This window comes from Vibrio sp. FE10, assembly GCF_030297155.1.
Classification (GTDB): domain Bacteria; phylum Pseudomonadota; class Gammaproteobacteria; order Enterobacterales; family Vibrionaceae; genus Vibrio; species Vibrio apostichopi.
The window spans coordinates 288,357-403,699 of record NZ_AP028068.1; the positions used below are offsets into that span (position 1 = coordinate 288,357).

Sequence of the window (115,343 nt, forward strand, 5' to 3'; positions counted from 1 at the left end):
AAACTCACCGCAATCTTTTTGGAAAAGTGGCAATGCTTCTGCCAGTTTTTTATCATCCCAATGCCACCACTCAAGGCTTTCTAATCGCTCAGCATAGCTAGGATCATCAAAACGAGGACGCAGCACCTTGGCAGGGTTGCCAACCACAATCGAGTATGGTGGTACGTCTTTCGTCACCACGCTACCAGCCCCAACAATCGAACCATTGCCAATCGTAATACCCGGCAGCACAATCACGCCGTGACCAATCCACACATCGTGTCCAACCTGTACTTTGTCTTCTTCGCGCCACGAGAACACCTCATCATCCAGTGACGTAGGATCTTCACCTAACTGATACTTCCCAGGGCGATAAGTGAAGTGATGCAATGTAGGACGCCACCACGGGTGATTGCTCGGATTCAGACGAACCGCCGCTGCGATTGATGTGAACTTACCAATCTCGGTAAACATCAGATTACAGTCGTTTTGGATATAACTGTAATCTCCAACCAATACGTTATTTAACACACAACGGTCAGCAATTTCAGTCCAACGCCCAAGCTCAACGTTGTGCAGCTTGCTGCTTTCAGCGACGCTCGGTTCGCTGTTTAAGGTTGGGGAAAGAGGTTGGCTCATAGGGTTATCTCCTCGCCATCGTTGAGAATGCGTAATCGCTGTGGGAAAGCTTGGGGATGTTGTGCTGCCCAGCCGAGCATGTGGTGGCTGACATGGATCAAACCAAGGTTCTTAGGACGACAAGTTTCATCAATATCTAATATATGGTGAAAGTCGTTATGGTTTAAGTTCGATCGAGCTTGAGGATCTTCAATTGGTGGGGAGTTACAATCCGTGATTAACCAATCAACGGGAAATTCTTTCAGCCAACGCTCGGTTTGCTTTGGCAGCCCTACTGTATCGGTTAAATAAGCCAACCGCTTTCCATCAAATTCAAAGCAATAACCAAGGCAAAGTTTAGAGTGATTGAGGGGTAATGGCGTGACGGTTATTCCCTGCCAATTAAACGACTTAAACGCTTGTGCTCGCATGGAAAAATCCAAAATACCGGGATGTTTATAGAGATCATCACAACCCAGCGGGTCATCGGGAGAAATCACCGAGATCTGATCGCCTGCACCCCATCGGAGATCAAACAAACTCTGAACATGATCCATGTGGTAATGAGTCAATAAGATCTGGTCAATCGATCCTGCAGGAAACCGGCGCATCAGGTCAGGCGCATTGGCATCTAACAGTAGAAACTTGCCATTATGTTCAAGGAACGCTGATGACTTTTCTCGTCTTAAGCTGGGGTTTTCAAGGGCAGAAACACACACCGAACAATCACACCCGTAAACTGGCACCATCGCGCTGTTGGCAGTGCCTAACATGGTCAACTTCATGCAACACCGCCTGCTGGTTCTGCGAGTATTTCAGCTGGTTCTTTTAAACGAGCAAACTGCGCAATGCTCTGTTCAAGCGTGCCACTGTTATCAATACACAGCGTGTTATTTAGAGTGGACTCTGAGTCCACACAATAGTCCGCCGCACGTTGCAATCTAAGGGCAATCTCAGCTTCACTTTCACGTCCGCGCGCTCTTAAGCGTGCTTCTAACACCTCTGGCTTAACGCTAACCACAACGGGGACTAATCGTTCACCAAACAAGTCTCTTGCTGCATCCAAATACGCACGCGAGCCATTAACCACAACACTCAAGCCCGCATCCATCCATTGATGAACTTCTTGGCCAATACCGTAGCTCATGCCATGTGCCTGCCAACTCATCGCAAACATATTGCGCGAGTAGCGAATAAAGAATTCATCGTCACTGAGCTCGACATGGTTTTCGCCACCAGCATCAGCCGCACGTGTAATGTAGCGATGGGCAACCACCAAGTCTTTAACGAACTGCTCACGCAGCGCCGAGATAATCGAATCTTTCCCTGAGCCAGAAGGACCGATTACATAATAAAGCTGACCCGGTTTGTCAGCTTTTGGGGCGGCGTTGACCACCCCATTCACATCAAATGAGTAACCTTTAGACATAGATTAGAATACCTTTTTGCCTTCGCACCACACACGAGATACTAGCTGATGGTCATCCAAACGATGCGCTAATACCAGATCGGCACGCTTACCTTCTGCAATCACACCACGGTCGTGTAAACCAAGTGCTTGCGCTGGGTTAAGCGTCGCCAATTGCACCGCTTGCGCCACATCGAGGTTGTTGCGCTCATCATTCACTAGCGTAAATACCGCGTCTAACAAGCTCACTGGGTAGTAATCCGAAGACAAGATATCCAACACGCCCAAAGACGCCAACTCATGCGCTGCAACGTTCCCCGAGTGTGAACCACCGCGAATCACGTTCGGCGCCCCCATCATCACCTTTAAGCCTAATTCGTGAGAGCGCTGCGCTGCCTCGACCGTGGTAGGGAACTCAGCAATCACCATGCCCAACTCTTTGGATTCCGTTACATGAGCACTGGTTGCGTCATCATGACTTGCGGTTGGAATATTCAAGTCACGGCACTGACGGGTGATCTCATCGCGATTCTGTTTCGACCAACGTTCTGACTGAGCAACTTGGTCTTTTTCGTAGACAGCCATTTCGACATCCGTCATGTTGTACTTGCCTTGATAGTAGGTACGGTACTTATCTAAGTTCACAAACTGACGCTGACCCGGTGCATGATCCATTACAGAGACTAACTGCACTTCTGGCATGTTCACGTAACGCTCAAACAAACCAACGGTAGTTGAGTGCGGTACTTCACAGCGCAAGTGGATGCGGTGTTCGGCTCGAGTTAGACCACGCTTCTGGCTCTCGGCTACAGTATTAATAAACTGGTCGAGATTCTCTTGGCGATTGCCATCTCGGTAATCACCCAAAGCAACCGCATCAAGCACTGTAGTAATGCCAGAGCCAATCAGCTGTGTATCGTGTGCGCTCATTGCAGAAAGCGGTGGCCAGTTTACCTTGGGTCTTGGCGTGAAATACTTCTCTAGGTTATCGGTATGCAGCTCAATCAAGCCCGGCATCAAGAAGCCATTTTCACCATCAAAGGCACCCGGAATTTGGCTAGTCGAGTCAGACATATTGGCAATCACGCCATCTCGCAGTTCAACCGAACCGCGCACCACTTCATTTTCAAGCACCAGATTTACGTTGGTAATAATCATTTGCGTCAGCTCCCTTTACGCACACGCTGTAGTGAGTTGTTTTGGTGAAATGTCTTTTTGAAGCTTCACGTCATACAGACGATCAGCGACCAAATCTCGCGTTGCTTCATCATGGAAGATACCGATAATTGCAGCACCGCCCGCTTTGGCTTCTTCAATCAAGCTCACGACCACAGCACTGTTGGTCGCATCGAGCGAAGCGGTAGGTTCATCAAGCAGTAGGATTGGGTAATCAACAATGAAACCACGCGCGATGTTCACACGTTGCTGTTCACCACCAGAAAAAGTTGCTGGTGCTAAGTGCCATAAATGCTCTGGCACGTTTAATCGAGTCAGCAGTAACTTTGCTCTCTGTTCTGCTTCTTGCGCGCAGCCACCCATTTCCAACATAGGTTGCATCACCACTTCCAGCGCACTAATACGTGGAATCACACGCAAAAACTGGCTGACCCAACCTATGGTGTGTTTACGCACGTTGATGATTTCTCGTGGCGTAGCCTTCGCAAGGTCGAGCATGCTCCCTTGATGCACAATATTAATTGAGCCAGAATCCACCAAGTAGTTGGCATATAGCGCACGCAGTAACGTTGATTTACCTGAGCCCGAATGGCCGTGCAGAACCACACATTCGCCACTGTCTACCGAGAAGTTCGCGCCTGTTAACACTGGCAGTTCAACGCCATTTTGGTTGTGCAGCACAAAAGTTTTGCTGACGTTGTTTACGGTTAGTTTGGTATTCATGTCATCGTCCTTAATTCTGCAGTACAGAAGAAACCAGCAGTTGTGTGTATGGGTGTTGAGGATCATCGAGCACTTGATCTGTAAGGCCGCTTTCGACTACTTCACTGCGGCGCATCACCATTAAACGATGTGCAAGCAAGCGAGCCACAGCAAGATCGTGAGTTACGATCACCACAGCTAATTCAAGCTCTGTAACCAAGCGACGAAGAAGATCGAGCAACTTAGCTTGCACCGACACATCCAAACCGCCTGTTGGCTCATCCATGAAGATCAACTTAGGGTGAGTAACGAGATTGCGTGCGATCTGTAATCTTTGCTGCATACCTCCAGAAAAGGTCGTCGGCATGTCGTCCATTCGATCCGTTGGGATCTCGACATCACCCAGCCATTTCGCTGATTTCTCACGAATCTCCCCATAGTTACGTTCGCCCACAGCCATCAAGCGTTCACCAATGTTGCCACCCGCCGATACTCGGCCACGCAAACCATCCATTGGATGTTGATGCACCACGCCCCACTCTGTACGCAGCAAATGGCGACGTTGGCTTTCCGCCATTTGGTACAAGTCTTCCAGTTGTGAGATTTGCTTATCCGCATCACCACGCAAGTAAATCACTTCACCACTGTCTGGTGTTTGACGGCCAGAAAGTGACTTCAATAAGGTGCTTTTGCCAGAGCCAGATTCCCCGACAATACCCAGCACTTCTCCAGGGAAAAGGTCAAACGAGACGTTCTGAAACCCTTTACCTGGCGCATACAACTTAGTGAGATTAGAGACAGACAACAGAGGCTGCTCTGATTGGTTCCATTCGTGTTTCATATTTGTCACCGCGTTCATACGTTGTTCTCCTCTTTGCGGCCTATTTCGTTATGAACGAACTGATTGCCATCAAGTTGTTGACTGCGATCTTGTTGCTCACGACAGTAATCAGTATCTGAGCAAACAAACATATGTGAGCCTTGGTCATCCATAACGACCTCATCAAGGAAGGTATCCGTAGAGCCACAAATTGCACATGGCTCGTCCCACTTCTGAATCTCAAACGGGTGATCTTCAAAATCTAGGCTCTGAACCTTGGTGTAAGGAGGAACGGCATAGATACGCTTTTCGCGCCCCGCGCCAAACAGTTGTAGTGCGGCCATGTTGTCCATTTTCGGGTTGTCGAACTTAGGGATTGGCGATGGGTCCATGATGTAACGATCATTGACTCGCACTGGGTAAGCGTAAGCCGTCGAGATATGGCCAAAACGTGCGATGTCTTCATACAACTTTACATGCATGATTCCGTACTCTTGCAGTGCATGCATCTTGCGAGTTTCAGTTTCACGAGGCTCAATGAAGCGAAGTGGCTCAGGGATCGGTACTTGATACACCAAGATCTGATCTTCTTGAAGATCGACTTCTGGGATGCGGTGGCGAGTCTGAATGATGCTTGCTTCCGTGGTTTTTTCTGTCGTATTCGCGCTGGCGATTGATTTGAAGAACTCACGAATCGACACTGCGTTGGTTGTGTCGTCGGCACCTTGGTCAATCACTTTTAGCGTGTCTGGCTGGCCAATAATCGCAGCGGTGATCTGCACACCACCGGTTCCCCACCCGTAAGGCATTGGCATTTCACGGCCACCGAACGGCACTTGATAACCCGGAATAGACACCGCTTTAAGCAATGCACGACGAATCATTCTTTTAGTTTGCTCGTCAAGGTAACCATAATTATAACCTGTCGCAACTACTGGGCTGTGGGATGCTTTCTCTTCGTTACTTAACGTCGTTGAAGAGTTAAGTATCGGCGCATTAAGTGTTGCTGTGTTCATGACTGACCTCCTTGTACGCCATTACCTTGTTCTTCATTACCTAGTTGAGCCATCAATTCATCGTGCTCTTTATGCATTTTTCTAAGCAGCTCTAGTTCCGCTTGGAAATCGACGTAGTGAGGAAGTTTTAGGTGAGACACAAAGCCTGCTGCTTCAACATTGTCAGAATGAGAAAGCACAAACTCTTCATCTTGAGCTGGACCATCGACAGGCTCATCGTATTCTGCGGCTTGCAAAGAACGATCGACCAACGCCATCGACATTGCTTTACGCTCAGTCGCACCGAACGTTAAGCCGTAACCACGAGTCAGTTTGGCTTTGTTCTGTTTATTACCAACAAAGCCATTGATCATCTGACACTCTGTCAGCTCAATCTCACCGATGTCGATGCTAAAACCCAGTTCTTCCGGTTCAATCGATAGTATTGAAAATCCGGTACGAATCTCGCCCGCGAATGGGTGATTACGACCATAACCACGTTGAGTCGAGTAACTCAGCGCCAATAAGAAACCTTCATCGCCGCGCACCAAGTTTTGTAAGCGTGCACTACGGTCACACGGGTAGTTCACCGGATTCATAGTGATGTCTTCTGGTACTTGTTGGTCATCTTCTTCGGTCAACATCATGTCGAGGTTTTCAAGAATGCCTAATACCTGTGGGCAAGGTTCGGAGTCAGCCACATCTTGAGTTAGGATCTGCGGTGTTTCACCTTCAGCAAGCAGGCTGAAATCCAACAAGCGATGCGTGTAATCGTAGGTTGAGCCTAAAATTTGACCGCCAGGCAGATCTTTATAAGTTGCCGAAATACGACGCTCAATTCGCATTGAGTTAGTATCAACAGGTTGTGCAGTGATAAGGCGAGGTAACGTGGTGCGATAAGCGCGTAACAAGAAGATCGCTTCGACTAAGTCGCCCGCCGCTTGTTTGATGGCCAATGCCGCGAGTTGTTTGTCATAAATGCCGCCTTCCGTCATCACTCGGTCTACCGAACCCGACAGCTGCTCTTGAATCTGATCAACACTCAATTCTGGTAAATCAGGATTACCGCGACGCTTCTTCGCTTGCAGTTGATGCGCCAGACTAATGGCCTTTTCTCCACCCTTTACAGCAACGTACATGTTGTCGCCTCCACTTTGGTTGTACGAGGCAGACACAGCACTTGCTGGTTCGCCACAAAGATAAAGTCGACTCCTAATGGGAACTTCACCAATGATTGACGCTCTTTAAGGTAAGAAACAAAGCCCGCCGGTAATCCACTAAAGAACGCAGCTTGTTCACTTTGAATACCAGGGCCACTCAATGACAGCTCAGTACCCGACGTTAAGCTATCAACTTCAATCACAACCGTTGTTGAGGTATCTGGATACTCTTCGTTGCCAAGGTTAAATGTCAGTTCTGACCAATCGATATCCAGTAAGTCTAGCGCTGAAATCGCAGCGAAACTTGCTTGTTGAGTCTGTTCTACAATCGGAGCACCAATGTGAAACTTGATGTTTTCAGTCACCGCGTGATCGGCCTTTAATGTCGAAGATAGCCAGATCGGTGTTGCATTGTCGGCCATGGAAAGCAGCGTTTGAGCGGCTGCACTCATCATTGAACCAAAGCCTTCACAACGGTTTAGCGTTACGACGTTGCCGGGTTCAGACATCGCCTTCAGCAGTAATCGAAAGCACTGCTGGCTGTCATGAACTGCATCTTGAAATGCAGGAGAAATCATACTCATTGAATTCGTTCTAACCTGTTTAATTCGTTAATCTTATTCTTGAATGACATGTGGTTCTGTAGCTTGCCTGCGAAGCTGTTCTTCTCTATAAAGCAAGCTTCACCGCGAACCTAATCTTCACCACGAACCTAGTCTTCTCCGCGAACCTAATCTTCACCACGAACCATGGTAAAAAAGTCCACTTTGCTTGAAGCCACTTCTTGGCGGCGTTGACTGTCTCGTTCATGTTTCATCGCAGCCAAAGGCTCAATAAGTTTCGTGTTGATCACCTCGGCTTGTTGTCCGTTTTGCATCAAGGCATCAACAACAGCAGCTAGCTCTGCATGAGGCTTGCTTCGCCCCTGTAGGTAGCTGTAACCAAGTTCTCCACTTGTTAGCTTGATTACTGCGCGAGTAATCGTGACATCCCCCATGTTGAACTGACGGCCTGTTGAACCCATACGCGCACGCACTTGTGCTAAACCAATCTCTGGTTGGCGAACCATGGCATATTCCGCGTTCAGCCCTAATGCTTCCCAGCGCGTTTTCAATTCTGAGAACTGGCTCTGCGCGAGTACTGACATCCACTTTTGTCGCTCTTTCAAAGCTGTCATTTAGTGCTCCATTACTATTTCGGTTGCGTCGGCACGAGTATTGGAACTTGAGAATTCCGCTATTACTTGAGTGCCTTTAATTACGTTGGTGGTTTTAATTTTGAGTAGCGGTGTACTGGTACTGATTTGCAATAAACGACACTCTTCATTGGTTGGAATTTTCGCGCCCACCCGAGTCTCTTTTCGCTCTAAATCAGTATCCAAACCACGCTGAATAAATTGGTGCAAAGAACCATTGGTGAAGTTCTTGAGAATCGGCCACCACTCTAGATTCGGCAGGTAGTGGTCGATGATAGTTCTCGGTGTATCTCCTGTTTTTCGCAGGGTACGGATGTGGATGACCTTGCTTCCCTCTTCCATTTTCAAGTAGCCCGCAATCTTGGGTGATACGTTGATAAGACGAGATTGAAGTACCTCACACCTTGGCATCGCACCTTGCTCAATCAGGTTCTTGGTAAAATGCGCTCCTGAGTGAAGTCGATAGTCACTTGGCTGACGAATCACCATGTTGCCTTTACCTTGATGACGTTGAATCAAGCCCGTAGATACCAGTTCATCGACCGCGCGACGAAGCGTGTGACGATTCACGGCAAAGCGCTCAGCCAACTTGGATTCCGGTGGTAAGTAGTCACCCGGAACAAAGCGATCTTTCACTTCCTTTTCAAGCTCTGAGGCAATATCTAAGTAAACGGGCATAAAATTTTCCTCTCCAAAGTTCAATTACTTATCTAGATAAGTTCAAATAAATAGACATCTAAGATGCCTAAATAAACTTCTTACGGATGATTTGAGAAACGAAGTCGATAACGCTCACCGTCACGATTACAATCGACATGATTGCAGCGGTTTGTTGTAGTTGGAAGCCTGAGATGGATTGCCAAAGCAGCACACCAATACCGCCCGCACCAACCATACCCACAACCGTTGCCGAGCGAATATTCGACTCTAAGCGGTACAGTGAATATGAAATCCAAAGCGGCATCACCTGTGGAATTACGCCGTAAAGAATCACTTCGATTGGGTTTGCGCCTGTCGCTTTCACGCCTTCCATCGGCCCGGGTTCAATCGCTTCAATGGCTTCAGCAAATAGCTTGGCAAGCACGCCTGTCGTGTGAATGAACAGCGCCATCACACCAGCAAACGGTCCTAATCCGACAACCACCACAAACAGCATCGCAAACACCATTTCGTTGATAGCACGCAGACAGTCCATCAATCGACGGATTGGAAATGTCACCCAGCTCGGCATCAGGTTTTCAGCACTCAGAATGCCAAATGGAATCGCTAACAGAATCGATAACACGGTTCCCCAAATGCCCACTTGAATCGTCACTAGCATTTCGCTGAGGTACACGTTGCTTTCACTGAAATCTGCGGGGAAAAAATCTTTGCCGAGCTGAACCATGTTCTCTGGGTGTTCAAAGAACATCATTGGTGACATCTCTGCGCCTTGCCACGCCCAGCTAAGGACCAGTAGTGCTATCACAGCGATCACGCCGTTTTTAATCGACAGCTTCGATGAAGGCTCGTAACTTTGAGTTGTTGCAGTCATTGTTCTCTACTCTTTTTTGCGCCGCCCAAAGCGGCGCAGGGAATGGGATTAGCCTTTCAGCGCATCAATTTCTGTTTGCAGCTGGTCGATTTCTGCTTGGTATTGCGCCATGCGTTTGGTTCTGTCTTTCTCGCTTAGGTTGCTGTTGTTTTCAGCATCAACCAGCTTTTTGAATGCTTCCATTTGGCGAATAGGCAGTAGTTGGTTGTTATCAGTAGCAGCAAAGCCAGACCAAGCCAGTTGATGCAGGTTTTCAAGCTGTTCAGGCTCTTCGCCGTAGCTGACGAAGAAATCACGCGCCTTTTGCTTCAAGTCTTCATCTAAATCTTTACGGTAGGTAACCACGTCTGATGGGATAAGCTCTGACTTCCAAACTACTTTCAGCTTGCTAAACAACTCAGGGTTTTGCTCTTCGATGCGGATAAGGCTCATGGTGTGATTGGTTGCGACGTCCACTTGGTTGTTCGCGACAGCCATCACGTTGGCACCATGGCTTGCGGTTACGTTGCGGTGAAAGTCATTAGCGGAAATACCATTGCTGGCGAACGCTTCGAAATTCGGCACAAGGAAACCCGACGTAGAGTTAGGATCGCCATTACCTAATTTGAGTGTTTCGCGCTGCTCGATCACGTCTTCAAGCGTGTTGATATTGTCATTTTTGGCATTCACAATGAGTAAGCTGTAATAACCCTGTAAGCCCTCTTCATCTATGTATCGAGCGAAGACTTCTGCGTCAGCACGATCAACGGCTTCCATCGCCGCCTTATTTCCGTAGTAAGCAAAATCGACCTTGCCAAAACGCTGAGCTTGAATGATGCCTGCGTAATCAGGTGCGAAATAAGCATTCACTGACATGCCTAACGCTTTACCTAGGTCATCCAGAAGAGGCTCCCAACGGCTACGCAAGTTTTGTTGTGCATCAGTCGCGATAATGCCGAAGTTGATCGAATCTTTAGCAAAAGCGTGACCAGCAGTGAGTGTCGTCATCAACACGGTTGCTAGCGTCACTGCCTTCTTAATCCCTGATTTCATTGAATGAAACATCTTGATTTCCCTGATATTTAAAAAGACGCAGCGAGCACGTCGTTAGGTTGAATATGTGGCGTGTTTATCGATTTTTTAGAACGGTATAGGTCTTCAAGCTGAGGCTTAGTCAGTTCCGCGCTCTTTCCTTCGTAGAACACTTGGCCGTCTTTCAGCGCGATGATGTTTTCGCAATACTTAAGGGCGTGGTCGACTTGGTGAAGCGTGACGATGACAGGAATACCTTCCTTCTCATTGATGTCCGTAAGCAACTCCATCACGATGCGTGCTGATTCAGGATCAAGCGAAGCGATAGGCTCATCGGCAAAAATGATTTTCGCTTTCTGCATCAGTGCGCGTGCAATAGCGACACGTTGTTGCTGACCGCCAGAGAGGTTGCCAACACGCTGACCTGCGAAATCTTCCATGCCAACTCGACGCAGTGCTTCAAGCGCTTCTTGCTGTTGCTCAACCGTAAAAATGCCTGTCAGAGTGCGCCACTTCGGAGTAGAGCTCAGTGCGCCAATCAGTACATTGGTCATCACGGATAAGCGGTTAACGAGGTTGAATTGTTGAAAGATGTAACCCGCTTGCGAACGGATGTTGCGGACATTGCTGTCTGCCTTACCATTCGCTTGCACCGTTTGACCAAGCACGTTGATTTGAGATTCCGCACTTTTATCTCCAATGATCAGGCCACTTAAATGGCGAAGCAGCGTAGATTTACCAGAACCCGATGGGCCTAGTAGCGCCGTCATCTTGCGGCTAGTAATCGTCAAATTGATGCCATTCAGTGCCTTGTTCGAACCGAATGTTTTGTTGACCTTCTTAACTTCAATGATGTTATTCATCGTCAATGTCCCTGTTTGATTTAAGGCCACTTTGACGTCTGATTATTAAAGTTACGTGTCGGTTTATTTGCAGAAATGAAATATTTCAAGCGGTCAGCTTACTTGTCTAGACAAGCTTAACCTGCTGTTTTAAATACCAAATTCAGGAGAGATTTGATGGGGAAAATCAACTTATATACGGACGTAATTCACAGTAATTTGACAATAAAAAGCTCAAGTAAAATGGCAACTCCTCAGTATTCTCTGCTCAATAGATACACACCTCCAATAGCTGCTAAATTCACATACAAAAAAGCACCCCGTAAAGGAGTGCTCAAAGTGGTTAAGTGTTTAATTTCAAAGCGATGTGAATACTGCCTCAGCACAATCTATGTCTACGATAAACACGATTGAGAGCGAGCTAGATGAAGTCTTGATACAGTGACTATCGAGATAAAGCCAACAACAGCACTGCCAAAGATACTCCACAGCACCCACTGATAGCCGCCGAACTGCCAAATAACCGCGCCAAAATAAGGTGACAGAGCGAACGCCAATAGATAAGGCACCGCCATTGCGCCCGCCAAAGAACCAAAGTTAACTTCCCCCATCACCTCACGAGTCGTCAGTGGTTTCACAATGCTCATCACACCATAAGCGGAACCTTGTAAGAGTACAAAACCGAACACTAGATACAGAACATTCTCAGACAGAATCAAACACAAGGTCGCACAACAGATGCTCAGAAAGCACGCGACAGTGATTCGCATGATCGACCAGTGTTTATCAACCAACAACCACATCACGCGCCCAGCCACCTGCATAGGCCCTATCAAAGAGATCACCAATATCGCTAAGTCATCAGGGACATTACGCTCATCCAACAATGGCAACAGATGGTTTAACACCACACCATGATTTAATGCGAGCATCGAGAAGCCAAAAGCAAGTAGCCAGAACATTGGATTAGACAGGTAAGAGGCAGAGCTTAAATAAGTAGTTGAAGATCCAGATACTTTGCTAGGCAGTTTTGAGTCAGCCTCACTGTTAGAAGACACATGAAGCCGAGCAAGCGATTTAGTATTGATAAACAGTAACGGAGCGGCGACGAACAAAACAACTACGGCAAAAACCTGCAATGTAACCACCGGGCCGTAATGCTGAGCCAAATAGTGAACTGTTGGAAAGCTGATAGTACTCGCAAAGCCTGCCACTAAGGTGATCATAGTGATCGCGCGTTTGGCTTTAGTCCTCAAGTTTCGAATCAAAAAGGCGAAGCAAGGTTCATAAAGGCAACCCGCCATTGCGATTCCCATCAATCCCCAGAGCACATAAAACCAAGCGAGTTGGTCAACTAAGCTGATCATAAACAGCAGCACGCCACCAATAACCGCCGAAACCGTCATCATCAATGCGCCATAACCTTTGTCAATCAAGCGTCCAGCAGGCAAAGCCGCAATAGCAGACACGCCCACTGCCAAGGTTAGCCCCAACATGAATTCAGAACGACTCCAATCGTGCACTTGCTCCCAATGCAGAAGCATCGCCGGAAAAACGTAATAGAGACAACACCAGAGCAATGTCTGGCCGAGGGCTAAACCCCAAACCGCTTTGTTCATAAATCCACACTTCTAGAAAATTCGAATAATTTAAATACAGCTATAGTAAAAGCAATCTTGCTTCGCCAACTTAGCTAAACAACGTGACAATTTTAAGGCGTTAAGATGAAGAGTCAGCGAAGCTCGTTTCCCAAGGATATGGAACTTGTTCCAGATCATTAAAGTATTCAAAAACGCAACCTTTGGTTTTAAATATGTAAACTTTGATAGGGTTTAAGAAATTAAACCTATTTTGGCTATCTTTGGTGATCTTGTTCAAATTTCACTCGTGATTTAGATCTAAAATTTCATTTTCGTTGATGTTTTGAACGCTTTTTGTCGGTTTACAGAAGTTTACTGCATCTTGCCTAAATACCACCAAAGGAGTAGTTTTCAGTCATTGAGTTCAAAAATGTAAACCGAAACCATGAATGTAAAACAAGTTCGATTCACCGATGAAGACAGAGAATGTTTACGCAACTACTTCCGATTAGCAGAGACGATTGCTGATTTAATCGGTCCCTATTGTGAAGTGGTCATCCATTCCTTTGAGAGCTTAGAAAACTCTGTCGTGAAGATCGTTAATGGTCATCATACAGGTCGTGAAATCGGCTCACCTATCACCGATTTAGGTTTACGTATGTGGAGTACATTCGAGAAAACTGGCGAAGTTTCTCCAAAGAGTTATTTCACCAATGCAGCAGACGGCTCCCTACTGAAATCGACCACCTGCGTGCTGGCAGGCCCACAACAAAAGCCCATCGGCATGTTGTGCATCAACATGAACTTATCTTTCCCATTCCCAGAAATCGTCAAGACACTCATGCCGCAGTGCAATGTACCGCAAACCATTGTCAGCGAGACATTCAGCAACAATGCAAACGACGTGATTCAACAAGCATTGAGTTCAGCCATTAAAGAGGTTGATCAAGACGAGTCGATTTCTTCCAAAGGTCGCAATAAAGCCATCATCCGTTGCTTATTTGATAACGGAGTGTTTGAGCTAAAAGAGACGACGACACAAGTATCAGAGCAACTTGGGATCAGCCGACAGGCGGTTTACAAGTTTATCCGTGAATTTAAATCAGAATAAAACCAATAATTTAGGAGTTACATCGTGAAACAGATCATTGCCACTGAACAAGCACCTGCAGCTATCGGCCCTTACTCACAAGGTACGTCTTACGGCGACATGGTTTATACATCAGGTCAATTACCTCTCGTTCCAGAAACCATGCAGTTTGTTGAGGGCAGTATTAAAGAGCAGGCTCGTCAGTCTCTAGAAAACTTAAAAGCTGTATTAGAAGCGAGCAATGCGGGACTGGACACAGTGCTTAAGACAACCTGCTTCCTATCAGACATGGAGAACTTCGTAGCCTTTAACGAAGTGTATACAGAGGTGTTTGGTACAGAGAACGCACCTGCTCGCTCTTGTGTTGAAGCAGCACGACTACCAAAAGACGCACTGGTTGAAGTTGAAGCCATCGCATACAAAAAATAACCGACTTAGGTATTAATGGGTATCATAGGAGATTCTCATGAGCGTTTCATTTATTGGATTAAGCATACTGTTCTTTGGGTTCTACGCACTGCTGTCGAACTTCAAAAAGCAAAAGAAAAGTTTTAACTTCCGCGTACTGAGTGCGCTTGCTGCTGGCTTACTGTTCGGTGGCGCTATTCAACTTGTTTTCGGTGTCGGTAACGTTGCAACCTCTGGGTTTGCTGAACTGATTTCAGTGTTCGGTAAAGGCTACATCAAACTTCTACAAATGATTGTTATCCCGCTCGTATTCGTGGCGATGATCTCTTCGATCATGAACGTTGAAGGCGGCGGCGCGTTATCTCGTATCGCACCAAAAATAATCGGTATTCTACTTTTCACTTGTGCAATCTCAGCAGCCGTTGGTATCGCAAGTATTTACCTATTTGGTATCGATGCGAACGCACTAGTAAGCACAATTGGCACAAACAGTGCGATTGAAGCTCGCGGTGATTCACTGGTAGCGACACAAGATGCAATGGCGAGCAGTGGTCTGTCTGGTATGGCTCTGTCTATCATTCCAACCAACATCTTCGACATGCTAACGGGCTCTCAACGTACTTCTACACTATCAACGGTACTGTTCGGTATGTTCCTTGGTTACTGTATCCTTCAAGTGAAGAATCGTAAGCCTGAGAAAGTGCAAAACTTCGTTGATTTCATCAACTCTGCAAAAGAAGTGGTGCTTTCAATGGTACGTGAAATCCTGAAGCTAACGCCTTACGGTGTATTCGCTCTGATGACCACGTTCATGATGACGAATGACCTTTTCGCACTAGCTGAAATGGGTCGCTTCCTTCTAGCAAGCTACGTAGCAATTGGCGTGATGTTCGGCATCCACTTCGTGATGGTGTCTATGTTCGGCCTGTCTCCTGCTAAGTTCATGAAGAAAATCTGGCCAGTATTGGTATTCGGCTTCGGTTCTCGCTCAAGCATGGCCGCTATCCCACTAAACGTTGAAACACAAACTCAACGTCTAGGTGTAGACGAAGAAACAGCAAACATGTCAGCGACATTCGGTACCAGTATCGGTCAAAACGGCTGTGCAGGTATCTACCCAGCAATGCTCGCTATTATGGCAGCACAAGTAATGGGTATGCCTGTTGATTTAAGCTTCATCCTACAGTTAATTGCTGTTATAGCGATTGCTTCATTCGGTATCGCAGGTGTTGGTGGCGGTGCAACATTCGCAGCAGTAGCTGTACTAACCATCATGGGCCTAGATATCACAGTGGTTGCGATTCTAGTGTCTATTGAAGCACTGATTGATATGGCACGTACCGCACTAAACATCTCAGGCTCAATGTTGTCTGGTGTACTAACGGCTAAGAAAAACGGTTCGCTAAACACAGAACAATACGACGCTGACGTTACAGCGACTGTATCAAAAGAAGCAGTAGTATAATCCTCAAACTTAATTAAGAGCACTCCACGTGAGTGCTCTTCTGTTTTTCCTGAGTTCAGGTTATTTAGGTAGTAAATATGAAAGTTGTTGTTATAGGCGGTAGCGCCGCTGGTATGAGTTTCGCAGCAAAATACAAACGTAATCAACCATCAGACGAAGTCATCGTTTTAGATAAACGCAGTTACATCTCTTTTGGAGCCTGTGGTTTACCCTACTTTGCAGGCGGCATGTTTGATGACACAGAACGAATGATCTCTCGCACGCCAGAACAAGCCATCAAATCTGGCTTGGATGTACGTGTAGAAACAGAAATGGTGTCGTTCGACCGCACTGAAAAACAAATTATAGTGCGTCACCAAAATGAAGAAAGCGTCATCGCTTACGATATGTTGGTCATTGCGACAGGTGCGCGACCAATCGTTCCATCATTCGGCGAATTCAATCCAGAACACGTATACACGCTAACAAGCATGGAAGACGGCTTAGCAGTCAAAGAAGCGCTTAAAAATGATAGCAAACAACGCGTGTGTGTCATCGGGGCAGGCTTTATCGGGCTAGAAGTATTCGACGCAGCACACGGCTTAGACAAACACGTAACGATTATTGAACGTGAACAGCACATCATGAGCCGTCAGTTCAGCCCAGAGATCATTGATGTAGTTGAAGGGGCGATTCGTGAATCAGGCGCAGAGCTAAAAACAGGTTGCAGTGTGTCAGCGATTCGCAATGCAGAGCAAGGTGGTTACATCGTTGAAACTGATAACGGAGACGTAGAATCCGATGTCGTGATCCTGTCACTCGGTTTCAAACCAAATACCGAAGCATTCGAACTGCCAAAAGCTGCAAACGGTGCGTTATTAGTAAATGAATATGGAGCTACTGAAGACGCTTATATCCACGCGGTCGGTGACTGTGCCGTTGTCCATCATATAGCATTAGGTAAACCTGTTTATGTTCCTTTAGCAACCACAGCCAACAAACAAGCGCGTATGATGGCCGACAAGCTAGCAGGTAAAGATACCTATATGTCAAGCTTCTTAGGTTCGTCTTGCTTGAAAGTACTCGATTACGAACTGGCGTGTACCGGCATAAATGAACTTCTAGCGAAAGAACACAGCTTAGATGTGAAAGTATCGACCATTTCAGATAAAAACCAAACCGATTACTATCCAGGCCAAGAAGACATCAAGGTAAAACTGGTTTATCACCCAGAAACTAAGGTTCTTCTAGGTGGTGAGATCGTAGGTAAGAAAGGAGCGGTTGGCCGTATTAACGCGCTCGCTGTCGCTATCACCGCGAAAATGACCACTAAACAGTTAGGTTACATGGACTTCTGCTACGCGCCACCATTCTCCCGCACATGGGATGCTCTAAACGTGGCAGGTAATGTAGCTAAATAAACCAAAACCGCACAAGTTCCAAAAATATTTAGCTAAACACCAAAGCAGAGCATAAACGCTCTGCTTTTTTAATGCCTTAACTCTACAAGCCCAATAGCGGAATCTAATGCATTTGGGCTTTCTTTTACCAAATTCAAGACGAAAAAAAGCCCGCTGATTTCTCAGCGGGCTTTTCAATGATGGTGGAGGGATAGGGATTTGAACCCTAGAACCGCTATTAACGGTTGCCGGTTTTCAAGACCGGTGCTTTCGACCACTCAGCCATCCCTCCAACAAATTGTTACTAAAATCAGTCTTACTTGTGTGCTGCTTTAGTTTTGCTTTCAGTTTTTTAAAACTGAAAACGTAAATAAAGCCTGGCGATGTCCTACTCTCACATGGGGAAACCCCACACTACCATCGGCGCTATTGTGTTTCACTTCTGAGTTCGGCATGGAATCAGGTGGGTCCACAATGCTATGGTCGCCAAGCAAATTTTGCGTTTACTTTCAGTTTTTTAAAAACTGAAGGCAAAATAATCTGGAAAGCTAAATCTAAAAGTTATTTCTCTTCAAACTCATTCAAGGTCTGGTATCTCTGAGTCCACAAAACCCCTTGGGTGTTGTATGGTTAAGCCTCACGGGCAATTAGTACAGGTTAGCTCAATGCCTCGCAGCACTTACACACCCTGCCTATCAACGTCGTAGTCTACGACAACCCTTTAGGACACTTATAGTGTCAGGGAAAACTCATCTCAAGGCTCGCTTCCCGCTTAGATGCTTTCAGCGGTTATCGATTCCGAACTTAGCTACCGGGCAATGCCATTGGCATGACAACCCGAACACCAGAGGTTCGTCCACTCCGGTCCTCTCGTACTAGGAGCAGCCCCTTTCAATTTTCCAACGCCCACGGCAGATAGGGACCGAACTGTCTCACGACGTTCTAAACCCAGCTCGCGTACCACTTTAAATGGCGAACAGCCATACCCTTGGGACCGACTTCAGCCCCAGGATGTGATGAGCCGACATCGAGGTGCCAAACACCGCCGTCGATATGAACTCTTGGGCGGTATCAGCCTGTTATCCCCGGAGTACCTTTTATCCGTTGAGCGATGGCCCTTCCATTCAGAACCACCGGATCACTATGACCTGCTTTCGCACCTGCTCGAATTGTCATTCTCGCAGTCAAGCGGGCTTATGCCATTGCACTAACCACACGATGTCCAACCGTGTTTAGCCCACCTTCGTGCTCCTCCGTTACTCTTTGGGAGGAGACCGCCCCAGTCAAACTACCCACCAGGCACTGTCCGTAATCCCGATTCAGGGACCAACGTTAGAACATCAAAACTACAAGGGTGGTATTTCAAGGACGACTCCACCACATCTAGCGACGCGGTTTCATAGTCTCCCACCTATCCTACACATGTAGGTTCAATGTTCAGTGCCAAGCTGTAGTAAAGGTTCACGGGGTCTTTCCGTCTAGCCGCGGGTACACTGCATCTTCACAGCGATTTCAATTTCACTGAGTCTCGGGTGGAGACAGCGTGGCCATCATTACGCCATTCGTGCAGGTCGGAACTTACCCGACAAGGAATTTCGCTACCTTAGGACCGTTATAGTTACGGCCGCCGTTTACCGGGGCTTCGATCAAGAGCTTCGACCGAAGTCTAACCCCATCAATTAACCTTCCGGCACCGGGCAGGCGTCACACCGTATACGTCATCTTACGATTTTGCACAGTGCTGTGTTTTTAATAAACAGTTGCAGCCACCTGGTATCTGCGACTCTCGTCTGCTCCATCCGCAAGGGACTTCACTGATAAGAGCGTACCTTCTCCCGAAGTTACGGTACCATTTTGCCTAGTTCCTTCACCCGAGTTCTCTCAAGCGCCTTGGTATTCTCTACCCGACCACCTGTGTCGGTTTGGGGTACGATTCCTTACAATCTGAAGCTTAGAGGCTTTTCCTGGAAGCATGGCATCAATGACTTCACTACCGTAGTAGCTCGACATCGTATCTCAGCGTTAAAGAAAGTCCGGATTTACCTAAACTTTCCGCCTACGTACTTGAACCTGGACAACCGTCGCCAGGCCCACCTAGCCTTCTCCGTCCCCCCATCGCAATTGTAAGAAGTACGGGAATATTAACCCGTTTCCCATCGACTACGCCTTTCGGCCTCGCCTTAGGAGTCGACTTACCCTGCCCCGATTAACGTTGGACAGGAACCCTTGGTCTTCCGGCGAGGGAGTTTTTCACTCCCTTTATCGTTACTCATGTCAGCATTCGCACTTCTGATACCTCCAGCAGCCCTTACAGACCACCTTCAACGGCTTACAGAACGCTCCCCTACCCCACATACCCTAAGGTACGTAGCCGCAGCTTCGGTGTATAGCTTAGCCCCGTTACATCTTCCGCGCAGGCCGACTCGACCAGTGAGCTATTACGCTTTCTTTAAATGATGGCTGCTTCTAAGCCAACATCCTGGCTGTCTGAGCCTTCCCACATCGTTTCCCACTTAGCTATACTTTGGGACCTTAGCTGGCGGTCTGGGTTGTTTCCCTCTCCACGACGGACGTTAGCACCCGCCGTGTGTCTCCCGGATAGTACTTACTGGTATTCGGAGTTTGCAAAGGGTTGGTAAGTCGGGATGACCCCCTAGCCTTAACAGTGCTCTACCCCCAGTAGTATTCGTCCGAGGCGCTACCTAAATAGCTTTCGGGGAGAACCAGCTATCTCCAGGTTTGATTGGCCTTTCACCCCTAGCCACAAGTCATCCGCTAATTTTTCAACATTAGTCGGTTCGGTCCTCCAGTTGATGTTACTCAACCTTCAACCTGCCCATGGCTAGATCACCTGGTTTCGGGTCTAATCCTAGCAACTGTACGCCCAGTTAAGACTCGGTTTCCCTACGGCTCCCCTAAACGGTTAACCTTGCTACTAAAATTAAGTCGCTGACCCATTATACAAAAGGTACGCAGTCACACCACGAAGGTGCTCCTACTGCTTGTACGTACACGGTTTCAGGTTCTATTTCACTCCCCTCACAGGGGTTCTTTTCGCCTTTCCCTCACGGTACTGGTTCACTATCGGTCAGTCAGTAGTATTTAGCCTTGGAGGATGGTCCCCCCATATTCAGACAGGATATCACGTGTCCCGCCCTACTCGATTTCACTGATTATGATGTGTCGGTTACGGGGCTATCACCCTTTGTTGCGCCACTTTCCAGAGGCTTCACCTGCATCATTAAAAGCTTAAGGGCTAATCCAATTTCGCTCGCCGCTACTTTCGGAATCTCGGTTGATTTCTCTTCCTCGGGGTACTTAGATGTTTCAGTTCCCCCGGTTTGCCTCCTGTTGCTATGTATTCACAACAGGATACGTGCTTATGCACGTGGGTTTCCCCATTCAGAAATCCCAGACTCAAAAGGTTATTACTACCTAATCTGGGCTTATCGCAAGTTATTACGTCTTTCATCGCCTCTGACTGCCAAGGCATCCACCGTGTACGCTTAGTCACTTAACCATACAACCCGAAAGGGTCTCTGTTTTACTTTCGCTTTTGAAAAGCGAAAACAAACTAGTATGGCAACTAACCAAGGTTTTTGGTTGTCATCAAGAAGGGTTAATTCTTGATGACTGTTTGCCGGACTCAATTTACTCTTTGTTTCCACTTTTTAATAAAAAGTAGAATCAAAAAATGAACAATCATTTCTGATCATTCGAATACAAGACACTTGAATGTGTTTGTTGTGTTTATACCGTTCTTAATAAATAAGAGCAGATAAACATTGAGAACTTTTAAATTTGATTTGAATTACTCATAAGTAATCAAATCAGTCAGCTTTCCAAATTGTTAAAGAGCAAGAGTTTTTCAAGTTTTAAACTTTCAAAACCATTTTTAAAAACTCTCATCAGACTTATGTCATCAGAGAATGTTTAAAGATGGTGGGCGATACCGGGCTCGAACCAGTGACCCCCTGCTTGTAAGGCAGGTGCTCTCCCAACTGAGCTAATCGCCCATGATAGTTTCTTTTGTCTTCACTTTTAAAAAGTGAAAATAAAAGCCATCCTTCATGGAGAAAGAATGGTGGAGCTATGCGGGATCGAACCGCAGACCTCCTGCGTGCAAGGCAGGCGCTCTCCCAGCTGAGCTATAGCCCCATATTTTATTTCCTTGGGAGGAAATGGTGGGCGATACCGGGCTCGAACCAGTGACCCCCTGCTTGTAAGGCAGGTGCTCTCCCAACTGAGCTAATCGCCCCAAATTTTTATTTCCTTGGGAGGAAATGGTGGGTCGTGCAGGATTCGAACCTGCGACCAATTGATTAAAAGTCAACTGCTCTACCAACTGAGCTAACGACCCAATGGTATCCCGTAGGGGAGTCGAACCCCTGTTACCGCCGTGAAAGGGCGGTGTCCTAGGCCTCTAGACGAACGGGACACTGCTAATTCATCTCCACTTAAAAAGTAGAAACAAACTTCGAAGAACCTTGGGAGTTCTTCTTCTCTTTGCTTTTCTAAACCTAATCAATCTGTGTGGACACTCATCGTGGTATCTTCGTATAAGGAGGTGATCCAGCCCCAGGTTCCCCTAGGGCTACCTTGTTACGACTTCACCCCAGTCATGAACCACAAAGTGGTGAGCGTCCTCCTCGAAAGGTTAAACTACCCACTTCTTTTGCAGCCCACTCCCATGGTGTGACGGGCGGTGTGTACAAGGCCCGGGAACGTATTCACCGTGACATTCTGATTCACGATTACTAGCGATTCCGACTTCATGGAGTCGAGTTGCAGACTCCAATCCGGACTACGACGCACTTTTTGGGATTCGCTCACTATCGCTAGCTTGCTGCCCTCTGTATGCGCCATTGTAGCACGTGTGTAGCCCTACTCGTAAGGGCCATGATGACTTGACGTCGTCCCCACCTTCCTCCGGTTTATCACCGGCAGTCTCCCTGGAGTTCCCGACATTACTCGCTGGCAAACAAGGATAAGGGTTGCGCTCGTTGCGGGACTTAACCCAACATTTCACAACACGAGCTGACGACAGCCATGCAGCACCTGTCTCAGAGCTCCCGAAGGCACACCTGCGTCTCCGCTGGCTTCTCTGGATGTCAAGAGTAGGTAAGGTTCTTCGCGTTGCATCGAATTAAACCACATGCTCCACCGCTTGTGCGGGCCCCCGTCAATTCATTTGAGTTTTAATCTTGCGACCGTACTCCCCAGGCGGTCTACTTAACGCGTTAGCTCCGAAAGCCACGGCTCAAGGCCACAACCTCCAAGTAGACATCGTTTACGGCGTGGACTACCAGGGTATCTAATCCTGTTTGCTCCCCACGCTTTCGCATCTGAGTGTCAGTGTCTGTCCAGGGGGCCGCCTTCGCCACTGGTATTCCTTCAGATCTCTACGCATTTCACCGCTACACCTGAAATTCTACCCCCCTCTACAGCACTCTAGTTCACCAGTTTCAAATGCAGTTCCGAGGTTGAGCCCCGGGCTTTCACATCTGACTTAATGAACCACCTGCATGCGCTTTACGCCCAGTAATTCCGATTAACGCTCGCACCCTCCGTATTACCGCGGCTGCTGGCACGGAGTTAGCCGGTGCTTCTTCTGTTGCTAACGTCAAGATATGCAGCTATTAACTACACACCCTTCCTCACAACTGAAAGTACTTTACAACCCGAAGGCCTTCTTCATACACGCGGCATGGCTGCATCAGGCTTTCGCCCATTGTGCAATATTCCCCACTGCTGCCTCCCGTAGGAGTCTGGACCGTGTCTCAGTTCCAGTGTGGCTGATCATCCTCTCAGACCAGCTAGGGATCGTCGCCTTGGTGAGCCATTACCTCACCAACTAGCTAATCCCACCTAGGCATATCTTGACGCGAGAGGCCCGAAGGTCCCCCTCTTTGGCCCGTAGGCATTATGCGGTATTAGCCATCGTTTCCAATGGTTATCCCCCACATCAAGGCAATTTCCTAGGCATTACTCACCCGTCCGCCGCTCGACGCCCATTAAATCCTCCGAAGAGTCAATAATGTCGTTTCCGCTCGACTTGCATGTGTTAGGCCTGCCGCCAGCGTTCAATCTGAGCCATGATCAAACTCTTCAATTTAAGATTTTGTCGGCTCAATGAATACTGACTTCAAAACTACAAAAAGTAATTCTAAAGCTATTATCTTTCCAACAGAAAGATAATGAATTGACTGTGCCAAATACCTTCTTTCTACAAGAGAAAGTAGTTATTCGTATTGGTCACTCAGTTCATTGAAACCAAAGTTGATTCCGAGGAATCTGTTTTACTTCTCTTAATAAAAAGGGAAGATAAAACATTTTGATATTCATCAACGAGTACCCACACAGATTGATAGGTTTAAATTGTTAAAGAGCTTTGCTTATCGAAACTTTCTTTTTACAAAGAAACCCTTGAAAGCGGACGTGAATTCTAGCGATTTAATCTTAAGTGTCAAACACTTTTTAAAATTAATTTCTTTCGAACTTTCCGTCTTACTGATTACCGCTAAAGCCTTGTGGCGTCTGCCGTGTCAGTGAGGCGGCATTATAGAGATCATCGAAAACATGGCAACCCCTATTTTAATAAAAATTCAAAAAAGTTGCTTAAGCGGCTACTTTTACATCAAAACCCTCTTTCACAGGTTAAAGCTCATACAATCAAGAGCATATAACTTAGAATTTTGCGACTAGATCTTTCGAGAACGCCTCTATATCCAGTTCGATACTCCACTTTTCACCTAACTCTACTATGTTATCTAGTGATTGCTGAACCGTTTTTATCGTCAATGTATTGTTATCTAGGTCGTATACCTGTTTTTGCGTAGTGTAATAGAAGTAAAGGATAGTTAACGCTTCTCGATCGCCTTGCTCAGCTTTTGGTTGAATACGCTTAAGCTTACGATAGATTTGATTGTGAACTTGTTTAAGGTTCCACACATAAAGCGCCTCTTTAAAGTAATCATGCCCTTTCACACGACTCGCAATAAACGCATTCAAGGCGACTGATAAAATCACCCCGAGTACATTCAAATGGAAATTGCCTGTCGCTTCCCCACTAGCGGATCCAGCTGAACCAAAAAGTTCAATCAGAATGCTACCGAATACGATGGCAAACAAGGCGAGTGACCCAACCAATGAAACCAACAGTAGGTTCATATTCTTTTTATATTCTTCTTTATTAATCTTCTGTAACTTCATCGACTACTTCCTTATGTAAGTCACCTAATAACTTGCGCATACTATCTATGTAAACCTTGGTTCGCTTCAACCTTTACCATCTTGTAATGTGGTCACTCTCTATTTAATACGTAAAGCTCTTCTGATCAGTACTATACATAACTCCATTTGACTTCATTAATAGAAAAGAGTTACATACCGCCATAATTTTGGTTATTCATCAATTCATGCTGATAAAGCCTGTTTCGCTTTATCACATACTGACAAGGTACATTCCATGCGTTCATTTGTATTACGCGCTCGCGCAGCCCCTACAGAGAGTAAACTTATCTTAGAAGGTGTTGGACAAGACGCCCATACCGAGATTCTGGCTCATACTCTGATGAACACGATCTTCGTTGCTCAATCTCACCGTGAGAATGTCACCGTGCACCTTGTGCTAGAGAGTACTAAAGACTTTTCACGTACCATTACATTCGATTCAAATGAGATCACCAACATTGGTGGCTTCCATGAGTCTGCATTGTTATCAGCGGTAGTGCGTGCGGTTGATGCTTCTCAGGGTATGACGAAAGAGCAAACTCGTCAGGTTGAACCGGGTATCACTGTTCGTACGATGAGCTTTGAAAAGTTGGTTAAAGAACTGGCTGAAGACCACCAACTGTACATGATGGATAAGAAAGGCGACTTTATCCGTGATGCAGAGATTGCGGAAAACCCATGTTTCCTTCTGACTGACCATATCCCTATGCCGAAGAAAAGCTACAACAGCTTGAAGCGCTTAGGGACAGAGAAAATCAGTTTAGGTCCAAACATGCTGTTTGCTTCTCAGTGTGTTGTGTTGATCAACAATGAGCTTGATTTAAGAGACTTCTGATTCAACCTTATAACTATTGAAATAAAAATGGAGCGATCACGCTCCATTTACTCCTTTGTTCAGTTAACATCCGCACTAAAAACGAGCTTCAACTGTCATCCCTTCAACCCAATACTCTTCTGGCGGTGCTGTAATAAAGTCCAATACAACTTTCAAATACGCCGGCTGACCTTCAAACGGGCTTACTAACTGGCTTGGTAATTTGCTCACAACTTCTACCGAATCGGACACTTCAGCTTCAAAAGAGCTACCGTTAGGAAACTTTACCAACGCATTTGCTCCCTTTACCGCGTCTTCTAAATATTTAGGGTCTAAGTAAGCCACGATATGAGGAACGGTATTTTTTGCTATCGTCACTAGCTCATCGCCTTCAAAAACACGCTGCCCTTCGACAACATGTATGTCTACGACGCGACCTGCATAGGGAGACTTTACAGATAACTCCTGCTCTCTTACACGCTTAAGGGCTAAATCTTTCATCAATGAACGTTTAGCCTGACTAACTGGTCCAGCTAACTCCCGCTCCTCTTCAGCCAATTTAGCGCTTTGATAATCAAGCTTTTGTTGATTCAACTGGTTATTCAGCGAGTTACCCATTCCAACAATACTGGCATAATCCACATCCGATACTTGTCCTTTTTTACGATATTCTTCATAACGTTTTTGAATTTGCTGTACTTTACTGAGGTTCCGACGCGTTTCTGCAATACCGTTTAAGTGCAATGCTTCCATATCGCTTGGTAAATTGACTTTTAACCTTAACAGCTCCGCATGTATAAACTCAATTTGAGCTTCAATTTCCAAATTCGTCAATTGAATTGCAGTCTGTGCTCGCTCCACTTGAGTGCCGTCGTCTATGGGTATCGGCCCAACAATGCCTGCAACCTTAGCAGTCAGAGTAACTGGATAAGACGTAACAATAGCCGGAGCAATCACGAGAAAATTTGTCTTCAAGAAAAAATAAGCCACGAATAAAAGTGGGCTTATTACCAAGCTCAAGATCAAATACCAACGAAAGCGATAGCCCCCTCTTTTTGCTTGTCCGTAAGCAACCTTTACACCGTCATCCGATTGAGGTTTGTTTTTTTTATCCAGATGAAATTTTACTTTCATTGCTAAAACCTTTTGCCTTTTTTCAATACCCACCAAGGAGCCATACTCGACTCTTCGTGACTTCTTCTAAATAATTCATTAACCATGGAAAACGCAGTAATCAAGCGCATAAAAAACTGATAAAAAGGATAGAGGGGTAGCCATTTAGCCATTCTTAGATCCTCTTTCTCCCTTTCAGAAACTAAACCAATGTAAACAGTAAAAAATATAATTACGGTAAACAAATACACGCAATAAATTAGAATCATCAATGCAGCAACAAAATCAATTGAGTGAACCCAAAATATATAAAACATGAACACTGAAACTAGAATCGGCAGCAATACATTTTGCAATACACCATAAACGAGAGTGAAGATGAAATTCCCCCAACCCAGTAAACGGGGGGTTAGTCCTTCATTGTGTTTCCTCAAAAACAGAAACAATAAATCTCCGTCCCATCTAAGCCTTTGCTGTACTAATCCTTTTAAGGTATGAGGCACGTCAGTATGACCGACAGCTCTTGGTGCAAAAGCCAATCTATTATTTGGGTAGCGTTTCTTATATTGTTTAAGCCTCATCGTTAAATCGAGATCTTCAGCCGTATGCGTATCCCAACCTCCAACTTGTTTTAATACATTTTTTCTAAATGCACCAAAGGCTCCAGAAATATTATTTAGCACTCCCCAGTTTGAGAGCCCTGTTTTTCCTGCTTGCATAGACAACATATATTCTAGAGACTGCATACGAGTAAGTAAGTTGTCCTGCCAATTTCTTACACGCAACGCACCACCTGAAGCAATCACATTCTTGTCAGTAAATTGCTTCATCATTTGCAGTGCCATATCGTTATCAAAAGAAGTATCGCCATCAACATTTATAACAAAATCGCCGGTGGCATTATCTAAACCAGCATTCAACGTTGATACTCTTCCTCCCCTTTGCCACTTAGGTATAACTCGAACATTTCGATTTTTTACAGATTGATGTCTCTGCTCACCTCGAATCGCAGCTTGATAAGTATCTTCATTCTGAGCTGCACCATCAACTACCGCTAACACTTCAATCTTTCCGGGATACAGTTGCTCAACTAGTGTGTCTATCGTAATTTCAATCGCATCTCCTTCGCCATAACAAGTAATGACGAAAGATATGCTCGGGTATTCTGTTGTCTCAATATCACTCTCAGAATAAGACCAACGAAATATCCCTGTTAACACGAGTAAAAAAAGTGGCAGTTCAACAATAACCATCATGGGGAACAGCATGAGCCATAGCTCTGTATTTTCGAGTAACATCCCCCAAAAATATTGTTGAAGATTGAGGCTATTCGACAGCATAAATTTCGCCGACTTTACTCTCTAACCATGCCCCAACATCCTCTTTAACTATGGGGTCAGGAAGGCTCCAAGCAAACACATTCAATGTAAAATCGTCGTCTTCAATAAGTAGACAAAGGGCTTCTATTTTTTCACGCAGAACATTGATATGTTCCATCTTAGCTTTAGGCATAAATACGAAAAGAACATCACTTTTGTACTGACAACAAATATCTGAGTCTCGAAACAAACCGTTAAGGCGCTCAGTAATTTGCTCGATCAAAGCAAACATTTTCGCATCTCCATTCTTGGATACATATTGAGCTAAATCAGGGAGATGCAGCCCTAGGAGAAGGTGATCTTCTTGATGACGGATAGCGATACGATTGACCCAATCAAGGAGGTTTGAAAAATACCCGCTGTCTACTTTGCCGCGTAGTGTCAGCTCTGGAGCAGATAATTTGACGCCGTGACGGAATATATACTCGCCCTGCACACCTAATTTTAATGAATAGATTTTCCTGACAACCAACTGAGAAACATCATTCTTGGCATCACAACTAAAACAAACAGCCAAAGTCTCAGCTTCAGAAAAGGAATGAGAACAAACGTTACATGAATGAGTCTCTAGCGGGCGGTCATAATCCACACCGATATGACGAAGTTGAGTTAAACATTTAGGGCATTCCAGTTTATGGTTACGTTTAAATTGTCCTTGTTCGGCTACATGACCACAGGTGAAACAATGTAATGAGACACGCTCGGTAATATCAATGTCTTTACATGAAGGGCACACTTCGATGTAATTCAAATGAGCACTAGCGCAGTCAGAACATACACGGACTCGATTGATCAACTCATCATATTCAAACGTATCACGCTTGGTTTCTGACAAAACAAAACGATATGTAGAACTTAACTCTGGATAATATAAGTCGACTAAAGGGTAAGAATATATCGATTTCAGAGTCAGGGATCGATGAGGGACTAGTCGTCGATCTTGCTCCAACCCTAACCATCCAATTAAAGGGTCTAAAGCATCCGTCGATTCGGAAACACTGTTCAACGTTCTACTATGTTGGGTCAGTTCGTCCTCAATAGTCTCTTGATTTAAAACTCCATCAGATAAACAAACTGATAATGCGCTAGTTTCAAATACATAAATCTTCCAAGACCAAAACTTTCTGCAACGGTGAAGTTGACTTAATAAATCATCTTGTACACTGGCTTCTGTGTTTAGAAAAACTACACCACCTAACAACTCTGGTAGTTGCTCAATATCACTTACTTGTGCAATATCAAATCGATCTTCCGTATCAACTATTGGGGTCCCAAGACAGTAAATTTTTAATTTATCTCTCATTCATTAACTCCATACTTTTGACACTTCCACCGTCAAATAAACGTAACATTCTGAATATTAATGAATGCTATTGGATTGGTCGGCCTTATACAAATACTAGATATCGATGTAAAAACAGTCCAATCATTAACCAATAATATAAGATACTGACACCATTACATTAACAACACTGAAACATATATATTAATGATAGTTTTAAAATTATAGATAAACAGCGCTCCAAAAATTGGATTGCGAGACTTTTTTCAGACTCATTACATCAACTTTCGGAGCAATGCCTCTCTCTAACTCATTCAATCTTATAAATTTCTCATATCACTTCTATACTGATTCCAATCTTAATTAATCGTGTTAAAGGCAAAGGATGAGCGTATTAACCGTATTCTTCTGTGGCACAGGCTCAAACTCAGAAGACAACAATCACAAAAACTATGTTTCTGGCGAATTGATTTCGACGCTAGCGAAGAATGCAACGGGCAGAGACATGATTGACTACATTCAGGTGGATGGGGTTGGCAGTGGTAATCAGAACGAGTGGTTGAAGCAAGGTAAGGATGACACCTATTCTGGAGTTAAGGGAACATTGCTAGGCAAAGGCATCGACAGCAATATGCGCCATGTACTGAATATCTTGCGCGGAAGCCAACAAGATAAGAATGACTACATGAAACGAGCCAAAGGACTGCTTAGTGAATCTCGCCCAGAAAAGTCAGCTTGGCCTTTTGCAACCAACCAGAAATATCAAGATTGGTTGAAAGATTCACAAGCTCTAGCTGCAGACTTAAAACAAGGGATTGCCGCTCGCCAACAAAACATTGCGATTGAACGCCAAACGAAACCCATTAGCCAAGTTAACATCGTAGGTTGGAGCCGCGGAGGTGTCAGTTGCTTTGAACTGGCGAACCGAATGCTCAAAGATCCCAAGCTAAGTCATATTCCAGTCAACATCTTTGCGTGTGATCCCGTTCCCGGTGGGATGAACGCATTCAAGGATTACAAATTACTGGGCAAAAACGTCAAACAGATTGTATGTGTTTTTGCCGAAGACGAACGCTCATTGGCTTTCAAAGCGAGAATGCCGCGCTTGTCTCCTTCCACTAAATATTACACAACCTACATGCCAGGCCGACACGGTACTTTGGTAGGCAATGCCAATACCTCCGGCGGGAGTAAAGGTGCGGGGTTACTTACTGGCCCTGGACTTGTTACCCGAGACTTCATGGAAAAGGTATTAACGGGCTGGGGAACGCAACTCAAGGCAAACTCGACGTTGAACTTTTCTAGGCAGCGCATTATCGAGTTATACGAGCAAATGCGCAATAATGAAGAATACTTCAATAAAATGCACGGCATGACTTACACGGCAAAGAACCGACTGTTATGGACAAGCAAAGATAGAATCGGTCAGCAGAGAGAGCGTCGCTATGGGATTCCAATGTATCGCTTTCAGTTCCCCGGAATCACTAACAATTATGGCGATGCTATTAATCGTCATCACTGTGATGTGTTAGCCACCAATGCTTTCGCTGCATACGGTACTTCGGCTGCGCTGCCAAACGCAGTCTGATAATCATGCTTTGTTAAACACATTTCAGGGCGGAACAACCTAAACAAAAAAAGAGCTCAATTATGTGAGCTCTTTTTTATTATCGATGTCTTGTTATCGATGGTGTTCTTGTAATCAGAACTGATTAACCAAAGATAAAGCTGTATAGGAAGCCTGCGCCCATCGCCATGCTTAGAATAACGAATAGGAATGCTGCAATCATTTGGTTTTTGAAGATTGATTTAAGCAGGATAACTTCTGTCAAACTTGCACCCGCACTACCAATGATCAATGCCATTACCGAACCTAACGCCATACCTTTCTGAACTAGAGCAGCACTTAGTGGAATTACCGCTTCAGCACGAATGTACAGTGGAATACCAATCACAGCCGCTACAGGAATCGCATACCACATACCTTCACCAGCGTATTCAGCAATTAGGTCTGTAGGAATGAAGCCGTAGATGAATGAACCAATCGCGATACCCATCATTAGGTAAGGGAAAACTTGTTTGAAGTCTTTCCAAGTTGAGAACCAAATTCTCATCCAACGGCTAGGCTCTTTCTTCTCTACGATTTCAGCCGTCGCACTTCCATCCGTTGAGCAGCATGAAACAGTAACTTGTGGCTCTTCTTTTTTCGAATCGCAGCAAGATGTCTCTTTCGCCATTACAGGTGCAGGTTCACCACATGCACTTGTACCACATGAAGACTCTGCCTTCGCTGGCGCTGCTTTCTTAGGAGCAGAATCACCACAGCTAGTGCCACAGCTTGAAGCAGAACCTGTCGATTCATACGCTTCAGGTTTTACGTAACGCTCAAAGCCAAGCTTCTCAAGTGCGTATCCTGCCACTACCGATACCGTCATTGCGACTAAGAAGTAGAACACCGCCACTTGCCAGCCGAACGTAATCACGAACAAACCAATGATCACTGGGTTCAATAGTGGGCTACCGAATAGGAACACCATCATTGGACCGAAACCCGCTCTTGCACGGAGTAATCCTTTAAGGAAAGGAATGGTCGAACATGAACAGAAAGGCGTAATCGCACCCAATAGCGCTGCAACCACATAACCCTTACCGTTACGCGAGCTCAGAATAGATTGAATCTTCTCTGGTGTAAGAAACTCTTGTAGAATCCCAACAATGTAGCTGATCGCCAAGAAAAGGATGATTAGCTCTACTGCTAAGAAAGCGAACATATCAAGTGCGTCTTTCAGCATTGTTAACATTTCATTGCTCATAATTAACTCCAAACTGGATTTAAGGTCGTACTCTATGAGGAAAGTAATCAACCCTTAATTTCGAATATTCTCGAATTATAGAAATATTTCGTAACAGATCAAGCTTTATTTCGATAAAAATCGAATTGAATTTCAAAAGAACGGATTTTCAATGACTTATAGAATCACGCTTTTTACATTTGTATTTGGGTTACATTTCGACTAATATCGAAATTAAATCTTGAGGAGTTAATATGAACTTAGAAGTCGTTGCGAAAGCACTTAAAGAGTTGGGCCACCCTATTCGCCTAACTATTTATAAGAGTGTCGTTAAAGCTGGCTACCAAGGCATTGCAGTTGGCGGCCTACAAGAAGAGCTAGGTATTCCTGGTTCTACCTTGTCTCACCACATTTCAAGCCTAGCGTCGGCAGGTCTAATCAGCCAAAGACGTGAGGGAAGAACCCTATTTTGCGTAGCAGAGTATGAATGCCTAGAAGGCGTGATTGATTTCTTACAAGACGAGTGTTGCGTGAATGAACAGTGCAACTAAAGCACCTTTGAATAAGGCACCTTTGAATAGGGCATCTTTGAATTTGGAACAAGTTTGGGCTGAGTATCAGCAAGCGTTAAAGTCATTCTTGCATTCCAAGGTCAACAACACCGCTGATGTCGACGACTTACTGCAAGAGATCTTGATTAAGACTTATCAAAACTTAGATAAGGTGCAAGATGCGAGCAGCGTAAAATCGTGGCTATTCCAATTAGCCAATCACACCATTATCGACTTCTATCGTAAACATGCTCGACAACAGCGTGACAGCCAAATTGATGCTGAAGATCTATGGTTCACCGATTTAGACCACAACTCTGAGTTCAAACAGAAGCTTTCATTGTGTATCGAACCCTTTATTCAGGCGCTACCAGAACAAAGTTCATCATTGCTGCTTGCTGTCGACATCAAAGGTCAAAGTCAGAAAGAGATCGCAGAGGCGCAAAACGTCAGCTACTCAACGGTTAAGTCTCGCGTTCAGAAAAGTCGCGGGGATCTTAAGAACCTGTTTGAAGAGTGCTGTAACCTGTCACTTGACCAACAAGGCAATGTGATTGACTGCGAACTCAAGCCAGACAACGATTGCAGTAGCTGCTAATAGCTAATTCGAATCCGTTATTTAAATAGAACAAAGCCAGCAATTGATGCTGGCTTTGTTATTTTCATAATCTGTAAATCACTTTGCTTAAGCTAGCCCAGTCCTTGAGCAAACCTAGTGTTTGAGCGAACCTAGTACTTGTGCGGACTTAGCTACGCTGCTTCCGCTTTGACGACCGGTTGATAGCGCCCTGGCTTATGGTTCATCGCTAGAATCAAGTTAGTGACTATCGCACCAAGCACAGACAGTAAGACCAGTGACACATCAACAATAAACAGTGAAAGCACAACAATCGTGCAGTCTAATGCCATCTGAACCTTGCCCGCGCGAATTCCAAAACGTTCTTGTAAGAACAGTGCCAGAATGTTGAAGCCACCTAAGCTCATCTTATGACGGAAGATCACCAGCATGCCGGTACCAATAAGGCCACCGCCAATTAACGCTGCATACAATGCATGAATTTCAGCAATCTGAATCACATGATACAAGTGATCCACGGCGAACGAAACAATCGAAACTGCGATAAACGTATTGATGGTAAAGCGCCATCCCATACGAGCGACCGACAAAATATAGAAAGGTAAGTTAAGTGCGAAGAACACTTGGCCAAAGCTTAAGTCTGTCACTTTGGTAATGAAGATTGCTAGACCAGCCGTGCCTCCGGTGAGCAAACCGACTTGATTGAAAAAGATAACGCCGAGTGAAACTAATGCGCTACCTAAGATCAGTGCCAATAAGTTTTCGCGAAGGTTATGATCTTTATCCATGTGAATGACTCTCCCTGAATCTTTTAACATCGCGTTTCAGTAGTTTGAAACGATTTACGCCCAAATTTACGATGTTTGACAAATAAGTCGAGTGAACAGCCAATGTTACTTAGTGATTAGTTTGTATATTAGTTTTTACAGTTTTGTGAAATCTTCGCTTAAACAGACAGTTATAATCTTGTATTTGGACTTTCATTCTTAATTACCTACTTCTATCTATTAACCAACAAACCTCGAGTTTTCCAAATTATTGGTCACGTTTCGCCCTAAATCTAGCAACGCATAAAACCATGCATAGATCTATGCATAAAACGCATAGACTAAATCACAAATGGTCATTTGATACATACCTCACTCGTCATTATGATGCGCGACTTCTTACAACATTGAGCGCATGTAAACACCTTATGTTTTCACAATCTCTTTTTGCCCAACTGGCCAGAATGACGCTATTTCTCGTCATTAGTTTGGTTATTGTGCATCACAGTCAGCCATTGATTGATCTTCTGGCTCAGCATGCCGTAAGCAGTGGGTGCCACCAGCAGTCAGGGCACGAACATCACCATGAGATGACTGACCAGCACATGTCAGCGCAAGACCACTCACATCACCACCATTAATTTAAGAGTATTAGAATGAGCATTTTCCGTTTTCCTTTACTGGTATGGCTTGGGATCGGCACACTTATTATCAGTCTAGGGATCAGACAATCATTCGGCATTTTCATGATGCCAATTTCAGATCATTTCGGCACGGGTCGAGAGTTTTTCAGCTTCGCTATTGCTCTACAAAACCTGTTGTTCGGTATGTTCCAACCTTTTGTTGGTATGGCTGCTGACAAATGGGGAGCAAGACGCATCATTATTGCTGGCGCATGTGCTTACGGTTTGGGTTTACTTCTTACCTCAATTTCTACCGAATCAAGCATGCTTTACGTTTCATTGGGCGCACTGGTTGGCCTTGGACTAAGTGCAACAAGCTATGTGATTGTGTTAGGCGCAGTAGCAAAAGTAGTACCTGCGGAGCATGCGGCTAAGGCATTTGGTTTAACCACAGCCGCAGGTTCGTTTGGTATGTTCGCGGTGATTCCGGGCGCGCAATACATGTTGAATGAATTCGATTGGCAAAGTGCGATGCAAGTATTTGGCGTGCTTTGTTGTTTGATGATCTCTTTTGCCCTGTTTATGCGAGCGCCGAAATCGACAACCAATAAACAAGTAGAAGACAACCAAACACTAAAAGAAGCGCTGTCTGAAGCATTTGCGAACAAAAGTTATTGGTTAATTCATGCAGGCTTCTTCGTGTGTGGTTTCCACGTGATGTTCATTGCGACGCACTTACCAAGTTACTTAGCCGACAAGAACCTACCCGCGAGCAGCGCAGCAATGGCACTGGCTTATGTGGGTATCTTCAACATCTTCGGGTCTTATTTCTGGGGTGTGATGGGCGACAAGTTCAGCAAGCGTCATGTAATGTCGGCACTGTACTTAGTTCGTACTGTGGTTATTGGTGCGTTTGTGACTCTGCCAGTAACGGAATCAACCGCAGCTATCTTTGGTGCAGCGATTGGTTTCTGTTGGTTGGGTACAGTTCCGTTAACGTCTGGTTTAGTTCGTCAGATCTTTGGTGCTCGTTACCTGTCGACTTTGTACGGCTTGGTTTTCTTTACTCACCAAGTAGGTAGCTTCTTAGGCGCTTGGGTTGGCGGTCGTATTTACGATTACTACGGATCTTACGAGCCAATCTGGTGGTCAACGGTGGTACTGGCATTTGCAGCAGCACTTATCCATTTGCCTATCAATGACAAACCGATTGAGCGACTGAAATTGGCAATGGCTTAACGTTTTATGCTGACTCCCCCACTAGCGTAAGCAATAAGTCGTTCCAATAAAGCGAGTGAGTATTGAAAGGAAGTATCCTGATATGTTCACTCGCTTTTTGTTGGTCGCTATAATCGAAATAATAACTAGCGAAACTTGCATAAACCTCACTGAATAATAAGACTATTTCCATCGTTTTACTTTATAGTATTCGTTCGCTCCTTTAAAACTAATCCGCAGGCTTATGGAATACCTAGATCAGACCGCCCTTATCGCGATGGCACTCATTTTTGTCGGCTCATTTGTGCAAACAGCTATCGGCTTTGGTTTGGCTATTGTAGCTGCCCCGCTGTTGTTTTTAGTCTCACCAGAGTATGTACCCGCGCCTATCTGTCTCGTTGGCCTGTTCATTTCTATATTCAATGCGTTTAAGCACCGAGCAAACATTTCTATCGGCGGATTAAAAATTGCTTTGCTTGGACGTATTCCAGGTTCGATTGCGGGTGGTGCTTTATTAGTGATGGTTTCAACGAGCGTGCTATCACTTTGGTTAGGCTTGTTGGTGGTATTTGCTGTGATTGTCAGCTTGCTGCCGTTTAGGTTAGAGCCAACACCGACCAAGATGGGCATTGCTGGGTTCTTCTCAGGATTTTTTGGCACCAGTTCGGGTATTGGTGGGCCACCGATGGCACTGCTGCTGCAACACCAAGATGCCAATCAACTTCGTGGTAACCTTTCTGCGTTTTTCGTGTTTAGTTCTATCATTTCATTACTGGTACAGATCCCAATTGGCTTCTTCACGATGCACCATTTGATCATCACAATCCCGTTACTTCCTGCGGCTTGGTTGGGTTACAAAGTGGCGTTGATGACCACACAAAGCATTCCTAAAGAGAAGATACGTATCGGTTCTTTATTGCTATGTTCTATCAGTGGCTTTACTGCTATCTGGCAGGGCTTAGCTGGCTAGTTCATAACGAAAATGCTAATAAAGAAATAAGCGCAGATCTAACACCAACCTATTGAAAGGACGCTCTATGACATACGACGAGTTCAATGCATTTTGTGAGTCACAACCTGCCACCAGCTATGTGATGCAGTGGAATAACTCTCACGTTTGGAAAGTGGGTGGGAAAGTGTTTGCGATTGGTGGTTGGGGGCCGAAAGACGAGCCTGCATTTATCTTCAAAGCGTCCGATCAGAATTTCGACTTTCTGAAAGAGGAGCCCGGTTATAAACCTGCTCCCTACTTTGCTTCACGTGGTATGAAATGGATTCAGCTGTTTGAGAGCACACCAGAAAGAGATGAGGAGCTGAGATACTACCTCACTGAGTCACACCGAATTGTGTCTTTAGGGCTAACCAAAAAGAAACGAGCAGAACTCGGTCTCAATCAATAAGGAGACTGTCTGCTTGTCATCGGTTATCCAATACTATATTAGCGCTTTAAAAATGAGACAGATCCTAGAAATTTAATCGGCTCTTAAAAGCTTAAGTCGCTCTTAAGAACTTAGGCAGTAAAGGTTCTATTTTTTGTGTTGGAACCACAGGCACCAATAGATAGATAAGACCGGCAAAAGCGATCGACGCCGCCAAATCTTCAGGTCGATGCATGCCAAGCCAAACACGACTATAAGCAACACCACCAGCCCAAACCAGCAAGCCGCCCACTAAGTAAAAACGTTTCGCTTCTAGGAACAATCCACCAAAGAATGCCAGACACACGCCAACGAAAATCATATGTCCAGATGGGAAAGAATAGTCCGTCTCACCCAACCAATGACGCGTTCGCCACTCGCTCACCTTATCTTGCACAGATGCAATCGCTGCGTTCTTTTCAACCAGAGGCAGTTCATAAAACACTTCTGGCATTTCAACCACTTCTTGTGTCACCAAATACTCAGAATAAGGACGCGGGCTTTCTGTTGAATGCTTTAAGAAGGTTTTCGCTGCAAAGCTAAGCACCAACAATAGGCCAAGCTGCAGACAAAGGCTGACTAGCTTAGCTTTGGAAAATTTCATCGTGAGTAATGCCAAAGACAAAACAGCTAACGTGACCAAGAACCCTTGATTACCCGCCGAGTAAGTCACGAACGTCATGAAGGCCCCATAGAAAGGCAAAACTGCACTTCCAAGGTCAAAGTCTGATCCAAAGATCAAAAAGGGTACGAGAGAATACAAACTTAGAACGAGCAGTAATAAGCCTTTGGATTTGTTAGAGAACAGAGAAGTCATGGCTAAGGTCTTTTGGATAAAGTGGTCGGATGCTATCGCAGCTTAGCATCGCCAACATCAATTTTATGTCAAAACGGTCAGCAAGCCGTCATGGTGTAACAATATTCGATTAATAGACCTATTGAGTATTGATTCGGTGAACTGCCACACCAGCATCAATAATGTTCACCATCCACTTATGTTCATAGAGATAGCAAATACCATTGAAACCAGACGAGGCAAAGGCATCATCCCACTAAAGACTGACTGACGCGTTCTGATGATAAAGTGAACACTTACCGGATTATAAGGCCAGAATCTTAAAAACTTTGCTGTCAGTCCTTTAAATCCACTATTGAAAGGATTACCATCTGGTCTGCTTTCAAAAGCAAAACAGATTATTAATTTTTATTCTCAGGGCGGGGCGAAATTCCCCACCGGCGGTATGTCCTTAGCAAAATCTAAAGATAAGCCCGCGAGCGCTCGATTCGTCGAGGTCAGCAGATCTGGTGAGATGCCAGAGCCGACGGTCATAGTCCGGATGAGAGAGAATGAAAACACACTCGTTTAAGTTGGAAAGGCGTACCCGCGTGAGTTGGGTTCATGTCTCCAACTTAGGCGGGTGCATTTCGTTTTGGATAAAACCATAATGAGCTAATACCAATCACAGTAAATAAATGATCAGAGATAGCGCAGGAAAAACGCTTGAGAACAAGGCAAAATTTTTCGATAAGTAGTTATTCTACAGTCAAAAATTTTAACGCCGTTATCAAGGGTTTTAACCAGCTAGAATGACTAGTTGTTTACTACGATTGGTACAAGCCTCTTGTAATGAGTCGGCTTTGTTGTGCTCGGTTGAGATCCCTCATACAGCCCTGATTCTGGTGATATTTTAGGAGTTTAACCATGAATCAGTCTTCACTACTTGCCGAATTTGGCGAACCAATCACTCGCGTTGAAAACGCACTGCAAGCTCTACGCGAAGGTCGTGGCGTACTTTTACTTGACGATGAAGATCGCGAGAACGAAGGCGACATCATCTACTCTGTAGAACACCTAACAAATGCTCAAATGGCGCTTATGATCCGCGAATGCAGCGGCATTGTGTGCCTATGTCTTACTGACGAGCAAGCAAACCAACTTGAACTTCCACCTATGGTTGTCGATAACAACAGCGCAAACCAAACTGCGTTTACTGTGACTATCGAAGCGAAAGTTGGCGTAACGACAGGTGTTTCTGCCGCTGACCGTGTAACAACGATCAAGACAGCTGCAAACCCAACAGCCAAGGCTACTGACCTTGCTCGCCCTGGCCACGTATTCCCACTGCGTGCTCGCAAAGGTGGTGTACTTGCTCGCCGCGGTCACACAGAAGGCACTGTGGATCTGATGCAAATGGCAGGCCTTCAATCGGCTGGTGTATTGTGTGAAGTAACCAACCCAGACGGCACAATGGCAAAAGCGCCAGAGATCGTGGCTTTCGGTAAACTACACAACATGCCAGTACTGACCATTGAAGATATGGTTATGTACCGCACTGAGTTCGACCTTAAGCTTGCATAACGCTTAATCGCCAGTGTCCAGCGCTGGCGATAATTGGATCGCTAATAAATATTGAAAGGCCTTACTTTTTAATGCTGCTTCTAGTTAATAGCATTAAAGAATTAGGCCTTTTTTATTTCCGTATTTTGAGACGTGCTAGAGATGGATCGCCGAAGTGTCCCTACCTATCGAAACCTCCCCAGCCTAATCACAAGAAAAGCGTAACCTCTCAAAAAATCCTGCAAAATATGAGAAATATTCACTCGAATGGTGAAGTCATGCACCATCATTGATCATCTATAAATAAAGAAAAAACATAAACCACTGAAATATAACACTTATTTATTTTGGCACGGTGTCTGCACTACCACTAAGTAGGTATACACATATTAGGAGTTAAATATGTTTGTAATTATTTCAGTTGGTTTATCCATAGCAGTACTTGCTGCCCTATTTCATTTCTCAAGGAAGAGACAAACGGCGCTATCACACAGGTTTGAAACCTTGGTTCTGCTCAGAGAGTTATTATTGTTATCACGCAAACATCGTGCAGCAACGCATTATGCTCTGGCGTATAAATTGTCTAGCGACTCGATTCGCAAAGTGAATGAGATTTACGACAACATACTTGAAGTGTCTGAACTGCTTCAATCCCATGTGTCGTTCGATAGTCGTCCTATGTATCGCATCTACCACCTCAAACTCATCGCCATGCACAGCGACTGGCAAAACCGTAGCTTGGTGCGTAACCAATCAATTCATGGCAAAACGATTCGTCACAGCATGTTTTTGATGGATGAGGTGATGATCATTTGGTTAATTCAGTCTGAACGAGAAGACATGAGCCGTGAGTACCACATGAACTGGCAACAGATCTTGGATTGCATGGAAATCCTGACCAAGTTACGTATGTGTATACCTGATATGGAGAAGCCTGAGGAGTATGCGAGATTCAAATTCTACGCATCTCAGACACACAGAAAACTCAACCAATTATCGATTATCTGCCCTATTAGTAGTGGATCACCGGTATGCACACGAGCGATGCATGCACTCACAGAGATCGCATCAAGCAACGAAGCGACCCAACCAGCAGATAGCATGTACGAATTAACCAGTGATATCTCTAGCGTCGTGTCGCAAGTCTACGACCAAGTATTATCCGACATTACTGGAAGCTTGTATCAGCCTTTACCAGACACCAACGAAAAGGTGATAAATACCCGATTATCCGTGCATCATTACATGTAAAGACTTCGTGAGAGGAGAGCGTGCTGGAACTCTGAATTATTGAGTTCAAATCCGATATCACCGTTGATATCGGATTTTTGTATTTATATGCTTATGCCTTGTTTACTTGTTTACTTGTGTACTTAGGATATATAGCCTCAAACATCCCCAGACTTAATATCACTAGACCAAGCTTCTGCTGCAAAATCAATGAACTGACGAACAATAGGAAGCTGATAACTGCGAGATAGATACACCGCCCAAAGTACGCTGCTTGGTGAAACAAAATCATCCAAAACTCGTTTCAATTTACCATCCGCAATCAATGGATTCGCTAAGTCACAGGGTAAACGAACTATCCCTTTTCCATGCTGCGCGGCACGAGTTAATACTCCAACATCGTTGGCCTTTATGGTGCCAGACACTTCAACCGAATAATGCTGGTTATCCTTAACGAAATCCCACTTAGAGACACTCAAATGGCGAAAACAATTGTGTTGTCTAAGCGCTTCAACCGTTTCAGGTTCACCGTGTTTGTTTAAGTAGCCTTGTGAGGCGCACACCACCGAATCGATTTCCATTAGCTTTCGGGCAATCAAGCTATCGTGAGGTTGGTCAGTATAACGAAGGGCGATATCGATTCTTTCATCCACCAGCTGCGCAAAACGATCCGACGCAAACAACTCAACCGTGATATTAGGGTGACGCTCAGTGAATTGCTCGACCACATCCAACAGCATGTTCTGAGTTAAACCAATGGGTGCAGCAATTCGAATCACCCCTGAAAGATCGTCGGTTTGATTGAGTGAAGTGACTTCTAGCTCTGCGGTTTCGTGGAGAATTTTTTCGCAGCGCTGCAGAGCAATTTCCCCTGCTGCAGTCAAGCTCACCTTTCGAGTAGTCCTGTGCAATAGCCTCTGCTTTAACCACCCTTCGATCTCTTGAACATGGCGTGAAACCTGTAATCGGCTCATGTCCAAATGCTCAGCTGCCTGAGTGAAACTGGCACAATTCGCAACTTCGACAAAACTGCGCATCGCCGTCAACCTATCCATCACACTCTCCTTGAACTGTTTAGCAGCTAATCGAATCTTATTAGATCACTATATAGATACAATCTACATCATTTTACGATATTTATCGCAACCTAGTGAGCTATTAGACTGCAATGGCTGTCGAGAAAACGACTCAATAAATTAGATAATTGGAGAGACATTATGAAAATTGCAGTATTAGGCGCATCAGGTTGGATTGGTAGTCACATCGCTCAAGAAGCTCAATCTCGTGGTCACGATGTAGTTGCTGTCGTAAGAGATGCAAGCCGCGTAGAAAATAATGATATTGAGGTTCGTTCGTTTGATTTACAAGATGAAGCAGCAAGCCTAGCAAGCGCACTAGCCGGCGTTGATGCAGTAATTACTTCGATTGGCGGACGTGCTCTGGGTAATCACGACATCGTAAAAAACACTGCGACTAAATTGCTGGCAACATTACCAAGTATCGGTATCGAGCGCTTGTTGTGGGTTGGCGGTGCAGGCTCATTAGAAGTCGCACCAAACGTTCCACTAGTGACTGTTCCTGACTTCCCTGCGGATTACAAAAACGAAGCGCTAGCACAAGGCGAAGCACTTGAAGTGTTCAAGCAATCTAATAGCGAAGTTAACTGGACATTCATTAGCCCAGCAGCAGAAATCTTTCCGGGTGAAAAACTGTCAACCTACCGTACTGGTGGAGACCAACTGCTCACCGACGAAGATGGCAACAGCAAAATATCCGTTAGTGACTACGCTATTGCGATGATTGATGAACTTGAAGCTGGTAAGTTCCCACGTCAGCGCATTGGTGTCGCTTACTAGTCGTTTTATTTACTAGTAGCTATTTACTAATATCTGGCTCACTAGCATTACAACTTGCCCTATTGCCGCTTAATTCTACTGGTTAAGCGGCTTTTTCGTTTCCTACAAAAAGTGCCATTATTAAGTTGGCATCTTTTGCTAGCAGCATGTCGTGATGCGCGAGTGCGTGGCGCGATGGGATACCCTACTATTTACCTCGTCAGCAACAATATTCACAACAACAATAATCAAAACAACGAGGAAACCCTATGAACACTTCAAACATCGCTTTAATTACTGGTGCATCAGGTGGTATCGGTCTTGAACTTGCAAAAATTCATGCAAAGAAAGGTGGTGACCTTGTTCTTGTTGCTCGCACACTGCCAAAGCTCGAAGCGTTAAAAGCTGAGATTGAAAGCCAATATAAAGTCTCGGTTCATGTGATTTCTGAAGATCTGAGTGATCCTCAAAGCCCGCAACGAATCTTCGATTTCACAGAAAGTCATGGGCTTGAGATCAGCACCCTGATCAACAACGCAGGTTTCGGTGGCCATGGTTTGTTTCATCAGCGAGCGTTAGACGCCGACTTATCGATGATTCAAGTCAACATCAATGCACTGGTATCACTGACTCACTTATACCTGCAAGGCATGGTTGGTCGTAACCACGGCAAAGTATTGAACGTGTCATCAACCGCTTCTTTTCTACCCGGCCCACTGCAAGCTGTGTACTACGCGACTAAATCATTCGTGACATCCTTCTCTCAAGCCATCGCTCAAGAAGTGGAAAGCAGTAACATCACAGTGACAGCGCTATGCCCAGGAACCGTGAAAACAGGGTTTGTTGAAGCTGGCGACCTGAAAGGTGTCGACGCTTGGAAAAATGCAAAATCAGCAGAGTCAGTCGCTCAAATCGGTTATCAAGCGATGGAAAAAGGCGAATTGGTGGCGTTTAATGAGAAAGGACTTAAATTCATTCTTGAATGGCTTATCCCATTGCTGCCAAGAAAAATGGTGCTGAAAATGTCTCGCCAATCAATGGAAAAGCAGTAAGCCAGCCACGCAGCAACAAACATACTTCGCTCTTGATTGAGAGATGTATGTTTATTGGGTTTAAAAAGGACTTAATCGGTTTAGAAAGTCTGAGCCGATTCAAAGAGCGGAATCGCTTTGAAAGGACTTAAAAGTTAAACCGGTATTAAAGGGTAATTATGAAACGAGCGAAGAAATTCACCTACTCCCCGAGTTGGAGGCTATTACTCTGCGATATGGGCATTGATCCGCTCGCGGTACTCAAGCACGCCAAGTTGCCGATGGAACTGTTCAATCGTCAGAATTTCACCTTAAATCCAAATGAGTACTACCGACTCTGGGATGGCATCGAAGCCGCGTCTGGTGAAAAAGAAGCACCACTATTACTGGCGAAGTACATGACAGTAGAAGCGTTTGATCCACCGATCTTTGCCAGCATTTGCAGCCCAGATTTGAATACCGCACTGCAACGCCTTAGCCAATACAAGCCTTTGATTGGCCCGATGATGTCTGATGTCGAGATTAATTCAAAACAGACCAGCATTACCATCAGTTGTTACGGCTACGACGCGGAGATCCCAAAATATCTTGGAGTGTCTGAGTTAGTCTTCTTTACCCAATTAGCACGCTTGGCGACCAGAGAAAACATCAAGCCAATCGCTATCGAGTTGCCACTGCTGCCTAACAACCTAGAAGATTATAAAACGTACTTTGGTTGCGAGTTGACACACAGCGAGCAGATAAAAATCACCTTCAATGCTAAAGACGCCGCTTTGCCCTTCTTAACCGAAAATGTCTCTATGTGGGCGTTCTTCGAAGAGTCGCTCAATAAAAAGCTGGTTGATTTGGATTCAGAAGCATCAACCTCAGAGCGAGTGAAAGCTGCGCTTTTGGAGTCGTTGCCAAGTGGTGAGAGTTCGATTGAAGGTATCGCGAGTAAACTTGCAATGAGTAAACGCACCCTACAACGCAAACTCACCAATGAAGCAGAGAGCTTTCAAAACCTACTGCAAGAAGTGAGAGGTGAATTAGCTGATCACTATCTGGAGAAATCCACACTGTCACTGGGTGAGATATCGTTCTTACTGGGATTCAAAGAAGCTAACTCGTTTATTCGAGCGTACAGCAATTGGAAAGGGGTATCGCCGGGGATCTACAGAGAACAAATTCATTAAATTGCTCTCTGTTAGTCAGTCTAAACCGCAGCAGTAGTGCCGTTATAATGCGGGTTAGTCGATTGGCAGGTGACCCGTTTTCACTAAGATAATCGTCTCTTCTTCCACATAAGGGAAATGCTCGCTCATGTGAGGGCTACGCATCCATGTGTGTTTTGGATACTCTCCATGTTCATCTTTAAAGGTGCCAGACAACACAAAGATCTCTTCACCACCAAAGTGACGATGCGGCTGAAAACGTTCACCAACTGGCCATTTCACCAAGGCCACATTTTCGTGTTCAAAACCATGCAGTGGCATCACTTGTAAACCACCAATACCCGGAAGCCATTCCGTTTCTAGAGTATTGATGCGCACTTGAGTTAAATCTCTCGCATCAAACTGATTAAGCTTAACCAAGATCGTACAGCCATTTTTGCTTGATGGGGAATGCGCGCTGCCCGGCGGATTGCGGATATAAGTACCCGCAGGGAAATCTCCGGTTTCATCAGAGAAGACACCCTCTAACACGAATATCTCTTCGCCTTGCGGATGCGGGTGCTCAGAAAACGAAGATTCAGGATCGTACTTCACCACGCTGGTCGTGTGACCCGATTCTTTCTCTTCTCTTTCAAGCGGCTTGCGCCAAACCCCTTTAGCTGGGCTTGCAATCCAGTCTAATGATTCGGTTTCAATAACCAGCTTTTTTGAAAAGTCCATGTTAAACATAATGGCGACCTTACTCTTGTTATCGTTTTAATTATTCTTATTATCTTTCTAGCTTTTATTCTACGCGAATACTCATCAAGGAGGCCATCTCGTTGCTATTTTCCTGCGCGACAGCCACCTAAAAAGAATCCTAATTAATTGCGGCCAGCAATCACACCGCCATCAATATCCCAGATCGCACCCGTTACCCAATCTGCACTGTCTGACAGTAAGAAAGAGATGCTATTGGCAATGTCTTTCGGCAAACCGACTCGACCAATAGGGTGGAACGCGTTGAAGCCTTCTAACGCTTGGTCCACTTCTTCCGGTTTGATGAAAGATTCGTAAATCGGCGTTTTAACCACAGCCGGAGACACTGCATTCACGCGAATGTTATGCTCTGCCAATTCCATTGCCATGTGTTGTGTTAATGCGTGCAGACCAGCTTTAGCCATTGAATAGGCAGAAGATGGCGTCGCTTTGATTGCTTGCTTACCCCACATAGAACCAACGTTAACCACACTGCCACCTCCGTTCTTGATCATCAATTTGCTTATCGCTTGAGTGATGAAGAAGGTTGCTTTATTAAGCTGCATGTATTGCTCGTAATCAGATTCTTGGTGCTCAATAAACGCTTTAGGGTTGAAGTAACCAGCCGCATTCACAAGGTAACCAATACCCTCTTCAAGTGACTCTAGATGCGTAATAAGATTCGACACACTCGCATCATCATAAAGGTTAGCTTGCCAGCCTGAAGCGTGACCTAACGATTGCAGTTCTGACACCGCTTTATCTAACTTAGTTGGGTTATTGCCGACAACCAACACATGGATGTTCTGAGCGACTAACTGCTTCGCTGTTTCAAAGCCCATACCACTTGTGCCACCGATTACTACTGCAATACCATTTTTAGTGAAGTTCATTTTGTTATCTCCTAAGTCATGTGAACGTGGTAATCTTAGGCCTTGAACTAACACTATGAATAGTAAGTACAAATCGGTTAGGTAGGTACTTATTGGTACATCTTTATGAAAAATCAGGAAAACTTTTTTTCAAGAAAATCAGCACCAGAGCGTTCAGCTCGCATGGTCGAAACCATCTACGGCTGTAAATGGTCGCTAACGGTTTACCAATTACTGGCAAATGGCATTAATCGCCCCGGTGAAATGGTGCGCTCAGTAGAAGGGCTATCGACCAAGGTGTTGAATGAATGTTTGAAGCGAAATGTAGAGTTTGGGATTTTAGATAAGCAAATGTTCAACGAACTGCCACCAAGAGTTGAGTATCAAGTAACCCCCTTTGGTGAGAAGTTCTTACTGATTTTGGACCAGCTGGAAAACCTACAAAACGAAATCGACGAGATGTAAATTAGAGCCAGTCCAATTATTGTCAAAAAGTGGAAGGCAAAAAACGGAAGACAAAAGAAGGAAGACAGCAAACACGCTTAGCTCACTGGCATTTGCTCAAAACGTCCTTTCACAAAATCAATGAAGGTTCGAATTCGGCTTGGTTGATAGCGGTCTCGATGGTAGATCGCTGAAAAATCGACCTTAGGCACTACCCATTCTTCAAATACTTGCAGCAGTTGCCCGTCGTTCAGTTCTTGTAAGCAATAGATGGTTGGAACACGAATAATTCCGTTGCCTGACTTCGCACCCTGTACCAACACACGGCCATTTTTACATTGCAGCCTGCCCGTCACATGCACATCGACCGTTTTCTTGGTGTCGTCTAGTGCTTGAAAGCTCCACTTGCGCACCGATCCCGTTAAACAATCATGGTGGATCAGATCTTTAGGGTGGTTTGGCTTTCCTTTACGAGCGAAATATTCAGGGCTCGCGAGTGTGCCCATCTCGATGTCCAAAAGCTTTCTTGCGATAAAGCCAGCATCTTCAAGGCTTCCCATGCGAAAAGCGATATCAAACGCATCTTCAATCAGGTCCACTCGGTTACTGCTGAAATCAAGACTGATGCTGATGTCTGGGTAGAGTTGCATGAACTCATTCACTAGATCCGCGATGATCACCTCACCAAGATAACCCCCGACACAGTTTACTTTTATATCGCCACGTACTTCTTCGACATCGTCCACAGCAGCAATCAGAGCTTGGTCTATATTATCTAAGGCTTGTTCACATCTCGCGTACAGATCTTGCCCCGCATGAGTCAGCCTTAAAGTTCGAGTAGTGCGGATAAACAACGTCACTCCCATCTGCTTTTCTAAGCTACTGACTTGGCGTGATACGTGGGAGCGCGACACATCAAGCTCCTCCGCTGCTTTAGTGAAGTTACCTAAACGAGCGATAAGCACGAAAGAACGAATGTCAGACAGGTTAATTTGATTGAGCATGGTTGCCAGCTTACTTGTGAAATTAAAAAGTGGTGAAGCTATAGAGTTATGACGCTATAAAGCTATAAAGTGAACACCCTTATTGTTGCACCACAGCAACAGTGTTTCAAGTAAAGCGCTATATATCAACAATGCTATTTTCCTTAATATACCTCCATCGCAACGAAGCAAGGCAACAAGCACTTGATTCGAATGCACTTAAACAACATGTCGTAGCCAACCGACGCAATAAAAGTACAGAGGAAATAAAATGAAAAAACTAATCGTAATTACAGGTGCAAGCTCTGGTATTGGTGAAGCAATCGCTCGTCGTCTAAGCGATGAAGGTCACCCTCTGCTACTTTTAGCTCGTCGTGTTGACCGCCTTGAAGCGCTGAACCTACCAAACTCTCTATCAGTAAAAGTGGACGTAACAGACAAAGCGTCTTTTGATGCAGCAATCGCACAAGGTGAAGCGAAATTTGGCCCTGTAGACGCGCTTATCAACAACGCTGGTGCAATGCTTCTTGGTCAAATCGATACTCAAGACGCTCAAGAGTGGAAGACAATGTTCGACGTGAACGTGATTGGCCTTCTAAACGGCATGCAATCTGTACTTGCTCCGATGATGGAACGCAACACAGGTACTATCATCAACATCAGCTCTATCGCGGGTAAGAAAACATTCCCAAGCCACGCTGCTTACTGTGGTACTAAGTTCGCGGTACACGCTATCTCTGAGAACGTTCGTGAAGAAGTTGCTGCTTCAAATGTTCGTGTTACTACTATCGCACCGGGTGCTGTTGAGACTGAACTTCTGTCTCACACTACATCTCAAGAGATCAAAGACGGTTACGATTCTTGGAAAGAAGACATGGGCGGTGTATTGGCAGCTGACGATATTGCACGCGCTGTATCATTCGCTTACCAACAACCACAGAACGTATGTATCCGTGAAATCGCACTAGCACCAACTAAGCAACAGCCATAGGCCTTTGCTATCGCTACTAAATCAGCGATGAACTAAAAAAGCGCCACGACTTAACAAGTCGTGGCGCTTTTGTTTTTGTTGAGTCTAGTTACAAGCAGTAATCGTGATTAAAACTCAACGCGGTAAACTGATGTGCTGCCACTTACTTCGTTGCCAACCGCAATAAAATGGTTACCAGAACGAGTGAAATACTTGATCGACTCAGGGCCTAAGTCACCGGCTTTCGAGTTGTAAGTATCGTTGTCGCAATCACCGTCTTCATCAACTTTAGTGCAAACTGGTTGTGTAAAGTCTCGGTTGTTCAAGTAGCTGATGAAACTTGCATTTTTAGGCTGTGTTACATCGTAAACCATGATGCCACCTTGGCGCTCAAGTCCAATAAAGACATACTGCTTACCGTTAATCTCAGCCACTTCGATCGCTTCAGGTTCAACCCCTTTATCATCACTGCGATCGTCACCACTTTGGTTGTTATCGTTGGTGCTGTTGAAGTTTGCAGGATCTTGATCAAGAACGATTCGAGCGAAATCATCGCCGCTATCAAACACTAACTCGCCTGACTCATCCCAGATAGAGAAAGAACGGCTACCAAATGCTTGAACCTTTTGGTCAGCAGCAAGTGTTTCTTGTGGCTTAATCACCTTAAGACGAGCTAGTTGCTTATTGTCTTTGAGTGCTCCAGCCAATGGGTGGTTAGCATCAACATCTAGCTTCTTGCCACGCACTTCATCGACATAAGCGATACAAAAGTCTTTTTCTGTGGTGTAGTTTTCGGTGCCTTGGTAATCGTCACCATCCCACTCAAAGCCTTTGTTATCACACATTTGTTGTGTCGTCTTAATACCATATTCACGGCCATCGCCTTCGTTCGCAGTCACAATGTAGGTGTTACCATCAACACTGTAGCTAGTGATGCTGTCTGGCATGTAAAGCCCTTCCAACATTGCGTAGCTTTGTAGGTTACCTATGTTTTTGTCTTTGTTTGACGCATCTAACTGAGCGGTATCCCAAGGCTTCCCGCCTAGTCCCAGAATCGCATCCACTTCTGCACTCGCCACGTCAATCGCTGCTAATGCATTGTTCTCTTGGAGGGCCACGTAGAGTTTCCCGTTATCCGTAAAGGTTAGATATTCAGGCTCTAGATCTTGAGCAACGGTTGCATTAGGCGCTGAAATTCGAACCTTGTCAGTCAATTCTTCATGGCGAGGCTGGCCTTGATTGAATGCCTTGAAATCGATTTGAGTCACTTTCGCTTGCAAAGGACCATTGGTTAAATCAACCAGCGTCACTGAGCCTTCAGGATCAATGCTGTAATCCGCATTCGGCTCACCTTCGTTTGCAGATGCGATGTAACGGCCGTCCTTAGAAAAGCTCACCATGTCTGGCAATGCACCAGCTGTGTAAGTGGTGATCAGCTCTAATGTATCTGAGCGATAAAGTGCAATGATGCCATTTTGTTGTTTGTCGGCGTTCTCAATTGCGACCGCAACTAAGCCCTGATGAGTCGATACACTGTTCGCCGCACCGATATTAATGCCAGAAGCCGCAGCTGCTGATTGAAGGTCGATAGAGCCTTCAGATGTCGGTGCGCTGTCAGAGTCCATCGATAGCACATCAACTTTCTGGACTTGAGCGTTTACCACATAAAGCTTGTCGGTACATGAATCGTAGCTGACGATTTCGGCTGCAGAAGTATCAAACGGGGCGTCAGCAATAGCACGACCAACCAGACTAATCCCAGTCACAGCAGCATCTGTCTTGTTCGGTTGTTGAATGGATTGGCATTGAAGGCTAAAAGCATCAAGTGACGTTTGAGGTGATGCTGCAGTCGTTGAAGTTGACTGAGAGCACCCAACCAGAGCAGAACTTACCGCGATAGGCAGTAATAAAGTCAGCTTATTAAATTTACGATTCATATATCCTCCATAATTAGAACCGCGATGATAGAGGGCTGTTATGACAGTTATCTTTCTCTTTTATTAACAATAAATGACGACAATCAGTTTGCTTTACCCATAACAACAGCAAGTTGGATTAAGTATTTCATTAACAAGCAAGCAAAAAAAAGCGCCCAAGCTGGCTGATGCTTGAGCGCCTTTAGTAAACTAATAAGGAGGGTTAGAAGTTATAACCACCACCGATCATGAATACCCATGGGTCGATATCAACGTCTGTTTTGAACGTGTCTGTAGCCGTTTTGTATGTCGCTGTAGTGCCGATGTCTGCGTACCAAACCGATGCGTTTAGGAACCAGTCTTCATTGATCATGTAGTCCATACCAATGTTTGCTGCCAAGCCCCAAGAATCATCCAAAGACACGTCCGTTAGGCCTGCGTTTTTGCCGTTAGCGTTCAATCCTTCGTCAAAGAACACAGTGTAGTTGATGCCCGCACCTACGTAAGGACGGAAGTCGCTGTTCGCTTCACCGAAGTAGTACTGAACCATGAATGTTGGCGGAAGGTGTTTAGTATCAGCAATTTTGCCTAGACCGTTAACAGAAATGCTGTGAGAGAAAGGGCTCGCGGCTAATACTTCAAAACTGATGTTGTCAGTAAACATGTAACCGAAGGTAAGACCAAGTTGGGTATCTGAATCAACTGAAAATTCTAGGTCAGGGTTGTTAAGTACAGCGCCGCTGCTGTCGTTTGGAGATACCGTTGCTGCACCTGCACGGATGATGAAATCACCTTCTTTATGAGCAAGAACGTTGGTTGACATAAGAGCCGCAATAACCGCAATACCACATACTGTTTTTTTCATTATAATTTCCTTTTGAGGGCTTAATTCTTTATTGGTGAATGAGTAATCATTTCTTATTTTGCGTGCAAGGTAGCATAGAATAACCCTACTTTATTGATGGAAATCAATTTGTGAAAAGTTGTGATTATTTATGTAAATTTATATCGACCCGATCACTTTATTCCTTCATTTTATTGACAGTTTTGTAATGCAACTTTTCCGTGCGTCATTTTGTTAAGCTCAACACTTCTATTTTGATCGGATCGCTTTGGATCAAAATAGAGCAAGCCAATATCTCGTACGCATCAATTTGGTGCACTTCCACAAGAATCACTCTCACCTCGTTTAATATTCAATGAGTTACATTTGGCTTAGTGCTTGCAAGTCTATGTTCATAATCATAAATACATTGAGGTTCTGACTATGCAAGACACTCTAACAATCGTTCTGGCCGGCGGTGTTGGCTCTCGGCTTTCTCCCCTCACCGATAACCGCGCAAAACCTGCGGTACCCTTTGGTGGCAAATATCGAATCATCGATTTCACACTCGCGAACTGCTTGCATTCAGGGCTTCGTCAAATACTGGTGCTGACTCAGTACAAGTCTCACTCTTTGCAAAAACATCTAAGGGATGGTTGGTCGGTGCTTAACCCCGAGCTCGGCGAATACATCACTAATGTTCCCCCACAAATGCGCACAGGTGATAGTTGGTATAGCGGTACTGCTGATGCGATTTATCAAAACTTGTATTTGCTATCTCGCAGTGAAGCTAAGCATGTAGTGGTGTTATCTGGCGACCATATCTATCGCATGGATTACGCACCAATGCTCAAGCAACACAAGCAGAATGAAGCCGATCTAACGGTGGCGTGCATGGAGGTTTCGATTGATGAAGCCAAAGAGTTTGGTGTGATGGAGATAGATGAATCTCTTCAGATCAATAACTTTACCGAGAAGCCACGTTACCCCGCGTGCGTACCCGGTAGGCCAACTCGAAGCATGGCTTCAATGGGAATTTACATCTTTGATAAGGAAGTACTGACTCAAGCACTATTGGCGGATGCAGAAGATCCGAACTCAAGCCACGATTTTGGTAAAGACATCATTCCTAAATTGGTCGGCAACAACAGTGTTTACGCGCACAAGTTTGGTGATGAAGAAGGCCGAGTAACCCAAGATGCGTACTGGAGAGATGTGGGTACTATCGACTCATATTACCAATCGAATATGGATCTGTTGAAACCTGCCTCACCTATCGATTTGTACCAACCGGATTGGGCGATTCGCACCTATGATCCGCAACTGCCACCAGCACGAACCATCGCCTCTGTAGAAGGGAACCAAGGGATATTCATCAACTCGATGATCGCGAATGGGGTGGTGATTGAAGGGGGTTCGGCGCAAAACTCTATCTTCTTCCCTAAGGTCAAGGTCAGCAATGCCGCAATTGTGATTGATAGTATTCTGTTTGAAGACGTCGAGATTGGGCGAAACTGCCACATTCAGAACTGCATCATCGATAAGAACGTAAAGGTGCCAGATGGAACCCAAATCGGCATTGATAGCCTTGCTGATTCCAAACGCTTCCACATATCGAAACAGGGCGTTATCGTTGTGCCCTCTTCTTATCAGTTTGAAGAGTGATGCTTCAGTTGAAATAGCTTCTCTCTAAACCAACAAAGGCAGCGAATTCGCTGCCTTCTGATTTATGTAGACGGTCTCAAAAATCTAAACTATCTATGCGTTAGGTAAAACATCCGAGCCTTAAAAAGGTCCTAGCTCGATCATTTGAGCAATCACAACGGAAATCAGTGCACCCGCCGACCAAAACAAGAATAACGGCAAGAAAAAACGAACCCACTTGGTGTAAGGCACTTTTGCAATCGCTAGTACAGCCAGCAAACCACCGTTGGTTGGGTAAATATAATTAGAGATACCATCACCCAATTGAGAAGCCAACGCCGCGACTTGACGAGTTACTTGACCAATATCCGCCAAAGGAATAATGATTGGCATGGTGATCACCGCTTGGCCACTGCCCGACGGAATAAACAAGTTAATCGCCGCTTGCGAGAAGTAGATACCCGCCGCCGCAACCAGCTTAGAGCTCCCTGAAATGATCTGCGCAAGGTAATAGATGATTGAGTCGACAATCTTCGCATCTTCCATAATGGTCAACACTGAGCGCGCGAAGAAGATGATTAATACAGCAACCAACACATCGCTGACACCTTTGGTCCAGTACTCACAAATCTTGTTGGGAGACAAACCCGCCACCAAGCCTGGAATAATAGCCATTGCCACGAATGCGCCAGCAATTTCCGTGAAACCGAAGCCCATCGTCAGGGTACCGAAGATCATGTATGCGAATACGCCTAAGAATGCGATACCAGCGAACTTTTCACGAGTGGTCAGTGTTTTCGCTTCAACATTCGACTCATTGTGGTAACCCGTACCATGCAACAAGCCTTTGGTTGGATCTTGCTTTACCTTACGCGCGTAGTTCAATACATACCAAGCGCCCGTCAACAACATGAACATGCCGACAATAAAACGGTACCACATGCCCGAATACATAGGCAGTTCAGCAATAGTGTGTGCGATACCCGTGAAGAATGGGTTTGCCAACGCCGCAGCAAAACCCGCACAGCTTGCCAATAAAACAACGCCAAGTGCTGTAATCGCATCGTAACCAAGCTTGATGCAGATAGGGATCATCAGCGAAATGAAAATAACATCAAGTTCACGCATACCAGTGAAGGTGACGTTGAAGAAGATCGCCGTCATGATCACCGGCGCAATCACGTACAAACCTTGTTTCTTTAACTTAGTGGTGAGCGCAACAACCGATGCGTCTAGCAGACCCATGTGTTTGATGATACCGAAAGCACCACCAACAAATACCACAACACCCATCACACCAGAAGCGGACTTGAAGCCTTTAAAAAATGATTCGAAAAAAGAGGCTAATGTTGTTGGATTGCTCGCTAATAGTGTGTAGCTGTCTGGGTCGATAACCGTACGGCCATTCATGACCACTCGTTCAAATTCACCAGCAGGGATAAAGTAGGTTGCGATTGCAGCAACGATTACCATGATGACCAAAGAAAGAAATGGGTGGTTTACTTCTTTCTCTGTCGAAGCTGAGTTACCAGCTGGAGATGTAGGTACGGACGTAGATACCGTAGACGTCATATAGACTCCTTACTTGTCAGCGACCAAGAAGTACTTAGTCGCCAAGGGGGATTTTTGGGAAAACGAAACCCTTCACGCTGAACTAAGTTCGCGCTAGCTAGGCAGTTTCTAAAAGGCCTTTGATAGATGGTGCTCTCAAATGTACATAGTGAAGTAGTGAGTACTACTCTCTTTGCGTCCGAGCAAAATGCAGATGTTCAGCCAAGTCAGGCCAAACTGAATGAGGTCATTACAAGCTGATAAATAGAAAATCGGCTTTAGTAATATGTTTTTTATCAATTACAAAGACAAGCGGCGCATACTAGCATAGCGGGCCGTAAATTGTCAGAAAAGCGTGAGTTTTGTCACATTTTGTTGTGTCATGAAAAAAGCGCCCTGCAGATGCAGCGCGCTTTAAAATATATTGAGAGGTGAATCTAAAAGATTACTTAGGTGCTAGCTCGTAGTTTTCTTGCATCTCATGAGGAGCAATCCCGTACTCATAATCAGCTAAGTAGCCATCCTTATAAACCTTCATTCCCTTTTCATCCCAGCTCACTTTAATCACCGCAGTTTTGCCATCTTCACTACCCATCAGCTCTAACATCTCAGCATCGATCTTAATGGCTTTGATGGTTTTAATGCGCTTAAACGGCTTAAATTCTGTGGTCGATGTTGGCAGTGAACCATAGCTGCTGATCCACGTCTCTTTTGGAACTAACCATTGGTTGAAAATGTCATCAACAATCGCTTTCGGCATGCTTGCAATAACCACATCGTCTGTCATTACATTATTGGTTTCTAAGCTGTAACCACCCTTTCCATCTGAAACATAGGTAGGAAAATCAACGCCAATTTCAGATTCGGCAGGCAAACGGCCTAACGTCACCGACTTCTTAACATACAGTTCTGCAGTATCAAATTGCTGCATGATCTCTGGAATTTTCTGAAACTCAACAGGCACAGCAAAGGCATTAAAAGCGAAAGAAAGTGAAGCTGCGATGGCAGCCAATTTAACAGGCATTTTCATGGTATCGAATCCAAATTTAACGAAGTTGTTATGGTATCCCGTACTAACAAATACCTCAATAAACTGCAGTGGCTTATATTTGTAATTGTGATATTGAGTGACGAAATCATAAAGAGTCATTTCCTTCTACGTCATCCCTTCAAGATCCAACTGTTCTTCTATATCAAACGAAAAACTAGTCCAAATTAAAAACCAGCCCCCACTTTTACCGTACTGTCAGCCTTATGTCAGTGGCGCAAAATGGTAAGTCCTGCATCTGAACAAATCTAAAATGAGACTTCGATCATCATTTTGAGGTTCTCATGAAGGCTATTTACATCATTGCTGGCGCGCTATTGCTGAGCAGTTCTTTGGCAAACGCAAACGTGCACAAATGGAAAAATACCGAATTTCAGACCTACTCCGATAAAACACAGGTGAGGTTTTTACTGGTAAACCGTTATACCAAACAAGCCGACTACTACCTGCGAATTGATGACAAAGAATTTCCAAACAAAATCCAATTGGATGCAAACCAAGAGATAGAGCTGGATATCAATGTGAAAACACCCGCAGCTCAAATAACCAAGAAAAAGATTTGCACACGCATGGTGACGGATTCTCCGAACAGCTACGAAGTATGCACGAACCTTAGATTCAAACGGTATTAACCAAATTAACACGGTACTAACTATGTACAAGATCATAACAACGCTACGCAGAGCTTTATTGACTGTCGTTGCACTGGCTATCGCTTCATTGGCCAGTTTTTCTGTCACGAACCCTGTATTTGCGAACCCGATACCGAGTGTATCCAACCCATCAGGAACCGACCGAGTTCGTACCTCTGAGGGAGCTTCATGTGAGCAAGCGATTTCCACAGGCAAAACCGTTCAATTCGGTACTTATGGGTCAACGGGCAATGAAGATAGCGACAGCTATTACAACAATTATTACTACCAAAATCAGGATGAGGCGGGCGTTTACGCGGCTGTCACACTGCAATTTGGTGGTGAGGATCGAGTTGACTGTCGTCGACTCTACGAGTTCGAGCTCCGTGAGCGAGAACGTTTAGAAGAGCTGGCTCAAGCGGAACATGAGCTAAAGCTATTACAAATCGAAGCAGAAAAATATCGTCTGCTGAAGATGAAACAAAGCAATACCACTTTTTCGGAGTAAAAGATGCTTAATAAAAAACCATTACTTGGCCTAGCTGTTATGAGCGCATTAGCTGCCAATGCTTCTATCGCCTTGGCAAACGACGACGAAGCAAGTCATCAACCAGTTTCTGGAGATGTAATATTCTCAGGAAGTGTTGATTCTCAATGTGGCGTTCATGCGACACAAGATAGAGCTGACCTTGCTTTCGGGGAAGACTACAACGAATCCCATGCCACAGTGAAACTTGTCAGCAATACAGACCACAAGGTCAAACTCTCTGCAACAGACATCGATATATCATCATTTGGAGATCAAATAGATAAAAAGGATGTCCATATCGAATCGTCAGGCACCATTGATGAAGACAAAAGCTTGGATCATTGGGAAGGAGGCGTTGATATCCACCGTAATGAAATAGAAGATGAAGACAATCTGAATTTATATGCTCGAGTAGATGTTGATGAAGGTGATCTTCAATCAGGCATTGATTATCAAGTTAAAACCACATGGACAGTCGAGTGTAACTAACCATCATCTCTCCCACGGCAAGTCCTCTAATCACGAGGGCTTACTGACTCAGAGGCTTTATGAAAACCTTACTATTATTCTTGTCGATCTTATTTATCGCTCCCTATGCTGTAAGCACAGGGTTCGATAGACAAAAAATCGAACATTTCAACCAAGTGTGTATGGACGGTTCAAACAATCACGAACGCCGAATCTTTGATGCGCTGTCAAATTCTGAATACATAGACTGGTCGAGTATCGAATTAATCGACACTGAAAGTCGTGTTAACTACACAGATACCACAGTCGCAGCGAAGCAAAATGATCGTGTCACTTGCGATCTTATTGTTGAGTACAAATATCACCATGCCGACATTGTGCTGAGCTCAAGCTATCAGGTATCACTCAAAGATAAGCAAACCATCAGTAATGTAGCTGTTACTGAACAAGCGGTCACGGACTTTATTGTCCGAGTTATGGTGAACTAACATGTTACGTTTTATTGTCGCGTTCACTTTAATCAGCTTGTCCAGTTGTACATTGGCATCCAATAATCACTCTACACTGAGCTTTAAAAAGCATGTGAGAGAACGCTGCGGTTTAGAAGTGATCAATAACCAAGGTGAGATGAGTTTTGGTCGAGAATACGATGGCAGAGCGATCAAGCTTAAGCTGGAATCTAATCGAAAAGATTCGCGATTGTTGCTCAAACTGCAACATATTGACCTAGGCTCTATTGATGAGTCACGCATTTCAGAACTCGTGCGATTCAAAGTAGAAACGCCCGTGCGCTATGAAGGCGACATCAATTATTGGCGTCAGGGCGTCGAGTTTCCGGTTGATCAGCTCGCATCCAATAAAGAGGTCGCGATTCAAGCACGTATTACCATCCCAGAGTCACAACTGACAGCGGGTGAATTTCACTTCAATATGGAATGGGCGGTTGAGTGTCTGTAACTAGTTGAGAGTCCATAAATAAAAATTGTTAGGCGAGCTTTTTATCAAATGATGAAGCATTTAGTAGAGTGACAAGTTCGGAATTATAAAACCGATAAAGAGAAATTCACTGGGATTCAGCTCTAGATTAGAGCAAATTATCAAGGATGGAGTTTTTTTGAACATGTATTGAAAACACGAAACATAATATGCGATCAGTTCATCGGACTTTCAAGGGAGTAACAAGAGAATATTTGATAACACTGAAGTCAATCACACATGTGCTAATTCTCAGTTGGTTAATCTATGCGATGTTTGCTACGTTTAAATGACACAGTCATTGGAAAGGTATGATTTATGAAAATAAATGTTCAAACACATCATGTATCAATTAACGACGAGTCACGCAAAGACATCGAAGGTAAATTCGAGAAGATATCTAACCATTTCCCATCACTGATCAGTTGCGACATCATCATTACTAAAGAACACGGTCAACATCAGGTTGAAGTATTCACAAACTACGAAGGTGTACGAGTAACAGCAAAATCGACAGACGATGTTATGTACCCAGCTATCGCAGCAGCACTCAAGAAACTTGAAGCAGGCTTAAGTAACCGTAAGGGACAATTGAAATCCGACCTACACGAGAAGCCAACCAGTACGAAGCCAGAAATCGCTTCAGATATCATCCAAGAGATGAAGTTGGTATAACTCCACAGTAGAAGCGCGCTAACAATTAGCAGCGTACAAGAATTGCAAAGCCAGCACATGTTGCTGGCTTTTTCGATCTTTAAACTTAGCAATCCCCTTTCACTATCAAACCTCAGATTCGGCTCAAATCCATATCTTCTTTAAATCCCTTAAGCTACTGGTTGCTATAACAATCATCAATGGTATTTGATAGAGTTATCCGAAACCTAGACCAAAACGGAATATTTGTTATGAAGAAAGTCGCGTTGATACTTTTCCTAGCCACTCAGTTAATGGCATGTACCGAGGTTGGCAGTGAAGCTTGGTGTGCGGATATGAAAGAGAAGCCTAAAGGCGACTGGACGGCTAATGAAGCCGGTGATTTTGCTAAGCATTGTATTTTCTAAATAGGCACTAACTACTCCAGAGTTTTTCTATTTTTTAGATAAAAAAACGACCGCTAGGTAGACCGAAGTACCTAGGGTCGTTTGAGCTTCAAAATGCTAGATAAGCTCTTAACTTTCAAACAAAACACATGTTACAAAAAACATAGTGAACACAACACACTCATTAGATCAGCTTGTTACGGATGTGGATCACCACTGCTTCTGCAACGATAACCACGGCGAAGATACTCACTAATACCATTGAAACTTTTTGCCACTCGAAAAGGTTCTGCGCGTCGTTTAGCACCACGCCAATACCACCAGCGCCCACCAAACCGAGTACCGCAGATTCACGTACATTAATGTCCCAACGGAACAGTACGATGGAATAGAACGCTGGCATCACTTGTGGCCAATAACCTTTCAGTAAAACGCTCATCCACGAAGCTCCAGTCGCGCGTAAAGCTTCAATAGGCCCCATGTTCACTTCAGCAATTGCTTCCGCTAACAGCTTCCCTACAAAGCCGATACTGCGAATGGCAATCGCCATAATCCCTGCGAGAACACCGGGGCCAAACAGTGCGATGAACAACAACGCCCAAACCAATGAATTCACTGAACGTGAAGACACGAGAAAGAATTGAGCAATCCAGTTCAAGGCTTTATTCGGAGTGATATTTGGCGCATTCATCAGCGCCAAAGGAATAGCAAATACCAAGGTAAACAAGGTACCCAACGTGGCGATGTGCAGTGTTTCAATCATCGCTGCGTGAATCGACTCAGGATAGAACGCGTAGTCCATTGGCACCATTCGTTCGAACATGTCGGCAAACTGCGCTGGCGCGTCGTATAAAAACTCTGGAATCACTTCAACGGTCTGCCAAGACCACACGATGGCGCACACAAGGCTAAGGTAAACGGCAAATCGAGCCACACGTTCGTTTGGTGTAAAGCGCTGCCACTCTCTATCGATAGATGCAGTTGTCATTAGAAGATTCTCCTAACAATATTGGAAAGAAATTCACCCACAAGAATCAACGCGATAATGGTGATCAAAATAGCGGCGACGAAGTCGTAGTCAAAACGTTGGAATGCTGAGAAAAGTGTACCGCCAAGGCCACCCGCCCCCACGATGCCAACCATGGTTGAATTACGTAAGTTTGAGTCCAACTGGTAGCTAGCAAAACCAATAAAACGAGTAAATACCTGTGGCATCACCGCGTACAGAATGACGCTGACAAAGCTCGCCCCCGTCGCTTTAATCGCTTCAACCGGTTTAAAAGAGATCTCTTCAATGGCCTCAGCAAACAACTTGGCGATGAAACCGATAGATGCGAATACTAAAGTCAGAATCCCCGCCAGAGCACCAAAGCCAACCGCTTTCACAAACAAGATAGCGATAATCACTGGGTGGAAAGAACGACACAGTGCGATGAAGCCACGAATCGGTGTTGATACAATCGAAGGCATCATGTTTCTCGCAGCAAGTAAGCCAAGAAACAGCGAAATGACGATGCCGAAGAAACTCGAAATGATCGCTATCTGTAAGCTCTCCGCTAAGCCACTTAGCAGTAAATTAGTACGCGAAAAATCTGGCGGAAACATTCTTGATAGTAACCGCTCACTTTCACCAAAACCGATGACCAAACGATCAAAGGTCAGCCCTAACGTCGCAAAGCTGTAAAACAAGTAGCCAATGATTGCAGCGATAATGGCACGGTTAGTCCATGAGGTTTTGAACGGATTCTCGTGCTTCGCTGGCGATGTGCTTGATGAAACGCTTGGCGACGAGCTTGGATTTAATCCAGCCATGACTCACCCCCATAAATGATTTTTAGGTCTTCTTCTGAAATACCTTCAGGGCTGCCATCGTAATGCACCTTGCCATTACACATGCCGATGATGCGCTTGGCATAACGTTTGGCTAAGTTCACATCGTGGATATTCACCAACACTGGGATGTTTTTCTGTTCTGCGAAGGTTTCCATCAACTCCATGATCTCAACCGCGGTTTTTGGGTCGAGTGATGACGTTGGTTCATCCGCCAATAAGATATATGGGTCTTGCATGACTGCGCGAGCAATACCAACACGCTGTCTTTGGCCGCCCGATAAACTGTCGGCACGTTGGTTTGCAAAGTCTTGTAGGCCTACAAATTCAAGTAGCTCGAACGCTTTTGCTAAGTCTTCAGCTGAGTAGTTACGACGCCATGCATTCCAAGCGGTCATGTAACCCAAACGACCACTCAACACGTTCTCGATAACCGTTAAACGTTCCACGAGGTTATATTCTTGGAACACCATACCTATGTGTCGACGCTGTTTACGTAGCGCTTGACCTTTTAATTGAGTCAGGTCTGCGCCATCAAAAATGATTTCGCCTTGGCTTGGATCGTTGAGTCGGTTGATACAACGCAGAAGCGTACTTTTACCGGTACCAGATGGACCAATGATCGCGATGATGCCTGGTTCATCGATATCAATATTAATGCCTTTAAGGATTGGCTTGCCTGCCACATATTCGTGGAAAAGGTTGTTTATCTTTATTCCTTCATAGCTTGCTACGGCCATACTGCATTTCCTTGTGCGAATTTTAGAATGATCTATGCCCTACCCGCGAGGGCATAGATATTTAGTTGAAGTAGGTGTTTTTAAAGAACTAAGTCTTTCTAAAACTTAGTCTTCTAATAGAAAAAGAGTTAGCCGTTGTTTGCTTGTTTTGCTAGCTCAGCGGCTTTTTTCTTTGCACGTTTAGCCGCATCTTTTTCAGCCAATTTCTTCAAGCCAGTTTTGGTGTAAGCCGTACCTGTCGCATGAGCGATATCACGAATCACATCCCACTCTTCTTTGTAGCTGATTGGAGAGAAACGGTCGGCACCTTTAAACGATGCGCTCATTTCTGGTGTAAAGCGGTAGCTAAAGAAAGCCTCGTTGATCTTCTCAACGAGCTCTGGTTTTAGGTTGTAAGCATAGCCAAACGCAGACGTTGGGAAGCGTGGGCTACGGTAGATGATCTTCAGTTCAGAATCGTCGACACGACCTGCTGCGACCATGCGGTCATAAACGTCAGATGCCACAGGTGCCGCATCATAGTCTCCATTGAACACACCGAGAATAGATTGGTCATGCTTACCTGAATAAAGCACTTTGTAATCTTCATCTGGCACTAGGCCTTTCGCTGGGAATAACGCACGAGGAGCTAGGTTGCCAGAGTTGGAAGATGCAGAAGTGTGTGCAACCTTTTTACCTTTCAGATCAGACATTTTGTTAATGCCGCTGTCTTTACGCACAATCGTGATTAGGTTGTAGCCTTGGAAGCCCGACTCGTCACCTTTCACTGCGATTGGAACGTAACCCGCGAGGTTAACTGCGTAGCCAGTCGGGCCAGTCGAAAAACCTGCAACATGCAGTCGACCAGAACGCATCGCTTCTACTTGTGCAGAGTTCGAGTGAACTGTGTAGTAAATCACTCGCTTACCTGTAATTTTACTCAGGTGAGCTTGGAAATCTGCAAACGCATCTTTGTACAACGCTGGGTCTTCTACTGGCGTGTAAGTAAACACAAGCGTACTTGGGTCGTTCCACTCATCTGGGTTCTTCGGTGAATCGGCGACCAAATCTTGGTTTTCATCACAGTATCGATCGTCTAACACACCACGACTAGAGCAGTCGCTTGCCATAGCCATTGAAGGAAGTAGTAATGAGCTAGCGATTAACAGTCCTTTAACACTGATTTTCATATTCAAACCTTACTTTTACTTATTGTTGAAAGTCATCTTCGCTATTGCAGCCTTTGTGCCACCTTTTAATTCATTTAATTTCAACAACTTAAATTAAAACTTAAATTGGCAAATTACTTTTGTGTCATTACTGTCCAACCGAGAAGTCTCTATTTGGGTCATTTATGTCCCGCCAAGTTCGGTGGTAAAAAAAGAGCCCGAAGGCTCTTTGGTTCACTGCTTTTTCTTTTATTATTCTTTAGCTAAGTAATCTCTATACAAACGCTATAATTAGCGACGTAACAGCGCTCTCTGAATAGCCTAAGCGTCGCTGTCCATACAGTTTGCGTAATAAGTTACCGTTGCAGGCCAGTCGCTGAATACGCCCATGACACCGACATCTTGCGCCAGTACATCAAGCATTTTCATCATGTCGCCATCATTGTTGATGCCATCTTTCACGCTTTGGTAATACCAACCGCCGCCTTGCGCTAGTGGGCCCGAACGCTCAAGTGTCCATGCAATAATCTCAAGGTCAGCATCCTTTGCCAGTTTCGCGTAGTTTGACGCAACCAATTCGTTGTTCTCACCTAGCTCAACCAAAGCAAACAGAGGTGGCGCGATGATATTCACACCCGCATCGTGAAGCTCTTTCATGTTTTCAACAGACGCGACAAAGTCCGCTTGCTCATAGACACGGTCGTCAAGATAAACGGCTTGCTTACCGAACTTAGGCGTCTCATTAACCCAGTACTTCACATCATCTAAGTTGAATGACTGCAAGTAAGTCTCCGAAGGCTCAAAGCCCGCCTCTTTCAGCTCATCCACCAGCTTCTGCGCGTACATCTCTTGGCTAAAACCATTGAAAGGCATTTCTACCGCCGCCGATTTAAGTTCTGGAGTCACCTTCACTCCATGCTCTTTAAACAATGCCGCACTTTCGGCGTGTGTCATCAGTGTGCCACTTTGGCTGTAAAGATCGGTTCTCCAACCAGGTGTGCCATTCATGTACTCTTCAACCGTGGTTGCTTTTGGATTCGCACCATCCATTTTCCCTTTAAGAGTCTTAAACTCCGCTAGCGTGAAATCAGAGGTACGACACTCAACCTGCGCATCTTCGCCTGTCGCTGGATTGGCTGGCGTGAACGGTGTTGAACACTTCTTAGCGAGATCTGGATGCGCCAAAACATCGGTTGTGGTATGCAGATCACTTTGAGAGTGACGACATACCAACGCCTTGTCTTTAGTGAAAGTCACATCACATTCCACGACGCCCGCACCCATTTGAATCGCTGCTAAGTAGGATTCCTTAGTATGCTCAGGAAACTGCATCGCAGCTCCGCGATGTCCAATAGAAAAATCACTACGATGAAAAGGTCCTTCACTGCAACTCAACAGTTTGGTTTTCAAAGGGCTCTCATCCATATTGTTCACTAAAAAGAGGGGACGAGGACCTAAGTCGGCTGATTCTGCTGCGGCCCATGCCGTCATCGAGCTCACGCCTAGTATCAGAGCAATCGAACCTTTCAGTATTTGCTTCATGTTTGTATCTCCTTGCAACAAGCAATTATTTTTCTAACTTCCTTTATTCGATCATTCAGTGTTGGATAGCTGTCATATATAGATAGTTGTCATATAAATTTGGGCTCAACACCGAATAACCTCATGTGAACGTATGCCACAATGTAGTGATTGCACGCATTGTGCCAAATGTTAAAGCCCTTTTATTACAATTACTTGAAACGGTTAGCCATTCGACTAAAAGTTAAATGGGTCATTGTTGTCTTTTGCTTTTTCGTTTAGTTTTGGTTTTCCATTTACCAAACAACTGAACCAGCTAGGCCTTGAAACTCTCTTTATCCAATTGATGTTTCTTCATTTTTCGATAAAGCGTTTTGCGTGGCAGGTTCAGCTTGCTAGAGACCTCATTGATGTTACCTGCGCTTTCAATAAGAGCCTCAGTCAGAACATTTCGTTCGTACTGCTCCATCTGTTTTTCAAAGGCGAAATCTTCTCCGGACGACTCACATATCGGTGACTGAAGATCAAAGCCATCACCAACAATACCGAGCACAAACCGGTCGGCGACATTACGTAATTCTCGCACGTTACCCGGCCATTCGTGTCGACATAATTGCTGTATTTGTTCGGGATAAATCGTTGACGGACGCGTCTTATATTTGTGGCTCGCTTGAATCACAAAGTGACGGAACAGCACCTGAATGTCCTCTTTTCTTTGACGCAATGCGGGAAGGTTTAAGCTAGCAATATTGAGGCGATAGAAGAGATCGGCTCTAAACTCCCCCGTTTCACTCAGGCTCGCGAGATCAGCTTTGCTGGCGGCTACCACCACAATATCGACCGGGATTAACTCGTTACCACCAACGCGCTCGATCATTCTTTCTTGAATGACGCGCAGCAGTTTAATTTGCACGGCAATCGGCATGCTTTCTATTTCATCAAGAAACAGAGTACCGCCATTGGCTTGTTCTATTTTGCCAATGCGCTTCTTGTTAGCACTGGTAAACGAGCCCGCTTCATGACCAAACAACTCACTTTCGATAATGCTTTCTGTCATGCCGCCACAGTTGATCGCGACAAAGGGCTTCGCCTTACGACGGCTAAATTGATGCAACGCGCGAGCAATCACCTCTTTACCCGTTCCAGTTTCGCCGTTGATGATGGTATCAACACCAGTATGAGACAGCGCAAGCACTTGCTTACGTATCGTATCCATCGCTTTTGATTGGCCAATAACCACCGTTTCAATTGGTAACTCCGTTTCCTCCTCACCGCCTATAATTGCTGGGCAGTTGTGCTGAGATTGTGTCAACGCCAAGTCGAGTTTCTCTACCAACTCGCTGGCATTAAGTGGTTTTTCTAGGAAGTCGAAAGCCCCTAGCTTCATTGCTTCTATCGCCATGGGAATATCGCCATGGCCACTCATCAACAAGACAGGGACGTTAGCGGCTCTATGCTGGATTGAACTCAGCAGCGTAAGCCCATCCACCTGTGGCATTCGTACATCACACAATACAACCGACTGGCTGTTTGCTTTGAGCGATTTAAGGCCAAGGTTAGGGTCGGTAAAGGTAGTGACGCTAAACCCTTCTAACTCCAACATTTCACTCACGGCTTCAACGACATCGATTTCATCATCGATAAGAACTATGTGTTTTTCTGCAGTCATGAGGCTATGCCTTTTGGTAGAGTGACGATAAAAGTGGTGCCTTGGTGTTCGACGGATTCCACGTGAATCGATCCGCCAAAGTCTTTTATGATGTTGTATGCGATAGACAAACCGAGCCCAAGCCCCTTACCTGTTGTCTTACGGGTATAAAATGGATCAAACAGATGCGGAATGTCCTCTTCAGGTATCCCTAACCCGTTGTCCATAACCAAAATCTGAATGGTGTTCGAATGCTCTTGAGTGGAGATGCTGAGCTCAGGTTGCTCTCTGTGCTCAACGGCATCCAGAGCATTGCTGATCAAATTCACCAGTACCTGTTCTAAGCGAATGCTGTTGGCTCGAACCACCTGGTCGCTTTGTGGTGAATACTGTATCGACACTGCGCTCTGTCTGGTTTCAAACAGGTCAATCGCATCGCCGACGACCTTATCCAACTCAACGTTATCAATCTTGCCATCGCTCTTACGTGAGAAGGCTTTTAGGTGACGAGTAATCGCAGCGACCTTGTCTAACAAGATCTCGATCTTTTTCAGGTTCTCTTCTGCCCTGTCAGGCCTTTGCTTACCTAACCATAATTGAGCACTTCGAACGTGACTGTTTACTGCGGTCAGAGGTTGATTGATCTCGTGCGTGATCCCGACACTTAATTGCCCTAGCGCAGCCAGTTTTCCGGCTTGGATTAACTCGTCTTGAGTCACTCGTAGTTTGGCTTCGGCTAAGGTGCGTTCTTCAACCTCAGCCTCCAACTTGCGATTGGTTTGCTTAACGACTTTGGCCGTGGTCTGAAATACCTTTAGGTACTTGGCCATTTGCGTCACTTCGTCTTTTCCCCGAATAGAAACCTCGGTATCTAAATGGCCGGTAGAAATCGCGAACATATTGTCTTTGAGCTGTAAAAGCCTTTCTAAAATACTTTTACGGACGTAGAACCACGAAATGGCAGCGGCAGCCAACACACTAAACAGAGAAAGAAAAAGAGAGAGTTGCTGATTCGATTGTAAAGACAGCTGCGCTTGTTGAATCGATTGGTCAATATTGCTATTCACCTTGCTGGTGTTGCTCTCGATCTGCACGGTTAACTGATTCAAATGTTCACGGCTGTTTTGTAAGAAATATTGCTCTTGATAGAGATGATCGAGCGCTTTGTTTTTGAGTCCATACAAGCTGCTATCGCTTGAAGCGAGGTTATAAATCACCGTGAGTTGATGATCTAATTCAGGAAAATCACTTCTTAAATCACCACTGACCCAAAGTTTCCACCACTCTTCCCCTACCTGCTCTAAACGGTAACTGGTGTAATCGAGCTCATTAAAACTTGAGTCGTTATACAGCTTTTCTACCAAGCCTAATTGGTAATAAAGCAGAGATTTCAACTGAGTATATTGAATTTGATCTTTGGCTGGTTCAGGCAAACTATCGAGTGAATCACTGGCCTGTTGCAGTAGCGGGTAAAAACCTTCAAGCAAATTACGAAGTTCTTGATTGAGTTGTTCTGACTCAATCTCACTTTGGAACAACAAGCTCAGGCTATTATTAACTTGGGCGATAAGATCTTTAAAGTAGGCATGATAATCAGGGAATTGAACCATAACGCTATTCATTACTGAAATGGCCTCTTCAATTTTAAGCATCGCCTGTTTACGCTCTAAATTGGATTCAGCATCACTGAGTTGAGATGACGTCGTGATAATCACACGCACCATATCATTGAGGCGTGCAGCGTTATCTAAGGCAGGGATTTCACTCTCTTTTAATTCAACGAGGCGTTGGTTTAGGTCGTCAAAAGTAAAGCTGGAAACAACCGAAAGGAAGATGGTGGTCATCGATAACATTGCCAATGCCAACACCAAACGCAGCTCGATGCCCTTCCAACCAAACCACTTACGACGCGGGATTTTGATCGAAAACGGGCGTTCAAAACTGTCTTTATTTTCTATCACCTCGGAGACATGACTACTCACTCGCTCCACCCTCTTCTCATCAAGAATCAATAGGAATTGGTCAATGATTCAGACGGTTAGGGCTCACACCTTACTCAACCTCACATCAGATAGCTTTAGTAGAACTATTAAACGAAGAGTAATCATTAACATTTCACATAAGATATCATAACAATTATTTTATAAAGCTTAGGTTGTCTGTTTTGCGATAATAGAAAGTGACCTCACCGACAGAAACGTGATTACTTTATCAATACCGAGCTGAATAAGTGGCTGCACAGCTGTCAACCAAGTAATAAAACTCGAATATTATTAGTCAGTTAAGGTTGTTGATACAAAAAATCGCACAAGCTTTCACTCATGCGATTTCATTGATGTCATGTCAAACGACTGCTCGAGACTCAACGAGTTAAAGAATGATCATCCCATCTCGATACGTCAGTGCTGGCAAAACATCTTGCCCAAGTAACACAGGGCCATCGAGGTCGACAATCTCAGACTGAACCGCAATAGGCAGCGCCGCTCGCATCGCTAATGAAGTGCCAAGCATGCAACCCGACATCAGAGTAAAACCTAGCCTTTGAGCTTCTTCAGCAAGTACCAATGCTTCGGTCAGACCACCGGTTTTATCTAGCTTGATGTTGACCATCTCATACTTGCCCAACAGCGAAGACAGCTGAGAAGTGGTATGACAGCTTTCATCCGCACACAGTGGGATCGGGTGCTTGATGTGTGCCAGTGACGCATCATGCTGTTGCGGCAAAGGTTGCTCGATCATCGCGATATCAAACTCAGTCAGTTGATTGAACAAGTCTTCGAGGTTCAACCCTGTCCACGCTTCATTAGCATCCAGTACAATTTTAACCCCAGGAGCCGCTTCTCGGACAGCGCGCACACGCTCTACTACTTGCTCACCATCAAGCTTCACTTTTAGAAGTTTCGCACCATTCACCACATAATCTCGCGCTTGTGTCGCCATGGCTTCTGGTGTGCCAATGGAGACTGTCATTGCTGTAACAATTTTAGCAGGCAACTCGAACACGCTATTTGGAAACACCTGGTCATTCTGCTGCGCTTCGAAATCCCAAAGCGCACAATCGACCGCATTTCGCGCTGCCCCTCCGGTCAATAAAGACTGAAGATGATCTCTTAGCTCTGCCGGATCGGTAACGCCTCGTTCAAACATGGCTTCAAGTGCGCTAGACGCTTGTTGGATTTGCGCTAATACAGACTCCGATGACTCGCCGTATCGTGGGTAAGGCGTGCATTCGCCCTGAGCTTGTTTGCCATCATGTTCAATGTAAACACGAACAACGTGACACTCAGTTCGGCTGCCTCGAGAGATGCGAAAAGGCGTTTGCATCGCGATAGTAATAGGTTCTGCTGTAATCTTCATAATTTCACTCGGTTGATGTTCGCTTTAACAAATGGAAACGTAGAAATGATGAAGTCGTTAAAGTGAATGTCGCAAATGATCAGTAATGTGTTGTACACCAAAACGCACAGGGTCCGTCACTGGTACTTGATAAAGTGTGGTCCATTCTTGACACAATGTCTCAGCATCTTCAATGCTAATCGCCGATGTGTTTAAACAGATGCCGACCAGTTTCACGTCCGAGTTCGTCAATCGTGCGGCTTGCAAGTTAGCTTCAATGGTCTGTTCTATGCTTGGCAATTGAGCGTGAGGAAGGTTGCGAATATGTGGTCGCCCGACTTCATGGCACAGCACCAAAGCGTCGGCTTGTGCACCATGCAATAACCCTAAACTCACGCCTGCAAAAGACGGATTGAACAACGAACCTTGGCCTTCAATGATGTCCCATTGGTGGTCGGTAAAATCGGGGCTAATCGCTTCAACCGCGCCAGAAATAAAATCCGCAACCACAGCATCAATCGAAATACCGCAACCTTCAATCAAGATGCCTGTCTGCCCTGTCGCTTTGAACTGAGCGGAGGTTCCTGATTGTTTGAGCGATTTTTCAATGGCCAACGCCGAGAACATTTTTCCTACTGAGCAATCGGTTCCGACCGTAAGAAGGCGTTTACCCTGACGAGGCTTACCGTTACCAACCTTTAGATCACCATCAAAATGGCGTACATCATGAAGCTTAGTCAATCCTCGGTGCTGCATGTCAGCAAGCGGTGAGAATTCACTCAAGCGCTGGTGCATGCCCGATGCAATCTCAAATCCCATTTCTGCAGCTGCCATTATGGTTGGCTGCCAAGAGTCAGGAATAACGCCACCTGGGTTTGCTGTACCAATCACTAGAGTTTTCGCACCCTGTGCTTGTGCCTCTTGTAAGGTCATGTCCGCTAAGCCAAGAGAAACCGTATCGTCTGTTAAACGCAGTTGGCCTAGGCAGATCTCTGGTCGCCATTGGTGGATACCGCGAGCGGTTTTTGCGGCGAGTGGATCGGTAACATCCCCAAGAAAAAGAAGGTAAGGTTGAGCGATAGACATGAGCGTTCCTAATTAATAAGTCCTTATATGGATTTACTTTAATTAAGAATTTGAAGGCTGCCGAATACCTATTTATCGCGTGCCTATAACATGATGTTATGGGTGAAAAATTGCGTCATCAGTTTTAGGTTATAGATAGGGCTACAAGCTAACAGCTAACAGCTAACAGCTAACAGCTAACAACTCTTAGCGAACAGCTCTTGTAGTTGACCCGATCTAATGGACACCTTCAATTGTAATTGGAGGTGATTATGCCAGCTTATAAATCAGGTAAAAAAACTCAACAATATCTTACGGAATTTAAGGTAACTGCTGTCCGACTTTCGCTTCGAGAAGGAGCTACAGTTAAAAGCGTGGCGCTATCATTAGATATCCACCCTTATATGCTTTCTAAATGGCGAAAGGACTATAGAGAAGGGGTTATTATGGAAGATAAACGTAAGAAAAGGACTAAGATCCCGAGCCAGAAAACTGAGTCTAGTCGGATTGCAGAACTTGAACGTCAGAACGAACAACTTAAGCTCGAGAATGACTTGCTAAAAAAGTGGCAACGATTCGTTGCCCAAGAAAATCGACAAAATTCCGATTCATAACCCATTACAAAACGCGTTATTCCATTGTATTGATGTGCCGTTTTCTATCTGTTTCTAAGTCGGGTTATTACGCATGGCTTGATAGAGAACCAAGCCGCTACGATCAAGAAGAGCAGGCTTTGAAGAAGCGTATAATTAAAGTTTTTACCCAGAGTCGAGAGACTTACGGCAGCCCACGAGTTCATGCAGAACTGAGGCGCCAAGGCGTTTTGGTTAGCCGCAAGCGTGTGGCTCGGATCATGAAAGAGCAAGGGCTAAGAGCGCGAAGTTATCGCATTTACATGAAAATGGCCAAGCTACATCGGTTCTATCAATCGATTAAGAATATTAAAAAAGACACACCAAAACCAACGGCAGTTAATCAACAATGGTCTGGAGATCTAACGTATATAAAGCAAGGTAAACGTTGGATGTATCTAGCGGTCGTTATCGATCTTTACTCGCGTAAAATCGTCGGTTGGTCGCTTGGTAGTAAGAAGAGTACACAACTAACGATGAGTTCGTTGAGAATGGCAATTAGAAATCGAAAGCCACAAGAGCGCTTATTGTTTCATACCGACAGAGGCTCTGAATATCGAGCCCATGAAGTTCAAGCTTTATTATCAAAAAATGGAATTGTCCCAAGTATGAATCGACCAGGTCATTGCACTGATAATGCGGAGGTGGAGTCGTTCTTCCATACGCTCAAAGGCGACATAATTAGGAAAAATAGTTTTAAAAGTGAGAAGCAGCTTAGAGATAAACTTGCCGGTTATATCCAGCATTTTTATAACCGTTATAGACTGCACTCAAGTCTTGGATATCGAACCCCGCATGAATATGAAGTAGCGACGGGTTAAAGATAATAGGGTGTCCATTTTATCGGGTGAAGATCATCTTAACTAACAACTCTTTACGAACAAGATAGCTGCAGTGCTGAAATAAACTGCTTGGCGGCAATCGACTGCGGGGTGTGCTCTGCGCAAAGCATCGATACCGAGAATTGGATGTCTGGTTGAAGTGGCAACACACAGACCGCATCGTCATTTTGATATTGCTCTGCCGTCCACGGGTCAACAATCGCAAACCCTGCTTGGTGCTTGACCAGTTCAGCAGCAGCGCTGTATCCGCGTACCGATATTGGATGATGATAATGCTCATCTAGCGCAACAAGGCTTTGATGGAGCAGCAAACCCAGTGGGTCGCGACTATCAAGCCCGATGATTGGCAACGGATAGTTGATCAAATCATCGAGGGTTAATTTTGCGGGTAAGTGATCAACCGTATTGGATGGAACCAGAACCTTGAGTGATTCAGTTAATAACGTTTCACTTAATATGCCAGGCGGCGTTTCATCCCCAAACGCGATGGCAATATCGAGCTCATGCTTCAATAAGCCAGCACACAGTTCATCACGGTTGGCGGTCAGTAACTCAAAAGAGAGAGCTTGTTTACTGCCATTTTGCTCGCGAGACATTTGGGCGATCACCGGAGTCAGCAATTTGGTCGCCAGAATCGGCGGCGCACCAATACGTAAGTGCTGATGGCCTTGCTTCACTTTGTTGGTTAGAGAGCGAAATTGCCCCAGTTGTTGATAGACCTTCTCCGCTTCTGGTAACAAGGTTTTCGCCTCAACCGTTGGTACTAATCGACCTTTCACACGCTCGAACAATCCAAACCCAAGTTGTTGTTCTGTGTGCGCCAAAATACGGGTCACATTAGGTTGCGACACATGCAGATTGCGCGCAGCCCCAGATACGGTTCCGGTCTGCATAATGGCGTAGAAGACTTCCAACTGTCTTAGGTTCAAATTGATGTCCTATGGTTCACAAAAAAGCTAACACGTTCAGGTATCGATCCAAGAGGTCAATTACCTAGTAGTAAGTAGTGAGTTTAGTTTAATAGCTCTTCAATCTTAGGCTGGAGCACTTTCGACCAAACTTGATAAGCCTTCGCGTTCAAGTGTAAGTCATCACACGAGTACTCATTCGACAAAAGCTTATTAGGTGACAATACTGAATTCACATCTAAGAATGCCATGCCTTGCTGAGTGCAGTACTCGCTTATTTTGCTATTGAGCAGTTCCACTGAAGGATTCAATCCTTGCAGTTTAGAGCCAACATAAAGCGTTGATTGCACCAAGATACGAATATCATTTTCTTGCCACACTTTAAGCATATCAACGTAGTTCTGGTAGATATGGTCGACATCATAACCCTGAGCTAAATCGTTTATCCCTGCCATGAAGCACACCAGCTTTGGCTTCACGTTCAACGTGGTATCAATGCGGCGTAACATACCTGTGGTGGTATCGCCTGCTAGGCCACGATTGACCATCGAAACATCCCGGAAAATATCTGCCCACGGTGCCCACTCGGTGATCGAATCACCAAACATCACTAAATCAGCATTGGGAGAGAAATGGCGATGATTGTCTGATGTCATGATGTAGCGGCTCATACTATGGCCTCGTTGCTGAACCTCAGACTGAATAGCGACTGCTTTGAGGATCTCGTCATTCGGTGTGGTGCTATCAAATTGAGAAAGTACACCTTCGATATGCGGCTTTAATGGACTAAGTTGGGTGCTCAGTTGATGGTGTTCTTTAAGGGAGGATAACCTCTCTAGCAATGCATACAGAGAGCGGTTTTGACCAACGTCTTGGAATAACTGATATAAATCGAGGACAGGTTGTTGTTGCAGCGCGGCAAGTAATTGCTTGTCTTCCATGGTGTTACCTAACCCTTCAATTATCCGGTGATGAACTCAAGATAATATCCGATTGCGTACGGGATAGATAACACTACAAGAAGGGATTTACTTATTGTTTACAAAAAATAATAAGACTCACTTTATATGTTTGGAGTCAAAAACTAGCGTCTCATCATCATATGTATAAAAAACTAAAGACATATTGTGACTCTGGTCTCTCAGCCTATGACCTACTCCTTTTTCCATTTTTTTATGGAGGATTTATAGAATATCAGGGTGGTGAATAATAAGTTAAATCATAATAATAAGGATCATAACGTGAAACTTTCTCTATCCAATACTGCTTTAGCAATGACCACTATTCTACTTGCAGGTTGCCAGACTTATCCTGAATCACCTCAGACGCCAGATACGACAGCATACCAATGTCAAACAAGCAATGATGCTAACGTAAACGACTTAAGAATCTATCAAGTCATGGTCGAAAGCTTTGTGAGTGGTGATGACTCTATTGGCCACGGAACTGGTTACGGAACTAGTCACCACAATGGCGATATTCAAGGGATTATAGATTCACTTGATTACATTCAATCTCTTGGTATGAACGGGATTTGGCTTACTCCAATCTTCAATTCCGAACCTATTGAGAACCAAGACCATTGGGCAGACAGACTGGATGCAACCGGTTATTTTGCCACTGATTATTTCAATATCGACCCCAGATTCGGCTCGATGGAAGAAGCTAAAACACTAGTTGAAGAAGCGCATGCTCGAGGGCTTTATGTCTTCTTTGATGGCGTATTTGGCCACCACAAAAAAAACGTCCTTCCGTCACCAACAGGTAAGCAGCCCCAAGGAGAGGATAACCCCGTCTCATACCCTGAGAGCCTAGCCTTCTATCAAGAAGTTGCCGAGTATTGGATCAAAGAGCTCAAAATTGATGGTTGGCGTTTAGATCAAGCTTATCAAGTGCCAAAAGAAGCTTGGAGTCAAATCAGAGAAACGGTAGACACAGCTTCTTCTCAAGTCGAATACGTAAACAGCGAAGGTAAAACCGTGAACCCTCTGGGTTATATGGTCGCGGAAATTTGGGCAGGTGAAAACCGTATTATAGAAACAGGGTACGGTTCAAATGAAGCACCGGCCTTATGCTCCGCGTTTGATTTTCCGATGCGCTACCGCCTAACAGAAACCTTTGCCGTAAACGAAGCTGGCGTAGGGAACAAAGGTGGAGAATGGCTCGCAGAAGGCATGTCTTTACATTCGTTATATCCAGACCACGCCAAGCCCAATTTAATGATAGGTAACCATGACCTTGTTCGCTTTGGTGATTTATTGCAGCGCGGTAATATCGCTTCTCCACAAGACAAAGAGTACTGGCAACGCTATAAAGCTGCCTTTTCTTTTCAAGCGGCTTATACAGGTCCAATCACAACCTACTATGGGGACGAAATTGGCGATCAGTTAGCGGGATTTTCCGATAAAGTTTGGACTGATGACTGTGCAATTAATGGCCTGTGTGATGATCACGTGGCGCGAACTAGCGGTAAAGTAGAAGGCGTCACAACTCAACTCAATACTAACGAAAAAGACTTAAAACAGTACGTTACAAGCTTGATGAAACTAAGAAAAACTCACCCCGCCCTATCACAAGGTAAACGTACGAACCTAATCGCCAACGATATCGCATATGTCGATCACAAAGCCTATGAAGGCGATGCAGTTATCTACGCAGTGAACGTGACCAACAAAGAGCAGACCATAAAACTAACCAAAGAGAAAGCAGGCTCGTTAGCTGATCTGACGGATATTGAATCTAAGCAATCGATATCAGAAATTGATGGTAATTACTCTATCGCCCTTAAGCCATTTGAAGCGCGTTTCTTGTCGATAACACAGCCAAGTAAAAAAGGTCCTATAGCGACTATAATTGCGACAGGAAATGAAGTTGGACAAGGCTTCATGGCTAAATGTAGCAATCCAACGATTAAAGCGGAAGGCCCCATTTCAAGCCCACTTTATGTGGTTGGCAACTTTGCTGATTCAGGTTGGAAACACGTAGCTAAACGAGAGTTTGAGTATAAAGGTGACAACACTTACCAAGTCGTTACCACAGAAAAGCCTGGTAGCTATCGCATGCAATACGCGTCTAAAGCTTGGTCACCACAGTTTACAGCGGATGGGCTCAACCTAAAACTAGGGAAACTTAATCCATTAACTAAAGGTGGCTACGGGCAAGATACCGCTATAACCATTCGTAATGCAGGACAGTATGTCTGGAGCTTGCAGTTCGATGATGCAGGACAACCATTAAAAATTATGGCTGCCAAATGTGCTGAATAGTCACGATTAAGATCCATTAAACACCGAGTAAAAAGCCCCTTGTTCATATGAACAAGGGGCTTTGGAGTCTAATTAACCTTTCTTAATCAAGCGAGTACCAATTAAGACAATGTCGGTAATTATTTAACTTGCAAATGATTACGGTTATCACGGCTTTTCTTAATCAGCTCGTTGCTCTCGTCCATTTCATCAGACTTTGCAAGGCGATCATAAAGCAGCACATTCACTGTAGCTGCCAAATTCATGCAACCAACCGTTGGTACGTACACAACGTGATCCGCTCTATCGGCTACATCTTGAGAAATGGAACCGTCTTCAGGGCCAAAAATATAGATAGCATTTTCCGGGTGTTTAAAACGCGGAAGCGGTGTTGCCCCTTCAGCCAACTCCACACAGACAATCTGAGTTTCCGCATCAAGGTTATCTAGAAACGACTCAACACCCGTTAGTGGAATTGTACGAGTTGCACTCTTGGTGTCGGTATGGAACTTAGCCGCTTTTTCGTAGCGTTGCCCTGTGTATTTAACTTCGTCGACTTGGTAACAGCCAGCCGCGCGCATAACAGCACCAACGTTAGTCGGGCTCTTTGGGTTAGTTAAACCAATAGTCACATGGCTTTTGTTCATGAATCTTCTCACTTAACGAATAGACATAGCAGGGTGCTACAAAGCGTCGCATTCTAACAAAGCAGCGCCAAATTCAAAAGCATCGAAGTAATCTCACTTTTTATCTCTTAAGCCCCTAGTTGCAAGGTATCTCACATCAAAAACCTAACCACTATCATATTTATAAAACAAAAATATTTTAGGGTAACAATTAGACAACAAGTCCATTTACATTTTTAAATCACATTAATAATGTGGTCAAAACCGCATTGAACAACTGCACAGGAAGCGCTAAATGACCCTAACCATCAAGAACCGCCTTTATATTCTCTCTTTCATTCCCTTGCTACTAATGGCAATTGGGATGATGAGCGTGACGTATATGAAGAGCACCGAGCTAACCGCACAGCAAGTAGAATCGACGCGTAGCAATATGATGGCGATGAAAGAAAAGGAACTCAAAGCGTACCTACAAATGGCCTACTCTTCGATCAGTCCATTTATAGATAAAGGAGCGACACTGGAAGAGGCACTGCCTACATTACGAACGTTAGAATATGGCGAGTCTGGTTATATTTTCGGTTATGACTCTAAAGGCGTTCGAGTCGTTGTTGGGCAAAACAATGATGGTATTGGTAAAAACTACTACGACCTTCAAGACAAAAAAGGCAACTACTTAATCCGCGACCTGATCAAAAACTCAAAATTGGGTGAATTCACCACTTACTACTTTCCAAAACTGGGGCAATCTGAAGCTTTACCAAAGCTCAGCTATTCGATTTTCATTCCACAGTGGGATTTAATGCTCGGTACGGGTTTTTACACTGACGACATCGATGCTGTGATTGCAGAGATGAAAGCGAGTTCAAATGTCGCACTGCAAAGCTCACTTACTGCTATTGCGATTTTCTGTGGCTTGATTGCACTTGTAGTGGCGGTTTTCGCCGTTGCCGTGAACCGCACTATCATGCAACCACTCGAACAGTTCGACCGCTCAATTAGCGCCTTTGCTAGCGGTGAGGCCGATCTAACGGCTCGAATGGAAGCATTCAAAGCACCAGAGTTCACCAAGCTCAGCGAAAACTTCAATGCCTTTGTAGCAAGTCTGCAAACCATCATCCGCAGCGTCAGTGATGTGGGACAGCAAGTCGTGTCAGAAACCAACAGCATGTCTTCTCGCGCCGCTCAGGTGGACGAAATTGCTACAGGCCAGCGTGAAGAGACCGAACAAGTTGCAACAGCAATGACCGAAATGACCACAACTGCGCAAGAGATCTCGAGCAACGCAAGCCAAGCGGCTGACTCAGCGAAATTAGCAGAAAACAACGCTAAAGAAGCGCAACAGATAGTCAACGCAGCTGCCGATTCGGTTGCTGGGCTTGCAAGTGAAGTATCCGAAGCGAATACAGTCGTATCACGCTTGGAAGGCGATGTTCAAAATATCTCGTCTTCATTGGCCGTTATTCAAGATATTGCCGAACAGACTAACCTTTTGGCATTGAATGCCGCGATCGAGGCAGCACGTGCTGGCGAACAAGGTCGTGGATTCGCAGTGGTAGCGGATGAGGTTCGTAAGCTGGCAAGTCGCACTCAAGAAAGTACGGGTGACATTCACAAAATGATTCAGCAACTAAAAGCCGCTTCAGATGCCGCCGTAAAAGCCATGGATTCGAGCCAAAATAGAAGTGCTCAGACCGTAGAGGAAGCTAATGCCGCAGCCGCAGCACTGGCGAAGATCCAAGCATCAATTGATACCATCATGGACATGAACTCGCTTATTGCCACCGCGACGGAACAACAAAACATTGTCGGCCAAGAGATATCTCAACGCATTGTGGTGATTTCAGATCAAAGCTCACAATCGGCGTCATTGGCGAATCAAAACCGTACGGGTAGCCAAAACCTAAACACCCGCGCCAATGAGCTATACCACTTGGTGGATCGCTTTACGGTCTAATACACTTACGTTCGATTAAATAGCAAGTAAACGTGACAAAACGTTCAAAGCTTTTCGAATCAAATGCAATAGGGCTTCAGAATCATCATTCTGAAGCCCTATTTTTTATCGCAGAGTGTTTGAATGAAAGGAATAGCGCTGAGTAGAACTAAGCTCCAACTCCGGCCTTAACGCAATCTTGATTCAGTGGGCAAACTTGACACTTCGGTTTGGGGTTACAAAATTGCTGTCCATGCTCGACGAGTAAGCCGTGATAAAAGCCGTACCTTTTTGTATCCAGAGGGATTGTACTTTCCATTAAGGCTCGAAACTTCTCATACGATTTAGGCACATCGAGTCCGTTACGAGTGAAGACCCTTCGCGCGTACGCATCAATCACAAAAGACGGCTTACCTATCGCGTATACCAAGATCGCATCAGCCGTTTCACCGCCAATCCCTTTAACTTCCAATAACTCTTTACGCAATTGATCCTTATCCTGAGCACGGACTACAGACATATCGTATTGGTATTTCGAAAACCATTCCGTGACTGCCTTTAACTTAATGGCTTTCTGATTGTAATAGCCACTGGAGCGAATCTTTTGGCCAAGTTCCTCAAGATCCATCTCTGCGACTGACCTTGGATTGCACTTGTCGCCTAAATTGGTGAGTGCTTTCTCTGCATTCTTCCAGTTGGTATTCTGAACCAGAATAGCGCCTAGAATAATCTCGTAAGGGTCATTCCTTTGCCACCAATCAAAATAGCCGTAGTGTTTCTCAAGTATATCGAACACTCTGAGTATCAAGTCGTTTGGACTGATGGCATTACGGTGGCTTGGCGTCATAGAACTAGTCCAGTTGCTCAGATAGGAAATCGACTAATAAGCGAACCTTTGAAGACAGGTTACGGTTCTGCGGATAGAGTGCCCAGATCCCTTCTTTATCGTCTCGGTAATCAGATAGCACCTCAACCAACTCTCCAGAATCAAGGTCTTCACTCACGTAGTACTCTGGTAATTGCACCAAGCCAATGCTCTGCTTCGCTGCATCCAGCAAGGCTAGACCACTATTGCACTTGATACGTCCATTCACACGAACCGAACGCGGACGACCATTTTCTTTAAAACGCCAATGCTCAAAACCACCGACCAAGCATTGGTGATGGCTTAACTCAGAAAGCGTATGTGGTTCACCATAACTCTCAATATATTCAGGGCTTGCACACACGTAGAGTTGTCGTTGGGAGAGCTTCTTTGCCACAAGACTTGAATCTTCCAAGCGGCCAAGACGAATCGCCACATCAACGCCAGAATCGATAAGATCAAGCTTTTGATTGGTCAGCATCAGCTCGAGCTCTACTTGCGGGTGAAGCTTTAAGAATTGGTGGAGTATCGGGGCGAGTTGACGTTCGCCATAGGTCACGGGCGCAGTCACCTTCAACAAACCTTTCGGTGTGGATTGCATCTGCGTTACGGCTAATTCCGCAATTTCCAAGCCTTCGACCAACAACTTACATTGCTGATAATAGAGCTGCCCGGCTTCGGTAAGAGAAACCTTTCGAGTCGTTCGATTGAGTAGTTTCACTGCGAGGCGCTCTTCAAGGTTTGCCACTCTGCGACTGATTTGAGCCACTGACGTAGCAAGCTTCTGCGCGGCACCAGTAAAGCTTTCACGCTCTGCCACTGCAACAAACTCACTTACCCCTTCCCAATTGGCCATGCCTTTACCCTATATTGAACGATGGTTACCTATACAGTGTATTGAAGTTACAAATTGCTGTCACCTTGCTTGATATGCTCTGGGCATAAATCTTCACCACCTCTGTTTCTATTATCCAACACCTTACAGAAACACATTTTTGTCCTAACATTAATCCCATTACGTAGTAATAAGTTGAGATAGTCTGAATTATTGGTTTCAATAAAAAAGTAAGGTACTCCTATGAAAAAATTAATCATACTTGCATCAACTCTTGTACTCAGCACAGCAGCGTTTGCAGCAACCAAAACAACGCTTCAAGAAACAACGCTAAAATCTGATACATTTGTTACTGAAGCGGAAGCATACGATGCAGGAACAAACCTTATGGATGAGCTAAGCGCAAAGACACCTTTTGAGCTTTCTAGAGAACTGCCACAGTTCCAACAAACAACAAAATACGATTCGTTCAAGATTGATGACGCGAATATGGAAGTGAAAAAAATCACTAACATGAGCGGTGACATCCATTACCAAGCGAATGTAAAAGTTGACTACCGTTACACATACAAAGACGGTCGCAGCAGCTAACACTGAATGATTGATTAGGTCCAAAAACCGATCACGTATTCAAAAAGAAAGCCCGTACTCATTGAGTACGGGCTTTTTTTCGTTAAGCGCTGATTAATGAAACTCAAAACAAGCAACCATTATCAGCTCATATTCGTTTGCCTACTTTTGAAGATTAAACTTCAAACTGAGAAACTAGGCCATCAAGCGCTTCGCACTGTTCTGCTAGTGCCATACACGCGTTCTCGGCGCTGCTTGCCATCTCCACCATTTGCATAGTGCTTTCAGCGATGCGTTGTACATTCTTGTTCACTTCTTCAGACACTTGAGATTGTTGCGATGCCGCCGTTGCGATTTGCGTGTTCATCTCGTTCATCATGCCGATTGAGTTACGAATTTCACTCAATGAAGACGCAGCTGTACTTGCTTGAACGATGGTTTTCTCGCCGCTGACTTTACTTTCATTCATCACGCTAACCGCTTGCTTGGCACCGACTTCAAGACGTTCGATCATCGACTGAATTTCACCTGTACTGTCTTGAGTTTTACTAGCCAAAGCGCGCACTTCATCTGCTACAACAGCAAAACCACGGCCCTGCTCACCGGCGCGAGCGGCTTCAATCGCAGCATTCAATGCCAATAAGTTGGTTTGCTCTGCAATTCCTCTGATCACGCCAAGAATAGACGCAATGTTCTTCACATCGGTATCCAGCTCTTGAACCACACCACCTGCATTCTCGATATCTTGCGCGAGGCGTTCGATAGAAGTCACCGTTAAACCCAAAGTGCTGTCTGCCGATTCCACTTCGTGATTCGCGACGTTACTTGCGGTTGCAGCATCTAGTGCATTGCCACTCACAGCCACACTTGTTGCTTGCATTTCATGAACCGCCGCAGCCACAACTTCACTTTCTTGTTGTTGATTGGCAGAGAACTGAGCAACATTTTGTGTGACTAATTTAATATTTCCCATCTCTGCACGTACTGCATTTGATGTCACAATCACTTGTTCCACAGTGGTATGTATCTTACTAACAAACTTATTAAACGCAGAACTTAAACGCGCAATTTCATCAGAACCTTCAACTTTCATTCGCTGAGCCAGGTTGCCATCACCCGATGCAATCTCATTCATCGCTTTCTCTACACTCTGAATCGGCTGAACGATAAAACGGTTCGATAGCCACATCGCAAACAACGCCGCAAGCACCGCAACGGCCATTCCCACTTCGATGATCAGCTTACTTTCTTCAATCGAGTCATTAGCTTGCTGGCGAAGTTCATTTTGTTTGACAGCAATGAGCTCTCTGATATAACCGAGCTGATCATGAATGATCACAAACTCAGCGTCTAATGCTGGGGAGTAATCGATGTTGTATTGGTGCGCGTTGGCAGGGTCTGCAAACATCGGCTCGTGCAGCGACACCCACTTTTTCATCGCCTTTACCAATTTCGCTAGCTCGTCTCGAGAAGATGAGTCTAACACGCCTGCTGCATATAGAGTTTGAACACTTTCAAAGCGTGGTGCGGCTTTATAAGCGTTGTCTTCAAACTCAAATTTTTGATATTCAATCGCATCCTCATCTTGAGCAAGTAACAGACCTTGCCCTGATGCAATGACTTGATAGATGTCTCGGTACCCATCTTCTAGGTTTTCGAGAACCGGTTGAACCACATTATTGAGCTCGTTATTAATCGCCGCTTGCGCGTTAGATTTAATCACGTTAAGCACAGTAACAGTTGAGAAAACAATCACGATAACCATTAGAGGGATCGCAATTTTACTCTTAATAGAAAGGTTGTTGATACTCATAGAGGGTTAATAACCACACATTAAATAGGGACGCGCGCATAATATACAGTAGAAATAAAAAAGCTAGCCAAAGTTTTGTGAATCTCATCGCATATAAAACTAGACGAAGAAAACTAGTGCTTCGCATTTAACCAGGCGTCAACTTGAAAAAGTTATTGTGGATAAATATTGAATTTATTTACTACAGACATGTTCTATTACTGGAGAAGTGATCGAAATAACACCATAATGTACGGCTCAAAAGTAAATAGGTATAAACATGAAAATTTGTGGCGTTGAAATCAAAGGTAATGATGCAATCATTTGTCTACTTTCTCTTTCTGATGGCGTATTTAACATTCCTGATTGTCGCGTTTCAAAAGTCGCAATTGGCGATGCAAACGACACGCAAAACATGAAAGATTTTCAATTCTCTTTCGCAAAACTGATGGAAGATTACCAAGTAGATAAAGTGGTAATTCGTCAGCGCCAAACTAAAGGCAAATTTGCTGGCGGTGGCTTCGGTTTCAAACTAGAAGCAGCAATTCAGTTGATCGATGGCCTAGACGTAACAGTTGTGTCACCAGCTGACATCAAAGAAAGCCTTAAGCGCAACCCTCTTATGATGAAGTTCAAAGAGACTGGCCTTAAGCAATACCAAGAAGCACCGTTTACAACGGCATACGCTTGTTTGATGCAACGTTAATCGTTAGCGGAAGATTTACAAAAAAAGAGCCTGCAATTCAAATTGCAGGCTCTTTTTTGTTTCTACAGCGATGCTTCAAGTACAAGCAGGCTTGGTCAAACACTCTTACCTATCTAATGCTGCGTGTCTTCGGAATTTAACCAGCTCTGGCTTTTTCACCACCAAATAAACCGCAGCGGCTGACAACGCGAAGCCCATTGCACCATAGATGTCGAACGATTCACCGAAGATAAGCCAAGCTTGAATTGCGGTCGTCGGTGGAACGAGATAGAACACCGATGCCACACTTGAAGATGCGCCATGTTCTACCATGTAAAGCAGCAACAATATTGCGATACAAGACAACACAACCACTAGCCAGATTAGCGTTAACGTAAATTCTACCGTCCAGTTCACCTGCATGGTTTCGTAACGCATTGCAAAAGGCAGAAACAGTGCAGCTGAAGCTAGGTATTGCACCATCGCCCCCCCCACCATATCAGTGCCCTGACAAAAACGTTTTTGGTACAAAGTGCCGCAGGTAATACCTACCAGTGATACTAAGCACAGTAATGTCGCCATACCTTTTTGGTCATCTGACTGCCATTGAATATTGCCCATCAACACTAAGCTAATCCCCGCAAAACCAAGCGCTAAGCCAAGCCATTGCGCGAAGTTGAAACGTTGCGAGGTACAGCTGACCATAATCAGCGCGGTAAGGATAGGTTGTAGACCCACCAACAGCGAACTTAACCCCGCAGGCATCCCCCAATCGATCGCCAGATAAGTGCCACCAAGATAAAAACCATGAATCAAGATGCCGACTACACAAGCATGGAAGAATGCTCGACCACGAGGAATACGACGCTTAAGGATTGCAATCAAAACCAAGAACAGCGCCACGTTGGCCACCATCCTGAGTGAAAGTAACGTCGCGGGTTCGGCGTATTCCACACCAAGACGTGCGCCAACAAAGCCTGACGACCACAATATTACAAACACAAACGGAATCATTTTAATCAGCATTACAAACCTCTGGTCAACTCTTCATCAATGCTGTTACCTTAGTTGGGTACAGATAACTAATAAAGATACAGATATAACACTTTAAATGGTTACAGATTGAGTGTGAGCAACGAGGGAGAATAACGTGGAAGCAGAACTCATCGGCAATAAATATCTCGCCACCGAACAACATATTAAGGCTCAGATTGATAAAGGACTCTTTCACCCAGATGATCGCCTTCCCTCGATCCGTCAGTTAAGCGAACAGCTTGGTGTGAGCAAAAACACCGTGATTCGCGCCTATCAAGAGTTGGAAGCTACGGGCTGGGTATATTCAGTTCCCAAGTCAGGTTATCGCGTCAAAGCACCCAACACCACAAGTTGGGATGCGCCCAGTCAACCTCAAAAAGTTGACCTCTTATCTGTCACTAAATCGGTACTCTCTCGTCCGAAAGGTCGCTTGAAGCTATTGGCAGGTTCTGCCCACCCGAACATTAATAATCCTGCGATTCGAAGCTTATACGCCGAGATCGGTCGCCATAGCCGTTTACAAACTCAGTTGCCCGGTTATTACCAATTGCCCCCCGGTGACGAGCAATTAGTAAAGCAATTGTTAAAGATCACCCATGATCTAGGTGTTCCTGCGGGATCGAAAGAGATTGCGATTACTCACGGAGCTCAACAGGCGATCAGTTTGGCTTTACGTGCGCTCACCAAACCAGGCGACATCGTGGCGGTAGAGTCACCGTGTTACTTCGGCAATTTATTGTTACTCGAGTCACTTGGCTTACAAGCCCTTGAAATACCAAGCAGCGTTAGCCACGGAATCGACATTCCTTCGTTACAGAGCGCACTGGATAAGTGGGAAGTGAAGACGCTACTGCTGACGCCAAACTTTACCAACCCGACAGGTTCAAGAATGCCTCTGGCTAATCGAAAAGCCTTGTTGGAGATAACCGGATCTTTACCGATTATCGAAGATGATGTGTTCGGTAGCTTGGCGTTTGATGCACCGATTGCGAGCCTAAAAGAACTGGATGACCAAGACCGTGTCATCTACGTGAACTCGCTATCTAAGACCTTAGATTCCCGCCTCCGTGTCGGTTGGTTACTTTCTGGACGCTATCAGCCTTTAGTCGAAAAGTATCTACTGTGTGACAACATGGGCAGTTCCAACCTCATGCAATCCGCGGTCGGGCAGTTTCTTACGACAGGCAAATACCGCAGTCATTTATCCAAAATGAAACGGCTCTATCAAACCAATCAAAAACAGTTCCAAAGCCTATTAATACAAGCATTGGATAGCTACCCACATCTTGTTGGGCGCTACCACCTGTCAAAACCGGAAGGGTCTTTTTTAAATTGGATAACACTACCAGAATCTGTCGACAGTTATGCCGTTTATCAAGATTGCTTGAAACATAAACTGGGGATCTTACCTGGTACCGTGTTTGGTACACACGACCAATTCAAACACTGCCTGCGCTTCACTGTCGCCAACATCGAAGAGAGTAAAGAGTGGAAAGAAGGGATAGTGACGTTGGCTAAGTTGATCGCGAAGCATGCACGTTAGATATTTCCAGTATTCGACTAATATTCTCAGCCCAGAGTTAATAGCTTTGACCTTACTAACATATTAAACATTAGAGATTCGCTACACTCGCAGCCTTTCTATGCTTGGCAGAATTAAACGTGGCAACAATAAAAGATGTAGCAGCACTTGCAGGGGTTTCAACAGCAACGGTTTCTCGTGTACTCAATCGTACCTGCTATGTTGAACCCATCACGCTAGAACGTGTAGAACGCGCAGTAAAAGAGCTCAATTACCACAAAGATGCTCGCGCAACCGCCTTGGCAAGCAGAAGCAGCAAGACGCTTGGATTACTGACGGGCAACCTTGCGGATCCATTTTTTGCTCTGGTCGCCAAGAGTGTCGAGGAAGTGGCTAGAACCAATGGCTACCAATTAGTCGTAGTAAGTGGCGGACACAATGCTCAGCGAGAAAAAGAAGGCCTCGACTTTCTTATCAGCCAAGGTTGTGAAGCAATGGTCATCCATTCGAAAATGCTCGATGACACCACCCTACTACGTTACTCCGCTCAGTTACCTGCAATGGTGTTACTCAACCGAACGATCGCTCAAATATCAAATCGCTCAGTTTGGGTAGACAACCAACTTGGGGCTCAAATATCGGTGCAGCATCTCATTGAGCTGGGTCATCGAAAAATTGCCTATGTCTCGAGCGACCTTCCAATCCAAGACAGAACCGACCGCTTGCAAGGCTACCAAGAAGCCATGAAAGCGGCCAATATCGAAATACAACCTAATTGGATCATCAACCAAAACTTTAGTGAATCAGGTGGTGAAGCCGCGGGTGATATATTGGTAAACCAATGCCCAGAGGTGACGGCTGCCGTTACATTTAATGATGTGATGGCCGCTGGATTAATGACCAGTTTACAAGATCAAGGCATCTCGGTTCCCAACGATATTTCAGTCATCGGCTTTGATGATGTATTGCTCGCTCGCTACCTTTACCCTCGGTTAACCACCATGCACAACCCTATTGACGAGATGTCGACTTATGCGGCTAACCTTGCCATAAAACTTAAAGCCGCAGGATATGCACCTCCCAAGCAACATAAATTCGAAGCGACACTGATTGAAAGGCAGACGGTTAAGTCAATCAAGCACTAAAATGAGACGAAATGTGACCAAAATCTCATGTACACATCTCATGTAACCGCTTACATGAAAACAGCATTGAAGTCGCACTTTCGATTTCAGAGCACGCTTATTATCCATTCCGAACAAACCCTACATTCACCTGAGGACAACAAATATGAATAACTCAAAGCCTCTACCATCGTTCGGATTAGCATTAGCACCTATAGCCGTTATGTTTGCGCTGCTTGCTATTGGATACGGTGTTTTAGGACTTCGCATTGAAGTTCTGCTACTCATTTCTGCGACTTTCACAGCATGTATTGCTTGGAAGATGGGCTACAACTGGGATGACATCATCAACGCGATCGTTGAGAAACTCGCAAAAGCGATGCCTGTTATCTTGATATTGGTTTCAGTAGGTGGCCTTATTGCCAGCTGGATGATCAGTGGCACCATCCCTTACATGGTTTACTGGGGACTTAAAGTCATCAGTGCTGAATACATACTCATTGCTGCCTTTTTTGTTACTTCTGTTGTCTCTGTATGTACTGGTACTTCTTGGGGCTCTGCGGGCACCGTTGGTGTTGCACTGATGGGCGTTGCGGCGGGTTTAGATGTATCACTGGCTGCAGCTGCCGGCGCCGTTGTTTCTGGCGCATATTTTGGCGATAAGATCTCGCCTCTTTCAGACTCAACCAACTTTGCACCTATCGTTTCAGGCACGACCTTATACGAACACATTCAGCACATGCTTTACACAACGCTACCGGGCTTTGTGATTGCTTCTGTTGTCTTTTTCTTCGCAGGCCAAAGTGCCGATATCAGCACGGTTGGCGAGCCAGAAAAAGTGACTCAAATTCTTGCTGGATTAGATAGCCTTTATAACTTCAACATTCTTCTGATTATCCCACCTGTCATGATCCTTTGGGGTGCATTAACCAAAAAGCCTGTTCTGCCGCTGATGTTAGGTGCGTCTGCCCTAGCGATTGTATTAGGTATGGTTCTACAAGGTTTCTCTCTACAGCAAGGTTTCCAAGCTTATGTCGACGGCTTCAATGTCGCTCTGTTTGAAGCGAAAGGTACAGCGATTGATGGCCTAATTCCTGATGTGTCTAAGCTGCTAAACCGTGGTGGTTTGTTCTCAATGATGAGCACCATCCTACTGGTTTTCTGTGCGTTCTCTTTTGCAGGTGTGTTAAGCCTAACCGGTGCACTAAATGTGGTACTAGGTCGTTTCTTGCATATGATTCACTCAACAGGACAACTTATCGCATCAACAGTGATCGCGACTATTACCGTAGTTTTCACGACATCAGATGGCAAACTAGCCCTTCTTATCCCAGGTGAATTGTTCCAAAACGCTTACCGTAAAATGGGGCTAGATACTAAAAACCTATCCAGAACCATCGAAGACGCAGGCACGATTATTGAGCCACTGGTTCCTTGGACAGCTGCGGGTATTTACATGGCAAGCACACTCGGCGTAGCAACGTTAGACTACCTACCTTGGGCTATCCAATGTTACACCGGCGTCGTTTTCGCTCTGATTTATGGATTCACTGGATTTGGTATTGCACGCGCAAAACCTGAACAGTCAGAAGACTCCGTAGAAACTTCTCTAGCTCACAGCACTAAGTAAGGCTCACATCCTATGAATTCTTTCGACAATACGATTAGCCGCCGAAACACAGGGTCGGTAAAGTGGGACTTTATGGAGCAGAAACTAGGGTTGGAAGGATCTGACTTACTGCCGATGTGGGTATCAGACTACGATTTCCAAGCTCCTCAGCAAGTGCTCGACCGTTTAGCTCAAGATATCGCTCATGGTATTTTTGGGTACTCAGAACGTCAAGATGACTATTACCAAGCTGCGATTAATTGGTTTAAAAACCAACATGACACTGAAATCAAAAAAGAGTGGATAACCACGATACATGGTGTATTGCCGGGTATCGCAATGGCACTACAAATGCTCACGCAAGTGAATGACCAGATCGTTATCCAAAGCCCAGGCTACGGATCATTTCGTAAGATCATCGAGCTGAATGACCGAAGAGTTTTGAACAATCCGTTGATTGAATCTGATGGCCACTATCAGCTTGATTTTACTCACTTAGAAGACTGCTTTGCCAGTGGTGCAAAGGCGTTGATCTTCTGTAATCCTCATAACCCGACAGGCAGAGCATGGAATGAGGAAGAGATAACCCAAGTTGCTGAGCTTTGTAAAAACCACGATGTGTGGCTAATCAGTGACGAAATTTGGAGTGACCTAACGCTAACACCTAATGTATTCCATTCGACATTAAGCTTACCAAGTTCGCTAACCGACAAACTTATTGTGGCGACCGCGGCCAGTAAAACGTTTGGTTTGTCATCATTGAGAATCTCAAACTTCATCATTCCAAATTCGGAGTTGAAGGAGCAGTTTGTTCGCCGTTTGGATGCGCATGGCATGGATTGCTTCAACAGCCTATCAATGTCAGCGGCGACCACGGCGTATCAAGAGTGTGAAACTTGGTTAGCGGACTTAAAACACTATCTGCAAGACAATATAGAAACGCTGAACGGATTCATAAAAGCAGAATTGCCTCATATTCGTTTCACAAAGCCCGAAGCGACGTATCTTGCATGGCTAGATTGCCGTGCAATGAAACTAAGTGATGCAGTTCTAGAACGTAAACTCATTGCTGCCGGCATTGTACCAAGTATGGGTTGTGCCTTTGGTGAGGAAGGTTCAGGGTTTATTCGCTTGAATCTAGGGTGTCCTGCTGAAGTATTAGCAGACGCTTTGGTAAGACTTAAAGCGGCATTAGGTGCAGATAGATAAGCAATAATAAAAAGTAACCCAATCAATACAACAAAGCCCCACTCAACCAAGCGGGGCTTTCATCATTCTTAGTCTTACTTAGCTAAAGGCAGATTAACCTTTCCAAGCAAACTGTTCGAATACCTTGTCTACTGGCGTTTCAGCAACACGGTTTACATAGTTACTGATTACTTTCTGAGACAAACCAAGAATTACTTCTAGCACTTGTTGTTGACCGTAGCCCGCCTCAAAGAATGCTGTCATTTCACTTTCAGGCACATTGCCGCGATTACGAACCATGCTTAGCGTGAAGTCGTGCAATACTTGCAACTTCTCAGTTGGCATGGCTGTGCGATTACGTAGCGCTTCGGTGATTGCAGGATCGACCTTCATTGAGTGCGCAATGCCTGTATGCGCCGGCACACAGTAATGACATTCGTGTTCAACGTTAATGGTTTGCCAAACAACCGTAAGCTCTTCAGCATCAAAAGACGAGTCGTTAAAAAGCTGATGAAGCTCTCTGTAGGCTTTCAACGTATTTGGAGATTCGGCCAGCACACCAAACAACCCCGGTACTCTTCCCATCTGTTTTTTTGCACCCTCAAGAATGAGTTTGCTTTGTTCTGGTGCTGATTCTACTGAGTGAATTTTGAAGTTGCTCATGGTTCTATTCCTATCAATTCTGATTCTAAATTTATTCAATCACGGAGTAATTAATGACTGTTCTCCGTTGGTGTAAAAACAATATAAACCAAACTAGAACGATCGTTCAAGTGTTATTTTGAACAACCGTTCAAAATAACTATCGAATAAGAAATCAAAAGGGAAAGTAGACTATTTAAAATCGAGCTATTTTTAACTTATCTTTCTGATTAAAAACAAAAAAGCCCATCAAGTGAAACCTGATGGGCTTACATTCATCTAAGGTTTTATTTTGAGCGACTACCAATATTCAGCGTGAGCCAAGCCTTCAACACAGCTCGACTTTCCACTTGTTACTCTGATTTCACTGCCAGTCAGCGATTGAGCTAGCCAACCGTGTGGGTAGCTCAACTCAAATGGCGCTGGGATTTGTTCAACAGTGATTTGCTCAAAACCCACTTTTGAATAATAGCTAGGGTCACCGTAAGTTACAGCAAGTTCGACACCCTGCTCTTTTAAAGTCTCTAAGCCGAAGTTAATCAGCTTTTGGCCAATACCGCGCTTTTGAACCTGAGTGCTCACCGCTCCTGGTGAAAGCAAATACGCCTTTGTTTCGTCATCTAATGAAAGTGGCGTAAAGATAATCGCGCCAACAATCGTGCTGTCAGATTCAATAGAATCACCTTCCGCGACAAAGCAAAGTAGCTCTGTTCGATCTGTGGTCGTTAAAAGATCGTTGGCAAGCTTACCCACTGTTTTACCTTCGTTCTCGCCTTCTGAATCCGTAAAGGTTTGAGTAAAAAGTTGAGTGATCGTTTCGATCTCGCTTGAATCATGTTGTCTAAATTTCATAGTGTTCTTCACTTACTGTACTTTCTTCAACACAAAGAAGTGATAATCAAAATCACGCTTAGCTGAGCCTTGAGAACCTTCGAAAGATTCACTCTTAAGCCTGCTGTTATTGAAGAATTGTTTAATTTCATTGTCGCAATCTGCGAGCGCTTTCGAGTTCGGCATCGTTGCTTTCAAAGACTCGACTTGCTTTTGTAAAGGCTGATAATAGGCAAACCAGCCTGCATCGCTCATCGCAAAGTCACCCAAAACTTGATAACCCGCCGCCTTTGCATGCTTGATGCGCTCAGCGACCGTGGTCATGTCTGGGTACTCTTTTTGCCAGAACGCTTTGATTGGTTCGCTTGGGGTTTCTGTGTTCCAGACCAAATCATTGACGACCAAGATTCCATCATCGGAAAGTAGCTTCCGCCACTGCTTTAACGCCTTCTGAACACCCATGATGTAAGCGCTGCCTTCCGACCAGATTAAGTCGAACGACATAGTTTCAAACGGCAAATCTATCATGCTTGCACACACGGTTTGAACATTGCTTTCTAAGCCAAATTCTTGTGCTTGTTGAGCCATAATATCTAAACACGGTTCATCATTATCGACCGCAATAATCTGCACGTCAGGTTGATTTTCTTTGAGGGCTTTCGCCAGCACAGAGGTGGCAATACCTTTACCACAACCAATTTCAAGCACACGTTTAGGTGAGTTCGGGACTTGTGCCAATGCCGCTAAGGTATCTTCAGCTGTTCCTGGGCCTAAACGTTCTAATCCGTCAAAAATGACGCCAAAATCCGCCATGTATTGCTCATGTTCATTCATGTCTTTCGATAACCACTTCAATCGCAGAGCCTGCTTCTCATCAAAGCCCTGCTTAATTAACCAATCGAGGTGTGCATCTGGCGCAAGTTTATCCATAGACTCATGCCACTCTTCTAAGCCACTTTCGCCTAACATTGCGGCTAATAGATCTCGTGAACGCTGCTTCTGTATTAGCTCTTCATCCAACTGCTGGAGGCGATTTTCCAACAGGCTGCGTTCTATCTTGGCATCTAAACAGGCTTGGCACTCTTTGAGTGTTAATCCGCCCGCTTGCAGTTGTTGTAACAACCGAACACGCTGCAGATCCTTTTCAGAATAGAGACGATAACCATTACTCTGGCGTTGAGCTTCAATCAAACCTAGCTTGCCGTAATACAACAATGTCGAGCGACTCAGTCCAACTAAATCGGCTAATTCAGAGATACGATACATGCACTTCCCCTCTCATTTCGGTAGAAAAGATAAACTATGAAGCTGTAGTCAGGTCAACAACCCATTAAACATTTTTCTTATCTTGTCCTTGTTGAGCTTCAAATTGGTAAAGCTCTCTGAGCGTGTCTTTTAACCATAGAACGATTGGGTTGTAAGCATTGCGTTTGTGCCAAATCATGGTGAATGGGATCAGCAACTTATTGGCATTTTCTTCATCTAGTGGTATGGGTAAGCAGGTAAGATTGGGGTGAAGCTGTTCTACGTAACGTCGGCAGTAATTCGGCGCAACAGTAGTCATGGTGTGATTTGACTGGGCAGTCATAAATAACGATTGTTCGAAGCCCGCTAATGTCAATGCGATATTGCGGTCGAGCTGTAGGTCGGTAAGCACTTCATCTAGCGCCCATGTTTCGCTTTTCTCCCACACAATATTAATATGTGGGTATTTAAGGAAAGCCTCAAGGTTCCACTCTTCTTGCAAGGCTGGATGGTCTTTTCTTAGATACACCACAGGCAAGTCGTGGAACAGAACCTCGAAGTCGATGAAATATGGCAGCGCGTCTAGGGATTCTTTCGAACGCGGGTGGCTTTCTCGCCCTGAAAACCCAATATCAGATTCACCGCGAACGATGGAATCGATAGAGTCATAATCCCAATTACGCATTTTGATTTTTGCATCTGGATAGCGTTGATACACGCTTTGCGTCAGCTCATTGAGCATGATTAGCGACAGAGGAGATTCAGCCTCGAGATTCAAGCGCAGATCTTTAGGAGCATCGTCGCCACGAGTCGTCAATATTTGGCTACCGATCTGCAACCAATCTTGAAGATCTTTCACCATGCTCAGCGCAAGTGGAGTTGGCGTTAAACCTCTTGGTGTCTTTACAAATAGAGGATCATCGAACCAGTCTCGAAGTTTAGTCAGTGATTTGCTCACCGTTGACGGCGTGACGTTGAGCTTTTTGGCAGCTTTAGAAACACTCTGCTCTTGCAACAGCAATTGCAGAGTGAACAACAGATTCAGATCAAGACGGGCTAGTGGCTTCTTCATAATCACTTTTAACTTGGGAAGGACCTACCCATAGTATTAGAGCAATACTGATAACTCCACCAGCAGCCAATATAAATACCAACATATTCAATGCACTTAGCCCGATAACACCCATCAACCAGATAAACAGTGCCGAAGTACACACCTGAGAAACGCCTAGTATCGAACTTGCCACACCTGCTCGCTGTGAGTAACAACTCAATGCTTGGCTCATCGCAACACCAAAACCTAGCGAGAAACCACCACACACAAAAGCAAAACCTAGCAATGTGACGTAATGGCCTAAGCCGCCATCAATCGACGCGAGCAACAAAATAGCGGCAATAACGAAGCACGCTTGTGAAGTCAGCATTAGGTTCTTTTGTTTAAACACATTCAAAGCAAACGGGGCTGAGAAAGACACCAACATGCTTACCAAAGCCGTGAGTGCCATGGTGTAAGAGTACTGACCTCGGTCGAAACCAAGCTCTGTCATGATCAGCATTGGAGACACATTCACGTAAGTCAGAATCGCCGTCACGCCCAAGCTGGTCATGATTACACGGCTGATAAACAACGGGTCTTTAAACGTTTCGGTAGAAGTTGATTGAGATGTCTCAGATAAAGAAGCTTTCGTTAATATCGACTCTGTAACCTTAGGTTTCGTCTCTTTTAGCACGAGCACCGACAACAAACACACCACCACACCCATGCTCGCCATAGTCGTGAACAAACTCGGCCACGGGTAAACCGTCATGATTAAGTGACCGATCACAGGCGCAAGCACTGGAACGATGCAGGTAATGCCATTCATCATCGACAACACCTTAGCGCGTTTTTGGTCGTCTAACACATCTCGCAATATGGCGAATGCCACCACATAACAAGAGCCCGCGCCAACACCTTGGAAAAAGCGTACCGCAAGAAACGGTTCCGCGCTGGTGACGACTCCGCCTAACATCGAAGAGATCGCAAAGACAATCGCACCGAAAATCGCGACAGGCTTTCTTCCTACATTGTCGGCAAATTTACCGGCAAACAGCATGGTGGTTGCCATGCCCGCAAGATAGATAGAAAACGCGACATGAAGCTGCGCCTCAGAGGCATTTAAGTCCGCGGAAATTTGAGGCAAGCCAACCAGATACAAGTCAATCGCCGTTGGATACAAGAGAACAAGCGCAAAACTACAAAACAGAAAACGATACATAAAACCCCCACATAATTGGTGTGAGGATAATAAGAGCGAAACGCCAAACTACCGAGTGGCTTCTGCGACAACGGATCTTTCCATTTACGACAAACCATCATGACTCTGGTTAGAAGTATCTCTGATTGAGGCCATAAATTAGAACTATCGCAGACACGATGACATGCAAGGATTCATTAAATAAGCAAGGTTTTGACTCAATTTCACTGTAATTAAGACATGACTTAATCAACCTCAACTTGCGAATTATTGAACAGCGAACAATTTACAAAAGTTATCAAAAAGCTAAAACAAATCACTTCGCAAATATCACAAGCTATCTGATATACACCTCATAAATTCGCGCTTAAATTTTTTAGAAAAATTCAAAATTTATTAGAATTTAACCCCTAACTTTGCTGAGTAATTTGTTAGTCTTGGCAACAAATATTTACAATCCAACTAAAAATTAATTGGATACCTCGAGGTTGTTTTCTTGAATATGAAATTATTCGGCAGTTCTTTGATTCTTTCAGGAACTGCATTAGGGGCTGGTATGCTTGCCATTCCCATGGTGTTGGCCCAATTTGGCTTCATGATCAGCTCAGTGCTGATGCTACTTATCTTTATCGGCACCACTTACTCAGCTCTTCTACTGGCAGAAGCGTGCACCAAAACTAAAGACAACAGTGGCATGAGCAGTGTTGCTTACCTAACTCTAGGCAGCAAAGGTAAACACTTTATCAATGCACTCTTTTACCTGCTGCTGGTCTGCATGCTGATCGCTTATATCTTGGGTGTTGGCGACATCATTCATAAGCTATTGCTCGATGTGGGCGTAGACATCTCTGCATCCGCTGCTTATACCGTTTTCAGCCTATTGATGGGTGTGATTGTGGTGGCGGGTAAATCATATATAGACAAATTAAATCGCGGTTTATTCATCATGATGGTGGTGATGCTGTTTATCGTTATCGCCTCTTTGTTTAGCAACATTCGCCTTGATTACCTGACTCAAGCCAGCAAATACACGGCTAATGACGTGGTGCAGTACAGCGCGGTTATCTTTACTAGTTTTGCCTCTATGGTAGTGATCCCGTCACTGGTTATCTACAACCGCGAAGCGACTCAAAAGCAGATCCGCAATATGATTCTGCTGGGTTCAGTGATTCCACTAATCTGCTACCTAACTTGGTTGTTCGCGATTATCGGTAACCTTGGTACAGACGCGATCAGCCAGTTCCACAACATTTCAGAACTGATCTCTGCGTTTAGCGGACAATCTGCTTGGTTAAAAGTCGTGATTGCGCTGTTCTCAGCATTGGCACTGGTGACCTCTTTCCTTGGCGTGTCCATGGCGCTTTACGACCAAAACAAAGACGCTGTTACCAATAACAAACTATTGGCTTACGCTCTGACCTTTGTTTTACCTTTGGTACTCGCTGAACTGTTCGCGAGCCAGTTTGTGAGCATGCTGGATTATGCGGGCATGGTATTGGTGTTCTTAGCTATCTGGGGACCTCTGGCGATGGTAGTTAAGGTTCGTAGACCTGATTTCCCTCACCTACAAACTGAAGGCAGCTATACAGCAGCCGGTGGTGATACAGCACTGATGGCAACATTCGGCTTTGGTGCGTTGATTTTTATCTCTTGGTTTATGGGGTAACTATTCACTTAGACTAAGACCAGAAAGAGCAGCGTTGGCTGCTCTTTTTTTATGCCTAATATCCCTACCCACGTTATTCCTTCCTTCTTCTCTACAGGCATCGCCTGAGACCTTCAAAGAACGTATTTAGAAACAGTCATTTAGATAAAAAACTCGTCATATTTAGATCTCAACACCAGCTCAAAACACCATGTTCTATGATCATATAAAGTAACTCCATTGCTGATACATCTGATAATTAGATCACAAAACAACCTCAATGGTATTGTATTGGTACTATCATTTGAAATACCATCATTGCGTACCCTACAGTACTAAAGGACATAATAATGAAATCGACTAACTTCAAACTGTCTTCAATGATGTTCATTGAATGGTTCATCTGGGGAGCATGGTTTGTTCCCTTATGGCAAATACTCAATACCAATGGTTTTACCCCGACTGAGATCGCGTGGTCTTATGCATGTACCGCAATCGCCGCGATCATTTCACCGATCCTAGTTGGATCAATCACCGACCGTTTCTTCGCAGCGCAGAAAGTACTTTCAGTGATGTTGATAGCGGGTGCAGGTTTAATGTACTTAGCAGCTCAACAAACCGAGTTTGCCACCTTCTTCCCAATCCTTTTGCTTTACTCGTTAACTTACATGCCGACGATTGCACTGACCAACAGCATTGCTTTCTCTAACGTAGAAGACGTAGAACGTGACTTCCCGCGTATCCGTGTAATGGGCACCATCGGCTGGATCGCTTCTGGTATCGCGATTGGTTTCCTACCAGGTTGGTTGGGTTACGGCGATATTTCATCAAGCAATATCCCTCTAATCTTGACGGCACTCGCTTCGGCTGCTCTGGGTATCTTCGCACTGACATTGCCAGACACTCCGCCGAAAAGTACCGGTAAACTTAGCCTAAAAGTGATGCTTGGCCTTGATGCTCTCGTGTTACTGAAAGACAAAAACTTCTTAGCATTCTTCGTTTGTTCTTTCATGTTCAGCATGCCATTGGCGTTCTACTACATCTTTGCAAACGGCTACTTAACCGAAGTCGGCATGAGCAACGCGACTGGCTGGATGACATTGGGTCAGTTCTCTGAAATCTTCTTTATGCTGGCGTTACCTTTCTTCACCAAACGATTTGGTATTAAGAAGGTACTATTACTTGGTCTCTTTACAGCAGCAGTTCGTTACGGTTTCTTCGTCTACGGAAGCGCAGACACTTGGTACCTGTACTCACTGCTGTTCGCAGGCATCCTCTTGCACGGCGTGAGCTACGACTTCTACTTCGTAACGGCTTACATCTACGTCGACAAAAAAGCACCCGCTCACATGCGTACCGCAGCGCAAGGCCTTATCACATTGGGTTGCCAAGGTATCGGTAGCTTGCTGGGTTACCGCTTGGGTGGCGTATTAATGGAGAAGATGTTTGCTTACGACGAACCGCAGAATGGACTCACGTTTGATTGGTCCGGCATGTGGAGCTTCGGTGCCATCATGATTGCCATCATCCTCGTGATCTTCATGTACTTCTTCCGTGAACCAAACGGCGAAATCAAAGAGATTAAAATCGACAACAAATCAGATGGAAACCCATCAGAGCAGACTCAAGTAGAAAAAGCTCAAGCGTAACTTTATACCTGCTCAGTCTTCTCTCTAGCCTTATTTTTTAGCTAAAGGCTGAGCAGTTTTTAAATAACCTATTTTTGGTGAAGTAAGATGAACATTTCAAAACAAGACAGAATTTTAGGCACTTTTTATGGTCAAGCACTGGGTGATTCAATGGGAATGCCATCAGAGCTTTGGCCTAGAAGCCGAGTAAAAGCGCACTTTGGTTGGATTGACTCTTTCCTACCGGGGCCAGCTGAAAACAACGCCGCTTGTTATTTCGATGCTTGCCAGTTCACGGATGACACCTCAATGGCGCTGGCTCTTGCTGACGCTATCATCGAATGCGACGGTGAGATCTCACCAGAGATCATTGCTCGCAACGTATTAAGCTGGGCTGAAGGCTTTGACGCATTCAACAAAAACATTTTCGGTCCTAGCTCAAAAGCTGCGATGCGTGCGATTAAAGAAGGTACTTCAATTGATGAGCTTGAAAACAACGGTGTGACCAACGGCGCTGCGATGCGTGTATCGCCAATGGGCTGCCTTGTACCAACCAACAGCCTAGACACCTTCATCGATCAAGTCGCACTGGCTTCAAGCCCAACACACAAATCAGATGTCGCTATCGCGGGCGCGGTTGCGATTGCTTGGTCGGTATCAAAAGCAATTGAAGGACATAGCTGGAGCGAAATTAAAGACCAATTACCTGCGATTGCCAACGCAGCACAAACCAAGAACATCACGACATTCAGTGCTTCAATGGGCGCTCGCATTGAACTTGCTTTGATGGTTGCTTCAGAAAACAGCGGCATTGAAGAACGCATGGAAAAAGTCTACAACTTAGTCGGTGCTGGCGTGAGCACTATTGAATCGGTACCAGCAGCCATTGCGATGGTTGAACTGGCGCAAACCGATCCAAACCGCTGTGCGATCCTGTGTGCTAACTTAGGTGGTGATACCGACACGATTGGTGCGATGGCGACCGCAATTTGTGGCGCATTGAATGGTATCCAAGCTATCGATGTCGATCTAAAAAAACAGCTTGATGACGAAAACCAACTCGACTTTGCAGGTTATGCCGCAACCTTCCTGCGTTTAAGAGAAATTAAGGAGCAAGGGTATGCCTCATAGTTCTTTGATTACACTGATTCCAACCCTCAAGAATCAACGACAGTTGTGCCTGATTGGTGCGGCTGTGGTCGATATCGTGACAGAAACACCTGCCCTCCCGAAGCGTGGCACCGATGTAGAGCTGACCGAGAAAGGCATTCATGTCGGCGGTTGCGCTCTAAATATCGCGATTGCTCTGAAAAAGCTGGGCGTTGAATCAATCAATGCCTTACCAATTGGTCAAGGTAAATGGGCTGACATCATCACTACAGCAATGGCTGAAAAAGGCCTAACAAGTCACCTACAAGATCCAAGTGGCGACAATGGCTGGTGCTTAGCGCTCGTTGAGCCAGACGGTGAACGAACCTTCTTGTCTGTGAGCGGTGTCGAGAACAACTGGAACCAACAAGCGCTTGATCAGTTAGATCTGCAAGACGATGCGATTATCTACCTTTCTGGTTATCAGTTGTCTTCGGGTTGTGGTGAAGAACTCGTTAGTTGGCTAGAAACGTTGCCCAACAGCATTGAGCTATTCATCGATTTTGGCCCTCGTATTGGTGATATACCAAAGCCACTGTTTGATCGCCTAATCAAACTGAAACCAACGGTATCTTTGAATCGCCAAGAAGCTGAAGTACTCGGCATGCAAGACATCAACACCTTCGTTGAGCAATGGCATAACACTTATCGCTGCCCGCTAATTTTGCGTATCGACAGTGATGGCGCTTTGTTCGCCACTCATGATGGCTACGGAAACGTTGCGCCATTTAAAGCAACAGTGGTAGATACTATTGGCGCAGGTGACACCCATGCCGGAGGCGTATTAGCTGGCTTGGCTTCTGGCTGGGAATTGCCCGACGCAATCTTGTTAGGCAACGCCGTGGCATCTTACGTGGTGAGCCATGTAGGTGGTGACTGTGCCCCAAGCGTGGATGAGATTACTCGCTACCTTAACCAATATTAACCCTGGCTAATTCATGTAGACACTAGGCTCAGTCTTACTGGGCCTTTTTGTTACGCCTGTCTTTTTTCACCTACCTTTTTGGCCCTTCTCCCATGATTAATTTTTCTGCTTTGAACCGCTTTTCAATTGCAAATAACAAAGCAACAAGGATCCTGCTCGCAAGCTGTGGAATCAACCTGTGCATCGGTGTTCTCTATACCTGGAGTGTATTCAAAAACTCGCTTTTAGAACTCGGTTGGAACAACACTCAAGCCTCGATGCCCTACACGATCACCATCATCACTCTTTCATTGGCACTGCTCATTGCTGGTCGTATTCAAGATAAGATAGGCCCACAAAAGGTATTGATGGTGGGTTCTTTGATGGCGGGCGCAGGAATGATCTTAGCGAGCCTATCTTTGACGCCATGGAATCTGAATGTGAGCTTTGGTTTGGTCACTGGTGCGGGAATTGGCTTCGCTTACGCATGCTTGAACCCAACTGCAATGAAGTGGTTTCACTCTTATCAGAAAGGCATGGTCAATGGGTTACTCGCCACGGCATTCGGCCTTGCGGCTATCTATTTAGCACCGCTTACAAGTTACCTAATATCCGTCGTTGGATTGGAACAAAGCCTTCGCATACTTGGAATTGGGCTCATCGTCATTGCGTTCCCACTGGCTTGTTCGATCAAGAACCCGCCAATTGGGTATGAGCCGAAAGCCAACTCAGAAGAATCTGACTTATCAAAGCCTACACCACCTCCAGCACGAAATTACATGTGGAAAGAGATACTCGCCACCAAGCAATTCTACCTGTTGTGGTTCACTTACGCCTTTGGCGCTGCCGCAGGTTTGATGATCATCGCCAACATCACCTCGATAGCTGCTGAGCAAGCCAATATCTTAGAAGGCGCTTATTTGATTGTGACCTTATCGATATTCAACTCGGCAGGTCGATTAGTGTCTGGGCTATTGAGCGACAAGATTGGTGCGTTGAAAACATTAGCGATTGCGCTTGGATTGCAAACCATCAATATGCTGCTGTTCAGCCAGTTTGTGTCTAGCCCGACTCTAATGGTTGGCGCGGCGTTGGCAGGCATTGGATACGGCACCTTATTAGCGGTGTTTCCTTCAATCATGGCGGACTTATACGGCCTGAAAAACTTTGGCGCCAACTACGGAGTGCTTTATACCGCTTGGGGCATTGGTGGCTTTATCGGCCCTATCCTTGCGGCAATCTCCGTCGATTGGTATGGCAGTTACTCAATCGCCTATTTGATCTGTGCGGTGTTGGTGAGTATCGCCACAGTCCTGACCTTCAAAGTAAAACCCATTTCAACAGAGCCTTGTAGCGACAAAGCGTCAGCCTCAAGTTATCAACTGAAACGTTCAAGCTAACTGGATAAAACTTCTGAGTGGTGAAATCTTTGTTTCGCCCTCAGATTTCACATTTCTATTAAGTGTGGGCTGAGAACTTCGGGTATACTTCGATTAAATATAAAAGCTAAAACAGACCTTTATGAGCGCTTATCAACCACTGCTTACCCTGATTCAAGAACGAATCGAACAGAAAGATAAATCACCCTTATATCTGAAGATTGCCGATTCAGTGAAGCTGGCGACTGAGCAACAGATGCTCAAAGGTGGAGACTTCATTCCTACCGAGCGTGAGTTCAGTGACAAGCTTGGTGTGTCTCGTATCACCGTTCGTAAAGCGTTGGATATATTAGATAAAGAAGGCGTGATTGTTCGATCTCGTGGCTTGGGTACCATGATCAGTGAAACCGTTGAGTACTCCAGTAAAGAAGCGACAGGCTTCTCTCAACAAGTGGTTTTGAAAGGCAAAAAACCCGACACGTTATGGATTAAGAAAGACGTGATTGCGTGTTCTTCTGAAATAGCCAAGATGCTTAAAATAGCCGAGAACGATCAAGTCTTTCTGTTAAAACGCGTTCGTTACATTGACGAGCAAGCCGTATCCATTGAAGAATCTTACGTTCCTGCGCATCTTATCCACGACCCTGACGAGATCCAATTGTCGCTTTACGACTACTTCCGCAGCCAAGATATCTCACCGACAAAAACTCAAAGCCGAGTGTCCGCTAAGATGCCAACGGAAGAGTTTCTAGAGAAGCTCAATATCGATGAAACGGTGCCTGTGCTGCTTATCGAGCAAACCGCTTACGATAAAAAAGGCGTACCGATTGAATACAGTATCAACCGCTGTCGTGGTGATATGTATGTGTTCGTGAGCGAAGACTAGCTTCTAGCTTCTAGCTTCTAGCTTCTAGCATCAATAATGACAGCAGATACAAAAAGCCCGTTAACCTTACTCAAATTAGCAATCGCAACTAATTAACAGTAGGACTAACGGGCTTTTTCAATTTCTGATTGTCATGGCCGAAAACTAAAAGTAGTTACTTGGTCAAATTACCAAGCAACTGCTCACACTGTGCTTTTAGCGATTTAAGCTCATCTTCATTCATCTGAGAAAGACACAGCATTTCAACTGGCACGGTTTGCGCTTGTTCTTTGAGCTCTACTCCCGCAGGTGTCAGTGTAATAACCCGAACTCGTTCGTCTTCAGCACTGCGAGTTCTAAGCACATAACCTTTCGCTTCCAAACGCTTGAGTAATGGCGTCAACGTCCCTGAATCCAAATACGTTTTCGCGCCTAGAGCTTTAACATTGATCTCTTGTTGCTCCCACAGCACCATCATCACGATGTACTGCAAGTAAGTAAGATCAAGCGCTTTCAGTAAAGGTTGATACGCTCTACTCATTGCATTCGACGCACTATACAACGCAAAACACACCTGATTATCCAGCTTTAGATAGTCATCTTGGTCGCTCATGATCACCTCACTAATAAATTAAATTGTGCACAATATACTTGCACGCTCAAATTTTATCAATTAAGCTAGTTGTAAAATTAAGTTGCGCACGATTTAATTTTACACAACTCAAAAAAAGGACTAAAACAATGACAACACTCTACACAACTTCTGCAACAGCAACGGCAGGTCGTAATGGCCAAGTATCTACTGATGACAATCTACTCTCACTAGCATTGAGCTACCCTAAAGAGATGGGCGGTTCAGGTGAAGCGACCAACCCAGAACAGCTCTTTGCTGCGGGCTATTCTGCGTGTTTCTCAAATGCGCTGCTTCATGTTGCTAAAGAGATGAAGATTAAGATCGCATCCGCGCCAACAACCGCAACGGTTGGTATTGGGCCAAATGGAAATGGTGGCTTTGCTTTAACGGTAGCACTATCTATTGAGCTCGATTTAGAGCAAGAACAGGCTGTTACGCTTGTGAAAACGGCTCACCAAGTCTGCCCATATTCAAATGCTGTTCGTGGCAACATTGATGTGAAATTGTCGGTTAACGGAGAGGCACTTTAGTCCCACTTAATGTTTCTTCGAACTCAGTTCTGGGTGCTTGAGAATCCGTTTGAGCGCTTAGAACTTGGCTAATACACAAATCTAGACACCAACAATAAGCTCGGACGACACTCTGATGCCAAAATAATAAAAACAATTAAGGCATAAAAACAAGATATCGAAATATTGCGATATCTTGTTTCGGAGGGTATATTGCACATAAATCAATTACAGTAATCCAATGCCATGTCAGATATGAATGAAGTTTTAAAATCGATCAACAACCCTGTTCGCAGAGATATTCTTCATTGGCTAAAGTCGCCACATGAGCACTTTAACCTTGAGAAACAGCTCGTTGATACCGATATTGAAGGGGTATGCGTCAGCATTATTCAAGAGAAAAGCGGTTTGTCTCAATCGACGGTTTCTTCTTACCTATCTAACCTGCAACGTGCAAAGTTGGTGACTTCAAAACGCATTGGCTCGTGGACTTACTACAAGCGTAATGACGAATACATAGAGAAGTTTTTAAAAGAATTATCTCACTCCCTCTAACGAGCCGGAACAAAACCGATTGGGTGGACGACACCGCCCTAACTTAAATTTTGATCTTTTAATCTTTAGCTGTTGTCTATTTTTAGAAAATCGGATATCGATAATTCTCGATATCTAGCTATTTAAATATATAGTTAAGCAAAAATATACAGTTAAGCACAAACAAAAATACGAAAAAATTAAACGGAGTTGGTACACATGAGCAAGTCTATTCAATCTTTTGACCCTAGCAATGGCGAGCTTCTTGGTGAGGTGAACAATGCCTCTGCAGAGGAAGTGACTCAAACGATTCGTAAGTCAAAATCGGCGCAAAAGGCATGGCGTAAGCTCTCTATGAAGGAGCGCGCACAATCCATCATCAAAGCCTATCAACAACTTGATCAGTACGCCGATTCTTTCTCTGAGTTGCTTGCTCGTGAAATGGGTAAAGATATTCGTCGCGCCACTGGCGAAACAACTGGCGCCATTTATATGGGTCAGCACTATGCAGAAGAGGCACAACGCGCACTCAATACGCGAAAGCTCTCTGGGTCCACTGAACTTCAATATCGACCACTTGGCGTTGTGGGTGTTATCTCACCTTGGAATTATCCAGTCATGATGGCCAACAATCTCATCGTGCCTGCGCTCGTTGCTGGTAATACAGTGATTCTAAAACCTTCTGAAGAAACGTCTCTTATTGCTGAAGCTTTCTTTGGTGAGTTGCAAAAACACCTGCCTGAAGATGTATTAACCATTGTGCATGGCGACCGTGAAACGGGTAAAGCCTTGGTTGAAGGTGACATTCAAATGATCGCATTCACCGGTTCAAAAGCTGCCGGCCAAGACATCATGGCGCGTGCGGCAAGTAAGGTAAAACGCCTTGTGATGGAGTTAGGCGGCAAAGACCCAATGATCGTCATGCGCGACGCGAACCTAGAACAAGCAGCACGCTTTGCTGTTGCGGGTAGTTTTGAAAACTCAGGACAAATGTGTACTTCTATCGAACGTATTTATGTTGATGAGCGTATCGCCGATAAATTTGAACAACGTGTCACCGAGATCGCCAACATGTACCAAATTGGCCCTTGGGATATGCCCAACGTCAATATCGGGCCAATTATCAATGCGACACAACATGGCAAAATTGTCGACCAGCTAAAAGACGCGCAACAGAAAGGTGCGACTTTTCTTTTAGGCAGTTCTGATCAGCCCGAGCGTTATATCCGCCCTACGGTTATCACCGGAATGACAGCAGAAATGAAACTGGAAACCGAAGAGACTTTCGGGCCAGTTGTCGCGATCAGTCGCTATTCCGATATTGATGATGCGATTGGGCGAGCCAACGCCAGTGAGTACGGCCTAGGTGCAGTGGTATTTGGAAACCAAGGCGCCCACAACGTTGCTGACGAACTCGATGCTGGCATGGTTGGAGTGAATCAAGGACAAGGTGGCAGTGGCGATGCCCCATGGGTTGGTGCGAAACAGAGCGGCTTGGGGTTCCATGGTTCTGTTGACGGACACCGTCAGTTTGCACAAGTCAAAGTGGTTTCAAAATAAGGGTTCATGATGAATAACAATGAAAATTTCTATGTGGTTAAACGCGAATCAGGTACTCAACGCAGTGATCTACCCGTATGGGCACCAAAATCGGCTAACCCATTTGCACTTGATAACAACATAAACGCGGTGTCACGCGCTGAAGTAAATAATGTACCCGGTGCTTTCCAGTTACTCGATGTGCTGCTCCCTGAAGAAGTTCAGCGCATACTCGATGAAGCCAATCAACTCGGTTTTACGAAAGACGCGGCCGTTTCTTTACCAAGAGAAGTTCGTCACAATCAGAATCTCAACTTGATCGCAGATACTGAAACCCTCGACATTATTTGGAAGCGTTGCAGAGATCATTTCGTTGATAAATACGATCACTTTGCTGGCGTGAAACCTTTGGGTATTAACGGTCGTTTTCGCTTTTACCGTTACGATGAAGGGGATTTCTTTAAGATGCATACCGATGGATCGTGGCCTGGCAGTCAGGTTATCGGTGGGGAGTTGGTCGATGATTCATTTGGCGACCGTTGGAGCATGTACACCTTCTTGATTCTATTAAGTGACGACTTCGTTGGCGGCGAAACTCAATTTATGGTTAACCGAAGTGACCCGAGTAAGCCTGCTCGTCATCAAGGGCATCATCAGGAGAATGCGAATATAGAATCGGTTAGAACACCAAGTGGCAGCGTTCTGTGCTTTCCTCACGGTACTCACCCAGCCCATTGCATACACGGTTCTGCGCCAATACAGTCTGGAACCAAGTACATTGTTCGTACCGATGTGTTGTTTGAGCTTTAGCGTGTTGTCTTCATGAGCTGTTGTCTTGATAGCTTTATCTCTTCCAAAAAAAATGTCCCGCTCTAGGCGGGACATTTTGTATAGATGAACTCTTAACTCTTAAAAGTATTGGCAATCTGTTTGAGAGAAGCGGCCAATTCAGCTTGCTCCTTGGCTGTTGCTGCAATTTGAGTAGCACCCGTGGTCGACTCTGTCGATTTCTGCTCTACTGCCATCACGTTCTGAGCGATGTCTTGAGTCACAACCGCTTGCTCTTCCGTTGCCGTTGCAATCTGTTCAGTCATGCTGAAGATCTCGCTCACCGCTGCAGAGATGTCTTGTAGCGTATGCTCCACTTCTCTTGAGTCTTCAACCGCTTTCGATGACATCTTCTTGCTGTTATCGATAACATTGAACGCCGTTTGCACATCAGACTGTAGTGAACTGATGAAGCCTTCAATCTCTAATGTAGACTCTTGAGTACGTTGCGCCAATGTACGAACTTCATCAGCAACCACTGCAAAGCCACGACCTTGCTCTCCCGCACGAGCCGCTTCAATTGCCGCATTCAATGCTAATAAGTTAGTTTGATCTGCAACCGACTTAATCACATCAATCACGCTGTTAATGTTATTGCTGCTCTCATGTAGATGAGTAATCTTGTCGGCTAAACCGTTAATTTCTGAAGCCAGCTTTTCGATAGAGTGGTAAGAATTCTGAACAGTGCTTAAACCTTCTTGCGATTGCTCATCGACCATTTTAGCCGAGCTTGCTGTCTGCTGAGTTTTAGCCGCAACTTCATTCACTGTTGCTGACAGCTCTTCAGTCGCCGTTGCGATCAAACCAATCTGATCTTGCTGTTGCACTAAAGTGTCTGAGTTGTACTGACACGTTTGTGATGTCTCTTCAGCCGCTGACGCCAGCGTCAGGCTCGATTGAGAAATACTGTCAATCACACCTGAGAACTTCTCTAACGTTGCATTCAATGCTGATGATATCTGCCCTAATTCGCTGTTACCAACATACTTAGCGCGAACGGTTAGGTCGTTATCATCACGCACTTTAGAGAGCATTAACGTCAGGTCTTTTACTCTGGTCGTTAAGTCCGTAATCGCTTTAAAGCTCACAAACGTCGCGAACAACGTAATCACAACGAACAGAGCAATGCTGGCCATCATCGCAGACTGTGCTTGTGTTGTTTTTTGTTCAGTCAGCGCGATAAGTGATTCCGCTAAATGGTTTTCTGTCTTCTTCAATTGAACGATACGAGCCGTCGATTGAGCGAACCAATACACTGGGTCGACATCAAAACCGCTCATCTTAGATTCAGCTAAATCACGAAGCTTCTCAACTTCTGCGACCGAGCGGTCATTCAACTGTTGCTCAAAGAAACGCACGTTGGCTGAGTTGCTCAACACTTCGAAGTTTGAGAAGTAGGTATTTTGCTCTGTCACCAAAGAGATGAATTTCACCAGCATACCTGGGCCAAACTCATTTTTAGAGAAGGTGTTGTTGAGGACAGCGCGCTCGATACCTGCTCGCTCTTTACCTTGCAAGAAGTTGTAGTAAGCGATGGTTTCAGTCGTAATGGTGGCATCAGAACTCAGTTCAGCAATTAAGGCCGATACGCTAAGCAACTTTGCATTGAGTTTGGTGTAGTAACCCAAAGCTTCAGACAACGGGATAGATTGAGAATCCACTCGATTACGAATCGTGGTTATCTGATTAAGGCTTTGGCTTATTTCTGCGTTCAAGCGATTGATCTGTGGCAGATCGATATCGGCAGACTGCCAATATTCGTTTCTCTGCTCACGTCTGTTATCTGCACTGGTTCGTTGTGAACGTAATTCACTCACAAATTGAGTGCCTTGAGAGCCGATAAAGCCAGCCGTCATGCCTCGCTCTTTCTGCAACTCATGCACTAATTCACTGTATACAACCGACAAGCGTGTCAGTTGATTCAATGAAGACATTTCACTCGTCGTTTCTACGCCTTTGGATATCGCAGAAACGCTGAGCCATAGAAACCCTAAGATCGGCAAAATAAGCAAAGCAATGATTTTTTGCTTAAAAGACATATCGGTTAATTTCATTTTTATTTCCTAGCAGCGAACAAATCTTATCTGTCGGGTAATTAGACACACTTCTAAAACGGTGTACCTTTACCGAGATCATATAATTATTTAGTTTTATCAATTACCGTGCCATGTCGGACAGCAATCGATAACGCTAGCATTTAACCTTACAGAATTCATTGACTTATTTATAAAACTGTTAGCTATGCAACTTTAGAAAACACAAAAAACGTGCAACAACATTTTATTGACGTAAGTGACTGAAAGTTGACAGGTTTTAATAGCCCTAAAGAGGTATCTTGGTACTCATTATGCCCTCCGTTCTTACTATATATTCAGCCCCAACTATGTATAATGCCGGGCTCAAAAAGTTAAGAATTCAATTAACGTAGAAGCATAATCAGAGGTTTTTATGGACTGTCCCGCTTGCGAAGAAAACATTGGATGGGAATGGGTAGAAGAAGCAACAATCGAACCCAATGAAGAATTCGACTGCCCAGAGTGCGAAGAAACACTGATGTACACTATCGATGAAGGCACCTATTACGGCGCGCAGCATAAAACCGTCGAAGTTATCGATCACTAGCCTTTATCTGGTTCGCTATTAAGCTGGGAAAAGTGATCACTTAAATGATGTTTTCCCACGCATGGCGCAATGGCATCACCTTCCATTGCGCTCAAGAAAAATTCCGCAGGTCCTACTCGACTTTCCGGCAGTCGTCTTATCACGCATAAAGCCAGTTTCCTCACCAGTCGGGAATGTACGTGATTCGCGCGGTTTTACCCTGAGATTGAAAAGTAAGCTCTGCAATTTGTGTTGCACTGAGGATATCAGGCCCGCCCACATCCAACTCTTTTTCGGTACTAGGCAGCGAAGCCAAGATAAATTCGGCTAAGTCTATGCCATGAATTGCATTCAAACGAACATCTCCTGAACCAAATAGGTGCACCCTTCCCGACTGAGCCATGTTGTAGAACTCTTCGATGTCGGCAAAAAAACCATTCGGACGAATCACGCAAGGTGCCAGCATCGAGATCGCCAACAATAAGTATCAACAACTGCTCGCCCAATACATCGATGCAGAGAGTGCGGTCGAGCTGTATAGCATCCTCATCGGGCTGCTGACCCACCAAACCTTGTGTGGTGGAAAGCTTGAACCTGAGTATGTGCGTTCCGTGGCAAGCAAATACTTAGCCTAACCGGTCTCTAGAAAAGTAAGAACATAGCCAAACAGTTTCAATGGCTTAGTCACTCTATGCGGTTCAAGTGAAGCGATCACTTATCAAGCAGAACCAAACACCACTTTACTAGAACGAACGTTCAGCATAAAATATTGAACATATGTTCAGATTAATGAAGTAGATGTTATGGCCAAGACCGCGAAGTTCGATAGACAAGATGTAGTAGATAAAGCAACGAACCTATATTGGGAAAAGGGCTTCCACGCGACTTCTATGCGCAACCTGCAAGACGTGATTGATATGCGTCCGGGTAGCATCTACGCGACGTTTGGTAGCAAAGAAGGTCTGTTTAAAGAGACATTGGCTCGCTATACCGAACTTGGCATCCTCAATCTGAACCGTTTCCGTAGCGAAACAGACTCTCCAATCAAAGCGCTCGAAAACTTCGTCAAACGCGCTGTAGTTGAATCAAAACAAAGTTCGCCAAATGGCATGTGTATGCTGGCTAAAACAGTGGCCGAGCTGACTGATGAACACGCAGAGTTATTGGAAGAAGCGAAGAAATCACTGAAGATCATGGAAGGTGAATTCGCTAAGCTGATTACCGAAGCGCAAGAACTGGGTGAAATCAGCAAAGAGCGAGAACCTACTCAACTTGCTCGTCATGTTCAAGTTCAAATCGCTGGCCTGCGTACCTACGCGAAAACCTGTGACGACATCGATTTGCTTAACTCTATGGTTGAAGACGTATTTAAGTACCACCCTTTTTAAGAGCTAAACTTATCTATTCGAAAGCCATACAAAAAGACTCCACTGTTAGCCAAAGGCTAGAGCGGAGTCTTTTTCGTTTTGATCTAGTTAACTTTATAGATGATAAACTTTAGTGTTTAACGATTACACCTTTCTCATGATCAACGCCTGCGCATTCAGCATAGCCTCTTTGGTGCTTACATCTAAGGTTTTCACGTTCGCAAAGCGCTCGACTTCTTTGATCGCGACATCGTGAGCGAAGATCACCAACCTCGCCCTTTCAATGTCTTTTGGTGTGATGCGATTACCAATCCCGTTAGCACCTTGTGTTTCGACTTTAATCCGAACCCCAAGATGATGCGCCGCTTTTTCCAGAGACTTGGCCGCTAAGAAAGTGTGGGCAACACCAGACGGACAAGACGTGATCGCGAGTACATCCGCTTGCCCTTCTTCTGTCACCGAACCACCCGCAAACTGATTGGAACTCGCCTCACCTTCGACCACATTCTTTTTCAGCAGGATCACGATCAAAGCCGTGGTAAGAGCACCCGCGAGTGTACCAATGATGTAGCCAATCTTGCCATCCACCACAGGTAAAACAATCCAACCTCCCCATGGTGCATGATTGACCACATGGAACATAAAGCCGACCACGTTACCAACAATGCCACCAGCCACGACAGCAGGCAGAACACGTGCAGGGTCAGCGGCGGCAAATGGAATCGCACCTTCACTGATGCCGATCATTCCCATGATCCCTGCCGCTTTTCCCGCTTCGCGTTCGTCTCGTTTAAACTTCTTCGGCGAAATAAAAGTCGCGAGAGCCATGCCGAGTGGCGGCGTACAAATCGCAATGCCAACACCACCCATCAACCATGGCTGAGTATTCACCTGAGTCTGAGCAAACAGCGTTGCAACCTTGTTGATCGGGCCGCCCATATCAAAGGCCGTCATCGCACCCAAAATACTACCGAGCACCATTTTCCCCGAACCTGCCATGCCCGTGAGCATTTGGTTCATCTCAAGCATAACCTGAGCTATCGGAGAGCCAATCACCCACATCACCGCGCCACAAGTGACGAAAGTACCGACTAGTGGATAGATAAAAATAGAACTCAGCGAGATCATGCTGTCTGGCAGTTTGATCTTCTTAAGTAGATTCACCACAAAGCCGGCAAAGAAACCGACCACAATCGCCCCAAGAAAACCGGTGTTGTATTGATTCACCGCAACCCAAGAACTAATCATTCCTGGCGCTAAACCCGGCTTGTCGGCCATTGAGTACGCGATGTAACCGCCTAGTACGGCAGTAAACAGCGTTAATCCCGCGATGCCCATCTGCGCGATATCAGCCAGAACGCCGCTCTCAGGCACTGCGCCGTGACCTGACATCATGACCGACAGAGACAACAGAACCCCACCCGCGACCACGAATGGGATCATGTGTGACGTGCCGTACAGCAGGTGTTCTTTGAGGCGATTAAGAGATTGAGCCCAAGGGCTAAGTGGTTCGACATAAACTTCATTATAGTTTGAGGCGTAACTATCGAACGATTCAGAATTGGCTTCGAGAAACAACTCTTGAGCTTCCTCAACCGACTCAACTGCCTTTAATTTTGTAACAAAGTCATCTTCAATCAGTTTGGTCGAGATCTGAGCCAACACCTCGATATGATGGTCATCATTGTTGTCGGGCGAAGCAAGCATAAAGAACACATCGGACAGTTCACCGCCATCGGCACCATAATCAATACCGGTTCGGCTAATCCCAACCGCAACGGCAGGCTTAGCAACCGCGGTACTTTTCGCGTGTGGAATGGCGATACCATCGTCAAAGCCCGTATTACCTATGGCTTCACGCTTCCAGATGTCATCAAGGAATTCACTTTTATTGGAAAGCTTACCAGCACGGTCGAGCAGCTCGACAAGCTCTTCAAATACCGCCTGTTTTGAGTCTGCCTGTAGTTCCAAGCAGATAATCTCGGGCTCGATAATGTCAGTGATATCCATGTGCCGCCTCGTCCGAGTACCAATTTGAGTGAATAAGATAAAGAAGTTAATAAGATGAAAAGATTAACGGTGTGGGGGCACTCAATATATAGGACGAAAGGTGCATTAACTGGATTATTGTAACCAAGAACTCAGAGTGTGACGTCCACCTTGGAATAAAAAACGCCAATCCATAAAATCCACAGAACCCATAACAATATCGCCCCTCCCCTATGCGAGCTTTCCATACTGGATTTCTCATGCAAGATAGCTTTTGCAAAATAGCTTCTGCAAAATAGCTTCTGAAAGGTAGCTTATGTAACGTAACAGGGACGAGATTAAGCCGAGAATAATAATGAGAATTGTAGCGGTAACTGCGTGCCCTACAGGTATTGCACACACCTATATGGCAGCTGATGCTTTAAATAAAACAGCCCCTAAATTCAACGTTTCAATCAAGGTTGAAACACAAGGCGCTATGGGTATTGAAAACTTACTCTCTGCACAGGACATTAGCCTCGCAGACAAGGTGTTGATCGTTTCTGATATCGACATTGAACAACCAAGTCGCTTCGACCCAGCTAAAACCTTATTCATTCCCATGGAAGAGGTATTGTTGAGTGTCGATAAAGTCTTTATTAAGCATTGTCGAACCTAAACCTTTCATGAACGAATATCAGATCACCTTCTTCGTTGACGATCCTGCAACTAACTCACACGTCGCGCAGCCACTTAGCCGTTTGGCAAAGAAATTCAAAAGTACCATCCGTATTATCAACATCACTCAAAACCGAACGGCTGATCTCTCCAAATCTGTTGCGATGTTGCAAGTGGGTTTACTTCGTGGTGATTTGTGTCAGATCACCGCCATTGGCATCGATGCCGAACTAGCGTGTTTCGTTCTTAAAGATGTGATTGCTGAGCATTACGCTATGGTCGGCTCGCAAGTGAACCATGAGTTCTCGAAGGACTTAATCCAACGCATGCCGCAGATATGTCCACCTTGTGACATCAAGTGGCACCATGCCAAAGCACAAACTCAACTGACCAAATTTGAGTGCTTAAAAGGGCTCGCTCACCTCGTGTATCCACAAGATCCGGATGAGCTGATTCTTGCCTTTATTAAGCGAGAAGAACGCTCGTCTACGTGTGTATCCCCGGGGATCGCACTGCCCCATGTTATGTTTGAATCGACTCAAGATCTCTCGATTGCGGTCATCGTCAGTGACGACCCGATTGATTGGGCTTCACGCATTGGTGAGGTGCACGTTGCTATCGCTTTGGTATTGCCTACCAAGCCACAGCGAGAGCATATTGTGGCGGCCACCAACCTAACCAGAAACCTGCTCCATGATCAGGTCAACGAGCGTTTACAAAAGACTCGAAGCAGCGTCGACCTACAAGCTCTGCTCATGTACATCTCTTCACGTCTGATTTAGTTCTTCTCTACCTTTTAAATTCATTTCCTTGATTAACTAAGTTACTCCCTCCATCCATTGGTTATAATCTCCACGGTTCACACAATAAAAAACGGCTGAGCAATTACGCTCAGCCGTTCTATTCTAAATTGCTTATCTTGTAGGTTTAGTTACCTAAGCCGTTTTGTTCTCTTGTTTCGCATCTTCCACCGAGTCGTCTACGGCTTTCACCAGCATCAGACCAACGATGAACACGATACCGCCACATAGCACGAACATCATTCTTCCCCAGAATGGGTTCGGTAGAGCAAACATCGCCATCACTGCCACACCAGACACTGCGATCAGCGAACCCAGCATGTGACGTTGTTTGTTATCCAATTTCTTCTGTGCTGTTGATTCAGAAACCAAAGGTGTCGCAAGGTTGTTGAAGAAGGTATCAACATCTTTCTGACGAGACGCTTCTAGTGGTTTGTAGAACAAAGTCGACAGAATGAAGAAGCCACCTGTAAACGTTAAGTGAGCAATCAGACCTACCGCTACTTTCAAGTCAGACCATTCACGGCCTGTTAGCGGCTCTAGGTTGAACCAGTTTTGTAGCATTTCAGCGGTAATCACGAAGCCTACGATGTAAGACACAATCGCGCCAACCACTAGCGAGCCCCAACCTGCCCAATCCGGAGTCTTCTTAATGAAGAAGCCACAGAATGCTGGAATCGTCATTGGGAAACCGATTAATGCACCAACGTACATCATGGTGTCGAACAGGCTCAAACCTTTCAGCGAGTTGATAAACAGTGCGATAAGGATGATAGCGACACCGAAGACCGAAGACATCAACTTAGACACAACCATCAACTCTTTCTCTGTCGCGTTTGGACGAAGAATCGGTTGGTAGAAGTTGATAACAAAGATACCTGAGTTACGGTTTAAACCTGAGTCCATTGAAGACATGGTTGCTGCAAACATCGCTGCAATTAGAAGCCCTACCATACCTGCTGGCATGTATTGCTCTACAAAGTATAGGTAAGCAAAGTCGCCCGCTTTAGAGCCTGCATCTGGATAATGCGCCGCAAGGTCAATGCCTTGTCCAGCGACAAACCAAGGTGGCATGAACCAAATGATTGGACCGATTGTCATCAGAATACATGCCAACAGAGCCGCTTTCTTCGCGTTCTTTGAGTCTTTTGCCGCTAGGTAACGGTAAGAGTTCAACATGTTGTTGGTGATACTGAACTGCTTGAAGAAGATGAAGAATGCCCAGATTCCGAAGATGCTTACGTAGTTCAGATTGTTACCAGAAACGAATGATGCGCCTTCTGCTACAGGGAAGTCATTAATGATCTC

The 115,343-nt window shown here is 45.0% G+C and carries 106 protein-coding genes, 6 tRNA genes, 3 rRNA genes and 1 riboswitch (2 of these 116 cut by a window edge); of the genes, 49 read left to right on the top strand and 66 right to left on the bottom strand.

What is annotated here, in order from left to right; all coding sequences use genetic code 11:
- The 15 genes from QUF19_RS18395 to QUF19_RS18465 all read right to left on the bottom strand — a co-directional run.
- Positions 1–618, bottom strand: the 5' portion of a protein-coding gene (locus QUF19_RS18395) for a DapH/DapD/GlmU-related protein (protein WP_286301890.1). Its footprint begins 24 nt before the window's first position; only the first 618 of its 642 coding nucleotides appear in the window; it begins with the start codon at positions 616–618; its stop codon lies off the left edge, out of view.
- Entirely contained in the window at positions 615–1,382 is a 768-nt protein-coding gene (gene phnP / locus QUF19_RS18400) for a phosphonate metabolism protein PhnP (protein WP_286301892.1), read from the bottom strand. Before phnP ends, QUF19_RS18395 begins: the two co-directional genes overlap by 4 nt.
- The gene (gene phnN / locus QUF19_RS18405) at positions 1,379–2,026 is read right to left on the bottom strand and encodes a ribose 1,5-bisphosphokinase (protein WP_286301893.1); all 648 of its coding nucleotides are present in this window, start codon (positions 2,024–2,026) and stop codon (positions 1,379–1,381) included. The genes phnP and phnN overlap by 4 nt, the downstream gene beginning before the upstream one ends.
- Before the next feature lie 3 nt (positions 2,027–2,029).
- Positions 2,030–3,163, bottom strand: coding sequence for an alpha-D-ribose 1-methylphosphonate 5-triphosphate diphosphatase (gene phnM, locus QUF19_RS18410; RefSeq protein WP_286301895.1), 1,134 nt, complete (start codon positions 3,161–3,163; stop codon positions 2,030–2,032).
- Between the two features lie 15 nt (positions 3,164–3,178).
- On the bottom strand, positions 3,179–3,904 hold the full coding sequence (phnL, locus tag QUF19_RS18415; RefSeq protein WP_286301897.1) for a phosphonate C-P lyase system protein PhnL: 726 nt from the start codon (positions 3,902–3,904) through the stop codon (positions 3,179–3,181).
- Positions 3,905–3,914: 10 nt separating this feature from the next.
- Positions 3,915–4,742: a phosphonate C-P lyase system protein PhnK gene (phnK, locus tag QUF19_RS18420; protein ID WP_017066704.1), complete on the bottom strand. Its 828-nt coding sequence runs from the start codon at positions 4,740–4,742 to the stop codon at positions 3,915–3,917.
- Positions 4,739–5,719, bottom strand: a complete 981-nt coding sequence (locus QUF19_RS18425; RefSeq protein WP_286301903.1) for an alpha-D-ribose 1-methylphosphonate 5-phosphate C-P-lyase PhnJ — start codon at positions 5,717–5,719, stop codon at positions 4,739–4,741. Before QUF19_RS18425 ends, phnK begins: the two co-directional genes overlap by 4 nt.
- Positions 5,716–6,837, bottom strand: coding sequence for a carbon-phosphorus lyase complex subunit (locus tag QUF19_RS18430; RefSeq protein WP_286301905.1), 1,122 nt, complete (start codon positions 6,835–6,837; stop codon positions 5,716–5,718). The genes QUF19_RS18425 and QUF19_RS18430 overlap by 4 nt, the downstream gene beginning before the upstream one ends.
- Complete coding sequence (gene phnH / locus QUF19_RS18435) at positions 6,822–7,442, bottom strand: phosphonate C-P lyase system protein PhnH (RefSeq protein WP_286301906.1); 621 nt, start codon at positions 7,440–7,442, stop codon at positions 6,822–6,824. The genes QUF19_RS18430 and phnH overlap by 16 nt, the downstream gene beginning before the upstream one ends.
- Positions 7,443–7,588: 146 nt before the next feature.
- Positions 7,589–8,035 (bottom strand): phosphonate C-P lyase system protein PhnG, encoded by a 447-nt coding sequence (gene phnG, locus QUF19_RS18440; RefSeq protein WP_017111559.1) that lies wholly within the window; start codon positions 8,033–8,035, stop codon positions 7,589–7,591.
- Positions 8,036–8,731, bottom strand: a complete 696-nt coding sequence (gene phnF / locus QUF19_RS18445; protein ID WP_286301909.1) for a phosphonate metabolism transcriptional regulator PhnF — start codon at positions 8,729–8,731, stop codon at positions 8,036–8,038.
- Between the two features lie 67 nt (positions 8,732–8,798).
- Positions 8,799–9,587, bottom strand: a complete 789-nt coding sequence (phnE, locus tag QUF19_RS18450) for a phosphonate ABC transporter, permease protein PhnE (RefSeq protein WP_286301911.1) — start codon at positions 9,585–9,587, stop codon at positions 8,799–8,801.
- A gap of 48 nt (positions 9,588–9,635) precedes the next feature.
- Positions 9,636–10,631 (bottom strand): phosphonate ABC transporter substrate-binding protein, encoded by a 996-nt coding sequence (gene phnD, locus QUF19_RS18455; protein WP_286301913.1) that lies wholly within the window; start codon positions 10,629–10,631, stop codon positions 9,636–9,638.
- Positions 10,632–10,648: 17 nt separating this feature from the next.
- Positions 10,649–11,461, bottom strand: a complete 813-nt coding sequence (phnC, locus tag QUF19_RS18460; protein ID WP_102434083.1) for a phosphonate ABC transporter ATP-binding protein — start codon at positions 11,459–11,461, stop codon at positions 10,649–10,651.
- A gap of 374 nt (positions 11,462–11,835) precedes the next feature.
- Complete coding sequence (locus QUF19_RS18465; RefSeq protein WP_286301916.1) at positions 11,836–13,059, bottom strand: MFS transporter; 1,224 nt, start codon at positions 13,057–13,059, stop codon at positions 11,836–11,838.
- Positions 13,060–13,465: 406 nt separating this feature from the next.
- Here QUF19_RS18465 and QUF19_RS18470 point away from each other — a divergent pair, with 406 nt between their 5' ends.
- From QUF19_RS18470 to QUF19_RS18485, 4 genes are all read left to right on the top strand, one after another.
- Positions 13,466–14,131, top strand: a complete 666-nt coding sequence (locus QUF19_RS18470; RefSeq protein WP_286301918.1) for a helix-turn-helix transcriptional regulator — start codon at positions 13,466–13,468, stop codon at positions 14,129–14,131.
- A 24-nt stretch (positions 14,132–14,155) separates the two neighbouring features.
- Entirely contained in the window at positions 14,156–14,539 is a 384-nt protein-coding gene (locus QUF19_RS18475) for a RidA family protein (protein WP_286301920.1), read from the top strand.
- 37 nt (positions 14,540–14,576) lie between these two features.
- On the top strand, positions 14,577–15,983 hold the full coding sequence (locus QUF19_RS18480; RefSeq protein ID WP_286301923.1) for a cation:dicarboxylate symporter family transporter: 1,407 nt from the start codon (positions 14,577–14,579) through the stop codon (positions 15,981–15,983).
- Between the two features lie 77 nt (positions 15,984–16,060).
- Positions 16,061–17,383: a CoA-disulfide reductase gene (locus tag QUF19_RS18485; RefSeq protein ID WP_286301925.1), complete on the top strand. Its 1,323-nt coding sequence runs from the start codon at positions 16,061–16,063 to the stop codon at positions 17,381–17,383.
- A 180-nt stretch (positions 17,384–17,563) separates the two neighbouring features.
- Here the strand turns inward: QUF19_RS18485 and QUF19_RS18490 are convergent.
- The 10 genes from QUF19_RS18490 to QUF19_RS18535 form a co-directional block, all read right to left on the bottom strand.
- Positions 17,564–17,654 (bottom strand) — tRNA-Ser (locus QUF19_RS18490).
- 83 nt (positions 17,655–17,737) lie between these two features.
- Positions 17,738–17,853 (bottom strand): 5S ribosomal RNA (gene rrf / locus QUF19_RS18495).
- Between the two features lie 135 nt (positions 17,854–17,988).
- Positions 17,989–20,882, bottom strand: a 23S ribosomal RNA gene (locus QUF19_RS18500).
- Between the two features lie 420 nt (positions 20,883–21,302).
- Positions 21,303–21,378 (bottom strand) — tRNA-Val (locus QUF19_RS18505).
- 66 nt (positions 21,379–21,444) lie between these two features.
- A tRNA-Ala gene (locus QUF19_RS18510) sits at positions 21,445–21,520 on the bottom strand.
- Positions 21,521–21,544: 24 nt separating this feature from the next.
- Positions 21,545–21,620, bottom strand: a tRNA-Val gene (locus QUF19_RS18515).
- A gap of 26 nt (positions 21,621–21,646) precedes the next feature.
- Positions 21,647–21,722, bottom strand: a tRNA-Lys gene (locus QUF19_RS18520).
- Positions 21,723–21,724: 2 nt separating this feature from the next.
- A tRNA-Glu gene (locus QUF19_RS18525) sits at positions 21,725–21,800 on the bottom strand.
- 122 nt (positions 21,801–21,922) lie between these two features.
- A 16S ribosomal RNA gene (locus QUF19_RS18530) occupies positions 21,923–23,477 on the bottom strand.
- The 16S, 23S and 5S rRNA genes sit together here with 6 tRNA genes alongside, the layout of an rRNA operon.
- A gap of 572 nt (positions 23,478–24,049) precedes the next feature.
- A complete protein-coding gene (locus tag QUF19_RS18535; protein ID WP_286301927.1) occupies positions 24,050–24,574 on the bottom strand; it encodes a DUF3087 family protein in 525 nt (174 codons plus the stop codon).
- Positions 24,575–24,830: 256 nt separating this feature from the next.
- Here QUF19_RS18535 and trmY point away from each other — a divergent pair, with 256 nt between their 5' ends.
- Positions 24,831–25,430, top strand: a complete 600-nt coding sequence (gene trmY, locus QUF19_RS18540; RefSeq protein WP_017083166.1) for a tRNA (pseudouridine(54)-N(1))-methyltransferase TrmY — start codon at positions 24,831–24,833, stop codon at positions 25,428–25,430.
- Positions 25,431–25,505: 75 nt separating this feature from the next.
- On the opposite strand, the gene QUF19_RS18545 is transcribed toward trmY, so the two are convergent.
- From QUF19_RS18545 to QUF19_RS18555, 3 genes are read right to left on the bottom strand one after another with little or no spacing between them, the layout of a single operon-like run.
- Complete coding sequence (locus QUF19_RS18545; RefSeq protein WP_286301934.1) at positions 25,506–26,579, bottom strand: HlyD family secretion protein; 1,074 nt, start codon at positions 26,577–26,579, stop codon at positions 25,506–25,508.
- Positions 26,546–27,862, bottom strand: coding sequence for a glycosyltransferase family 2 protein (locus QUF19_RS18550; protein ID WP_286301937.1), 1,317 nt, complete (start codon positions 27,860–27,862; stop codon positions 26,546–26,548). The genes QUF19_RS18545 and QUF19_RS18550 overlap by 34 nt, the downstream gene beginning before the upstream one ends.
- The gene (locus QUF19_RS18555) at positions 27,849–29,204 is read right to left on the bottom strand and encodes a TackOD1 domain-containing metal-binding protein (RefSeq protein ID WP_286301940.1); all 1,356 of its coding nucleotides are present in this window, start codon (positions 29,202–29,204) and stop codon (positions 27,849–27,851) included. Before QUF19_RS18555 ends, QUF19_RS18550 begins: the two co-directional genes overlap by 14 nt.
- Before the next feature lie 364 nt (positions 29,205–29,568).
- Between QUF19_RS18555 and QUF19_RS18560 the strand changes: the two genes are divergently transcribed.
- A complete protein-coding gene (locus QUF19_RS18560) occupies positions 29,569–30,771 on the top strand; it encodes a hypothetical protein (RefSeq protein WP_286301942.1) in 1,203 nt (400 codons plus the stop codon).
- Between the two features lie 124 nt (positions 30,772–30,895).
- Here QUF19_RS18560 and QUF19_RS18565 read toward each other — a convergent pair whose 3' ends face one another.
- Positions 30,896–31,996, bottom strand: a complete 1,101-nt coding sequence (locus QUF19_RS18565) for a permease (RefSeq protein WP_139683476.1) — start codon at positions 31,994–31,996, stop codon at positions 30,896–30,898.
- A 233-nt stretch (positions 31,997–32,229) separates the two neighbouring features.
- On the opposite strand from QUF19_RS18565, the gene QUF19_RS18570 reads away from it, so the two are divergent.
- The gene (locus QUF19_RS18570; protein WP_004733042.1) at positions 32,230–32,526 is read left to right on the top strand and encodes an ArsR/SmtB family transcription factor; all 297 of its coding nucleotides are present in this window, start codon (positions 32,230–32,232) and stop codon (positions 32,524–32,526) included.
- A complete protein-coding gene (gene sigZ / locus QUF19_RS18575; RefSeq protein ID WP_286301975.1) occupies positions 32,510–33,124 on the top strand; it encodes an RNA polymerase sigma factor SigZ in 615 nt (204 codons plus the stop codon). The genes QUF19_RS18570 and sigZ overlap by 17 nt, the downstream gene beginning before the upstream one ends.
- A gap of 152 nt (positions 33,125–33,276) precedes the next feature.
- On the opposite strand, the gene QUF19_RS18580 is transcribed toward sigZ, so the two are convergent.
- Both QUF19_RS18580 and QUF19_RS26455 read right to left on the bottom strand, forming a co-directional pair.
- Entirely contained in the window at positions 33,277–33,891 is a 615-nt protein-coding gene (locus QUF19_RS18580) for a DUF6198 family protein (RefSeq protein WP_004733038.1), read from the bottom strand.
- Positions 33,892–34,362: 471 nt separating this feature from the next.
- Positions 34,363–34,497, bottom strand: a complete 135-nt coding sequence (locus QUF19_RS26455) for a hypothetical protein (protein WP_353505931.1) — start codon at positions 34,495–34,497, stop codon at positions 34,363–34,365.
- A 29-nt stretch (positions 34,498–34,526) separates the two neighbouring features.
- On the opposite strand from QUF19_RS26455, the gene QUF19_RS18590 reads away from it, so the two are divergent.
- From QUF19_RS18590 to QUF19_RS18600, 3 genes are all read left to right on the top strand, one after another.
- The gene (locus QUF19_RS18590; RefSeq protein ID WP_286301980.1) at positions 34,527–35,732 is read left to right on the top strand and encodes an MFS transporter; all 1,206 of its coding nucleotides are present in this window, start codon (positions 34,527–34,529) and stop codon (positions 35,730–35,732) included.
- 223 nt (positions 35,733–35,955) lie between these two features.
- Entirely contained in the window at positions 35,956–36,681 is a 726-nt protein-coding gene (locus tag QUF19_RS18595; RefSeq protein ID WP_192891822.1) for a sulfite exporter TauE/SafE family protein, read from the top strand.
- Between the two features lie 67 nt (positions 36,682–36,748).
- Positions 36,749–37,111, top strand: coding sequence for an MmcQ/YjbR family DNA-binding protein (locus QUF19_RS18600; protein ID WP_286301986.1), 363 nt, complete (start codon positions 36,749–36,751; stop codon positions 37,109–37,111).
- A 91-nt stretch (positions 37,112–37,202) separates the two neighbouring features.
- Here the strand turns inward: QUF19_RS18600 and QUF19_RS18605 are convergent, their stop codons facing one another.
- Positions 37,203–37,946 carry a phosphatase PAP2 family protein gene (locus tag QUF19_RS18605; RefSeq protein ID WP_286301988.1) on the bottom strand — a complete coding sequence of 248 codons (744 nt, stop codon included), beginning with the start codon at positions 37,944–37,946 and terminating at the stop codon, positions 37,203–37,205.
- Between the two features lie 385 nt (positions 37,947–38,331).
- Positions 38,332–38,482: riboswitch (FMN riboswitch) on the top strand.
- Between the two features lie 349 nt (positions 38,483–38,831).
- Between QUF19_RS18605 and ribB the strand changes: the two genes are divergently transcribed.
- Together ribB and QUF19_RS18615 are read left to right on the top strand one after the other, a co-directional pair.
- Positions 38,832–39,488, top strand: a complete 657-nt coding sequence (gene ribB, locus QUF19_RS18610) for a 3,4-dihydroxy-2-butanone-4-phosphate synthase (RefSeq protein WP_286301990.1) — start codon at positions 38,832–38,834, stop codon at positions 39,486–39,488.
- A 381-nt stretch (positions 39,489–39,869) separates the two neighbouring features.
- Complete coding sequence (locus QUF19_RS18615; protein ID WP_286301992.1) at positions 39,870–40,718, top strand: hypothetical protein; 849 nt, start codon at positions 39,870–39,872, stop codon at positions 40,716–40,718.
- Positions 40,719–40,855: 137 nt separating this feature from the next.
- Here the strand turns inward: QUF19_RS18615 and QUF19_RS18620 are convergent, their stop codons facing one another.
- Positions 40,856–41,752, bottom strand: coding sequence for a LysR family transcriptional regulator (locus QUF19_RS18620; RefSeq protein WP_286301995.1), 897 nt, complete (start codon positions 41,750–41,752; stop codon positions 40,856–40,858).
- Between the two features lie 162 nt (positions 41,753–41,914).
- On the opposite strand from QUF19_RS18620, the gene QUF19_RS18625 reads away from it, so the two are divergent.
- The 3 genes from QUF19_RS18625 (at position 41,915) to QUF19_RS18635 (ending at position 44,738) form a co-directional block, all read left to right on the top strand.
- A complete protein-coding gene (locus QUF19_RS18625) occupies positions 41,915–42,553 on the top strand; it encodes an NAD(P)-dependent oxidoreductase (RefSeq protein ID WP_286301996.1) in 639 nt (212 codons plus the stop codon).
- 248 nt (positions 42,554–42,801) lie between these two features.
- Complete coding sequence (locus QUF19_RS18630) at positions 42,802–43,584, top strand: SDR family NAD(P)-dependent oxidoreductase (RefSeq protein ID WP_286301998.1); 783 nt, start codon at positions 42,802–42,804, stop codon at positions 43,582–43,584.
- Positions 43,585–43,742: 158 nt separating this feature from the next.
- The gene (locus QUF19_RS18635) at positions 43,743–44,738 is read left to right on the top strand and encodes an AraC family transcriptional regulator (RefSeq protein ID WP_286302000.1); all 996 of its coding nucleotides are present in this window, start codon (positions 43,743–43,745) and stop codon (positions 44,736–44,738) included.
- A 54-nt stretch (positions 44,739–44,792) separates the two neighbouring features.
- Here the strand turns inward: QUF19_RS18635 and QUF19_RS18640 are convergent, their stop codons facing one another.
- Positions 44,793–45,446 carry a cupin domain-containing protein gene (locus tag QUF19_RS18640; RefSeq protein WP_286302003.1) on the bottom strand — a complete coding sequence of 218 codons (654 nt, stop codon included), beginning with the start codon at positions 45,444–45,446 and terminating at the stop codon, positions 44,793–44,795.
- Between the two features lie 134 nt (positions 45,447–45,580).
- Positions 45,581–46,348 (bottom strand): SDR family NAD(P)-dependent oxidoreductase, encoded by a 768-nt coding sequence (locus tag QUF19_RS18645; protein WP_065206293.1) that lies wholly within the window; start codon positions 46,346–46,348, stop codon positions 45,581–45,583.
- A gap of 105 nt (positions 46,349–46,453) precedes the next feature.
- Between QUF19_RS18645 and QUF19_RS18650 the strand changes: the two genes are divergently transcribed.
- Complete coding sequence (locus tag QUF19_RS18650) at positions 46,454–46,792, top strand: winged helix-turn-helix transcriptional regulator (protein ID WP_004733017.1); 339 nt, start codon at positions 46,454–46,456, stop codon at positions 46,790–46,792.
- 77 nt (positions 46,793–46,869) lie between these two features.
- Here QUF19_RS18650 and QUF19_RS18655 read toward each other — a convergent pair whose 3' ends face one another.
- Complete coding sequence (locus tag QUF19_RS18655) at positions 46,870–47,775, bottom strand: LysR family transcriptional regulator (protein WP_048611619.1); 906 nt, start codon at positions 47,773–47,775, stop codon at positions 46,870–46,872.
- Between the two features lie 250 nt (positions 47,776–48,025).
- Here QUF19_RS18655 and QUF19_RS18660 point away from each other — a divergent pair, with 250 nt between their 5' ends.
- Positions 48,026–48,745: an SDR family oxidoreductase gene (locus QUF19_RS18660; protein WP_010433036.1), complete on the top strand. Its 720-nt coding sequence runs from the start codon at positions 48,026–48,028 to the stop codon at positions 48,743–48,745.
- A gap of 107 nt (positions 48,746–48,852) precedes the next feature.
- Here the strand turns inward: QUF19_RS18660 and QUF19_RS18665 are convergent, their stop codons facing one another.
- Together QUF19_RS18665 and ompW are read right to left on the bottom strand one after the other, a co-directional pair.
- Complete coding sequence (locus QUF19_RS18665; protein WP_286302031.1) at positions 48,853–50,661, bottom strand: choice-of-anchor I family protein; 1,809 nt, start codon at positions 50,659–50,661, stop codon at positions 48,853–48,855.
- A gap of 202 nt (positions 50,662–50,863) precedes the next feature.
- Positions 50,864–51,505, bottom strand: a complete 642-nt coding sequence (gene ompW, locus QUF19_RS18670; RefSeq protein WP_076668371.1) for an outer membrane protein OmpW — start codon at positions 51,503–51,505, stop codon at positions 50,864–50,866.
- A gap of 402 nt (positions 51,506–51,907) precedes the next feature.
- Between ompW and glgC the strand changes: the two genes are divergently transcribed.
- Positions 51,908–53,128 (top strand): glucose-1-phosphate adenylyltransferase, encoded by a 1,221-nt coding sequence (gene glgC, locus QUF19_RS18675; RefSeq protein WP_286302035.1) that lies wholly within the window; start codon positions 51,908–51,910, stop codon positions 53,126–53,128.
- Between the two features lie 120 nt (positions 53,129–53,248).
- Here the strand turns inward: glgC and QUF19_RS18680 are convergent, their stop codons facing one another.
- Positions 53,249–54,679, bottom strand: coding sequence for a YfcC family protein (locus QUF19_RS18680; protein WP_286302037.1), 1,431 nt, complete (start codon positions 54,677–54,679; stop codon positions 53,249–53,251).
- Positions 54,680–55,103: 424 nt separating this feature from the next.
- Positions 55,104–55,688: a hypothetical protein gene (locus QUF19_RS18685; RefSeq protein ID WP_286302039.1), complete on the bottom strand. Its 585-nt coding sequence runs from the start codon at positions 55,686–55,688 to the stop codon at positions 55,104–55,106.
- A gap of 302 nt (positions 55,689–55,990) precedes the next feature.
- Here QUF19_RS18685 and QUF19_RS18690 point away from each other — a divergent pair, with 302 nt between their 5' ends.
- The 7 genes from QUF19_RS18690 (at position 55,991) to QUF19_RS18720 (ending at position 59,371) form a co-directional block, all read left to right on the top strand.
- Positions 55,991–56,338 (top strand): hypothetical protein, encoded by a 348-nt coding sequence (locus QUF19_RS18690; protein ID WP_286302041.1) that lies wholly within the window; start codon positions 55,991–55,993, stop codon positions 56,336–56,338.
- Between the two features lie 22 nt (positions 56,339–56,360).
- Positions 56,361–56,846 (top strand): hypothetical protein, encoded by a 486-nt coding sequence (locus QUF19_RS18695; RefSeq protein WP_286302043.1) that lies wholly within the window; start codon positions 56,361–56,363, stop codon positions 56,844–56,846.
- A 3-nt stretch (positions 56,847–56,849) separates the two neighbouring features.
- Positions 56,850–57,356, top strand: a complete 507-nt coding sequence (locus QUF19_RS18700; RefSeq protein WP_286302045.1) for a hypothetical protein — start codon at positions 56,850–56,852, stop codon at positions 57,354–57,356.
- Positions 57,357–57,415: 59 nt separating this feature from the next.
- Positions 57,416–57,823 (top strand): hypothetical protein, encoded by a 408-nt coding sequence (locus QUF19_RS18705; protein WP_286302046.1) that lies wholly within the window; start codon positions 57,416–57,418, stop codon positions 57,821–57,823.
- Between the two features lies 1 nt (position 57,824).
- Positions 57,825–58,292 carry a hypothetical protein gene (locus QUF19_RS18710; RefSeq protein ID WP_286302048.1) on the top strand — a complete coding sequence of 156 codons (468 nt, stop codon included), beginning with the start codon at positions 57,825–57,827 and terminating at the stop codon, positions 58,290–58,292.
- Positions 58,293–58,628: 336 nt separating this feature from the next.
- Positions 58,629–58,985 (top strand): ribosome hibernation-promoting factor, HPF/YfiA family, encoded by a 357-nt coding sequence (hpf, locus tag QUF19_RS18715; RefSeq protein WP_017106206.1) that lies wholly within the window; start codon positions 58,629–58,631, stop codon positions 58,983–58,985.
- A gap of 230 nt (positions 58,986–59,215) precedes the next feature.
- Positions 59,216–59,371: a DUF3012 domain-containing protein gene (locus QUF19_RS18720; protein ID WP_017631564.1), complete on the top strand. Its 156-nt coding sequence runs from the start codon at positions 59,216–59,218 to the stop codon at positions 59,369–59,371.
- A 163-nt stretch (positions 59,372–59,534) separates the two neighbouring features.
- Here QUF19_RS18720 and phnE (QUF19_RS18725) read toward each other — a convergent pair whose 3' ends face one another.
- The 9 genes from phnE (QUF19_RS18725) to dgcN all read right to left on the bottom strand — a co-directional run bounded on the left by phnE (QUF19_RS18725) (position 59,535) and on the right by dgcN (position 70,659).
- Entirely contained in the window at positions 59,535–60,338 is an 804-nt protein-coding gene (phnE, locus tag QUF19_RS18725) for a phosphonate ABC transporter, permease protein PhnE (protein ID WP_009846258.1), read from the bottom strand.
- On the bottom strand, positions 60,338–61,162 hold the full coding sequence (phnE, locus tag QUF19_RS18730; protein WP_065111916.1) for a phosphonate ABC transporter, permease protein PhnE: 825 nt from the start codon (positions 61,160–61,162) through the stop codon (positions 60,338–60,340). The genes phnE (QUF19_RS18725) and phnE (QUF19_RS18730) overlap by 1 nt, the downstream gene beginning before the upstream one ends.
- Positions 61,150–61,920, bottom strand: coding sequence for a phosphonate ABC transporter ATP-binding protein (gene phnC / locus QUF19_RS18735; RefSeq protein ID WP_060981091.1), 771 nt, complete (start codon positions 61,918–61,920; stop codon positions 61,150–61,152). Before phnC (QUF19_RS18735) ends, phnE (QUF19_RS18730) begins: the two co-directional genes overlap by 13 nt.
- 128 nt (positions 61,921–62,048) lie before the next feature.
- Positions 62,049–63,089 carry a phosphate/phosphite/phosphonate ABC transporter substrate-binding protein gene (gene phnD, locus QUF19_RS18740; protein WP_004732989.1) on the bottom strand — a complete coding sequence of 347 codons (1,041 nt, stop codon included), beginning with the start codon at positions 63,087–63,089 and terminating at the stop codon, positions 62,049–62,051.
- Positions 63,090–63,389: 300 nt separating this feature from the next.
- Positions 63,390–64,610, bottom strand: a complete 1,221-nt coding sequence (locus QUF19_RS18745; RefSeq protein ID WP_065105257.1) for a glycerophosphodiester phosphodiesterase family protein — start codon at positions 64,608–64,610, stop codon at positions 63,390–63,392.
- A gap of 295 nt (positions 64,611–64,905) precedes the next feature.
- Positions 64,906–66,258, bottom strand: a complete 1,353-nt coding sequence (locus tag QUF19_RS18750) for a sigma-54-dependent transcriptional regulator (protein ID WP_286302071.1) — start codon at positions 66,256–66,258, stop codon at positions 64,906–64,908.
- On the bottom strand, positions 66,255–68,228 hold the full coding sequence (locus QUF19_RS18755; RefSeq protein ID WP_286302073.1) for a sensor histidine kinase: 1,974 nt from the start codon (positions 68,226–68,228) through the stop codon (positions 66,255–66,257). Before QUF19_RS18755 ends, QUF19_RS18750 begins: the two co-directional genes overlap by 4 nt.
- 379 nt (positions 68,229–68,607) lie before the next feature.
- Entirely contained in the window at positions 68,608–69,594 is a 987-nt protein-coding gene (gene dgcA, locus QUF19_RS18760) for an N-acetyl-D-Glu racemase DgcA (protein WP_286302075.1), read from the bottom strand.
- Positions 69,595–69,651: 57 nt separating this feature from the next.
- Complete coding sequence (dgcN, locus tag QUF19_RS18765; protein ID WP_286302077.1) at positions 69,652–70,659, bottom strand: N-acetyltransferase DgcN; 1,008 nt, start codon at positions 70,657–70,659, stop codon at positions 69,652–69,654.
- A gap of 251 nt (positions 70,660–70,910) precedes the next feature.
- On the opposite strand from dgcN, the gene QUF19_RS18770 reads away from it, so the two are divergent.
- A protein-coding gene (locus tag QUF19_RS18770) for an IS3-like element ISVisp1 family transposase (RefSeq protein WP_286298566.1) occupies positions 70,911–72,091 on the top strand; the annotation gives its coding sequence in 2 pieces (ribosomal slippage) (positions 70,911–71,196 and positions 71,196–72,091; 1,182 coding nt in all).
- 53 nt (positions 72,092–72,144) lie between these two features.
- On the opposite strand, the gene QUF19_RS18775 is transcribed toward QUF19_RS18770, so the two are convergent.
- Both QUF19_RS18775 and QUF19_RS18780 read right to left on the bottom strand, forming a co-directional pair.
- The gene (locus QUF19_RS18775) at positions 72,145–73,041 is read right to left on the bottom strand and encodes a LysR family transcriptional regulator (protein WP_286302079.1); all 897 of its coding nucleotides are present in this window, start codon (positions 73,039–73,041) and stop codon (positions 72,145–72,147) included.
- A gap of 83 nt (positions 73,042–73,124) precedes the next feature.
- A complete protein-coding gene (locus QUF19_RS18780) occupies positions 73,125–73,961 on the bottom strand; it encodes an SGNH/GDSL hydrolase family protein (RefSeq protein ID WP_286302081.1) in 837 nt (278 codons plus the stop codon).
- Positions 73,962–74,219: 258 nt separating this feature from the next.
- Here QUF19_RS18780 and QUF19_RS18785 point away from each other — a divergent pair, with 258 nt between their 5' ends.
- The gene (locus QUF19_RS18785; RefSeq protein ID WP_286302083.1) at positions 74,220–76,286 is read left to right on the top strand and encodes an alpha-amylase family glycosyl hydrolase; all 2,067 of its coding nucleotides are present in this window, start codon (positions 74,220–74,222) and stop codon (positions 76,284–76,286) included.
- A gap of 119 nt (positions 76,287–76,405) precedes the next feature.
- Here the strand turns inward: QUF19_RS18785 and QUF19_RS18790 are convergent, their stop codons facing one another.
- The gene (locus tag QUF19_RS18790) at positions 76,406–76,912 is read right to left on the bottom strand and encodes an RNA methyltransferase (RefSeq protein ID WP_286302085.1); all 507 of its coding nucleotides are present in this window, start codon (positions 76,910–76,912) and stop codon (positions 76,406–76,408) included.
- 274 nt (positions 76,913–77,186) lie between these two features.
- Here QUF19_RS18790 and QUF19_RS18795 point away from each other — a divergent pair, with 274 nt between their 5' ends.
- On the top strand, positions 77,187–78,848 hold the full coding sequence (locus QUF19_RS18795) for a methyl-accepting chemotaxis protein (RefSeq protein WP_286302089.1): 1,662 nt from the start codon (positions 77,187–77,189) through the stop codon (positions 78,846–78,848).
- Between the two features lie 148 nt (positions 78,849–78,996).
- Here the strand turns inward: QUF19_RS18795 and QUF19_RS18800 are convergent, their stop codons facing one another.
- Entirely contained in the window at positions 78,997–79,674 is a 678-nt protein-coding gene (locus QUF19_RS18800; protein WP_286302091.1) for an endonuclease III domain-containing protein, read from the bottom strand.
- Positions 79,675–79,678: 4 nt separating this feature from the next.
- A complete protein-coding gene (locus QUF19_RS18805) occupies positions 79,679–80,548 on the bottom strand; it encodes a LysR family transcriptional regulator (protein WP_050632447.1) in 870 nt (289 codons plus the stop codon).
- A 222-nt stretch (positions 80,549–80,770) separates the two neighbouring features.
- On the opposite strand from QUF19_RS18805, the gene QUF19_RS18810 reads away from it, so the two are divergent.
- Complete coding sequence (locus QUF19_RS18810) at positions 80,771–81,118, top strand: DUF3316 domain-containing protein (RefSeq protein WP_286302098.1); 348 nt, start codon at positions 80,771–80,773, stop codon at positions 81,116–81,118.
- A 154-nt stretch (positions 81,119–81,272) separates the two neighbouring features.
- Here QUF19_RS18810 and QUF19_RS18815 read toward each other — a convergent pair whose 3' ends face one another.
- Complete coding sequence (locus QUF19_RS18815; RefSeq protein ID WP_286302100.1) at positions 81,273–82,910, bottom strand: methyl-accepting chemotaxis protein; 1,638 nt, start codon at positions 82,908–82,910, stop codon at positions 81,273–81,275.
- Positions 82,911–83,169: 259 nt separating this feature from the next.
- Here QUF19_RS18815 and QUF19_RS18820 point away from each other — a divergent pair, with 259 nt between their 5' ends.
- Positions 83,170–83,595, top strand: a complete 426-nt coding sequence (locus QUF19_RS18820; protein ID WP_017088295.1) for a DUF3010 family protein — start codon at positions 83,170–83,172, stop codon at positions 83,593–83,595.
- A 105-nt stretch (positions 83,596–83,700) separates the two neighbouring features.
- Here QUF19_RS18820 and QUF19_RS18825 read toward each other — a convergent pair whose 3' ends face one another.
- A complete protein-coding gene (locus QUF19_RS18825) occupies positions 83,701–84,600 on the bottom strand; it encodes a DMT family transporter (RefSeq protein ID WP_286302107.1) in 900 nt (299 codons plus the stop codon).
- Between the two features lie 124 nt (positions 84,601–84,724).
- On the opposite strand from QUF19_RS18825, the gene QUF19_RS18830 reads away from it, so the two are divergent.
- From QUF19_RS18830 to QUF19_RS18845, 4 genes are all read left to right on the top strand, one after another.
- On the top strand, positions 84,725–86,152 hold the full coding sequence (locus tag QUF19_RS18830) for an aminotransferase-like domain-containing protein (RefSeq protein ID WP_286302109.1): 1,428 nt from the start codon (positions 84,725–84,727) through the stop codon (positions 86,150–86,152).
- A gap of 119 nt (positions 86,153–86,271) precedes the next feature.
- Positions 86,272–87,276, top strand: coding sequence for a LacI family DNA-binding transcriptional regulator (locus QUF19_RS18835; RefSeq protein ID WP_286302111.1), 1,005 nt, complete (start codon positions 86,272–86,274; stop codon positions 87,274–87,276).
- A 145-nt stretch (positions 87,277–87,421) separates the two neighbouring features.
- On the top strand, positions 87,422–88,885 hold the full coding sequence (nhaC, locus tag QUF19_RS18840; RefSeq protein ID WP_102339949.1) for a Na+/H+ antiporter NhaC: 1,464 nt from the start codon (positions 87,422–87,424) through the stop codon (positions 88,883–88,885).
- 12 nt (positions 88,886–88,897) lie between these two features.
- Positions 88,898–90,073 (top strand): MalY/PatB family protein, encoded by a 1,176-nt coding sequence (locus QUF19_RS18845; protein ID WP_286302115.1) that lies wholly within the window; start codon positions 88,898–88,900, stop codon positions 90,071–90,073.
- 93 nt (positions 90,074–90,166) lie between these two features.
- Here QUF19_RS18845 and QUF19_RS18850 read toward each other — a convergent pair whose 3' ends face one another.
- The 5 genes from QUF19_RS18850 to QUF19_RS18870 all read right to left on the bottom strand — a co-directional run bounded on the left by QUF19_RS18850 (position 90,167) and on the right by QUF19_RS18870 (position 95,028).
- The gene (locus QUF19_RS18850) at positions 90,167–90,715 is read right to left on the bottom strand and encodes a carboxymuconolactone decarboxylase family protein (protein ID WP_286302117.1); all 549 of its coding nucleotides are present in this window, start codon (positions 90,713–90,715) and stop codon (positions 90,167–90,169) included.
- A gap of 279 nt (positions 90,716–90,994) precedes the next feature.
- Complete coding sequence (locus QUF19_RS18855; RefSeq protein WP_286302120.1) at positions 90,995–91,558, bottom strand: GNAT family N-acetyltransferase; 564 nt, start codon at positions 91,556–91,558, stop codon at positions 90,995–90,997.
- Positions 91,559–92,791, bottom strand: coding sequence for a MerR family transcriptional regulator (locus QUF19_RS18860; protein WP_286302122.1), 1,233 nt, complete (start codon positions 92,789–92,791; stop codon positions 91,559–91,561).
- A 64-nt stretch (positions 92,792–92,855) separates the two neighbouring features.
- Positions 92,856–93,842 carry an HTH-type transcriptional regulator YidZ gene (gene yidZ / locus QUF19_RS18865; protein ID WP_286302124.1) on the bottom strand — a complete coding sequence of 329 codons (987 nt, stop codon included), beginning with the start codon at positions 93,840–93,842 and terminating at the stop codon, positions 92,856–92,858.
- Positions 93,817–95,028: an MFS transporter gene (locus QUF19_RS18870; RefSeq protein WP_286302126.1), complete on the bottom strand. Its 1,212-nt coding sequence runs from the start codon at positions 95,026–95,028 to the stop codon at positions 93,817–93,819. Before QUF19_RS18870 ends, yidZ begins: the two co-directional genes overlap by 26 nt.
- Before the next feature lie 481 nt (positions 95,029–95,509).
- Between QUF19_RS18870 and QUF19_RS18875 the strand changes: the two genes are divergently transcribed.
- The 6 genes from QUF19_RS18875 to QUF19_RS18900 all read left to right on the top strand — a co-directional run bounded on the left by QUF19_RS18875 (position 95,510) and on the right by QUF19_RS18900 (position 102,598).
- Positions 95,510–96,673 (top strand): amino acid permease, encoded by a 1,164-nt coding sequence (locus QUF19_RS18875; protein WP_286303268.1) that lies wholly within the window; start codon positions 95,510–95,512, stop codon positions 96,671–96,673.
- 329 nt (positions 96,674–97,002) lie between these two features.
- Positions 97,003–98,301, top strand: a complete 1,299-nt coding sequence (locus QUF19_RS18880; protein ID WP_286302128.1) for a nucleoside permease — start codon at positions 97,003–97,005, stop codon at positions 98,299–98,301.
- Positions 98,302–98,388: 87 nt separating this feature from the next.
- Entirely contained in the window at positions 98,389–99,411 is a 1,023-nt protein-coding gene (locus tag QUF19_RS18885; RefSeq protein ID WP_286302130.1) for an ADP-ribosylglycohydrolase family protein, read from the top strand.
- Positions 99,401–100,354, top strand: coding sequence for a PfkB family carbohydrate kinase (locus QUF19_RS18890; RefSeq protein ID WP_286302132.1), 954 nt, complete (start codon positions 99,401–99,403; stop codon positions 100,352–100,354). Before QUF19_RS18885 ends, QUF19_RS18890 begins: the two co-directional genes overlap by 11 nt.
- Positions 100,355–100,446: 92 nt before the next feature.
- Entirely contained in the window at positions 100,447–101,733 is a 1,287-nt protein-coding gene (locus QUF19_RS18895) for an L-lactate MFS transporter (RefSeq protein WP_286302133.1), read from the top strand.
- A 121-nt stretch (positions 101,734–101,854) separates the two neighbouring features.
- Positions 101,855–102,598: a GntR family transcriptional regulator gene (locus QUF19_RS18900; protein ID WP_017103508.1), complete on the top strand. Its 744-nt coding sequence runs from the start codon at positions 101,855–101,857 to the stop codon at positions 102,596–102,598.
- A 154-nt stretch (positions 102,599–102,752) separates the two neighbouring features.
- On the opposite strand, the gene ohrR is transcribed toward QUF19_RS18900, so the two are convergent.
- Entirely contained in the window at positions 102,753–103,190 is a 438-nt protein-coding gene (gene ohrR / locus QUF19_RS18905; protein ID WP_286302136.1) for a transcriptional regulator OhrR, read from the bottom strand.
- Between the two features lie 128 nt (positions 103,191–103,318).
- On the opposite strand from ohrR, the gene ohr reads away from it, so the two are divergent.
- From ohr to QUF19_RS18925, 4 genes are all read left to right on the top strand, one after another.
- Positions 103,319–103,741, top strand: coding sequence for an organic hydroperoxide reductase Ohr (gene ohr, locus QUF19_RS18910; RefSeq protein ID WP_286302138.1), 423 nt, complete (start codon positions 103,319–103,321; stop codon positions 103,739–103,741).
- Positions 103,742–103,966: 225 nt separating this feature from the next.
- The gene (locus QUF19_RS18915; RefSeq protein WP_286302140.1) at positions 103,967–104,275 is read left to right on the top strand and encodes an ArsR/SmtB family transcription factor; all 309 of its coding nucleotides are present in this window, start codon (positions 103,967–103,969) and stop codon (positions 104,273–104,275) included.
- Between the two features lie 198 nt (positions 104,276–104,473).
- Positions 104,474–105,814, top strand: coding sequence for an aldehyde dehydrogenase family protein (locus QUF19_RS18920; RefSeq protein WP_286302142.1), 1,341 nt, complete (start codon positions 104,474–104,476; stop codon positions 105,812–105,814).
- A gap of 9 nt (positions 105,815–105,823) precedes the next feature.
- Complete coding sequence (locus tag QUF19_RS18925) at positions 105,824–106,603, top strand: 2OG-Fe(II) oxygenase family protein (protein WP_286302144.1); 780 nt, start codon at positions 105,824–105,826, stop codon at positions 106,601–106,603.
- A 92-nt stretch (positions 106,604–106,695) separates the two neighbouring features.
- Here QUF19_RS18925 and QUF19_RS18930 read toward each other — a convergent pair whose 3' ends face one another.
- Positions 106,696–108,675 carry a methyl-accepting chemotaxis protein gene (locus tag QUF19_RS18930; RefSeq protein ID WP_286302145.1) on the bottom strand — a complete coding sequence of 660 codons (1,980 nt, stop codon included), beginning with the start codon at positions 108,673–108,675 and terminating at the stop codon, positions 106,696–106,698.
- 394 nt (positions 108,676–109,069) lie between these two features.
- On the opposite strand from QUF19_RS18930, the gene QUF19_RS18935 reads away from it, so the two are divergent.
- Positions 109,070–109,243 (top strand): hypothetical protein, encoded by a 174-nt coding sequence (locus QUF19_RS18935; RefSeq protein WP_286302147.1) that lies wholly within the window; start codon positions 109,070–109,072, stop codon positions 109,241–109,243.
- A 160-nt stretch (positions 109,244–109,403) separates the two neighbouring features.
- On the opposite strand, the gene QUF19_RS18940 is transcribed toward QUF19_RS18935, so the two are convergent.
- Positions 109,404–109,688 carry an SDR family oxidoreductase gene (locus QUF19_RS18940; RefSeq protein ID WP_286302150.1) on the bottom strand — a complete coding sequence of 95 codons (285 nt, stop codon included), beginning with the start codon at positions 109,686–109,688 and terminating at the stop codon, positions 109,404–109,406.
- A 337-nt stretch (positions 109,689–110,025) separates the two neighbouring features.
- On the opposite strand from QUF19_RS18940, the gene QUF19_RS18945 reads away from it, so the two are divergent.
- The gene (locus QUF19_RS18945) at positions 110,026–110,610 is read left to right on the top strand and encodes a TetR/AcrR family transcriptional regulator (RefSeq protein WP_286302152.1); all 585 of its coding nucleotides are present in this window, start codon (positions 110,026–110,028) and stop codon (positions 110,608–110,610) included.
- 123 nt (positions 110,611–110,733) lie between these two features.
- Here QUF19_RS18945 and QUF19_RS18950 read toward each other — a convergent pair whose 3' ends face one another.
- Positions 110,734–112,599, bottom strand: a complete 1,866-nt coding sequence (locus tag QUF19_RS18950; protein WP_286302154.1) for a fructose-specific PTS transporter subunit EIIC — start codon at positions 112,597–112,599, stop codon at positions 110,734–110,736.
- Between the two features lie 334 nt (positions 112,600–112,933).
- Between QUF19_RS18950 and QUF19_RS18955 the strand changes: the two genes are divergently transcribed.
- Positions 112,934–113,236 (top strand): PTS fructose transporter subunit IIB, encoded by a 303-nt coding sequence (locus QUF19_RS18955; protein ID WP_010432939.1) that lies wholly within the window; start codon positions 112,934–112,936, stop codon positions 113,234–113,236.
- A gap of 7 nt (positions 113,237–113,243) precedes the next feature.
- Complete coding sequence (locus tag QUF19_RS18960) at positions 113,244–114,017, top strand: PTS sugar transporter subunit IIA (RefSeq protein WP_286303269.1); 774 nt, start codon at positions 113,244–113,246, stop codon at positions 114,015–114,017.
- 153 nt (positions 114,018–114,170) lie between these two features.
- Here the strand turns inward: QUF19_RS18960 and QUF19_RS18965 are convergent, their stop codons facing one another.
- Positions 114,171–115,343, bottom strand: partial view of a sodium:solute symporter family protein gene (locus QUF19_RS18965; RefSeq protein ID WP_286302161.1) — the 3' portion only. 606 nt of this gene lie beyond the right edge of the window; only the last 1,173 of its 1,779 coding nucleotides appear in the window; its start codon lies off the right edge, out of view; it ends in the stop codon at positions 114,171–114,173.

Excerpts from the sequence above, each read along its gene's own strand:
- ohr (WP_286302138.1), top strand. The coding sequence starts at position 103,319 with ATGACAACACTCTACACAACTTCTGCAACAGCAACGGCAGGTCGTAAT.
- phnD (WP_286301913.1), bottom strand. The coding sequence starts at position 10,631 with ATGTTTCATTCAATGAAATCAGGGATTAAGAAGGCAGTGACGCTAGCA.
- dgcA (WP_286302075.1), bottom strand. The coding sequence starts at position 69,594 with ATGAAGATTACAGCAGAACCTATTACTATCGCGATGCAAACGCCTTTT.
- QUF19_RS18750 (WP_286302071.1), bottom strand. The coding sequence starts at position 66,258 with ATGACTGCAGAAAAACACATAGTTCTTATCGATGATGAAATCGATGTC.
- QUF19_RS18825 (WP_286302107.1), bottom strand. The coding sequence starts at position 84,600 with ATGCTGATTAAAATGATTCCGTTTGTGTTTGTAATATTGTGGTCGTCA.
- QUF19_RS18635 (WP_286302000.1), top strand. The coding sequence starts at position 43,743 with ATGAAACGAGCGAAGAAATTCACCTACTCCCCGAGTTGGAGGCTATTA.
- QUF19_RS18955 (WP_010432939.1), top strand. The coding sequence starts at position 112,934 with ATGAGAATTGTAGCGGTAACTGCGTGCCCTACAGGTATTGCACACACC.
- QUF19_RS18680 (WP_286302037.1), bottom strand. The coding sequence starts at position 54,679 with ATGACGTCTACGGTATCTACGTCCGTACCTACATCTCCAGCTGGTAAC.
- QUF19_RS18895 (WP_286302133.1), top strand. The coding sequence starts at position 100,447 with ATGATTAATTTTTCTGCTTTGAACCGCTTTTCAATTGCAAATAACAAA.
- QUF19_RS18580 (WP_004733038.1), bottom strand. The coding sequence starts at position 33,891 with ATGGATAAAGATCATAACCTTCGCGAAAACTTATTGGCACTGATCTTA.
- QUF19_RS18665 (WP_286302031.1), bottom strand. The coding sequence starts at position 50,661 with ATGAATCGTAAATTTAATAAGCTGACTTTATTACTGCCTATCGCGGTA.
- sigZ (WP_286301975.1), top strand. The coding sequence starts at position 32,510 with ATGAACAGTGCAACTAAAGCACCTTTGAATAAGGCACCTTTGAATAGG.
- yidZ (WP_286302124.1), bottom strand. The coding sequence starts at position 93,842 with ATGAAGAAGCCACTAGCCCGTCTTGATCTGAATCTGTTGTTCACTCTG.
- hpf (WP_017106206.1), top strand. The coding sequence starts at position 58,629 with ATGAAAATAAATGTTCAAACACATCATGTATCAATTAACGACGAGTCA.
- phnC (WP_060981091.1), bottom strand. The coding sequence starts at position 61,920 with ATGGCCGTAGCAAGCTATGAAGGAATAAAGATAAACAACCTTTTCCAC.
- QUF19_RS18920 (WP_286302142.1), top strand. The coding sequence starts at position 104,474 with ATGAGCAAGTCTATTCAATCTTTTGACCCTAGCAATGGCGAGCTTCTT.
- QUF19_RS18630 (WP_286301998.1), top strand. The coding sequence starts at position 42,802 with ATGAACACTTCAAACATCGCTTTAATTACTGGTGCATCAGGTGGTATC.
- QUF19_RS18930 (WP_286302145.1), bottom strand. The coding sequence starts at position 108,675 with ATGAAATTAACCGATATGTCTTTTAAGCAAAAAATCATTGCTTTGCTT.
- QUF19_RS18690 (WP_286302041.1), top strand. The coding sequence starts at position 55,991 with ATGAAGGCTATTTACATCATTGCTGGCGCGCTATTGCTGAGCAGTTCT.
- QUF19_RS18710 (WP_286302048.1), top strand. The coding sequence starts at position 57,825 with ATGTTACGTTTTATTGTCGCGTTCACTTTAATCAGCTTGTCCAGTTGT.
- QUF19_RS18720 (WP_017631564.1), top strand. The coding sequence starts at position 59,216 with ATGAAGAAAGTCGCGTTGATACTTTTCCTAGCCACTCAGTTAATGGCA.
- phnP (WP_286301892.1), bottom strand. The coding sequence starts at position 1,382 with ATGAAGTTGACCATGTTAGGCACTGCCAACAGCGCGATGGTGCCAGTT.
- QUF19_RS18850 (WP_286302117.1), bottom strand. The coding sequence starts at position 90,715 with ATGAGCAACTTCAAAATTCACTCAGTAGAATCAGCACCAGAACAAAGC.
- QUF19_RS18950 (WP_286302154.1), bottom strand. The coding sequence starts at position 112,599 with ATGGATATCACTGACATTATCGAGCCCGAGATTATCTGCTTGGAACTA.
- ohrR (WP_286302136.1), bottom strand. The coding sequence starts at position 103,190 with ATGAGCGACCAAGATGACTATCTAAAGCTGGATAATCAGGTGTGTTTT.
- QUF19_RS18820 (WP_017088295.1), top strand. The coding sequence starts at position 83,170 with ATGAAAATTTGTGGCGTTGAAATCAAAGGTAATGATGCAATCATTTGT.
- phnE (WP_009846258.1), bottom strand. The coding sequence starts at position 60,338 with ATGACAACTGCATCTATCGATAGAGAGTGGCAGCGCTTTACACCAAAC.
- QUF19_RS18645 (WP_065206293.1), bottom strand. The coding sequence starts at position 46,348 with ATGAACTTCACTAAAAATGGTATTGCAGTAGTAATCGGTGGCACAAGT.
- QUF19_RS18860 (WP_286302122.1), bottom strand. The coding sequence starts at position 92,791 with ATGTATCGTATCTCTGAATTAGCCGATTTAGTTGGACTGAGTCGCTCG.
- QUF19_RS18800 (WP_286302091.1), bottom strand. The coding sequence starts at position 79,674 with ATGACGCCAAGCCACCGTAATGCCATCAGTCCAAACGACTTGATACTC.
- QUF19_RS18605 (WP_286301988.1), bottom strand. The coding sequence starts at position 37,946 with ATGACTTCTCTGTTCTCTAACAAATCCAAAGGCTTATTACTGCTCGTT.
- QUF19_RS18960 (WP_286303269.1), top strand. The coding sequence starts at position 113,244 with ATGAACGAATATCAGATCACCTTCTTCGTTGACGATCCTGCAACTAAC.
- QUF19_RS18640 (WP_286302003.1), bottom strand. The coding sequence starts at position 45,446 with ATGTTTAACATGGACTTTTCAAAAAAGCTGGTTATTGAAACCGAATCA.
- phnH (WP_286301906.1), bottom strand. The coding sequence starts at position 7,442 with ATGAGTATGATTTCTCCTGCATTTCAAGATGCAGTTCATGACAGCCAG.
- QUF19_RS18925 (WP_286302144.1), top strand. The coding sequence starts at position 105,824 with ATGAATAACAATGAAAATTTCTATGTGGTTAAACGCGAATCAGGTACT.
- phnF (WP_286301909.1), bottom strand. The coding sequence starts at position 8,731 with ATGCCCGTTTACTTAGATATTGCCTCAGAGCTTGAAAAGGAAGTGAAA.
- QUF19_RS18885 (WP_286302130.1), top strand. The coding sequence starts at position 98,389 with ATGAACATTTCAAAACAAGACAGAATTTTAGGCACTTTTTATGGTCAA.
- QUF19_RS18705 (WP_286302046.1), top strand. The coding sequence starts at position 57,416 with ATGAAAACCTTACTATTATTCTTGTCGATCTTATTTATCGCTCCCTAT.
- QUF19_RS18940 (WP_286302150.1), bottom strand. The coding sequence starts at position 109,688 with ATGCTGGCACCTTGCGTGATTCGTCCGAATGGTTTTTTTGCCGACATC.
- QUF19_RS18425 (WP_286301903.1), bottom strand. The coding sequence starts at position 5,719 with ATGAACACAGCAACACTTAATGCGCCGATACTTAACTCTTCAACGACG.
- QUF19_RS18915 (WP_286302140.1), top strand. The coding sequence starts at position 103,967 with ATGTCAGATATGAATGAAGTTTTAAAATCGATCAACAACCCTGTTCGC.
- QUF19_RS18700 (WP_286302045.1), top strand. The coding sequence starts at position 56,850 with ATGCTTAATAAAAAACCATTACTTGGCCTAGCTGTTATGAGCGCATTA.
- QUF19_RS18685 (WP_286302039.1), bottom strand. The coding sequence starts at position 55,688 with ATGAAAATGCCTGTTAAATTGGCTGCCATCGCAGCTTCACTTTCTTTC.
- QUF19_RS18565 (WP_139683476.1), bottom strand. The coding sequence starts at position 31,996 with ATGAGCAATGAAATGTTAACAATGCTGAAAGACGCACTTGATATGTTC.
- QUF19_RS18880 (WP_286302128.1), top strand. The coding sequence starts at position 97,003 with ATGAAATCGACTAACTTCAAACTGTCTTCAATGATGTTCATTGAATGG.
- QUF19_RS18900 (WP_017103508.1), top strand. The coding sequence starts at position 101,855 with ATGAGCGCTTATCAACCACTGCTTACCCTGATTCAAGAACGAATCGAA.
- QUF19_RS18560 (WP_286301942.1), top strand. The coding sequence starts at position 29,569 with ATGAGCGTATTAACCGTATTCTTCTGTGGCACAGGCTCAAACTCAGAA.
- QUF19_RS18650 (WP_004733017.1), top strand. The coding sequence starts at position 46,454 with ATGAAAAATCAGGAAAACTTTTTTTCAAGAAAATCAGCACCAGAGCGT.
- QUF19_RS18480 (WP_286301923.1), top strand. The coding sequence starts at position 14,577 with ATGAGCGTTTCATTTATTGGATTAAGCATACTGTTCTTTGGGTTCTAC.
- QUF19_RS18805 (WP_050632447.1), bottom strand. The coding sequence starts at position 80,548 with ATGGCCAATTGGGAAGGGGTAAGTGAGTTTGTTGCAGTGGCAGAGCGT.
- QUF19_RS18625 (WP_286301996.1), top strand. The coding sequence starts at position 41,915 with ATGAAAATTGCAGTATTAGGCGCATCAGGTTGGATTGGTAGTCACATC.
- QUF19_RS18595 (WP_192891822.1), top strand. The coding sequence starts at position 35,956 with ATGGAATACCTAGATCAGACCGCCCTTATCGCGATGGCACTCATTTTT.
- QUF19_RS18870 (WP_286302126.1), bottom strand. The coding sequence starts at position 95,028 with ATGTATCGTTTTCTGTTTTGTAGTTTTGCGCTTGTTCTCTTGTATCCA.
- QUF19_RS18535 (WP_286301927.1), bottom strand. The coding sequence starts at position 24,574 with ATGAAGTTACAGAAGATTAATAAAGAAGAATATAAAAAGAATATGAAC.
- QUF19_RS18655 (WP_048611619.1), bottom strand. The coding sequence starts at position 47,775 with ATGCTCAATCAAATTAACCTGTCTGACATTCGTTCTTTCGTGCTTATC.
- QUF19_RS18555 (WP_286301940.1), bottom strand. The coding sequence starts at position 29,204 with ATGAGAGATAAATTAAAAATTTACTGTCTTGGGACCCCAATAGTTGAT.
- QUF19_RS18590 (WP_286301980.1), top strand. The coding sequence starts at position 34,527 with ATGAGCATTTTCCGTTTTCCTTTACTGGTATGGCTTGGGATCGGCACA.
- QUF19_RS18430 (WP_286301905.1), bottom strand. The coding sequence starts at position 6,837 with ATGTACGTTGCTGTAAAGGGTGGAGAAAAGGCCATTAGTCTGGCGCAT.
- QUF19_RS18615 (WP_286301992.1), top strand. The coding sequence starts at position 39,870 with ATGTTTGTAATTATTTCAGTTGGTTTATCCATAGCAGTACTTGCTGCC.
- QUF19_RS18810 (WP_286302098.1), top strand. The coding sequence starts at position 80,771 with ATGAAAAAATTAATCATACTTGCATCAACTCTTGTACTCAGCACAGCA.
- QUF19_RS18465 (WP_286301916.1), bottom strand. The coding sequence starts at position 13,059 with ATGAACAAAGCGGTTTGGGGTTTAGCCCTCGGCCAGACATTGCTCTGG.
- phnL (WP_286301897.1), bottom strand. The coding sequence starts at position 3,904 with ATGAATACCAAACTAACCGTAAACAACGTCAGCAAAACTTTTGTGCTG.
- QUF19_RS18485 (WP_286301925.1), top strand. The coding sequence starts at position 16,061 with ATGAAAGTTGTTGTTATAGGCGGTAGCGCCGCTGGTATGAGTTTCGCA.
- phnD (WP_004732989.1), bottom strand. The coding sequence starts at position 63,089 with ATGAAAATCAGTGTTAAAGGACTGTTAATCGCTAGCTCATTACTACTT.
- QUF19_RS18620 (WP_286301995.1), bottom strand. The coding sequence starts at position 41,752 with ATGGATAGGTTGACGGCGATGCGCAGTTTTGTCGAAGTTGCGAATTGT.
- phnG (WP_017111559.1), bottom strand. The coding sequence starts at position 8,035 with ATGACAGCTTTGAAAGAGCGACAAAAGTGGATGTCAGTACTCGCGCAG.
- QUF19_RS18945 (WP_286302152.1), top strand. The coding sequence starts at position 110,026 with ATGGCCAAGACCGCGAAGTTCGATAGACAAGATGTAGTAGATAAAGCA.
- QUF19_RS18600 (WP_286301986.1), top strand. The coding sequence starts at position 36,749 with ATGACATACGACGAGTTCAATGCATTTTGTGAGTCACAACCTGCCACC.
- phnC (WP_102434083.1), bottom strand. The coding sequence starts at position 11,461 with ATGAATAACATCATTGAAGTTAAGAAGGTCAACAAAACATTCGGTTCG.
- QUF19_RS18570 (WP_004733042.1), top strand. The coding sequence starts at position 32,230 with ATGAACTTAGAAGTCGTTGCGAAAGCACTTAAAGAGTTGGGCCACCCT.
- glgC (WP_286302035.1), top strand. The coding sequence starts at position 51,908 with ATGCAAGACACTCTAACAATCGTTCTGGCCGGCGGTGTTGGCTCTCGG.
- QUF19_RS18550 (WP_286301937.1), bottom strand. The coding sequence starts at position 27,862 with ATGCTGTCGAATAGCCTCAATCTTCAACAATATTTTTGGGGGATGTTA.
- QUF19_RS18660 (WP_010433036.1), top strand. The coding sequence starts at position 48,026 with ATGAAAAAACTAATCGTAATTACAGGTGCAAGCTCTGGTATTGGTGAA.
- nhaC (WP_102339949.1), top strand. The coding sequence starts at position 87,422 with ATGAATAACTCAAAGCCTCTACCATCGTTCGGATTAGCATTAGCACCT.
- dgcN (WP_286302077.1), bottom strand. The coding sequence starts at position 70,659 with ATGTCTATCGCTCAACCTTACCTTCTTTTTCTTGGGGATGTTACCGAT.
- QUF19_RS18790 (WP_286302085.1), bottom strand. The coding sequence starts at position 76,912 with ATGAACAAAAGCCATGTGACTATTGGTTTAACTAACCCAAAGAGCCCG.
- QUF19_RS18845 (WP_286302115.1), top strand. The coding sequence starts at position 88,898 with ATGAATTCTTTCGACAATACGATTAGCCGCCGAAACACAGGGTCGGTA.
- ribB (WP_286301990.1), top strand. The coding sequence starts at position 38,832 with ATGAATCAGTCTTCACTACTTGCCGAATTTGGCGAACCAATCACTCGC.
- trmY (WP_017083166.1), top strand. The coding sequence starts at position 24,831 with ATGCGTTCATTTGTATTACGCGCTCGCGCAGCCCCTACAGAGAGTAAA.
- QUF19_RS18875 (WP_286303268.1), top strand. The coding sequence starts at position 95,510 with ATGAAATTATTCGGCAGTTCTTTGATTCTTTCAGGAACTGCATTAGGG.
- phnN (WP_286301893.1), bottom strand. The coding sequence starts at position 2,026 with ATGTCTAAAGGTTACTCATTTGATGTGAATGGGGTGGTCAACGCCGCC.
- phnM (WP_286301895.1), bottom strand. The coding sequence starts at position 3,163 with ATGATTATTACCAACGTAAATCTGGTGCTTGAAAATGAAGTGGTGCGC.
- QUF19_RS18745 (WP_065105257.1), bottom strand. The coding sequence starts at position 64,610 with ATGAAGCAAATACTGAAAGGTTCGATTGCTCTGATACTAGGCGTGAGC.
- QUF19_RS18795 (WP_286302089.1), top strand. The coding sequence starts at position 77,187 with ATGACCCTAACCATCAAGAACCGCCTTTATATTCTCTCTTTCATTCCC.
- QUF19_RS18780 (WP_286302081.1), bottom strand. The coding sequence starts at position 73,961 with ATGGAAGACAAGCAATTACTTGCCGCGCTGCAACAACAACCTGTCCTC.
- ompW (WP_076668371.1), bottom strand. The coding sequence starts at position 51,505 with ATGAAAAAAACAGTATGTGGTATTGCGGTTATTGCGGCTCTTATGTCA.
- QUF19_RS18470 (WP_286301918.1), top strand. The coding sequence starts at position 13,466 with ATGAATGTAAAACAAGTTCGATTCACCGATGAAGACAGAGAATGTTTA.
- QUF19_RS18815 (WP_286302100.1), bottom strand. The coding sequence starts at position 82,910 with ATGAGTATCAACAACCTTTCTATTAAGAGTAAAATTGCGATCCCTCTA.
- QUF19_RS18695 (WP_286302043.1), top strand. The coding sequence starts at position 56,361 with ATGTACAAGATCATAACAACGCTACGCAGAGCTTTATTGACTGTCGTT.
- phnK (WP_017066704.1), bottom strand. The coding sequence starts at position 4,742 with ATGAACGCGGTGACAAATATGAAACACGAATGGAACCAATCAGAGCAG.
- phnE (WP_065111916.1), bottom strand. The coding sequence starts at position 61,162 with ATGGCTGGATTAAATCCAAGCTCGTCGCCAAGCGTTTCATCAAGCACA.
- phnE (WP_286301911.1), bottom strand. The coding sequence starts at position 9,587 with ATGACTGCAACAACTCAAAGTTACGAGCCTTCATCGAAGCTGTCGATT.
- QUF19_RS18890 (WP_286302132.1), top strand. The coding sequence starts at position 99,401 with ATGCCTCATAGTTCTTTGATTACACTGATTCCAACCCTCAAGAATCAA.
- QUF19_RS18935 (WP_286302147.1), top strand. The coding sequence starts at position 109,070 with ATGGACTGTCCCGCTTGCGAAGAAAACATTGGATGGGAATGGGTAGAA.